Raw genomic sequence first — 87,389 nt, forward strand, 5'->3', positions numbered from 1 at the left:
TGGTGCGTAGGCGTACTGCATGTTTTGCAGGTTGGCGGTGATCCGGAACTCACCTTGGCTTGGGTTCTCGAACGGGAAGCTGTCGAGGTCACCGCGCAGCCTGAAGCGCACATTCGATGCGGTCCCGCCCAACAGTGCAGCTTGCAGATACTCGCGCGCCTGCACCTGCATGGTCAGGGGCAGGTACTTGGGCAGGGCCACAGAATCGAGCCGAACCAGGCTGCCCTGCAAATCCAGGATGCCGGCACCGTTGATTAGGTCTTGGTCCGACGACCTCCGTGCGACGCCTGCTGCCTTGGGTGCGCCGGTCCACTTGGCCTGCGCCTCGCCTTGGACGTCTGCGTTTGCAAACTGCAACCCTGCGACATCGACAACCCAACGGCCCGCGTCCTGGCGCCACGCCACGCTGGCCGTCACTTGGTCCAACGCCAAGCCTGGGCTGGCGAAGACTCCGGGCCAATCGAGTGCGCCATTGCGCAGAGCGACGCGGGCGCTGCCGCGGTCTTGGTTCAGGTCAAAGTCAATATCGGCCCCACGAAACCCCGGGGTGTAAGCACCGTTTTGGGGCGAGGCCCGCAGGCTGAGCTGGCCCACCCGCCCTTTGGCAGAAAACCGTTGCGGCCAGCCGCCAGTGCCTTGCCAACTTGCCTCGATCGTCTCCACCAATCCGCCCGGCGCCAGTGCTGCCAGTTGCGCGCGCACAGAGGCATCGAGCGCCAGCCGGTTGGCAATTTCGCGCAGTGCGACCAAATCCAAGCGGTCGGCCTTGAGGGTGCCACCAGCAGGCGAGCTGGGCACCGCACCGCCCGCCGACCCCGTGGCCTCACGCATCTGCACACGGACATTGCCACCAGGCCAGTTCAGGCCGTCACGGGTTGCGAAGGCCAGGCCCTGTGTGAAGTACTCAACCCCATCGGCAAGACGGACTGCGCCCAGGCGTCCAGCCATCTGGACGAAGTCCAATGCATCCAAGTTGGGCCGTACCCGCACCGACACATCCGAAAGGGCCACATCCAGCGTCGCATCCACCGGCTGCGCACGGTCGACCCGCACCCAAGCTCGCAATGCACCCCGGCCACTTGAGAGGTGGATGCCAAGGCCCAGCGATCTCTGCAGCTCGGCAAGATCGAGCGCGCTCGCATCGGCATACAACTGCCCACTCCATTCGCGCCAATTCCCATCCTGTAACGACCACAACGGTTGGCGAAACTCCCCCATGACCGTCAAGCGCGCGCCCCAACTAGCGGGCGGATTGGCGTCAACTCGCAGCGCATGGCGCAGATTCCGGTTGCGCAAAACCACGTTCACGTCGTCGAGTTGCACGGCCGCCAAGTTCTGAAGTTCGTCGGTCCAGCGCACAGTGCCATGCTGCAGCGCAAGCTCGGGTTGCGAAAAAAGCCAGTCCATCGCAGCCGAGCTCCCGGTCTGGTCTTGCGGTACCAAGAACCCAGCAACCCACAGCCGCCCGTCAACGGTCCTGCGAACGTCCAGCACAGGTCGCTCGACGTAGAGTTGCTCAAACCCCATGGACAGCACCGACCTTGGCGACAACGCTGCGATCACGGACGACAGATGCAGCGCCTCGCGGCCGGCTGGGTCAACCAAGCGCACGTCGCGCAAGGCAACCGAGGGAATCAGCCCATTGGACTGCGCTGTGATGGAACCAATGCGCACCGTCACGCCCAAAGTGGCACTGGCTTGCTGCTCTATCCACGGGCGAAATTCGCCGATTCGCGGCACAATCCAAAAGTGCAAGCCGCTCCAGACCACTGCCACCGTGATCCAAGCTGAAGCGAGAAGCCACAAGATCCACCGCACCGAGGTCGCCGCGAACCGCAACGGCAGCGAAGGTTTGGAAATCACATCAGTCATCGTGCAGTGTTCAATATGCAAGGAATTATGACCGGGCCACTTGACCCTCGCGTGATCCATGGTGGCTCAGACGGGTCCCGCTTTGCGCAGCGCGTACGCAGGCGTTATGGCCCGCACTTGGACTGGCTGGCTGCGGGTGTGCCAAACCGGGCCGCAATGCAGGCCTTGCTCAGACGCTTTGCACAGGAAGGCGAAGACACCGGCGCAGCACTGCGCATCCTTCGCCAGCTGGTGCTGGAGCGCTTGGTGGTGCTCGATTGCGACGCGCAAGTCGGCCTGGAAGATGTGACGCTGACCATGACCACGCTGGCCGAGCTGACCCTGGATGTGGCCTTCGAGGAGAGTAGTCGCACGCTCGACGCGCTGCACGGCGCGCCCTTGGGTCCCTCTGGTGAGCGAGCCCAGCTGTGCATTGTGGGCATGGGCAAACTCGGTGCGCGCGAACTCAATGTTTCCAGTGACATCGACCTGATTTATGTCTATGACCATGACGGTGAGACCGCCGGCAATGCGCAGCAGCGCAACAAGATCTCCAACCACGAGTACTTTGGCAAGCAAGTACGCGCCATCTACACCTTAGTGGGTGACACCACCGAACATGGATTCGTTTTTCGTGTCGACCTTGCTTTGCGACCCAATGGAAACTCAGGGCCCAGTGCGGTGTCGCTGGCTGCGCTGGACGAGTACTTTCAGGTGCAAGGGCGCGAGTGGGAACGCTTTGCCTGGCTCAAAAGCCGCGTGGTGGCGCCGTCCTGTGCCGTGCGCAGCGCCTGCGCGCAAGGGCTGCGTAGCGCGGTGGTTCCGTTCGTATTTCGCAAATACCTGGACTACAACGTATTCGATGCGCTGCGCGGCTTGCACCGGCAGATTCGCGACCACGCAGCCAAGCGCAGTGCCGGCCACCCAGAGCGGGGCAACGACGTCAAGCTCTCGCGTGGCGGCATCCGTGAGATCGAGTTCACGGTACAGCTACTCCAAGTGGTGCGCGGCGGTCAGTTTCCCGAGCTGCGCACCCGCCCAACTCTGAGCGCCTTGCAGCGCATCAGCAAGGCCGGCCTAATGCCACAGGCCACCGCCAACGACCTGGCGCAGGCCTACGACTTCTTGCGCCGGGTGGAGCACCGCATCCAATACCTGGACGACCAGCAAACCCATGTGCTGCCCACGGTGGACGCTGATGTCGCCTGGATTGCAGCCAGCATGGGCTGCCAAGACGCGCCGAGTTTTCTGGGCGAACTCGATGCCCACCGCGAACGGGTTGCACACGAGTTTGACGCACTGCTCGGTGGCGCCGGCAACGACTGCAAGGGCTGCGCCAGCAAGTCAAGCGCCGGCGAGGCAACCGACTTTGGTGTGCTGCTGGCGCATACACAGGGCAAGTTTCGCGAACGGCTGGCTGATTGGGCCGCGCACCCGCGGGTGTTGGCACTGCGTGAAGAATCGCGCGCGCGCCTGGGTCGTTTGGTTCTGCGCACCGCCCAATGGGTCGCGCAAGGTCAAGTAAGCGAAGATGCGGCGGTGCGACTGGCCGACTGGATCGAGCCGCTTTTGCGTCGCGAGAGTTACCTCGCCTTGCTACTTGAGCGCCCCAATGTGCACGAGCGCTTGCTGCGCATCCTTGGCACTGCACGCTGGCCGGCACGCTACCTGCTGAAGTACCCCGGCGTGATCGACGAACTGGCCGGCGGAACCATGCTCAAAGAGCGATTCGTGGCCGCTGAATTCGAGGCCGAGCTGGAGAGCAGGCGCAAAGCGCTGCAAGGCAGCGCTGAAGACGACGACGAGTCGCTTTTGAACCTGCTTCGCAGGGCCCACCACGCCGAGGTGTTTCGCACCCTGGCGCGCGACGTCGAGGGAAATCTCAGTGTTGAGCAAGTCGCTGACGACCTCAGCGCGCTGGCCGAGTGCATTTTGCGTACCACCGCGCGCTGGTGCTGGGAGCGCCTCAAGAACCGGCATCGCCCCGACCACCGCTTCGGCATCATTGCCTACGGAAAGCTTGGCGGGAAAGAGCTTGGCTATGGCAGCGACCTCGATATCGTGTTTGTATACGACGACGAAGATGAGCGCGCCGGCGAGGTCTACGCCGCCCTGGTGCGCAAACTCATCAACTGGCTGACGGTCAAAACTGGCGAGGGTGACCTCTACGAAATCGACACCGCGCTGCGGCCAAATGGCAACTCTGGCCTGCTGGTTACCAGCTTTGCCTCGTACGCCAACTACCAGCAACAGCGCGGCAGCAACACCGCGTGGACCTGGGAGCACCAGGCGATGACACGCGCCCGCTGCGTGCTGGGCGACGCGGCGCTTCAGTCGCGGTTTGAGTCGGTGCGAAACGCGGTTATCAGTACCGAGCGCGAACGTGCCAGCCTGCGCACAGAGATCGTCGACATGCGCGCCAAGGTTCGCAGCGCGCATCCAACCACGGCTGGCGGCACTGGCGCGGCCTTCGATGTAAAGCACAGCCCCGGTGGCATGGTCGATGTCGAATTCGCAGTGCAGTTTTTGGTGCTATCACAAGGAGCGCACCACCCGGAACTGCTGGCAAATGTGGGCAATATTGCGCTGTTGTTGCGCGCCCAAGCCTGCGGCCTGCTGCCTGCGCCCCTCGGTGAGCATGCCGCCCATGCTTACCGTTCGCTGCGGCAAATACAGCACCGCGCCCGACTCAACGAAGAGCCCACGCAAGTCGAACTCGCCCAGGTTTCCGTCGAACGCTCGGCCGGGCTGGCACTTTGGGACCACGTTTTTGGGTAGGCTCGCCGACAGCCTAGCCGTCAGTTCGACCGGATTTTTTGCACCAGCGCGGTGGTGGAGTAGCCCTGTACAAAGGGCAGCGCCAAAGCACGCCCACCCCAGCCTTCTACCAACGCCGTCTCGGGCAACTTGGCCATGTCGTAGTCGCCGCCTTTGACCAAGATGTCGGGGCGAATTTCACCAATGATCTGCAGCGGTGTGTCCTCGTCAAACCAGGTGACCAGATGCACCGATCCTTGCGACGCCATGACGATGGCGCGATCGGCTTCGCGATTGAGCGGGCGATCGTCACCCTTACCCAGTCGGCGCACCGAGGCGTCGGTGTTGAGCGCCACGATCAGGCTGGCACCCAGGGCGCTGGCCTGCGCCAAATACACCACATGGCCGCGGTGCAGCACATCGAACACACCATTGGTAAACACCCAAGGGCGCGGCAGACGGGCTAACGTCGGCCCCAGCGCATCACGCTCGCAGAGTTTGTTGAGGAACGCGGGGGGCAGGGTGTACTCGGACATAGTTGGGATGCTAGCAGGGGCATAATCTTCGGCACTCTATGAATTTGATCCCTGTCGACATCGACTCCATCCGACTAGGCCGCCCGCTGCCCTTCCATTTGGTGGACAAATCGGGGGTCTTGTTGGCGCGCAAGTCCTTTGTCGTGGAATCGCGGGAGGTACTGCAGGAGTATGCCGAGCGCGACGGTGGACTTTTCATTGACGGGGTGGACGCTGAGGCCTTGCAACGTGCCTACCTGGAGCAACTCCAGGCCATGTTGCTGGAGGACGCTCCCCTAGGAGAAATTGCAGAAGCGAAGTTGCGTCCAGAAAGCCTGCTAGCTCGCCAAACAGTTGATACACCGGATGCAGACTGGTACGACCTTCAAGTCCAAGCCAGCTTGCTGCTGCGCGAAACCCAGGCTGCCAGCTTTTCTGAGCGGCTCGCGCATCTGCATGAAGCGATTGGCCAGCAGCTGCGGCGCAACCCGGATGGTGCGCTGCTGGCTTTGGTGCAGCTGAGTTCGGCCGACACACGGATGTACAGCGCCACGCACGGCATGCTGGTGAGCGTGATGTGTGGTTTGGCTTCGCGCGAGGTGCTGGGGTGGCCCGCGCCGGTGGAAGACCTGTTGCGCAAGGCCGCCCTGACCATGAACGTCTCAATGACCGACTTGCAGGACCAATTGGCAAACCAATGGCACGCGCCCAGCGACGAGCAGCGCGACAGCATCCATGCCCATGCCGCCAGTTCCGAGGCGACGCTCACCCGCTTGGGCGTGAACGATTCCACCTGGCTAGGTGCCGTGCGTGACCACCACGCCCGATCCCCGGGGCTGCTGCGCGCCAAACCACCTGCACAGCGTCTTGCGCGGCTGATCCACCGTGCCGATATGCTGGCCGCAAAACTTGCCCCGCGCGCATCACGCAGTCCACTTGCCCCAGCGGTGGCTATCCAGGCCTGCTACTTTGATGAAAGCAACCAAGTCGATGAAGCTGGCGCAGCCCTGATTAAGGCAATTGGTATCTACCCCCCGGGCTCGTTTGTCAAACTGGCCAACCATGAGTTGGCCGTGGTCGTGCGGCGAAGCACCAACACCGCCACGCCACGGGTGGCGGCCGTCGTCAACCGCAGTGGCTTGCCAATCGCCGAGCCCGCGATGCGCGACACCCGGCAAGCGGAGTTCCGCATCATGGCTAGCATCCCGCGCCGTCAAGTGAAGGTGCAATTGCCGCTGGAGCGGCTGCTACCGCTCACCCTCCCGCAAGCCTCAGACCGGCTTGGCTAGGGCGGGTACGTCGGGCGCCAAGCCCATCTCGCGGGCCAGTTCTTTGCGGTATTTGTTGAGCTCTTGCACCGTGCCAAAGCTACGCTCCAAGAGCAAGCTCATGTTGTGCAGAATGCGGTCCACCACCTTGGTCTCCCAGGTGGCGTCAAAGTCGATTTGCTTGTCCAACCAATGCTCCAGCCACTCGGGGTTGGGCAGGCGGCTCTGTACCGTGTCGCGCGGAAACAGCGCCTTATTGACATGCAAATTGGTGGGGTGCAAGGCCTGGGCGGTGCGCCGGGCGCTGGCCATCAAAACACCCACTTTGGCAAAGGCGCTCTTGGCCTCAATGCCGCAGGTCTGGATGGCACGCTTCATGTACTTCAGGTAGGCGCCGCCATGGCGGGCTTCGTCTTGGCTCAAGCGGCCGTAAATGGCCTTGATGACCGGCTCGGTGTGCCATTCGCTGGCTCGGCGGTACCAGTGGTTCAAGCGAATCTCGCCACAAAAGTGCAGCATCAGGGTTTCCAGCGCAGGCGCTGGGTCGAACTCGAAGCGGACGTTATGCAACTCTTCTTCGGTGGGCACCAAGTCGGGCCGAAAGCGCCGCAGGTATTCCATCAACACAAGGGAGTGCTTTTGCTCTTCAAAAAACCAAATGGACATGAAGGCGGAAAAATCGCTATCGCCTCGGTTGTCCCGCAAAAACATCTCTGTGGCGGGCAGGGCCGCCCACTCAGTGATGGCATTCATTTTGATGGTGGTCGCCTGCTCATCTGAAAGATGCTTGGCCTCAAAACTGGCCCACGGGATATCATTTTCCATATCCCAACGGACCGATTCCAGTTGCTTGAATAGTTCGGGGTAGAGCATGCGAGCCTTTCGATGCGGGGCGATTTTAGTCCGGCTTTCCCGAGAGGCAGTGTCACTGCGATGACCCCTGTGCAAGCATGGAATGCGAGCGCCAGCGAACACGGCGTGGAAATGACTCATAAATGCGTTAAATTACCGTCCAGTCGCAAAATTACCAAGAAGTTTGTTTCGCATGAAAATCGCCATCGTTGGGTCGGGCATTTCCGGACTCGCAGTTGCCCACCGCTTGCACGGCCAAGCCGAACTGAGCCTGTTTGAAGCCGGGAGCTATTTTGGCGGCCACACCCATACAGTGGACATCACCCTGCCGACCGACGGCGGCCTCGTCACCCATGGGGTGGACACCGGTTTCTTGGTGTTCAACGAGCGCACTTACCCCAACTTGATTGCCTTGTTTGCCGAGCTGGGCGTGGAGACCGCCAAGTCCGACATGTCGTTTTCGGTGCAGGTGCCCGGCGTGAAGTCTGGCGCCGCACTGGAGTGGAGCGGCTCCTCGCTCAACACCGTGTTTGCCCAACGCAGCAACGCCTTCAACCCTCGTTTTCTTCGCATGCTGCGCGATGTGCTGCGTTTCAACCGGCTGGCCACCGACATCGCCGTGCGCAACGCCGAGAGCGAACTGAACCAGTCGCTCTCAGCATTTCTGGACCAGCATGCGTTTTCGACAGAGTTCAGAGACTGGTATTTTTTGCCCATGCTGGGCTGCATCTGGAGCTGCCCAACCGACCAAATGTTGAGATTCCCCGTGGCCACGATGGTGCGGTTTTGCCACAACCACGGCCTCATCCAGGTCAGCAACCGGCCACAGTGGTGGACGGTGCGCGGCGGCGCGCGCCACTACGTGGGCAAGATCATCGAGCGCATTGCCGACAAGCGACTGAACACCCCCGTGCAACACGTCGTGCGCGATGCCGATGGTGTTTGGCTCACAGCAGGCGGGCAAACCGAGCGCTTTGACAAAGCGGTGCTGGCCTGCCATTCCGACCAATCGCTGGCGCTGCTCCACAACCCCAGCGCAGCAGAGCGCGCGGTACTGGGCGCCATCCGCTACCAACCCAACGTGGCGGTGCTGCACACCGACACCTCGGTGCTGCCCCAGAAGCGCCTGGCTTGGGCTGCATGGAACTACCAGCGCGACGCCGGTGCTTCTACCGAGGCCCGCGTCTGCTTGCATTACCTGCTCAACTTGCTGCAGCCGCTGCCCTTTTCGCAAAGTGTGGTGGTCTCGCTCAACCCGGTGTCGCCGATCGCGCCAGAGCATGTGCATGGCAAGTTTGAGTACGCCCACCCCGTGTTTGACCAGGCGGCCATCGCAGCACAAATCCAGCTTGCGCCACTGCAAGGGCAGCAGCACACCTATTTTTGTGGCGCGTGGACCGGTTATGGTTTCCACGAGGATGGTCTCAAGTCCGGCCTGGACGTGGCCCGTCGCATTACCCAGAGCATGGGCGGAGCGGGCGCATGAGCCCACGCGCGGCAAACGCGACACCGAGCGCAGCTCCAAGCGCGCCTGGCGTATCCGCATCCTTTGCCCGCGACGACTGCGCGCCACCACCGCACAACCAGGCTTTGCTGGGTTTTGGTGAAGTTCGTCATTCGCGGCTCAAGCCGGTGCGCAACGCCTTTGTGTACGGCACCTATTTCCTGATGCTTCCGATGCGCAGCCTGCGACGCCATGGCCCAGGCGCGCTCGCATTCAACCGTACTGCTGCTCTGAGTTTTTTTGATGCCGACCACGGCGATGGACGCGGCCCGGAGCAAGGCGGGGCTCTGGCCTGGTTGGATGCGCTCCTGGCCTGCGAGGGCATCGACGGCGCCGATGGCGAGGTGTGGCTGCACTGCTATCCCCGGGTGCTGGGGTTCACCTTCAAGCCAGTGAGCTTTTGGTACTGCCACCGCCAAGACGGCAGCCTGCGCGCGATCGTGGTCGAGGTGAACAACACCTTTGGCGAGCGGCATTGCTACCTGCTCGATGCGCCACGCTTGGGCGCCGAGTTGTGCGCGACCAAGGCGTTCCATGTATCGCCGTTCTGTTCAGTTGAAGGTGGCTACCGTTTTCGCTTTATGGTCACGCCTGGCATGGGCCGCACCGTGGCACGCGTTGACTACGACGACGCGCAAGGACCGCTGCTGCAAACCAGTGTGAGCGGGACGCTGGTGCCACTGGACGCCCGCGCTGTGCGCAAGGCGCTGTGGGCCTATCCCGCGATGACCTTGGGTGTGGTCGCACGCATCCATTGGCAGGCTGTCAAACTCTTGCTCAAACGCGCGCCCTTCTTTCGCAAACCGGTACCGCCTACGAGCTTTACCACCCGATAGATTCTTAAGAGACTCGAATGAACCCAAACACGATGAGCGGCAGCCGCACGGATGCGTTTGCCTTGCCAGAAGGCGCACCGGGCGCTGCCCGCACTGTCTTCAAGCTCTTGCAAGGCCTGCGCCACGGCAGCCTAACGGTGCAAATGCCGGATGGGGCGATGCGGCGCTTTGGCGGCGAGTCGATGCCGCACGCCAGTTTGTCCTTGCACAACTGGAACGTATGCTCTGCAGCGCTCAAGTCCGGTGACATCGGCTTCGCCGAAACCTATATTGCCGGGGACTGGAGCACGCCCAACCTGCCGGAGCTGCTACGGGTCATGCTCAAGAACCGCAATGCGATTGACAGCATCGTGTTTGGCTCATGGCTGGGTCAACTCTTTTACCGCATCAAGCACTGGACCCACCGCAACACCCGCGCCAACAGCCAGAAAAACATCCACGCGCACTACGACCTAGGTAATGCGTTTTACCAACTGTGGCTTGACGGCACCATGAACTACTCGTCGGCACTATTCGATGGCGATCTGTCGCAGCCACTGGCCCAAGCTCAGAACGCCAAGGTGCGCCGCGCCCTGGAACAAGTGCAGCTGCAGCCTGGCGCGCGCATCTTGGAAATCGGATGCGGCTGGGGCGCCCTGGCGGAGATGGCGAGCACCGACTACGGCGCCCACATCACCGGTGTGACGTTGAGCACCGAGCAGCTGGCCTTCGCCCAAAGCCGGATGCAGCGCCTTGGGGTAGCAGACCGTGCCGATCTGCGGCTGCAGGATTACCGAGACATTGGAGATGCGCCGTTTGATGCGATTTGCTCCATTGAAATGATTGAAGCCGTAGGCCGCCAGTTCTGGCCCACCTACTTCCAAACCATTGCAAGCAAACTCAAACCCGGTGGGCTTGCCTGCATCCAAAGCATCGTGATCGACGACGCGCTCTTTGACCGCTATATCCGCTCGACTGACTTCATCCAGCAGTACATCTTTCCCGGTGGCTGCTTACCCAGCGCCCGCGAGTTCAATGTGCAAGCGAAGGCCGCTGGTCTGGAGGTGATAGACGCATTTGCGTTCGGCAAGGACTACGCCGAAACACTGCGCCGCTGGCGCGAGACCTTTCTGGCGCAGCGTGACGCCGTCTTGTCACTTGGGTTTGATGAGCGCTTCATCCGCATTTGGGAGTTCTACCTAGCCTACTGCGAGTCGGCGTTTGACGAAGGCAGCATCGATGTGCTGCAGTACACCCTGCGCAAACCGGCCGACGCGGCACAAATAGTGCAACCGCACTGATGCAGCACGCGCTTTGTGTTGTGATCCTCTGCGATGTGCGCTCCACCCCAACCCGCCATGCAAACCACGCCCGCCCCTGTGATCCGGCCATCTCGCCGAGCCGTACTTCGCGCCGCCGTCGTTCTGGTAACGCCCGGCTTATGCATGCGGCACCATGGTGCCGCACTGGCCCAGACTGCACCGCCACCCGAAGTGGCTGCGACTTTGCGAGAAGCTCAGTGGAGCGGGTCAGCCCGGCTACGATTTTTTGGGCTGTCTGTGTATGACGCCAACCTGTGGGTAGCGCCGAGTTTTCGGGCTTCCGCATACGCGCAGCATGCGTTCGCAATCGAATTGCGCTACTTGCGCCAACTCAAGGGTGCCGCGATTGCAGAACGTTCACTCACCGAGATGCGCCGCGTAGGCAGCATCGGCGCCGAGCAAGCCTCACGCTGGCTCGCGCGCATGCAAGAGGCGTTCCCAGACGTCGTCGATGGTGACCGCATCGTCGGCATACACACACCAGGCGTTGGAGCCCAGTTTTGGGTCAATGGCCAGCTGCGCGCCACGGTGGCGGACCCGGAATTTGCAGGCTACTTCTTCGGAATCTGGCTCTCCGAGTCGACCAGCGAGCCCGCAATGCGCAGTGCATTGCTCGCACGCGCCGCACCATGACACGCCGCTGGGCGCAATTTGCGTGAACCACCCCACTGACGCACTTGTCGAATCGGCGCTACCGTCGCCCGGCGACCAGGCCACCCCGCAAGCTACCTTTGGGTGGCGTGATGGGTGGCGCTACGGATTGCTCGGTTTCCCGCTGGCCTTTGTCGCGCTGCCGCTTTACGTGGTGCTGCCCAACCACTACGCTCGTGCGTACGGCATTCCTTTGGCCACTTTGGGCGCGGTGCTGTTGGCTGCGCGCTTGTTTGACGCCCTGGTGGACCCCTTGCTAGGGCGCCTGAGCGACCGGCTCTACCGCGGCTCGGTGCGTGTGGTGCTGGCCTGGGGTGCGGGCGCGGCGGTGGTTCTGGCCACTGGATTTGCGATGTTGTTTTTTCCACCCGTACAAAGCATAGGGCCGCTACTGATGTGGATGTCGGCCAGCTTACTGGTGACCTATGTTGCATTCAGCTTGCTAAGCATCCTGCACCAGTCGTGGGGCGCCATGCTCGGCGGGGATGAGGCCCAGCGTGGGCGCGTCGTGGCTTGGCGCGAGGGGCTGGGGTTGCTGGGCGTGATCCTGGCTTCGGTGGCGCCGGTGGCGCTGGGGCTGGGCGCCACTACGGGCTTGTTTGTAGTGGCCTTGGCCCTGGGCTGGTGGGCCTGGAGCCAGGCGCGCAGGCCCCATCTGTTTATCGGCGGATCAGGTCCTTCGTTCGCCCAGCTTAGTCCCGCTGCGTCGGACGCCAACCCGCACGACAAGGCGGCCTCGCCCGCAGGTGACGACGGCCAGAACCACGCCAATAGCGGCACCAATGGGTCGCTGTGGCAGCCATTTCGGTATGCCAACTTTCGTGCGTTGCTGGCGGTGTTTGTGGTCAACGGCATTGCCAGTGCGGTACCTGCCACCTTGATCTTGTTTTTTGTGCAAGACCGCTTGCAGGCGCCGGAATCCGCGCAACCTCTGTTTCTTGGCAGCTACTTTCTATGTGCTGCCGCCGGAATTCCGGGTTGGCTTTGGCTGGTGCGGCGCATCGGGTTGGCTAGGTCCTGGGGCGCAGGCATGCTGTTGGCGGTGGCGGTTTTCATTTTTGCGGCGCAATTAGGGGCCGGCGACACCACGGGCTTTTTGCTGGTCTGCATGCTTTCGGGTTTGGCGCTGGGCACCGACCTGGCGCTGCCGAGTGCACTGCTGGCAGGCGCCATCCAGACTAACGGGGACCGTGGGCGTGCCGAAGGTGCCTACTTCGGCTGGTGGAACTTTGCCACCAAGCTCAACCTCGCGCTGGCCGCGGGCGTAGCCTTGCCCGTTCTAGGTTTACTCGGCTACACCCCGGGTGCCCAAGACCCGCAAGCACTTCAAACCCTCACCCTGGCCTATTGCGTTTTGCCTTGCGCACTCAAGCTGCTGGCCGCAACACTTCTGTACACCCTCATCCTGCGAAAGACACCATGAAACGACGCCTGTTACTGACCGCCGCTGCGGCGACTGCCGCCCTCTCATTGGGCGGCTGTGCCTCCCAAAAAATTGAGGCTTATGCCAGCGAAAAACCACTGCTGGACCTGCAGCAGTACTTCAACGGCACGCTGGACGCCTACGGCATTTTCACTGACCGTTCGGGAGCGGTAGTCAAACGCTTTACTGTGGTGATGGAGTGCAGCTGGAGCGGCGCTGAGGGCGTGCTTGACGAGCGCTTTGTGTACTCTGACGGTAGCACCCAACGGCGCGTTTGGCGACTTACCAAACACAGCGATGGCCGCTACACCGGACGCGCCGACGACGTGGTGGGCGAGGCCTCGGGTCAGACCCGTGGCAATGCGTTTTACTGGACATACACCCTGAGTCTGCCAGTGGACGGCAAGGTGTATGAGGTGCAGTTTGACGACTGGATGTACCTGATGAGCGACAAGGTCATGCTCAACAAAGCCACCATGTCCAAGTTCGGTGTGCGCTTGGGTGAAGTGACCCTGGCTTTTACCAAACGTTGAGCCGAAGGCCGCACCATGGGATTTTTCTCCCCCTTGAACCCACCACAAGCCGATTGGCACGGCAAAACGGTGTGGATTGTCGGCGCCAGTTCGGGCATCGGCAGCGCCACCGCCAGCGCCTTGCATGCGCGCGGCGCCCACGTGGTGGTCTCGGCGCGCAATGCAGCGTCCTTGGAAGCCTTTGTGGTGCAGCACCCAGGCTGCACCGCGCTGGCACTGGACGCGACCGACCGCGCAGCCGTGCGTGCCGCCGCTGCGGCGCTGTTGGAACAAGGTCCGCTGGACTGCGTGGTGTACTGCGCCGGCCACTACACCGCCATGCGCGGCTTCGCCATGAACCTGGACGATGTACTGCGCCATGTGGATGTGAACTACAACGGCGCGCTGTATGTGCTGGACGCGGTTGTGGCGCCAATGGTGGCGCGGGGTCAGGGCCATATCAGTTTGGTCGGCAGCGTGGCAGGCTTTCGGGGGCTGCCCAACGCGCTGGCCTATGGACCCACGAAGGCGGCACTCATCAACTTAGCTGAGACGCTGTACCTGGATTTGAAAGGAAAGGGTGTTGGGGTATCCATCATCAACCCCGGGTTTGTGCAGACACCACTCACCGCAGGCAATACATTCAACATGCCCGCGTTGATCACACCGCAGCAGGCCGCAGTGGAGATTCTGCGCGGCTGGAGCCGCGGGGCATTTGAAATCCACTTCCCCAAGCGCTTCACCCTGTGGCTCAAGCTGTTGCGCATCTTGCCCAACCGTTTGTTTTTGTACCTGGTTGCCAAGGCCACCCTATGAACACCAACCAAAGCAGCGTAGTACCCGACGCGCAAGCCACCCCAGCCGAGTGCGCCACCGCGGTGGCCCAGGTGGTGCAGTTTTTTGAAACTTTGACGCCCGAGAGCGTGGCACAGTTGGCGCGCTGGTACGGCCCGGATGCACGTTTCAAAGACCCATTCAATGATGTGGTTGGCACCGTCGCGATTTCTGCCGTGTTTGCACACATGTTCAGCGCATTAGACCAGCCCCGCTTTGTCGTCACCGGCCAGGTGACGCAAGGTCTGCAATGCTTTCTGACCTGGGAGTTCCGCTTTTATTTCAAGAACTTTAAACAAGGCCAACCGCAAGTGATTCTGGGCGCGTCGCACCTCGTGTTCTCGGCACAAGGCCAAGTTGTTTTGCACCGCGACTACTGGGATGCAGCCGAAGAGTTGTACGAGAAACTACCGCTGGTGGGTGGTCTGGTGCGCTGGCTCAAACAACGCGCCAGCCGCTAACGCCCCAAGAACTGGGGCCGCTTAACGTGGCAAGGTGTCGGCAAAGCTGGGGCGTTGCGCCAGCTTGTCGTACAACTTAACCAGGTTGGGGTGTTCACTGCGCCAGTCCATTTGCGGGAAGCGAAAGTCCAGGTAACCCAACGCGCAGCCAACCGCTATGTCGGCCAGCGTCAGGTGGATGCCGGTGCAGTAGGGCTTTTCTGCCAGTCCGTGCGACATGGCCTGCAGCGCGTCGGTCACCTTGCGCATCTGGCGGTCAATCCAGGCCTGGCTGCGCTGCGCCTTGGTGCGCCCCGTCCAAGTAGCTTCGAGGCGGGCCAAGATGGACGCATCCAACACGCCATCAGCCAACGCCTCCCAGGTTTTGATCTCGGCACGCTCGCGGCCCACGGCCGGTAGGAGCTTGCCCACCGGCGACAAGGTGTCTAAATACTCCACGATCACGCGCGAATCAAACAGCGCTTCAGCGCCCTCCATGATCAGGCACGGCACTTTTCCCAAGGGGTTGGACTGCGCGATATTGGTACCCGCCGCCCAGACGTCTTCGGTGATGAATTCGTAGTCGAGTTTCTTTTCCGCCATGACCACGCGCACCTTGCGAACGTAAGGACTGGAATGGGATCCGATGAGTTTCATGGCTGCTTAGAAGTGTGACGTGGGATTCATTCTATCCACAGGGTGTGCGGTCTGTATCAGTCGCAACCGTAGCCCAAGCAAGTGCAAAAGTACGCATGGTGCGCCGCCTACAATTCGCCTATGTCGCTCTCTGCCATCTCTGCAATTTCCCCCTTAGACGGGCGCTATGCCACCAAGCTTTCCGCCCTGCGCCCACTGATGAGCGAGTTGGGCTATATGCACCGCCGGGTCCAAGTGGAGGTGGCCTGGTTTATCGCGCTCAGCGACGCCGGATTTGACGAATTCAAACCCCTTTCGCCCGGTGCGCGCACCTATTTGTTGGGTTTGGTGAAGAACTTTTCGGTGGCCGATGGCGAGGCCATCAAGGCCATCGAAAAAACTACGAATCACGACGTCAAGGCGGTGGAATACTGGCTCAAGTCAAAGTTTGAAGCCCGCCCCGAGCTGCAAAAAGTAGCTGAGTTTGTGCACTTCGCCTGCACCAGCGAAGACATCAACAACACCAGCCACGCGCTGCAACTGCGCTCGGCACGCGATGTGGTGGTCCTGCCGCTGCTCGACAAGCTCATTCTCCAACTGCGCGACATGGCGCACGCCCACGCGGACGTCGCCATGCTTAGCCGCACCCATGGCCAAACCGCCAGCCCCACCACGGTGGGAAAGGAGATTGGTAACGTCGTGGTTCGGTTGCAAGCGGCAGCGCTGCGCATTGCCAGTGTGCAAATTTTGGCCAAGATGAACGGTGCGGTCGGCAACTATAACGCTCACCTTTCGGCTTGGCCCGAATTCGACTGGGAAGCGTTTAGCAAAAAGCTCGTGGAAACTCCGGAGCCGCTGGGATTGGGACTGCAATTTCAGCCCTACAGCATCCAGATCGAGCCGCACGACTACATGGCCGAGCTGTTCGACGCGGTGGCCCGTACCAACACCATCCTGATCGACTGGTCGCGCGACGTGTGGGGGTATGTATCGCTGGGCTACTTCAAGCAAAAGCTGCGCGATGGCGAAGTCGGCTCCAGCACCATGCCGCACAAGGTCAACCCGATCGACTTCGAGAATGCCGAGGGCAACCTAGGCCTGTCCAATGCGCTACTGCGCCACCTCAGCGAAAAGCTGCCCATCAGCCGCTGGCAGCGCGACCTCACCGACTCCACCGTGCTGCGCAACATGGGCGTGGCGCTGGGTTATGCCGCGCTGGCCTACCACTCACTGTTGACCGGCCTGAGTAAGCTAGAACTCAACCACGCAGCCCTGGCCAGTGATCTGGATGGCGCCTGGGAGGTGCTGGCAGAACCCATCCAAACCGTGATGCGCCGCTATGGTCTGGCGCAGCCTTACGAGCAGCTCAAGAATTTCACCCGCGGCCAGGCCATGACCCGCGAGCTCATGCACGGCTTTATCGCTGGGCTGGCCATTCCCGATGCAGACAAAGCGCGCTTGCTAGCGCTCACACCGGGCGGTTACACCGGCAAAGCCGCCGCGCTGGCGCGCCGGGTGTAGTTGGTCCATGGCTGCCAAGTCCACCATCTTCAAGGCCCAGCTGCAAATCGCAGACATTGACCACGGCTACTACGCCGACCACGCGCTGACCCTGGCGCGCCACCCCAGCGAGACTGACGAGCGCATGATGGTGCGGCTGGCCGCGCTGGCCTTGCAAGCCCACCAACTTGCCGCCTTGTGCCAAGGAGACGGCACCCTGGCCTTTGGCGAGGGTATGTCCAACCCCGACGAACCCGATGTATGGCTGCGCGATTTCACCGGACGCACACGGGTCTGGATTGAAGTGGGCCAGCCGGAAGAAAAACCGGTGATCAAGGCCTGCGGCAAGGCCGATACGGTGGTGTTGTACTGCTTTCACCATGCCGCCGAGGTGTGGTGGCGGAGCATGGAGAACAAACTCAGCCGCGCGCAGAATCTCTCCGTGTTTCGCATTCCCACAGCACCGAGCACGGCCCTGGTGCAGCTCGCGCAACGCAGCATGCAATTACAGGCCACGGTGCAAGAAGGTGTGCTGACTTTAGGTAACAGCGCACACACGGTGGATATCGAACCGCTGCGCTGGATGTAGCGCACCCCCATTACGTCATGCTTGCGCCGACCCAGGTGCTTGCTGAATGCGTTCGGCAGCGCGCTCGGCATAGCGGTTAAAGCGCCATGCCGTGCCCTCTTGCGCGATGCGCCGCCACACCATGCGCTTGTGCGCAGGCTCCAACTGCGGCCAGTGCTGCACTTCTTCGAAGCTGCGGCCACAACCTTTGCACACGGCGTCGCCCTGGCTGGTGGAGCAAATCGCGATGCACGGCGTATCGGGTGTGCTGTGGTACCAGGTGAGCCACGCGTCCATGGCTGCAGGCGGCATGCTGCTGGCCTCGACCTGGGTGGCGCGGTGGTACACCAGCAAGGCATACACCTCAGCGAGCGCTCGGGTTGGCGCCGGCAGCGACACGCCATCGGGCGAAGGAGCGTGCATGCGCCAGTGGTTGATGGCCGACTCGATGTCGGTGATGTGGATGCCTGTCATGGACGCCTCGGGGGACGCGCATCATAGCGCGACGCTTGTGGTGAAATAGTGGCCCCATCGAACCGCCGATTCTGCGCGGATCGGTGTGCAAGCCAGGTGTCGGCTGCCACCCCACTGATGGAAACATCCCGCATGTTGGGTTCGATTGTTTTTGGAGTCTTTATATGGAATTCATGTCAGCACCTTGGTGGTCCGCCCTGCTCGCGATCATTCTGATCGATCTGGTCCTTGCGGGGGACAACGCCATCGTCATTGCGCTGGCCGCGCGCAGCCTGCCGGACCATCTCAAGAAGAAAGCCATCCTGTGGGGAACGGTGGGTGCGATCGTAGTGCGTTCCGTGATGACAGTGGGCGTGGTGTGGTTGCTCAAGATTCCGGGGTTGATGCTGGTGGGCGGCCTGGGCTTGGTCTGGATTGCCTACAAGCTGCTGGCCGACCAGGGCGACTCGGAAGAACACGGCCCCATGGCCAACACCTTCTGGGGTGCCATGAAGACCATCATCGTGGCTGACGCGCTGATGGGCGTGGACAACGTGTTGGGCGTGGCCGGTGCCGCTCACGGCTCATTTGACTTGGTCGTCATTGGCTTGCTGGTGAGCGTGCCCATTGTGGTGTTTGGCAGCACCATGGTGCTCAAGCTGGTGGAGCGTTTCCCGGTGATTATTCAACTTGGCTCAGCTGTACTCGCGTTCACGGCGGCCAAAATGATTGTGAGTGAGCCCTGGCTGAGCGGTTTTTTTGGCAACCCCAAAGAGCCCATGGCTGCGGTGCAAAGCTACGCGCGCTGGAGTGTGTATGCCATCACCGTGGCCGGCGTGCTGCTTGCAGGATGGCTCATGGGCCGCAAAGGCCGGACCGACGCAGCCACACCATGAAACTGCTGGTGCGCTGGCTGCTGCATGCGGCCGCCTTGTTTTCTATTGCCAGCATCTACAGCGGCGTAGTGGTGCAAAGCTACACCTCGGCGCTGCTGGCGGCCTTGGTCATCGGGCTGCTCAACGCCTTTGTCCGCCCACTCTTGGTGGTGTTGACTTTGCCAGTAACGGTACTGACCATGGGTCTGTTCCTGCTGGTGATTAACGCCTGCATGTTTTGGTGGGCGTCCTCGATGCTGGAGGGATTCGCAGTGCAAGGGTTCGGCTCGGCGCTGCTGGGCTCCTTGATTTACACCGTGCTGGGGATGGTGATCCACCTAGCGCTCGAGCGCTTGTTCTCGCATCGATAGCTCCACCTGGCGAAGCCGGGTTTGCACCACCGCAGTTTCGATGGGGTCGGCGTGGGCAACTTGGCGCGCCAGGTCCTGGGCAGCCCGCAAGCGGCTTGCCGCCGATGCGTAATCCAGTTGCGCGATATTGACCTCCGCCTCGCAACGCACCGCCGCCACCGCGCGGCCCAGTGCGCTGTTGGCGTGGGCCAGCGACTGCCAAGCCAAAGCGTCCCGGGGCTGGTCCACCAGCCAGGTTCGCAAAGCTTGTGCGGCGGAGTCAGCTCGGCCCATGCGGATATCGAGCTCCGCACGCAGCAGTAGCGCGGCGCGGCCGCTCGATTGCAGCCCTTGCAGGAGTTGCTCTGCCCGCACCAAGTCGCCCCGGGCCAACGCGATCTCGGCGCCCAGCAAACGCGCGATCCGGTGCGCTGCGGGGTCGTTGGACGTGCGCTGCAGCAACTGCGCCATCCAGTCAGCGCTGCGGGCATCGTCGCGCAACTTCAAGGCGGCAAAGCTGGCGCCATACAAAGCCGCTGCTTGCGCCGCTGGTGGCCGGCTGGCCCACTTTGCCGACTGCATTTCAACCGCCCATTGGCGCAGGGCATCCACACCGGGGTTGGACAGGACCCGCGCACGCGCCGCCACCAGCGCATGGTCCATCGGCATGGGCGGCAGCGTGGCCGCAGGCTCGGCACGCGGCACCCGCAGCTGCATGTCGGCAATGCGCTCTGTAGTCAGGGGGTGGCTGCGCAAGTAGGCATAACCGCCGCTGTCGTTGAACCGGTTGGAGTCCTGCAGCTTTTCGAACATGGTGACAAAGCCTTGAGGCGAATAGCCTGCGTGCTTCATCACCCCCAGACCAATGCGATCGGCCTCGCGCTCCATGTCGCGCGAGAAGTTGAGCTGGTTTTGTGCGGCAGCCGCTTGGCCGCCCACGATGGCGGCATTGGCGGCGTTGGGGTCTTTGCTAGCAGCCAACACACCCAGGACCATGGCGCCAATCAACCATGGCGCCTGTGCCGCTTGCCGGCCCATGCCGCGCGGTATGTGGCGCTGTGTCACATGGGTGAGCTCGTGCGCCAATACCGAGGCGAGTTCGTCCGGATTCGACACCACCGCCAACAAGCCTAAATGCAGCCCCAGGTAGCCACCGGGCAGCGCAAAGGCATTGACGCTGCGGTCTTTGCCCAGCAAGATCTCCCAAGCAAAGGCGTCGTCCAAGGCCGGTGCGATGTCGGCCCGCTGGCGCGCCGCTGTCAAGAGGCGTTGCCAGATGGCCTGCACATACTCCATGGTGACGGGGTCATCGATGTAGTCTGGGTCCCGGTACAACGCCTTGGCAATTCGGTCACCCAAGCGGCGCTCTGCAGCGGCAGAGAGATCGGCGCCGTCGCCAAGCTCAGGCAAGGCGGACGTTGTCGACTGCGGCCCAACCGACTGGGCCTGTGCGCCACTGGCCACCAGCGCCGCAGCAGCGGCCAAGCCGACGATGCATCTACGAATCCTCATTCGAACTCCATTCCTTGGCGCTCCGGTGATGCCCTAGTCCAAAGGATGCCACCCCTTGGGCCCGCACATTGTTTCGCTCGGGTAAAGTTTGGAGCATGAGCACACTCACCCACTTCGACGCGCAAGGCCAAGCCCACATGGTAGATGTGTCTGCCAAAACCCTGACCCACCGGGTTGCCATTGCGCAAGGCTGCATCGAAATGCAGCCCGCAACCCTGGCGATGGTCACAGCAGGTAACGCAAAGAAGGGTGATGTGCTGGGCGTGGCGCGGATTGCGGGTATCCAAGCTGCCAAGAAAACCAGTGAATTGATTCCGCTGTGCCACCCAGTCGCGCTCACCCGGGTGGCACTGGAGTTTGCAGTCGTCGATGCCAGCGCAGACCAGAGCGCCCATGTGGTCTGCACCGCGACCGCCGAAACCGTCGGGCCCACTGGTGTGGAAATGGAAGCATTGACCGCTGTGCAAGTGGCCTTGCTCACCATCTACGACATGTGCAAGGCGGTGGACCGGGGCATGGTGATCACCGGCGTGCGTCTGCTGGAAAAGCACGGGGGCAAGTCGGGGAGTTTTGTGGCGACCTGAGCCCGCAGTTCAATCGCCCGCCGCAGGCGGGCCATCACCGGTTGGCTGGACCAAACGCCACATCAAAGCGCGCTTGGTAGTACGCAGCTTGTGCGTCCTGGCCAAGCATGGCGGCACTGTCGATCAGCACGCGCACCACCTTCGGTTCCGGCGAGAAATGCAAGACCTGCAGCGCCAGTGCATTCAAGTGCGCTGCATTGGTCGGCTGTAGCGGCGTGGTGGTCAGCTCAGCAAAGCGCACGTAGTCCGCAAACAGCCAGATGCCTTGAAGCTTTTCCAAGGTGCTGTCCCGGTAGGCGACAGCCCGCTGCGGTGCGCCCAGATACAACTGGCTCATGCGCCAGTAATCGAAGGCAGCGAACATGCACAGCGCCAGCACAAAGGCACTGGCACCGCCCCACAGCCAAGGCACGGGCAGACCCACGGCATTGCGCACTTGCAGTGCATCCGGTGTATGCGGCACCAGCTTGGGAACGTCCAGACGCGCCGATTGCGTACCAACAGGTGCATCGGAAGTTGAAGCAGCGCGTGCGCGACGAGTTTGCCAAAGCAGCAGCAGCGCAAGTACCACCACCATTTGGAATGGCCCGTACCACAAGGGGTACTCCAGCAGGCTGTGCACCCCAACCAAACCCAGCACCGACCACGCCAGTTGGCGTGCCGGTTGCCTCTCTTTCCACGGCGCGGCGCGGCGCACCCACCAGGCCAACGCTGCACACACCGACAGCGCCATTGGCAAGCCGACTTCCACCGCCAGATGCAAGGGCAGGTTGTGGGCGTTGTCCAAGATGTCGCAAAAGCGGGTGCCTGGGTACAGAGTGATGAAGTGCGCGTAGTCCAGTTCGCCCCAGCCCCAGCCCAGCCACGGCCTTTGCAATACCAGGTGCCAGACATTGGCCCACAGCACGCGACGGCTTTGGCAATCCAGGCTGAGGTCTTGCAAGCGCGCAACGATGCCGGCTTGGCCTGGATGCGTGCCCAGCAACAGCGGCAAAGTCCAGGCGGCGATGGCGTAAGCGCCCACCGCCACCAATATGGTGTGTCCAATGGGCGTGCGCAGCCAAGGCAGCGCCCTGCGCTGCCACACCAAACTGCACACCAACACCAGGAGCAGTTGCAGCAATCCAGTGCGTGAATTCGAAGCTGCGGTACCCACGGCCAAACACGCCGCCATCAGTAGGCACAACAGGTAGCGGCTGCGGGCCCGCACCGCATTTTGCGCGCCACCTGGTCCGCTGGCCTGCCACCATAAGAGTGCAACCAATCCCAGATTTGTGAGCGTGGCAAACTGGTTGCGTTGGCGCAAGTTGGCATAGGCCTCACCCGGCTGCCCGGTGCTGATCCAGGGCGCCCAGGCGCCGGCCAAACCAAAGTACTGCAGCAAACCCATGCCGGTGCACAGCATCGCTGCCATCAGCAGTGCGCCAGCAAACGGCACCTCCAGTGCCGTCAGCGCCTCGCGCCCATAGGCTACCAAGGCGCACAAGACGACCACGGCCACCAGACCCAGGGCCAACAGCGAGCCCAGAGCCGCGGGGCCAGGCCCAAACACCGGCAAACCCAACCAGGGAATGAGCTGCAACCCCAGCAGCAATGCGCCCACAAAGCCGCGCTGCATCGTTAGCTACCGTGCTGACTGCGGCGCCACATATTTGGCCAACGCAGAGTAGGGTGACTGCCGCCAGTCAGCCAAGACCGCTTGGTACACCCGATCTCCGTAAAGCGCACGAAGCACCTGCAGTTGGCGCGTTGCCTCGGGCAGGTTGCCATGCAGGGCCAAGGCGGCGGCGTATCGCATGGCATGCAGCGCACTCGGAAAGCGGATCGCCACAGTGCGCAACAGTTCCAGTGTGCTGGCATCCATGCCCGGTGCGCTCCGCACCCGGGTGGCCGCGTTGAGGGCTTCCAGTTGGGTGAGCAGCAACGCTTGCGGTGGGTGCTCGGCGGTGTCGCTGTGGCTGAACTTGAACGATTGGAACCGGGCGTCTCGGAAGTCCTGCTCCAAGGCGACGTACTCCACCACCGTCCAGGCCGACACCATGATCAGCGCCGCCAACAAAGCGCCGAATTGCAACCGGCCCAGCACCCAATGCCCGGCATTGCGTGCTTTCTCCAGCATACCCACCGCAAAGAACACAGGCACCAGAAAGTACGCATAGGCATGGGGAAACTCGAACATCGAATGCACCGCCACCGGCAGCACCCAGGCCAGCAAAAACCAATCCTCTTTGCGCTGAATGTTGCGCAATCGGCCCAACCACCAGAACACCACCGCAAGCAGCACCAGCAGCGTGGCCGGAAAGCCGGTCCACACCAGCAAATCCAGCAACAGGTTGTGCGCGTAGGTGAAGTTGTCAGACACCAAGCTTTGGTGCGCCAGTGCGTTCTGCGCTGCCGACACCCCACCAAAACCCCAGCCCCACCACGGCTTGTCCAAAGCCGCATCCCACAGCACCGGCCAAACTGCAGCCCGCGTCCCCGGCGACGCGCTCAACCGGTCGCTGCCCAAGGACTGCAACAGGCCGTCGCCTTGCAGCCAGGCCAGGATCGGCGGCCAAACCCACATCGCCAGCGGCAATCCCAAGCACAGCAAACCCAGCCACCCCGCATGCAGCCTGCTACCGGTCGCTGAACGCTTGCACCACCACCACAAGGCGATAGCCCAGGTGCTGACCAACGCGGTTCTGGATTCACTCAGCACCACGCCCGAGAGCAGCCACAGCACCAGCAGCAGCGCGGTTCCTGCGGCGAGCCGCCGAGTTTCGTAGCCGTACCACACTACAACGACCGCCATCAGCAGCAAGCTTGCCAGGTGATTGGGCTGCGCAATGTTGCCGCCAGGCCTGCGTAAGTCGGGCATGCGGGTAATCCACTGCCAGTGCACACCCCAGTCCAAGACCTGCACCCAAGCTACCAAGGTGGAAAGCAGCGCTGCCACCACCAAGGCCACCGGCAGTACACGCGGCAGCGAGCGCAACCTGCCGTGCGTATCCACCGGCACCGCATAGCCCAGCACCATGGCCTGCATAACCAGCAGCAAGTACAGCCCCACCACCAGCGCGTCGCCGAAAAACAGCATGTTCCCGCTGATCGATTGCGCCAGCAGCACCAGCAAGAGCAGCAGCACCGGGGCTACGGTTTTGGGGATGGCGATACCCTGCGACTCAAACGCTAGCGTCTGCAAGCCTTGCGGCCCGACACCCTGCGGCAGCGCAACTTGCGCCTGCGTACCTTGCACCACACCAGCTGGCTCTTGCCTAAGGTGCTTTTGTGCCGCTTGCAACCGGCGCCACACCAAAGCGCCACACAGCAAGGCGGCTGCCGCAAACACAAACACCTCGGAATGCCAACTCACCCAAGGCGGTAAGCGGTTGGGCACCAGAAACGCCAATGCCAGCAGCGCCGCTGCGAACCACGCTGTCATGCCATCAAACCTCGCTGGTGCGCTCAAGATGGTGCAATGGTAGCTGCAACGGTCACCGCAAGGTGGGCCCCATAAGGCACGATAACGCGACTGAAGAGGGGGCACAAAAAAGGGCTCGAAAGAGCCCTTTTGGGAGGTGAATCAATGGGGTTAATCAAAGGTCAAGGCGGTAGACCGGCAGGAGCCCGGCAAGAACTTTGCCGGGAAGTTGGTCGCAGGCCCACATTCCCAACCACTAACCTGACCGCCGGTAATCACGGGAGACATACCCAAGAGCGCACCATCTGGTATCGCCGGTCCCAGACCGCGGACGGCCACCTGAATATCACCCGTTGCGCTGGTTGCGATGCTTCCAACGTACCTCGTGGGCCCGGTGCTCGCGCCAGTGACAAACTCGCAGCCCCATGCGTTGGCGGCAGGCAATGACGCGGAGTTGGTTTGGTAGACCTCGGTGATGCTGGTTCGGCATTGCGACGCAGCCAACACCACCTCCGACACTTTCGCCCGCACGGTGTAGTCCTGGTATGCAGGCAAGGCCACGGCGGCCAAGATGCCGATGATGGCGACCACAATCATCAGCTCGATCAGGGTGAAACCTTGTTGAATAGAACGCTTCATTGCTAGCTCCTTGGTAAAGACATGTGTGCAGGTTTGCTGCCGCTGTGACCGCTTGTTTGCGCGGCTTGCGGGCTGCAATTTCATGAACCTCGGAGCAGTTTGCGCGGCAGGTTGCCGCGTCGCAGCGACAAAAGCAGTGCGCCAGACATTTGCGTCTAGCAAGTTCCCGGGGGCATCCATCAGCCAGTTGGTCGGCTCGTAGAGCGCCAACTAAATGGGCCTGCCCGCTGCCAGCCGCGGCAGCTCGATTTCCGAGAAGTCCGTCACGGTGGACCATGACGAGTCAAAAAAATGATGCTCCCTGGAGCAAAAAACCATCTGTCGTCTACAGCTTTTTGACTCTAGTGCACCGCATGCTCTACAGCTAAGGCGCCTGGCAATGAAGCACAAAAAAAGGGCTCGAAAGAGCCCTTTTGAGATGTGGTAACTGGAATTAGTCGAAATTCGTTTCGAGCGACCTGCAAGAGCCCGGAAGAAAGTTGGGCGGGAAGCCTTCGCCAGGGCCACAATTCCAACCGCTTACTTGGGAACCATTGACCACGGGGGACATTTGCAGGAAAGCGCCGTCATCAATTGCCGGAGCCAAGTTCCGAACAGCCACACGAATATCGCCCGTTGCACTGGTTGCGATACTGTCCACGAATCTGGTTGGACCAACACTTGCCCCGGAGACAAACTCGCATCCCCAGGCATTTCCTGCAGGCAAGGACGCAGTGTTGGTTGTTTGGTAGACCTCGGTGATGCTGGTTCTGCATTGCGACGCTGCCAGTATCACCTCCGACACCCGCGCCCGCACCGTGTAGTCCTGGTATGCAGGCAAAGCCACCGCCGCCAGAATGCCGATGATGGCAACCACAATCATCAGCTCGATCAGGGTGAAACCCTTTTGAATAGAACGCTTCATCGTTAGCTCCTTAGAAAAAACACAGACTGTGTTGCTAACGTTCCGCAGGTTCTGTGCCAGGCCAGCGCCAGTGCCCCAACGGGTACTTTCTGTGCAATTTGCCACGCCACACGCGCTAGGTGCGCGCAAGAAAGTGACAAAAAACGGCGCGCCTGACATTTGTGTCAGACCCAGGTGGTCACTCAGACCTCGAACTGGTGGCCAGCGCGCAGCCAGCGAATGTCGAGTGCCGTAGCGTCATGCTCGACTTGGGTGGGGCGAAAGCGCTGGATCTCCGCCATGATGAGTTCAGTCTCTGCCGGTTTGGTGTGGGTGATGTAGATGGGGTAGTGCCGGCCCGGGGCAATGTGCTTGAGCTCTTCGGCCAGCGAAAGTGGGGAGAGATGCAGGCTGCGCTGTGCGAGGTCTTTCTCGCGGTTGCTGAACGCCGTTTCGATCACCAGCGCGGCGACCGGCAGCTGGTTGATGCGGCGCCAAAAGGCAGGGTTGCGCTCGGTGTCGCCACTAAAGACCCAGCAGCCGGTGTTGCCATGGATGGCAAAGCCCACGGCTGGCACCGTGTGGACCGCAGGCAGCACCTCCACCTGCAGGTCGCCCAGGCGCAGGATCTGTTCGCATTGGATTTCGTGGAAGCGAACGAAGGGCTGTTCCGGCGTGGGGATGCGGCTGAAGTCGGGCCAGATGACGTCATTGAAGATGTGCGCCTTGAGCGCCGCGATGGTGCCTGCCAATGCATGGATGCGCAGCGGGGTTTTGCGCTGGGAGGCCACCGAATCGACCATCAGCGGCAAGGCGGCCACATGGTCTAGGTGCGAGTGGGTGAGCAAAACGTCGTCCACCGCACACATTTCTTCCAGAGTCAGGTCGCCCACCCCGGTGCCCGCGTCCACCAGCAAACCACCGTCGATCAGAAACGAGGTGGTTCGGCAGTCTTTGGCGATGGCGCCGGAGCAGCCTAGAACACGGACTCTCACAATGCGGGTCTCATTTGGTTTCGAAGCGGGTGGACCCGTCCCACTGAGGATCGACAGGTAACGATCGCCTAGAGGCTACACGTTCTGCGTAGAGTTGGTATAGGTATTTTTCGGGATACATGGCAACTAATCGGCCCAAGAGCTCACCTGCTTGGTCCCAGGCTTGGGCTCGGTAGGCAGGCACAAACTGCTCCCAGGTTGCGAGTTCGGATGTCGCATTTTGACCCATGATTTCGGTCGGCGGCTGCGGAGAGTAAATGGCCACGGCCTGATTCTTACCCTTGACCCGCACCAGGTCCAGCTCCTGCCACAGCATGCCGGGCGCGGCGTTGCGGGTGGATTCGCTGGCTACGATGTTGGCACCGTACACCGCGCACAGGCCCTCCAGACGCGATGCGAGGTTGACTGCATCGCCGATCACGGTGTAGCTGCGCCGGATATCCGATCCCATGTCGCCCACGCACATGAGGCCGGTGTTGATTCCGATGCCCATACCGATCTCTGGCAGGCCACGGGCGCGGTGGTCGGCGTTGATGCCGTCGAGCGCGCGCACCATCTCGGTGGCCGCCTGAACCGCCAACGCCGCGTGGTCGGGCGTGTCGATAGGCGCACCCCAAAAAGCCATGACGCAATCGCCCATGTACTTGTCGATGGTGCCGCGGTGCGACCGCACCACTGCGGTCAGACGGCTGAACACACCCGTCAGGAGCGCCTGCAACTGCGTGGGCTCCATGTGCTCGGACATCTTGGTGAATCCGCGCATGTCGCAAAACATCACAGTGAGCTCCCGGTTGGTCGCTTCCATGCTGTACGCATCGGGGGCTTTGACCATCTCATCGACCAGTTCCGGCGGCACGTAGGTGCCAAACAAACTGGCCAGCTCCCGCTTGGCGCGGCTTTCCACAAAATAACCAAAACTCATGTTCAAAGCAAACGCAGTGACCGCCATGGCCAGTGAAGTTGCCAGCGGCAACACCAGCCCATAGCTGCCAAAGAGCCAGAAGTTGGTGCCTGCCAACAGGGCGAGGGTGGCCATGCTCAAGGCGACGGCGCGGGCGGCGGACAGCAGCGGCAAGCCAAACGCCAGCAGCACACCGGTAAGCAAAAGGGTCAGGACTTCATAACCCATGGCGTAGTCGGGCCGCAACAGCACGTTGCCATCGAGCAAACCCGAGAGCAAATTCGCATGCGCCTCCACCCCAGGGTAGGCCTCGCCCACCGGGGTCGTGCGCAGGTCCAGCAAGCCCGGTGCGGTGGTGCCTAGCAGCACGATCTTGTCTTTCAGGCTGGCCGGAGCTAGGCGCCCGGTAAGCACATCGGCGGCTGAAACGTATGTGAAGGAGCCACCCGTGGGGCCACCTTTGCCCCGGTAGGGCACCAAGGCGGCGGCCTTTTCATCCACGGGGATGGCCAGGGTGATACCGTCCTTTTGCAGCAGCACGCGGTCCATGGCTTGGTAGGACTCCGACAGGTACTGTTCGTTACTGAAACCGGGCACGACCCGCGGCGCGCCTACCAGCATGCGAAACATGGCCAGCGCCAAGGATTCGTAGTACTGCCCCTGGTACTCGCCCAGCAAGGGTACTGAGCGCACCACGCCGTCACCATCGGTGATGGAATTGAAAAAACCTGCAACGGGCGCCGCCTGTGCCAGAGGCGCGATATTGGAGCCATAGCCCACCCAGGAGGTGCTGCGGATGGCGCGGCCTTGCAGACCATCCTCAGTCAAAACGGGCGCGGGCAGCACGCCGGTGATGGGCGCATCGGACTCGCTGGTGAAGTAGTAGCCCATCACCACCGGTCGGTTTTGCAGTGACTTGGCAAAGAGGGCGTCGTAGTCGAGGCTCGGGCGCAGTGTGTTGAGTTGACTCAGAAAAGCCGGTTGGTCTTTGAGTTCATTTTGGGCCAGTCGGTTGAGCTGGGACAAGCCCGAACTGGTATCGGCTTCGGCGAACAGCACGTCAAAGCCCAAGATAGCAATCTTTTGCTCTTCAAAAAGTACATCAACGAGCTTGGCCACTTCTTGCCGACCCCAGGGCCAGCGCCCCACCTGGGCCAAGCTTTGTTCGTCAATATCGACGATGACGATCCGTTCATCGAGCGTCTTGGGGCTGGTCGCGATCAGCCGCGCGTCATACAGGATTTGGTCTAGCCGCTCCAGCACATTGATATGCACCGCACCCATGGCATGCGCCAGTGCCAGCAGCACCGGCAGAAGCGTCAATGCAATGCGCTGCCAATGCTTGGTGATGGCGGCGACACGTGACTTTCGCATGGGGTTCAGGCGTGCAAAAACTGAATGCGGGCACCGGCTAACTCAAGCACATCGCCATGCTGCAGTGGCTGGGGATCGGTGCCCAGCGGTTCGCCGTTGAGAATGGCGCTTCCAAGGCCATCGGCAAAGTGCACCCAGTAGCCGGTGGATCGTTGAGTGATCGCTGCCACTGCTACTCCGGGCTTGCCCACGGTCGTCACCGCTTTGGTGAGCGCCACCAAGCGGCCCGCCGACGAACCCGACAAAAGCTGGATGGATGCGGCATCCCGTGGTACTCCCTCCGTCGCCGCGCTTGCCAAGCCGGGCGTTGCAACGGAGCGGCTAGCCCCATCCTCTAACCAACGAAGCTGGTATTTGCCGATGTCGATGAAGTCCCCATGCTGCAAGATTTGTTGCTTGACCGGCTTTCCGTTGACATGGGTGCCATTGGTGCTGTTGCGGTCTTCGATCAGCCCATGCGCATCCGACCACAGCAGCACCGCATGCTCCCCACTCACAGCGGGCTGATTGAGCACGATATCGTTGTGGGGGCGACGTCCAATGGTGGTCCGCTCCTTGGCAATGCGAACCTCTTGGATTGCAACGTCGTCAATAGAAACAACCAGTTTGGGCATGATCCGCTCTGATTAACATGGGCTGGCTTGCTGCCCTAGGCTGGGGTCGGGTGCAGCGCCGACCTCCACCAAGAGCACCGAGATGTTGTCCTTGCCGCCTTTTGCGTTGGCAGCGTTAACCAGCGCGCCGGCCTTGTGCTCGAGGCCCAGGGGCTGGGTGGTGATCTGGGCAATCGCCGCATCGTCAAGCATGTCCGACAGGCCGTCCGAGCACACCAGGTACATGTCGCCGGGCGCCACCGCAAAGTCATTGACCTCCAGCACGACCGACTTGTCCACGCCCAAGGCCCGGGTCACCAAGTTTCGGATTCTGGAATGCACTGCCTGTGCCGGGCTGATCAATCCCGCGTCCAGGCGATCCTGCAGCAACGAATGGTCGCGGGTAATGCGCTCAAGCGTGCCCCCACGCAAGCGGTAGCAGCGCGAGTCGCCGATGTGTCCCACCCAAAACACGCCCGCATGGAACACGCCCACCACCACGGTGGTACCCATGCCGGCATATTGCGCATTGGCGTGCGCAGCGTCGTACACCGCGCGGTTGGCTTGGTCGACGCTGGCTTGCATGGCACGGCGCACCTCGCTTCCTTGGGCCATGACACCGACCGATGCGAGCCATGTGCTCAGAGACTCCAATATGGTGGCCGTGGCCATGCCACTGGCGACTTCACCCGCGTTGTAGCCGCCCATGCCATCGGCCAACACCAGGCTGCTGGTTTGCGCATCAAACACAACTGCGTCCTCGTTGTTGGCCCGGGTCCGACCGGTGTCGGTGCGTGCGCAAAAGTGGTACTGCATGGCGGGTGGTGACAGGTTAAAGGTCAGTGCGCCAAACGCTGCGCGCGCCGCTGCAGCAGCTTGCCAATGCCGAGCACCAGCAGGGCACCGGCCACGCCACAGCTGTATTTCACCACCGCGGTTTGGGGCACCCATGCGGCCACAGCCGGGTCACTTTGCGCCATGGTGCCTGCAATCCAGCCCAAAAGCATGCCGCCCACGGTGATGATGATAGGGAAGCGGTCCATCAGTTTGAGCACCAGCTGGCTACCCCAAATGATGATGGGGATGCTGACCAGCAGGCCAAAAATCACCAATGGCAACTGGTGCTGGCCACCGGCCTCGGTGGCTGCGCCCGCGATGGCGATCACGTTGTCAATACTCATCACCAAATCGGCCACGATCACCGTCTTGACTGCGGCCCACAGCTTGTCGCTGCCTTGGATGTTGGCGTGGTCGTCGTCCCCGCCCGGGGCCAAGAGCTTGACCCCAATCCAGACCAGCAGCAAGCCACCCACAAGCTTCAGAAAAGGCACTTGCAACAAGGTCAGGGCAAACGCAATCAGCACCACCCGCAGAAAGATCGCACCGGCCGTACCCCACAGAATCCCTTTGGTACGCAAATGGGGTGGCAGCTGGCGGCAGGCCAGCGCGATCACCACCGCGTTGTCGCCACCCAGCAGGATGTCGATCATGATGATCTGGCCCACGGCGACCCAAAAATGCGCTGTCAGAAACTCTTCCACGGAAATCCCTCCATTCGGGTGCGCGGCACCCCAAAAACGGCAAAGCCGGATGACCCCATGGGACGTCCGGCTTATCAGTGTACGGCAGGCCAACGGCCTGCAATCGGCGCCCTAGAGCAGCGCTTTGAGCAGGCGCGCCATCTCAGACGGGTTGCGGGTGACCTTGAAGCCACACTCCTCCATCACTGCCAGCTTGGCGTCTGCCGTATCGGCGCCGCCGGAAATCAAAGCACCAGCGTGGCCCATGCGCTTACCGGCCGGCGCGGTCACACCGGCGATGAAGCCCACAATCGGCTTCTTCATGTTGGCTTTGCACCAGCGTGCGGCCTCGGCCTCGTCGGGTCCGCCGATTTCACCAATCATGATCACCGCGTCGGTGTCAGGGTCGTCGTTGAAGGCCTTCATCACGTCGATGTGCTTGAGACCGTTGATGGGGTCGCCGCCGATGCCGACTGCCGAGGACTGGCCCAAGCCGATTTCGGTCAACTGCGCAACCGCTTCATAGGTCAGCGTGCCCGAACGGGACACGACGCCAATGCGGCCTTTGCGGTGAATATGGCCGGGCATGATGCCGATCTTGATTTCATCGGGCGTGATCAGGCCGGGGCAGTTCGGTCCAAGAAGCAGCGTTTTTTTGCCGCCCGCAGCTTCCTTGGCACGCATGCGGTTGCGCACTTCCAGCATGTCGCGCACGGGGATGCCTTCGGTAATGCAAATGGCCATGTCCAGGTCGGCTTCCACCGCTTCCCAAATGGCGGCTGCCGCGCCTGCTGGCGGCACATAAATCACCGACACGGTGGCGCCGGTTTGTGTGGCGGCTTCCTTGACGGAGGCGTAGATTGGGATGTTGAAGATGGACTCGCCGGCCTTCTTGGGGTTCACACCCGCCACGAAGCAGTTTTTGCCGTTGGCGTATTCCTGGCACTTTTCGGTGTGGAACTGGCCGGTCTTGCCGGTGATACCTTGGGTGATGACTTTGGTGTCTTTGTTGATGTAGATGGACATGTTTTAACCTTTCACCGCTTTAACCGCTGCCTGTGCTGCCTCTGCCATGGTGTCCACCGAAATGATCGGCAGGCCGCTGTCTGCCAGCATTTTCTTGCCCAGGTCTTCGTTGGTACCCTTCATCCGCACGACCAGGGGCACATTGAGGTTGGTGGCCTTGCAAGCGGTGATGATGCCGGTGGCAATCGTGTCGCACTTCATGATGCCGCCGAAGATGTTGACCAAAATGGCCTTGACCTTGGGATTCTTGAGCATGATCTTGAAGGCTTCGGTCACCTTCTCGGGGGTGGCACCGCCGCCCACATCCAAGAAGTTGGCCGGCTCTGCGCCGAACAACTTGATGGTGTCCATGGTGGCCATGGCCAAGCCAGCGCCATTGACTAGGCAGCCGATGTTGCCGTCCAGGCTGATGTAGGCCAGGTCAAACTTAGAGGCTTCCACTTCGGCCGGATCTTCTTCGTCCAGGTCGCGGTAGGCCACGATCTCGGCGTGGCGAAACAAGGCGTTGGAGTCAAAGTTGAATTTGGCGTCCAAGGCTTTGATGTTGCCGTTGCCTTCCAAAATCAAGGGGTTGATTTCAACCAGCGCGGCGTCGGTGTCCATGTAGCACTTGTAGACCTTTTGCAGCACATCCACTGCCTGCGCGGTGGAACCGGTGGGAACACCGATGGCGTCGGACAATTTCTTGGCTTGCGCATCGGTCAGGCCCAAGGCCGGGTCAACGATTTCGGTGATGATTTTTTCCGGCGTGTCGTGGGCCACCGCTTCGATGTCCATACCGCCTTCGCTGGACACAATCATCGCCACGCGCTGCGATGCGCGGTCGGTGACAGCGGAGACGTAATATTCTTTCTTGATATCGGCACCGTCTTCGATCAAGAGCCTACGCACCTTTTGGCCCTCGGCACCGGTTTGGTGGGTCACCAGTTGCATGCCCAGGATTTCACCGGCCAGTTGTTTGACTTCTTCGATCGAGCGGGCGAGTTTGACGCCACCACCTTTGCCGCGCCCACCTGCGTGGATCTGGGCCTTGACCACCCACACCGGGCCGCCCAATTTTTGGGCCGCTTCGACCGCTTCCTGAACAGTGAAGGCAGGAATGCCGCGTGGCACCGGGATGCCGACTTGGCGCAGAAGCTCTTTGCCTTGGTACTCGTGAATCTTCATAACATCTCTCTAGAGGCTGGACAATGTTTGCCACGCAGCGAGGAGGACCCTCCCACGCATGGCCCGGGGGCGCATCAGGGCGGGACTGTATCATGCTGCAGCGCGGAAAACTTGGTCCAGACTTACAGGGCAGCGCCCTGTGACTGGGCCCCAAATGGGCTTCCAAATTGGCTGTTTGGAGCCCGCCCACCACAGCGTTTGCAGACCCCTTGTTGGAGCCCAACCAATGAAAAAAATCTTTATCGACGGCGAGGCAGGAACCACGGGGCTGCAGATCCGCCAACGGCTACAAATGCGCCACGACATCACCCTGCTAAGCATCGACCCCGACCTGCGCAAAGACGCCCAAGCCAAACGCGCGCTGATGGCCCAGGCCGACCTGGTCGTACTTTGCCTGCACGATGACGCTGCGGTGGAGTCCGTCGCAATGATCGATGCACTGGCAGGCAGCAGCGCAACCCACGGCGGGCCCGGACCCAAAGTCATCGACGCCTCCACTGCCCACCGCACGGCGCCGGGCTGGGTCTACGGTTTTCCTGAACTGGCGAGCGGCCAACGCGATGCCGTGGCCCAGGCCCGCCGGGTGGCCAACCCCGGCTGCTACGCCACCGGTGCGATTGCGCTCATTCGTCCACTGGTGGATGCAGGCCTGTTGCCGAAGGACTTTGCCGTCTGCCTGCCCTCCATCAGCGGCTATTCGGGCGGTGGTCGCGCCATGATGCAGGCCTACGAGAGCGGCAACGCGCCGCCGATGGAGCTGTACGCGCTGGGCCTCAAGCACAAGCACATCCCTGAAATCATGCGCTACACCGGCCTGACGTGCCGGCCCCTGTTCGTGCCTTCGGTGGGCAACTTTGCACAAGGCATGCTGGTGCAGATGCCCCTGCACCTGGATCTGCTGCCCGGGCGCCCCAGCGCGCATGACCTGCACGCTGCTCTGGAGCGTCACTACGCGGGCAGCACCTGGGTGACGGTCGAGCCACCCACAGCCGACCTGAAACTCGACGCCGTGGCGCTGGCCGACACCAACAGCATGGAGCTGCGCGTCTTTGGCAACGATGCCACCCAAGACGGTTTTGCCCACGCGGTTTTGGTGGCTCGCTTAGACAACCTGGGCAAAGGCGCCAGCGGCGCCGCAGTGCAGAACCTGGAACTGATGCTGGGCTTGGTGTAGGGGACCGCCCCAAGCGGTGGCCGGATTGGATACTGCCTCAGGGCACCATTGAAAACCCCGTTCGCCCTGAGCTTGTCCAAGGGTTGTCCCAGCCAAGTCAAGGACTTCGACAGGCGTAGTCTGAACCGATTAAGGTAATGCAGAGAGTCCCTAATCGTCTTCTGCGCCCGACACCACTTTCTGGACCGTGTCACCGCCAAACCCGCGGCTGACCAAAAACCGCATCTGTTTGCCGCGCTCGGCGGCGTCTGCGGGTGGCGCTCCAAACTTTTTGCGCCAAATGGCGCGAGCGCGCTCGACCTCGCTGCCGCGCAAAGCCCACACCGCCTGTGCCACCGCCTCAGGCTCCAGCCCTTTGGCTTGCAGCTCCTGCCGGATGCGCGCCGCCCCCAGCTTGGCGCTGCGCCGGTGCACCACCGAATCGACCACACGACCTTCGTTGATGAAGTCTTTGGCCGCCAGCCCATCGAGCACTTTGGCCAAGGTGCCCGGTGTCTCTTCAAACCGCGCGAGCTTACGTTCCAACTCGGCACGTGAATGCTCGCGCTGGCTCAGCAGGCGCAGCGCGCGGGCGGTAAGCGAAGGTGGTGTGCCGGCCATGGGCGCAGGCTTACTCCGCCTTGTCGGCCTTGTCGGCTTTGTCAGCCTTCTTCACCTTGGCCTTGGCCTCGGGCTCAGCAACCGGCAACAAGGGAATGCCCAAGGATGCGCGCACCTTGTTTTCAATCTCCACCGACAGGTCGGGGTTCTCGCGCAGAAACTCGCGCGCGTTGTCGCGGCCCTGGCCGATTTTTTCGCCCTGGTAGGCGTACCAAGCACCCGACTTTTCAAGAATGTTCGCATTCACGCCCATGTCGATGATTTCGCCATGGCGGCTGATGCCTTCGCCAAACAAGATATCGAACTCGGCCGTCTTGAACGGTGGCGACACCTTGTTTTTGACCACCTTGACCTTGGTCTCGTTGCCAATCGCGTCGTCGCCTTTTTTGATGGTGCCCGTGCGCCGGATGTCCAAGCGCACCGAGGCGTAGAACTTGAGCGCGTTACCGCCGGTGGTGGTTTCGGGGGAACCGAACATCACACCGATCTTCATGCGGATTTGGTTGATGAAGATGACCATGCAGTTGGTCTTCTTGATGTGCGCCGTCAGCTTGCGCAGCGCCTGGCTCATCAGCCGCGCCTGCAGTCCGGGCAGGCTGTCGCCCATTTCGCCTTCCAGCTCGGCCTTGGGCGTGAGCGCCGCCACCGAGTCCACCACGATCAAATCCACCGCGCCCGAGCGCACCAGGCTGTCAACGATTTCTAGCGCCTGCTCGCCGGTGTCGGGTTGGCTGATCAACAGGTCTTGCAAGTTGACGCCCAGCTTTTGGGCGTACTGGATGTCCAGCGCATGCTCGGCGTCCACAAAAGCGCACTGGCCGCCTTGCTTTTGCATCTCGGCGATCACTTGCAGCGTCAGCGTGGTTTTGCCCGAGGACTCCGGGCCGTAGATTTCCACCACCCGGCCGCGCGGCAGGCCGCCAACGCCCAAAGCAATGTCCAGCCCCAGCGAGCCGGTGGAGACCACCTGAATGTCTTCAATCACCTCGCCTTCGCCCAGGCGCATGATGGTGCCCTTGCCGAACTGTTTCTCGATTTGGGCCAGTGCCACTTGCAGCGCCTTCGCCTTTTCACTGTTGGCGGCCATGCCTTTAACGGGTGCGTCCATGAAAATCTCCTTAAAAATCAACGGGTTAAAACTTATGCAGGCTCTGCAATTAATTACAGGCTGGATGCTTGACCAGTAGTTTATCTCTGGGTATCGAAATCCGTAAACAGTTTTTTTAGTCAGTTTGCTTTACCATTTGGACCATGGATTCTGCCGCCCCCAACCCGACCGATCCCTGGCGTGAAAGCCACTTGGGCCACTGGCTGCGCCGCGCCAGCGAGCAGTTCGAAGCGCGGGTGCTGGCCTGCATGGCGCACGACCCCGGTGTGCCGCTGGGTTTATCCAACCTCGCGGCACGCGCACAGCTGGGCGCAGCACACATCCACATCACCCGGCATTTGCCCGAATCGGGTGCGCGCTTGACCGAGCTGGCCCAGCGCGCAGGCATGAGCAAGCAGGCCATGGGGGCGCTGGTCACACAGTGCGAAGCCTGGGGCATGATCACGCGTGCGGGCGACCCCAGCGACGCCCGCGCGCGTCGCGTGGTGTTCACCGCCACGGGTCTGGCGTGGCTGGCAGCCTACCAAGCCGCCGTGGCGCAGACCGAGGCCGAACTGCGCGCAGCCATTGGCAACGAAGTTGCCACCGTGGTGCTCTTGGGCCTAGAGGCCTACGTGGGCGCCTGAGTCGTAGCCGCAGCCTTGCGGCGGTGTGCCGCGTGGGGCCAACCCACGCCGCCCCCGGGTAAACGGGGGGTCTAGCCAGCCCCTCAGGCGCAAAGTGCAGGCCTAGAATGCCGCGAGACCCAGGAGACAAAGATGCGGATTTTGATTGCAGAAGACGATCAGGTGCTCGCCGACGGCCTGCTGCGCGCGCTGCGCAGCGCCGGTGCCGCTGTGGACCATGTTGCCAGTGGCACCGAAGCGGACGCTGCCCTGATGACCAACACCGAGTTTGACCTGCTGATCCTGGACCTGGGCCTGCCCAAGATGCACGGCCTGGAGGTGCTCAAAAAGCTGCGCGGGCGAGGCTCGGCCTTGCCGGTGCTGATCCTCACCGCAGCAGACAGCGTGGACGAGCGCGTCAAGGGCCTGGACTACGGCGCCGACGACTACATGGCCAAACCCTTTAGCCTCCAAGAACTCGAAGCCCGGGTGCGCGCGCTGGTGCGCCGTGGCATGGGCGCATCCAGCAGCAGCATCAAGCACGGACCACTCACGTACGACCAAGCCGGTCGGGTGGCCACCATCGACGGCAAGATGGTCGAGCTGTCCGCGCGTGAACTCGGCCTGCTGGAGGTGCTGCTGCAACGCGCCGGCCGCCTGGTCAGCAAAGACCAGTTGGTCGAGCGCTTGTGCGAATGGGGCGAAGAAGTCAGTAACAACGCCATCGAGGTCTACATCCACCGCCTTCGCAAGAAGATCGAAAAAGGCCCCATCCGCATTGCCACAGTGCGCGGCCTGGGGTACTGCCTGGAAAAGATCCAGCCTTGATCGGCGGTGTGTGGTCCGTGCAACGTCGCCCCTTCGCCCGCGCGCTGCCTGACGCATGAAGATTTTTCAGCGTGAGCAGCGGTCTTTGTTCGGGGAAATCCTGGACTGGATGCTGACGCCTTTGCTGCTGTTATGGCCTATCAGTCTGGTGCTGACCTGGTTGGTGGCGCAGGGCATTGCGGGCAAACCATTTGACCGGGCGCTGGAGTACAACGTGAATGCGCTGGCGCAGCTCATCACCATCCAGCACCAACGCGCGCAGTTCGTGCTGCCCCTGCCCGCGCGCGAGTTGCTGCGCGCCGACGAGACGGACTCGGTGTATTTCCAAGTGCTGGGGTCGGGTGGCGAGTTCTTGGCAGGCGAGCGCGGCCTGCCCCTCCCCACCGACGAGGACAAGGTACCCGCGGGCGTGGTGTTCATGCGCGACGCGGAGTTTCAAGGCACCGAACTCAAGGTTGCCTACATGTGGGTGCGCCTGGGGTTGCCCGACGCAGGGCCTGCCCTGGTCCAGGTGGCCGAGACCATGGACAAGCGCTCGGTACTGGCCACCGAGATCGTCAAGGGCGTGATGCTCCCGCAGTTTGTGGTGCTTCCCTTGGCGGTGCTATTGGTCTGGCTGGCACTTGTGCAGGCGATCAAACCACTGAACCGGCTCGAGGAGCGTATCCGTGCACGCAAACCCGACGACCTGAGCCCACTGGACGCCGAGGCGGTGCCCATGGAAGTAGTGCCCTTGGTGGCCTCGGTCAACGACCTGCTGATGCGGCTCAAGGAATCCATTGCCACCCAAAAACGCTTTCTGGCCGATGCAGCGCACCAGCTCAAAACGCCGCTGGCAGGGCTACGCATGCAAGCTGACCTGGCGCAGCGCGAAGGCGGCAGCGCAGAAGACCTCAAACAGTCGCTGCGACAAATCGGGCGCTCCAGCATCCGCGCCACCCACACCGTCAACCAACTGTTGGCTTTGGCACGCGCCGAGAGCAGTGGCACGGCACTCAACCATCAGCCTTGCGACCTGGCCCGATTGACCATGGAGGTAGTCCGCGATTGCGTCCCGCGCGCGATGGAAAAACACATCGATGTGGGCTACGAGGGCGCGCAACCCGGCGCAGTGGGTACCGAATTGCAGGGCAACGCCACCTTGCTCAAGGAGCTGGTGCGCAACTTGGTGGACAACGCCATCAACTACACGCCATCGCAAGCGGACAGACCCGGCGTCATCACCGCGCGGGTGCTGGTCGACCCGTTCAGCCGGGCGCTGGTGCTGCAGGTAGAGGACTCGGGCGTGGGCATCACGGCGGCGGAAAAGGAACTGGTGTTCCAGCCGTTTTATCGCGCGCTGGGCAACGAGGCCGATGGTTCGGGACTGGGCTTGCCCATCGTGCTGGAGATTGCCCGCCAGCACCGCGCTGAGGTCAGCCTCGAAGACAGCCGCCCCGGGCAAACGCCGCCCGGAACCTGTTTCACCGTCCGGTTTTCTGCCAGCGACGGGCCGGTCGAACCTGCGGCGTCAACCCCGCAGTAAGCGGTGCGCCAACCTTAGGGGCAGGCTTGCAGCTCGGTCTCTCCCAGGGCTTGGCGCACCGGGCCAAGTTGGGCCAAGAGAGAACTTGGCAGAGCGGCCAGTCGAAGCTGCTGGGTCTGCATCGGCTCACGCTCGCGTAGCACCCGCGCGGTGCGCAGGCCACGCTGGGCAAGCTGGGCCATATGGGCCTGCGCTTGCGCTTGGCTGTCGAAGGTGCCCAGGGACAAACCGGGCTCCAAGTCTGGGTTGGACAAGGGCTCCGTACGCATGCCCAAAGCAGCCAGCTCCGCCCGTTTTTTGGCCAGGGCCTGTGGGTTGGCAAACTTGCCCAGGTACACCACCCAGCGCGCCGATTGCGTGACGGTCTCAAATACCCAAGACCCAGGGGGCAATGCGGCCTCCAGCGCCAGGCGCAAAGTGTCCAACTGCGCAGCCTCCAAGGGCCCGGCGAGCAAACACTGTTTCGAGGCTTGCTCTTGCACGCTTTGAAACTCAGTGGCGGAGAGAAGCCGCAAAGCATCAGGCGCAACCTGCTGCGCCACGCGCTGGGGCTCGCGCTGTGTTGCCGGTGCCATACCCAGCCCGATGAGCAGCTGCTGGCTCCATGCAAAGTACGCCACGTTGGCAAGAAGCAAGGCAAACAAAAGCAAACGCATGGTGGAGGCGCTAGGGAGAGTCCGTCGGTGTGGCCGGTCGCACGCTGACTTCGGCACTGCGGATTTTCAGGGGGCCGCTCGCAGTATGCACCAGCAAGGCACCAGCCTCGTCCACGCCCCCTGCGGTGCCGACAGTGCCATCGCTGCACTCTACTGCGCGTCCCAGCAAATGGTCCCGCGCGGTAAAGGCCGGGCGCAGGGGCGCAAACAACTGGTGCTCAAACGCCAGCACATCGCGCACCAGCGGTGCCACTACCTGCTCCAGCACACTGGCAGCGGTGGCTGCGGGCAGCAACTCTGCCAAGGCCGCTGGTGGGGTACGCAAGCCCTCCGCGGGAACTGGTTCGATATTGATGCCCACGCCCACCACCGCATAACGCTGCACGCCGACCTGCGCAGTTTCAATCAAGATACCGGCCAGCTTGCGGTCCCCCAGCCAGATGTCGTTGGGCCACTTGAGCTTGAGCGACGGGTGCAGGCTGCGAGCCAGCGACACACCCACCGCCAAGGAGAGGCCCGACCAATCGGCAGGCGCGAGGGCCATGCCCAACGAGAAGGCCAGCGTGCGGTGGTCGCCCGAGGTATCGCTGTGCCAACTGCGGCCCAAGCGGCCGCGCCCGGCCGTCTGGCGCTCGGCCACCAGCAGTACCGGTGCGGCCTGCCCGGCGCGGGCGCGGCGCATCAGTTCGGTGTTGGTGGAGTCGATCTGCGACAGGATCTCAACGGTAAATCCTGGCAAGCCGGGGGCGACTTGCTCCCAAATCGCTTCAGCGGGCCAGTGCACGGTGGAACTCCCTCAGGCTGGGCTCAAGCAAGGTGTCTGCCAACACCGCTCCGTGGGCACGCTGCGCCGCCCTAGGTGCGCCCGACGTGCGGTGGCCAGGACTCATTTCTTGGGCGCAAGTAAGGTCTTGCGGCAAGTGGCCGCGCCACACCAACAGGGGTACTCGGCCTTGAGCTTCTTGGTGTAGGGCGCGTCGATGATCAGGCCGTAGTCGTAGTTCAACTCCTCGCCAGCACGGATGTTGCGCAAGGCCTTGATGAAGACGCGGCCACCCTCTTCTTCAGCCTCGCAATTGGCCTCGCAGGCGTGGTTGATCCAGCGCGAGGAGTTGCCGCCGTACAGCGCGTCAATCACACGCTCCTCGTCGATGTGGAAATAAAAAGTGTGGTTGGGATCGTCGGGGTTGTGCGGGTGGCGGTCTTGCGCTTCGCGCCAGGTGATGACTTCGCCTACGTACTCAATGATGGTCTCGCCCTCGGCGATGTCTTGCAGCGCAAACACGCCTTTGCCATGCACCCCGGAGCGGCGGACCTGGATGCGGCGCCCGGTCTGGGGCGTGGAAGATTTCCGTGCGTTTTTGGCCACGTTTCAAAAGTTTGGTATGGTGAATCGTATGGGCGCGCATGTGCGTGCCTGCGTGTGCGCTTGCGCGCTTGCCCGTGTGTGCGCCCGCGAGAAATTGGATTGTAGTCAGATGAAAACCGCAGATTCCACCCTCAAAAACGGTCCAGCCAAGACCCTGGTCATTGCAGAAAAACCTTCGGTGGCCCAAGACATCGTGCGTGCGCTCACCCCGCTTGTGGGCAAGTTCGACAAGCACGACGAGTACTTTGAAAGCGACACCTACGTGGTCTCCAGCGCAGTGGGCCATTTGGTGGAAATCCAGGCGCCGGAGGCGTTTGACGTAAAACGCGGCAAATGGAGCTTTGCGCACCTGCCGGTCATCCCGCCGCACTTTGAATTGAAGCCGGTGGACAAAACCAAGACGCGCCTGAACGCGGTGGTCAAACTCGCCAAGCGCAAGGACGTCGACAAAATCGTCAACGCCTGCGACGCGGGCCGAGAGGGCGAACTGATCTTCCGGCTGATCGAACAGTACGCGGGCGGCGCCAAGCCGCTGGGCAAACCGGTGTCGCGTCTGTGGCTGCAGAGCATGACGCCGCAAGCCATTCGCGACGGGTTTTCCCATCTGCGCACCAACGCCCAAATGCAGCCGCTGGCCGACGCCGCACGCTGCCGCTCCGAAGCCGACTGGCTGGTGGGCATCAACGGCACCCGGGCCATGACGGCCTTCAACTCGCGCGACGGTGGATTCTTTTTGACCACCGTAGGCCGGGTGCAGACGCCGACCCTGAGCGTGGTGGTGGAGCGTGAAGAACAAATCCGCAAATTCATCAGCCGCGACTATTGGGAAATCCACGCCAACTTCGCCGCACACGCAGGCACCTACCCGGCAAAGTGGTTTGATCCTAAGCACAAGAAAGATGCCGAGGACGGCGAGAAGAAGGCCGACCGCGTCTGGAGCCAACGCGAAGCCCTGGCCATTGCCGAAGCGGTGCGCGGCCAAAACGCCAGCGTGACGGAAGAGAGCAAGCCGACCACCCAAGCCAGCCCGCTGCTGTTTGACCTGACCAGCCTGCAGCGGGAGGCCAACGGCAAGTTTGGCTACTCCGCCAAAACCACGCTGTCGATTGCACAAAGCCTGTACGAACGCCACAAGGCACTGACCTACCCACGTACCGACTCGCGCGCGCTGCCCGAAGACTACCTGCCGGTGGTCAAGCAAACCTTCGAGATGCTGGCCGACAGCGGCATGCGCCACCTCGCACCGCATGCGCTGACCGCGCTCAACGGCAACTACATCAAGCCGACCAAGCGCGTGTTTGACAACGCCAAGGTGTCGGACCACTTCGCCATCATCCCGACGCTGCAGGCGCCCAGTGGCTTGTCGGAAGCCGAGCAAAAGGTGTACGACTTGGTGGTGCGCCGCTTCATGGCGGTGTTCTTCCCGAGCGCGGAATACCAAGTCACGACCCGTGTTACTACTGTTACCCCCACGCTTGCCGCTGCGCGTGCTGCGCTGCCCCCCGAGGGGGCCAATTTTCCTAGGGGCGGCCCGTCGGAAAATTCAGCCGCAAGCCACAGCTTCAAAACCGAAGGCAAGGTGCTGGTCAAACCCGGCTGGCTGGCCATTTATGGCAAGGAAGCGGCCGATGAAGTGGCCGACGCCAAAGATGGCGACAAGGGCCAAAGCCTGGTACCGGTGCAGCCGGGCGAAACAGTGCACACCGAATCGGTGGACGCCAAGGGCCTCAAAACCCGCCCTCCCGCCCGCTATTCAGAGGCGACTCTGCTGGGCGCCATGGAAGGCGCAGGCAAGACCGTGGAAGACGACGAACTGCGCGAAGCCATGCAGGAAAAAGGCTTGGGCACACCGGCCACGCGCTCGTCCATCATCGAAGGCTTGATCGCCGAAAAATACATGCTGCGAGAAGGCCGCGAGCTCATTCCCACCGCCAAGGCGTTTCAGCTGATGACGCTGCTGCGCGGCCTGGGCGTGGAGGAGCTGTCCAAGGCGGAGCTCACCGGTGAGTGGGAGTACAAACTGGCGCAAATGGAGCAAGGCAAGCTGCGCCGCGAAACCTTCATGGCCGAGATTGCCGCCATGACCGAGCGCATGGTGAAGAAGGCCAAGGAATACGACCGCGACACCATCCCCGGTGACTACGCCACGCTGGCTGCGCGCTGCCCCAACTGCGGCGGCATCGTCAAAGAAAACTACCGCCGCTATACCTGCACCGGCGCATCCGGCACCAGTGAAGGCTGCGGCTTCTCGTTTGGCAAATCGCCTGCCGGGCGCACCTTTGAGCTGGCCGAGGTGGAGCAGTTTCTACGCGACAAAAAAATCGGGCCGCTGGAGGGCTTTCGCTCCAAGGCGGGTTGGCCGTTCACCGCCGAGATGGTCATCAAGTTCGATGACGAAACCAAGAACTACAAACTCGAGTTCGACTTCGGCGACGATAAGGCCGGTGAAGACAGCGGCGAGCTGATCGATTTCTCGGCCCAGACTTCTTTGGGCGCCTGCCGCAAATGCGGTGCCTTGGTGTACGAGCATGGCAAAAACTATGTCTGCGAAAAGTCCCTTCCCACGCTGGCGCAGCCCACACCGAGCTGCGACTTCAAGAGCGGCCAGGTCATCTTGCAGCAGCCCATCGAGCGCACACAAATGAGCAAACTGCTGGAGACTGGCAAGACCGATTTGCTCGACAAGTTTGTCTCCATGCGCACCCGGCGCGCCTTCAAGGCGATGTTGGTGTGGGACGAAGCAGCGGGCAAGGTGAACTTTGAGTTTGCGCCCAGCAAGTTCCCGCCGCGCAAACCGGCTTACAAAGCTGCGGGCACAAGTACCACGGCCAAAGCCTCCGCCAAAACGCCTGCAGCGAAGAAGGCTGCCAGTGGGGTGGCTGACAAAGCGCCGGCCAAAAAGGTGCCCAAGAAGGCCGCCAAGGCCACGCCCACCAAGACCGCACCTGCCAAGACCGCAAAAGCCACTGCCGCGAAGTCCGCTTCCGCCAAACCGAAAGCACCCCGCGCCACCACCGCCGCCAGTGGCAAGCTGCCCAGTGCCGCATTGGCCGCAGTGATTGGTGCGGCGCCGGTGGCCCGCACCGAGGTGATCAAAAAGCTGTGGGACTACATCAAAGCCAACGGCTTGCAAGACGCCACCAACAAGCGTGCCATCAACGCCGACGCCAAACTGCTGGCGGTGTTTGGCAAACCGCAGGTGACGATGTTTGAGCTTGCAGGCATTGCCGGCAAGCACCTGAGCTAAGGGATTGGCCGTGCTGGTGGAGCGCATCTGGACAGGCAACGCCCTGCGCAACTACAACTACCTGGTGGCCTGCCCGAAGACTGGCGAGGCGCTCGCCATCGACCCGCTGGACGCCGCCCAGTGCCTGCACCGCGCCAAGGTACGCGGCTGGCACATCACCCAGCTGCTCAATACCCACGAGCACGCCGACCACACCGGTGGCAACGCGGCCGTGGTGGCTGCCACCGGCGCCAAGGTGATTGCGCACCACAAGTCGGGCGGACGTATCGCGCATGTCGACCGCGGAGTGCAAGCGGGAGACACCATCAAGGTGGGCAAAACCGTGGAGCTCGAATGCCTTGACACACCGGGCCACACCCTGTGCCACATCTGCCTGCTGGCCCACACCGACGAGCCGGCGCTGTTCTCCGGTGACACGCTGTTCAACGCCGGTGCAGGCAACACCCATAACGGTGGCGATACCGCGCTGCTGTTCAAGACTTTTGATGAACAACTCTCCCGCCTGCCGGGCAACACGCGTCTGTTTGCAGGGCACGACTACCTGGTCAACAACCTCAAGTTCACGCTTTCGCGCGAGCCTGACAACGCGCACGCGCAGGCCCTGCTGCAGGCGGTGGCTGGCCAAGACGGTGACGCCGCACCCGTGACCACGCTGCAGCAAGAAAAGGAGCACAACACCTTCTTTCGACTCGACCAGCCACGCTTGATTGCCAAACTGCGCGAGAGCGTGCCAGACCTCGCTGAGGACCCCAGCGCACAGGACGTTTTTGTCGCGCTGCGCACCCTGCGCAACCGGTGGTAGGCTAGGCCGTATGCAGTTCACGGGCATCGACGACGACTCCGAACACGCCAGCCACTCGGTGGCAGAGCGCGCAAAGGCCGCGTCGCGCAGCACCTGGGTGAGCGTGGGCGTCAACCTGGTGCTGTCGGTGGTGCAAATCGTGGTGGGCACGCTATCCAAGTCGCAAGCCCTGGTGGCTGACGGACTGCATTCGCTCTCGGACTTGGTGTCGGACTTTGTGGTGCTGTTTGCCAGCCACCACGCCAAAAAAGACGCCGACGCCGACCACCCCTATGGCCACCAGCGTTTTGAGACCGCCGCCTCGCTGGCACTGGGCGCGATTTTGCTGGGTGTGGGCCTGGCCATGGTGTGGGCCGCGCTGCAAAAGCTGGAGTCGCCCCAAACCATTGCCACGGTGCATGCCTCGGCGCTGTGGGTGGCGCTGGGCGCCATCGCGGCCAAAGAGCTGCTGTTTCAGTACATGCTGCGTGTTGCCAAGGCGGTCAAGTCCAGCATGCTGGTGGCCAATGCCTGGCATGCCCGCTCGGACGCAGCCTCCTCGCTGGTGGTCAGCATCGGCCTGATCGGCAACCTGGCGGGCTACCCGCTCTTGGACCCAATTGCCGCGCTGATTGTGGGCTTCATGGTTGGCAAGATGGGCTGGAACTTCGGCTGGGACGCTATGCACGACCTGATGGACCGCGCGGTGGACGACGCCGAGGTGCAAGCCATACGCCAGACGCTGGCCGCCACCCCCGGCGTGGTGGGCGTGCACGATGTGCGCACCCGCAAAATGGGCGACATGGTGGTGGTGGATGCCCACATCGAAGTGGATGCCGACATCACCGTCGAAGCTGGCCACAACATTGCAGTGGCGGCCCGCCAGGCGGTCATGCTGCGCCACCGCGTGCTCAACCTCATGACCCATGTGGACCCAGCGCACCGCCCCGACCAAGACCACGAACCGGCGCGCCAAGCCGCGCTGCCCTGACCCCACCCTCCCCACTGTTGCATGCACCGAACTATTTTTGACACGCCCGTCGTCAACACGGTGCTGCGCGCCCTGTCGGTAAGTTTCCTCAAGCTGACCGGCTGGCAGGTGCAGGGCAGCCTGCCCGCCGATTGCCACAAATCGGTGTTCATTGCCGCACCGCACACCAGCAACTGGGATTTGCCCTACACCCTGATGGTGGCGTTTGCGCTGCGCCTCAACATTTACTGGATGGGGAAAAACCAGCTCTTCAAGCCCCCGTTTCGCGCGGTGATGATGTGGCTGGGCGGCATTCCGGTTCAGCGCGACAGTGCCAACAACCTGGTGGCCGCTTCGGTGGAGGCCATTGAAGCAGCCGACGGGCCCCTGCAGCTGGTGGTGCCACCCGAGGGCACGCGCAGCAAGGTGCGCTATTGGAAAACCGGTTTTTATTACATCGCCGTGGGTGCCAAGGTGCCCATCGTGATGGCCTACATGGACTACGAAAAAAAGATCAGCGGGCTGGGGCCAGTGTTCCATCCGAGCGGGGACATTGATGCCGACATGGTGGCGATCAAGGCGTTCTACGCGCAGTTCAAGGGAAGAAACGCCAGCCAGTTCAGCGCCGAATAAGCAGGGGCGCGGCGCACCACGGCCCGGCAGGAGGCGGCGCAGTCAGTTCCAGCACGCCAGGTCAGTGCCCGTTGGGATGTGCAGCGCTTAACAGCTTGTCGGTGTACGCAATCGCAATGGCGCTGAACAAAAACGCCACATGGATGATGGTTTGCCACATCAAGACCTTCTCGTCGTAATTGGCGGCGTTGATGAAGGTTTTGAGTAGGTGGATGGAGCTGATGCCGATGATGGCCGTGGCCAGCTTGACCTTGAGCACCGAAGCATTCACATGGCTGAGCCACTCGGGCTGATCGGGGTGGCCGTCCAGGTCCATGCGTGACACGAAGGTTTCGTAGCCGCCGACGATCACCATGATGAGCAGGTTGGAGATCATCACCACATCAATCAGCGCCAGCACCACCAGCATGATGATTGTCTCGTTGAGCTGCGACACCACCACATCCGACTTGTAGCCAATACTGCGCACCAACGCCTGCACCGCCGCCTCGCTGCCAAAGGCCGCTTCAAGCAAATGCACCAGCTCCACCCAAAAGTGAAAAACATACACGCCCTGCGCCGCAATCAGACCGATGTAGAGCGGCAACTGCAGCCAGCGGCTGGCAAAAATAAACCGGGGCAGGGGGCGCATGGTTGCGCGGGAACGGGGGTCGGTCATGGCGGCTCGGTGGTGGGCTCGGGTCGGCGCATTGTAGGGACGGGCCGTGACAGACGGTGCCAGCCTAACGCCTGGCGCCCCATGCTGCCGGTCAGCCCCCGCCCGCCGTCTACCCCCTGGGCCACGAGCGGCTCTTTATCGAACAAGTAAGCAGTCGCTCAACGTGCGAGTCAGGCCACAACACGCCGGCCCAAATACTGCGCGAAGCGCATCAGGTAGCCATCGGGGTCTTGTACGAGGAACTCACGCTGACCCTCTTCGGCTTGCTTCGAGACAGCGTACCAAGTGTCCTGAATCTCGCGGAAAGGAAAGAACCCTAGACCGCGCAAAGACGAAAGCGTCATTTCTGCATCGATGACCTCGACCTGAAAGTTGATTCCGCGCCCGAGCGGTCTGTCGAGCGGTTCGATGTTCCAGCCGTCAGGATGTAGCTGTTCAAGCATGAGCTGGGCTTGCCCCATCTCAATATAGGCAAACGGCGGTTCATCGCGTTGGAAGCGCACCGAAAACCCAACAGATGTGTAGAAGAGTAGCGACCTCTGGAGGTTCGTTACCGTGAGTTCGGGAACCAGCGGGCTCCAGTATTCGTTGTCAGCCATATGTGCAGGGGTGATGAATACGCGGCTTAACCAATGAAAGGGACTTCCCTGTCCCAAGCGAGCCGCGACCCGTAGGGGTTGCGGTTGTCGGCAACACAGTGCCACGATGCAGAGGTGAATTTTTTCATCAACTCAACGGTTGAGTGGAAGGGGAAGTCCAGCTAGAGGGGTTAGGCGCCGCTTCGCTGAGCATCAACGCGGGTTGGTGGAAAACGCCACCATGCCCATGCCACCACGGCACCGAAGGCGGTGTAAAGGAACGCGAACACCCACAGGGGCGCTTGGTAGTAGAGCAGCCGCTGAACCCAGTACTCGATGAAACTGCGTTCATAGCCAAATTCTCCAGCCCGCACCCGAAGCGCGGACTCTAGTTCTGTCAGGGCGCAGTGCTGCCCAAGCCAAGCCTGCAACACGACGACACCGATTGCGAGCAGGTGAGCCGAACGAAACCAGAACTTGTTTACCCAGGCCCAGCCGCGCCAGTTGCCGACAAGAATGGCCGGCAAGCTGAGCACGACGAAGAGGACAACCGCGAAGTGCAACAGAAGAACGGCGTTGGCAAGGGCTTGGTAGGGCACGGCGGTTGTTGGGCGAGGCCTAGCAAATGAAAAAGGCTTCCCCGTCCCACGCGTGCCGTGACCCATAGGGGTTGCGGTTGTCGGCAATCAAGTGCAACGATGGAGGGGCGAATCTATTCATCAACTCAACTGTTGAGCGGAAGGGGAAGTGATGGCAATCGTAACGGTTGGCCTAGCACCGGCTCATCTTCAAGGCTGAAGGCAAGGCTCATGAAAGAAAAACATCACCAGAGCTGCTTGATGAAACAGGGAGTCCCACTAGAGGGGTTAGGCTTCACTACGCGGAATACTGCTTGATCTAGCGAATGAGTTCCCTTCATCTGATGCGGATTCATTTCTTGGCACTCTGATTCAGAACTTAATGCCTTCGAACACTACTGTGGAAACCTTGCTTGTGTCTTTGGGGAATGAAACACTCACAATTCGCTCATCAAGATTTGAAGTCCCGGAAAGATGGTAGATGTGAGTAGTATGTGCGGGTGGACCAATCATTTCTCGACGCTTCATTGAATCAGGAAAAGTCGGGTGATTTTGTCGTGCGTGGAATGTTGCTTCTAGTTCTGCGAGCAACTGTTCAGCCTCTTCTTTGGATAAATGAAATGTAGCCACGAGTTTGGAGTCAAAGAGTTGGCCGCAGGTCACACTTTCCAAATCAATTGCGTTGGGCAATTTCTCGATGAAGTATCCACGGATTGCTTTCTCTTGAACATCACGAAGACTCTTGCCGAAACCAAAATCACAGGGTCCTCCTAGCGCAAAACCGACTTCGAAGGGCTTACTAGCGAACAAAAGCAAAGCAAGAAATAAAGAAAATAGCACTGTCCCGATGGTCTTCATGCTTCATTCGCCAAATATGCTGGTCAGAACACCGCGCGGTGCAGAGAAAGTCTTGAAGGTGTGCTTAAGGAGTAGGAAGCACGCATGATTGTCGAGGACCACTGCGAAAATGGGGCCAACGTAATTTAAGTAGCAAAACCTGCTCCAAAAGTCGGGCGCTGCTCCATAAGTTGGTCATGTCTCCCTCCGCAAAGTGGCTGGCAGCTTGGCTCAGCGCTCAATATACCTTTGAATGTAGAGCCATAAAAGCTCTGTGAAACCCAGGACCCTTGCGCTGCAGTCCACCCGGATTTTGGTCCAGCTGCGCGAGCGTATTCGAACCATGCACTATCGCCTCAGCACCGAGCAGGTGTACGTCTATTGGGCTCGCTTCTTCATCCGCTGGTCGGGCAACGGCAGTGCGATGCGACACCCGCGTGACATGGGTGCCCGTGAAGTAAAGGCGTTTTTGACGCACCTCGCCATCGACCGCAACGTATCCGCATCTGCCGGAACTACTGGCGCAAACGCAAGGCGAAGTCGCGCTCATAGCCCGGTTGCTTTATGGCACGGGCTTACGCCTAGCCCGCTCGTACAGCGGCATCACCTTGGGCAGGTTGGCCTCGATATCGGCAATACGGCTGTTGCCCGAGGGATGGGTAGAGAGCCACTGCGGCGGCGCGCCTTTGCTGGCGGCGGCCATTTTTTGCCACAGGGTGACGCCGGCGCGCGGGTCAAAGCCGGCGCGGGCGGCCAGTTCCATGCCGACCAAGTCGGCCTCGGATTCGTCAGAGCGGCTGAACCTCAGGGTAAGCAGCTGCGCGCCGTAGTTGGTAGCCATCTGGCCAATGTCCCCCAAGCCCAGCAGCTGGCCCAACAAGTTGGCGCCCAGGCCGGTGGCGGCGGTCTTGCCCATGCGCTCGCGGGCGTGCTCGCGCAGGGCGTGGGCCATTTCGTGGCCCATCACCATGGCCACCTCGTCGTCGGTGAGTTGGAGGCTGGTCAGAATCCCGGTGTAGAACACGATCTTGCCGCCGGGCATGCAAAACGCGTTGCGCTTGGGGGACGCGATCAGGTTGACCTCCCACTTCCACTGCCGGGTGCGGTCGTTCCAGGGCGCGGCAAACGGGATGATGCGCTGTGCGATCGCGCGCAGGCGTTTGAGCTGCGGGTCCTGCGCTGGCACCAGCGCTTGGTTGGCAGCGGCTTCGCGCAACAGCGCTTGGTACTGCTGCTGCGACGCCTGCTCAATCTCGCTGGCGCTGACCAGCTTGCTAAAGGCGGAGTTACCACCTACATCCACCCCCTCGCGTTCGCCCTCGCGAACCTGCGCGTGGCTGGCACCGACCCAGGTCCACTGCGCTGCCAGCGCTAAGAGCGCCAACAGCAGCGCGCGGACCCAGCGGGCGCTGGCGCCCGCGCGGCGGTTGGAAGGCGTAAAGGGCAGCGGCATGCAACAAGTTCCTCCAGGGTCACGCCGCCGGATGCGGCGGGGGTGGCAGGTATTATTCCCCGATGGCATTAGCACCCCAAGCGGCTCCCACAACGCCCCCGACAAAGGCATGGACGCAGGCGTGGCGCGTGTACCTGGAGCCCGCGTCCTTGCGCATGCTGTCCTTGGGTTTTTCTGCGGGCTTGCCCTTGCTGCTGGTGTTTGGCACGCTGAGTTTTTGGCTGCGCGAAGCCGGGGTGGACCGCAGCACCATCGGATTTTTGAGCTGGGTCGGTCTGGCCTACGCCTTCAAGTGGACCTGGTCGCCCTTGGTGGACCGCATGCCGATACCGCTGCTCACCCGCTGGCTGGGGCGCAGGCGCAGTTGGCTTTTGGTGTCGCAAACAATCATCGTGCTGGGCCTCAGCAGCATCGCGCTGACCGACCCCAAGGTGGCGCTGTCCACCATGGTGTGGTGTGCCATTGCGGTGGCCTTTGGCTCGGCCACGCAGGACATTGCGCTCGATGCCTTTCGTATCGAATCGGGCGATGCCGAGCACCAGGCCGCACTGGCAGCAAGCTACCTGGCCGGCTACCGGCTGGCCATGATTTGGGCCGGCGCCGGTGCTTTGTGGATTGCTGCCTGGGCCGAGGGTGGATTCGCAGTCGCCGACGCGGGCGCCGCAGCTTCCGCTGCCACCTACCAACCCGGCGCCTGGACCGTGGCCTACTTGGCCATGGCCGCCAGCATGCTGCCGGGGATGCTGACCGTGCTGTGCTCCAAAGAGCCCGCGCCACGGCCCATCCCCCCGTCCAAAAACGCCGCCGAGTGGTTGCGAGGCGCGCTGGTCGAGCCGTTTGCCGACTTCTTGGGCCGCTACCGCTGGCACGCGGCGCTGCTGCTGGCGCTGATCGCCACCTACCGCATCAGCGATGTGGTGATGGGCATCATGGCCAACCCGTTTTATGTGGACATGGGCTACACCAAAGCCGAGGTGGCCACCGTCACCAAGGTGTACGGCGTGGTGATGACGCTGGTGGGCGCGTTTGCCGGCGGCGTGCTGGCGCTGCGCCTGGGCGTGATGCGGGTCTTGATGCTGGGCGCGTTGCTCAGCGCTGGCACCAACTTGCTGTTCGCCTGGCTGTCCACCCAGGGCCACGATGTCACCAAACTCATGGTGGTGATTTCGGCCGACAACCTGGCCGGCGGCATTGCCACCAGCGCGTTTGTGGCCTACCTGTCCTCGCTCACCAACGTCAACTACTCGGCCACCCAGTACGCATTGTTCAGCTCCATGATGCTCTTGCTGCCCAAGCTGGTGGCGGGCTACTCCGGGGTCTTTGTGGATGCCTTCGGCTACGTCCACTTTTTCACCAGCACCGCCTTGCTGGGCGCGCCGGTGCTGCTGCTGGTGTGGCTGGCCTCGCGGGTCAAGACGCAAACAGGTACCCCACAAGTGACTGGCCCTGCTTCACCCGAGTGAATGCACGCCACGCGTGCGGCGGCTCGGGCCCGCGCGGCCGATTTACCTTTCTTTACCGCTGCTTGCAGCGCAGGGCATGCGCCCGAAAAGGTCCAAGGCTAGACTGTCCGTATGCGCCAACACCTCTTGATGATCGAAGACGACGCCCGGCTGGCCGCCATGGTCGCGGAGTACCTGGGCAACAACGGCTACAGCGTGCAGACCGCGTCCGACGGGCAAGCCGGTCTGGCCGCACTGGCGCTCCGGCCCGAAGGCCCCCTGCACGACCTGGTGGTGCTGGACCTGATGCTGCCCGACATGGACGGCCTGGAGGTGTGCCGCCGCATCCGCGCACTGCCCAGCGCCGCAGCCAGTACACCGGTGCTAATGCTCACCGCCAAGGGCGACCCGATGGACCGCATCATTGGTCTGGAAATGGGCGCCGACGACTATCTGCCCAAACCGTTCGAGCCGCGCGAGCTGCTGGCCCGCATTCGCGCGGTCTTGCGGCGCAGCTCCGAGCCCACTGCACAGAGCAGCCAGGTGATGCGCTTTGGCAGTCTGGCCATCGACCGCGATGCGCGCACCGTCAGCGTGGCCGATGCGCCCTGCGAGCTGACCTCGTACCAATTTGACCTGCTGGTGGCGCTGGCCGAGCGGGCCGGTCGCGTGCTCAGCCGCGACCAGATCATGGAGGCGGTGCGCGGGCGCGAGCTTGAAGCCTTTGACCGCTCCATCGACGTGCACATGGGCCGCATCCGCGCCGCCATTGAGCACAACCCCAAAGAGCCCAAGCGCATCCTTACCGTGCGCGGCGTGGGCTATGTGTTTGCGCGCCAGCAGGACTGAGGGTGTTTTTCAAGCGGCTGTACGTTCGCATCTGGCTGGCCGTGGTGCTGGCCGTGGCGGTGCTCACCTTGCTGGTGGGCTGGGCCTGGCGTGCCACCGCCGAGCCGCCACTGCGCGAGGTGGTGGTACGCAATGTCGCCGGTGAGGTGATTGGCAAAGGCCGGGTGCTTGCCAAACGCATGCCAGACGCTGCCAGTGACCAAGACGAAGACGACGAACCGGGCCCACCACGCCGGGGCCGCTTTGGTGCAGGGCCCGAGGCCACGGTGCAAATGAGCGATGGACAAACCCTGCACATGCACATGCCGCGCCCACCGGGCACCCCGTGGCGCGCGCCCTTCGGATTCTTCTGGACTCTGGGGCTGGTCGCCGTCGCGGTCGCGCTGGCCATTTACCCCATCGTGCGGCGCCTAACCCGACGGCTCGAAGCGCTGCAAGTTGGCGTAGAGCGCTGGGGCAATGGCGACCTGAGCGCGCGCATGCCTGCCGGTGGCGACGACGAGGTGGGCTTCTTGGCGCAGCGCTTCAACCGCGCCGCCGAGCAAATTGAGGGGCTGATGAAGACCAGTGACGCGTTGCTGGCCTCGCAAAAGTCGCTGCTGGCCAATGCCTCGCACGAGCTGCGCTCGCCGCTCACGCGCATCCGCATGGGCCTGGAGCTGATGGGCAGCACGCCGGGCCAGGCCGCCAAGGACGAAATCACCCGCAACATTGCCGAGCTGGACCAGCTGATTGATGAAATCTTGCTAGCCAGCCGCCTGGACGCGCAAGAGGCCAACATGGGCACGGTGGAGCCCGTGGATCTGGTAGGCCTGTGCGCCGAAGAATGCGCCCGCAGCCACGCCACGCTGGACGTGGATGCAACTACCGTCGTGGTGCCTGGCGTGGCCAAATTGCTGCGCCGTGCTGTGCGCAACCTGCTGGAGAACGCCCGGCGCTACGCCGATGGCGAAACCACCGTGGTGCTGCGCCAAAGCGGCAGCGAGGCGGTGCTGCAGGTCAACGACTGCGGCCCAGGCGTGCCACCGGCGCTGGCCGAGCGCATCTTCGAGCCGTTTTACCGTTTGCCCGGCGCATCGGAGCGCGACGGCGGTGTGGGCTTGGGACTGGCGTTGGTCAAGTCGATTGCGCAACGCCACGGCGGCTCGGTGCGCTGCAGCAACCGCGCAGGCGGCGGCGCGTGCTTTGAATTGCGGCTGCCGCTGCAGCGTTGAGCTGCGCGCCGGTTTGGGTCAGGCACCGGCCTTCAAAAACACATCGCGGTCGGGCGCAAAGTTTGCATGCAAGGGCAAGAGTGCGCCGCCCAACGCGCGCGCGTCCGAGCCGATGCTGCCCGCCACCAAGGTGGCCGGCCACAGGCCTTCCCAATCGTAGGTTTGCAAGGCGTCTTGGGTGGCGGCGATCAGGCGTGTGAGCATGGCCGGCGCAAACGAACCGTCCACCACCACCGCATCGATGTCGAGAAACGCAGTGCCGCTGACCACGCACTGCGCCAGCGCCCGCGCAGCGCTCTCCACCCAGGCTTGGGTGTGCGGCTCAAACGGGGGCGCCATGGCGCGGTCGTCGTAGGCGGCACTGGGGTCCAGGCCGGCGGCTTTGAGGCGTTGCTCTAGCTCCCAGAGCGAGGCGTGGGCGATGAGCTGCTCCGGAATGCGATTGCCACTGGAGATTTGCAGCGGCAAGGACGCTACCGCCCCGGCGTTGCCGTGGATGCCGTTGTGCAAATGCGAGTTGATGACCAAGCCGCCGCCCACAAAGGTGTCGACGAACAAGTACAAAAAGCTCTTGAGGTCGCGCCCGCGCCCGGCCACCAACTCGGCCACGCAAGCTGCCGAGGTGTCTTTGGCGAAGCTGACCGGCGCATCGCACAGGGACTGCACCTGGGTGCGCAAGTCGGTGGCGTTCCACTCGTCTGACACGGCTTGCGGCAGGCCCAGCAGCTTGTGCCAGCCGCCCAGGTTCAGCGGCGCGGCCAGGCCCACGCCCACCAAGCGCTGCGCCAACGCGCCCAGGCCGTCGTGGATGGAGTGCAGGTGCGCGGCGATGGTGGGCAAGAGGGTGCGCGCATCGGGAAAGTCGTAGCGCAGGCTTTCGCGGCGGCGCACCGCGCCGGTGAAATCCACCAACAGCAAGTCGGCGCTGCGCCGACCGATCTTGATGCCCACCGAAAACGCGCCGTCCGGGTTCAGTGCCAGCGGCACCGAAGGCTGGCCGATGCGGCCCCGCACGGGCTCGTGGCGCAGCAGCAAACCGTCTTCTTCGAGCCGGGTGGTGATCAGGCCAATGGTTTGCGCGGTCAGGCCGGTGAGGCGGGCCAGGTCGGCCTTGGGCATGCTGCCGTTGAGGCGGATGGCCTGCAACACCACCCGCTCGTTGAACTGGCGCATGCCCACGTGGTTGGAGCCACGCGGGCGCAGCATCGGCGGGGTGGCGGGGGCGTTCATGGACGCAAAGTTTCGCCGATCACGCCTTTGCGCAGCAAAAAGTTTCCATAGGGCTGCAGCTCGCCGGTCAGCACGATGGCGTAGGCGCTGCGGGTGCGCTCATAAAACGCAAAGCGCTCGATGGCCTGCGCGCTTTGGCCCGGCAGCAACTGCGGCGACAACACCTGCATGACCTCGCGCTGCAAAGCAGACAGGTAACCCTCGGGTTGGCCGCTGACTTGCATGAAGCCCACCGGGTGGATTTCGTCGGCCACCAGCGGCAGCACCGAAGTGACGGCCTGCACCACGCGGACCATGCCAGTGCCGGGCAGGCGCAGCAGCGGTTTGCCTTGGGCCAGGCGGTGTGCGGTGAAGTTGGCGTCGGCCAGCACCAGCGTGTCGTCGTGGCCCATTTCCATGAGCACTTTGACCAGATCGGGCGTGAGCAGCGGGTCCAGTCCCTTGAGCATGTGTGTCCCTTTGCGTGGGTTCAGTGGGCCAGCGCCTCGGGGGGCAAGTCGCTGGCAGACATAGCGCCCGTCATTATCGCCACCGTGTCGCTCATGCTGATGTGTTTGGGATTGACCACCGCAGCGCGCTTGCCCAGGCGCGCAATATGGATGCGGTCAGCGATCTCAAAAACGTGGGGCATGTTGTGGGAAATCAGCACCACCGGCAGGCCGCGGTCCCGCACCCGGCGGATCAGCTCCAGCACCATATTGCCCTCTTTCACACCCAGCGCCGCCGTGGGCTCGTCCATGATGACCACGTGCTGCGCAAAGGCCGCCGCGCGCGCCACCGCCACGCACTGGCGTTGGCCACCCGAGAGCGTCTCCACCGCCTGCGTCATGGAGCGGATGCCTACCTTGAGGTCGTTCATGCGGGCAACGCTTTCTTCCAGCATCGCCTTTTTGTCGATAAAGCCCAGCCGCCCCAAGATGCCGCCCCGGCGGCGCTCCCGGCCCAGGAACAGGTTTTCGGCAATCGTCATGGCCGGTGCCACGGCCAGGTCTTGGTACACCGTCTCGATGCCGGCCAAGCGGGCGTCGATGGGGCTTTTGAACGCAATCGGTTTGCCATCCAGGGCGATGTCTCCGGCATCGGGAATCGTGGCGCCCGAGAGGCACTTGATCAGCGAGGACTTGCCCGCGCCGTTGTCGCCAATCACCGCCAGGATTTCGCCGGCGCGCAGCTCAAAGTCGGCGCCATCCAATGCGGTGACCTGGCCGTAGCGTTTCACCAAACCCTTGGCCTGCATCACGATGGTGCTGGCCTGCATAGCTGGGCTTGTGTTCATGTTGGGCGCGGTGTGGGTGTTGGGGCTTGCCTGCATTTACCTCGCTCCTTTGCGCGACATCTGGTCGGTGGCCACCGCCAGAATCACCAGCACACCGGTCACCAAGATTTGGTAGACCGAAGACACCCCCATCAAGGTCAGGCCGTTGCGAAACACGCCCACGATCAACGCGCCCATGAGCGTGCCCAAGATGATGCCCCGCCCACCAAACAAGCTGGTGCCACCCAGCACCACGGCGGTGATGGCGTCCAGGTTTTCGGTCTGCCCACCATTGGGGTCGCCCGCGCCAGTGCGCGCCACCGTCAGCATGGAGGCGATGCCGTAAAACACACCGGCCAGCGCGTACACGCCCAGCAGCACCCGGTCGGTAGAAATGCCGGAGAGGCGCGCCGCCTCGGGGCTGTTGCCCACGGCGTACACATGGCGCCCGGCGGCGGTCTCACGCAGCAACACCCAGGCCAGCAGGTAGAGCGCGAGCATCAGCACCGCGCCGTAAGCCACCCGGGCGTCGCCCAGATTGAAGGTTTCGCCCAACAGGGTCATACCCGCTGGAATTTGGGTGATGGTCTGCGCGCCCGAATACAGCTGGGTGATGGCAAACGCGATGTTGAGCGTGCCCAGCGTCACGATGAAGGGCGGCAGCTTGACGCGGGTCACCAAGAGGCCGTTGACCAGACCAAAAGCGGTGGTGGCGGCAATGCCGCACAGGATGGCAACTGGCGCGCTCAGCCCGTAATCGGCGGCGAACTTGGTCATGACGATAGAGCCCAAGGCCATGACCATGCCGCACGACAGGTCGATGCCTGCGGTGAGAATGATGAGTGTTTGGCCGATGGCGATGGTGCCCACCACCATGACCTGCTGCAGGATCAGCGAGAAGTTTTTGAGCGTCAAAAAGTTCTCGTGCTGGAACGAGAAGAACGCACAGGCCAGCAGCAAGGCAATCAGCGGGCCGCTAGTGCCCAGGGCGGGCAAGGCAATGGGTTGGGTTTTCATGGGTGGGGCCTATCTCGACGGGTCTGCGCCAACAAGAAAAGAAAGCCCCGCACATGCGGGGCTCTCATGCGGTCATAAGCGATCAATCACCCCAGCACTGGCCGCGTGCGGTCTTGGTGTCGATGCTCTTCACGCCTGCCATGGGTTTGGCAGCCACCAAGTCCACACCGGTGTCGGTGTAGCCCGACTGGCGCTTGCCGTCTTTGGCGAACTGCACACCGGCTGCCACGCCCAACGCAGCCATCTTCAGCGGGTACTGCATGCTGGTGGCGGCGATCACGCCCTTCTCGACGTTGCCCACACCGTTGCTGCACATGCCGTCCACAGCGACGATGACCACATCCTTCTCTTTGCCTGCGGCCTTGATGGCCTTGTAGGCACCGGCAGCGGCGGGTTCATTGATGGCGTACACCACGTTGATGTTGGGGTTCTTTTGCAGGCAGTTTTCCATGCCGGTTTGGCCCTTGGCGGCGTCACCGAAGCTGTCGGCCATGCACACCACTTCTGCGGGCTTGGCCAGCTCGTTGCTCTTGGCGTCCAGGCTCTTCAACCCATAGCCCGACAGGAAACCGTTGTGGCGCTGCGCGCCCACCGGATGGCCGGGGAACAGGTCCAGGGTGGCGATGACTGGCTTTTTGCCGCCCAGCGCAGCCTTGGCGTACTGGCCGATCAGCACGCCGGCTTTGTAGTTGTCGGTGGCAAACAGCGCATCGGCTTCACCTACTGGGCTGTCCAGGGCAATCACTTGCACACCCTGGGCACGGATTTTCTTGATGGTGGGGATGATGGCGTCGCCCGAGGAGGTGATCAAAATCGTCTTGGCGCCAGCGGCGACCATGTTTTCCATGGCGCTGATTTGGCTGGCGGTGTCGCCGTCTTGCTTGCCGGCAGCGGTCAAGAGCTTGGCACCGGCCTTCTTGGCGGCGGCGTCAGCGCCTTCCTTCATTTTCACGAAGAAGGGGTTGCTCTCGGTCTTGGTGATCAGGCCGATCACGGTTTCGGCGGCGTGGGCCGAGGTGGCGGCCAGGGCGGCAAAGGCGATGGCGGTCAGCGCCAGGGTGGTGGATTTTTTCATGCTCAGTCTCCTGAAGAATGGGTTTTTCGGGTGCAATAAACCGGGACTGCTCCCGGGGAAAGTACGCTTTACCTTGTAGCGTGGCCGCACTATATTCGCTGTCGACTTAATAAATCAAGTTGCTTTAGTAATGGAAAACCCGCAGATGAACCCACAAAAATCGCCGATCCAAGTCGCCACCGCAGGGGAGGCTTTGATCGACCTGATCCGCAACCCCGACGGTCAGTTTGAGCCCTGCATCGGTGGCGCGGTCTACAACCTCAGCCGCGCCCTGGCCCGCCAAGGTGTGCCCACGCTGTACCTCAACCCGCTGTCCAAAGACCGCTTTGGGCGCCAGTTGGCCGAGGGGCTGCGCGCAGACGGCGTGCACCTGGCCGCGCCCGAGCCGGTGCAGGCTGTCACCTCGCTGGCGGTGGTGGCCGTAGACGCGCAAGGCCACCCCGACTACGCCTTCTACCGCGAGGGCGTGGCCGACCGCGCCACCAACGCCAACGCGCTCAACCACGCCTGCGCCCAGGCGCCAGGCCTGCAAGTGGTGTGCACCGGTGCGCTGGCCTTGTCGCCCGACGACGCCGACACCTACCTGCCCTGGCTGGCCCAGCAGCGCCAAGCGCAGCGCTTGGTCGTGGTCGACGCCAACCTGCGCCCCTCGGTGATGCCCGATCTGGCGCGCTACCGCGCCCATGTGCTGGCGGCGCTGCAGTACGCCGACGTCATCAAGGTCAGCGACGAGGATCTGGCGCACCTGGCGCTGCCCGGCGACACGCCGCTGGCCCAGGCGCAGCACCTGCTGCAATCAAGTAACGCCGCATGCGTGGCGCTGACCCGGGGCGGCGACGGTGCCAGCTTGCTGACCCGCCACGGCGCGGTGTTCCATGCACGCGAAACTGCTGGCCTGCGTATCGCCGACACCGTGGGCGCTGGCGACTGCTTTTTGGCAGGCCTGGTGGTGGCCATGCTGGAAGCTGGGCTGGACGCCCGCTGGGGCAGAACGGCAGTGACGACCGAGCAGGCCGAAAGCCTGCTGGCCAACGCGGTGGCCAGCGCCAGCATTTGCGTGCAGCGCCGCGGCTGCGCGCCGCCCCTGCGCGCCGAGGTGCGCGACCATGTGGCCGCTGGCAGCGTGCAGTTTGCAGTAACGGCCAATCCCGTATGAGCAAGCCCATCCCCACCCCAAGCCCAACCGCCGCCGTGCCGCCCCAGGCACTAGAGCGCGCCCAGCGCCTGCTGGCGCGCGGCACCCGCTGCATCCTGGGCATTGCCGCACCGCCGGGCGCGGGCAAATCCACCTTAGCTGAAGCACTTGCGCGGGCCTTGGGCGCGCAGGCACAAGTGGTGCCCATGGACGGTTTCCACCTCGCCAACAGCGAGCTGCAGCGCCTGGGCCGCGCCCAGCGCAAAGGCGCAGCCGACACCTTTGACGCCGCCGGCTACTGCCACCTGTTGCAGCGCTTGCGCAACCCCAGCCCAGGCGAAACCGTGTACGCGCCCAGCTACCTGCGCGGCCTGGAAGAAGCTGTTGCCGGTGCCATCGCCGTGCCCGACTCCACCCAGCTTGTGATTACTGAAGGCAACTACCTGCTGCTGGACGACCCCCAGTGGGCCAGCGTGCGCGGCCTGCTGGATGAAACGTGGTACCTGGATGTGGACGAAACACTGCGCAACCAGCGCCTGCTAGCGCGCCACATGCAATTCGGCCGCAGCCGCGAGGATGCCTTGGCCTGGATAGACAGCACAGATGCGCCCAATACGCGCAGGATTGCGGCGTCAAGGGCTAGGGCGGATTGGGTGGTAGGCGTTTAGCTGCCTTGGCCGAACACCGTGCTCAGGCTGGGTGCGCGATGAACTTCACGCCCAGTGCGCGCAGTATTACTAGGGGCAGGCGGCAGTAAATCTGGGTTGTTGGCTTGTAGTACCGCCGTCAAGTAATCGGCGACGGCCTCGTCATCGTCCCAGGACCGGGCTGCGTCGAAGGCAATTAGTTTGGGTGGTGCTTTGGTCTGGGTTATGGATCGAATCTATGATCGGAAGCTAGCTGACGGAGTCGATCTGTGATGTTCACCAAGCTTTCTATCTGGCTATCCCGATTTGAACAGGTTGGCTGGGCATTCCATGCACAACGTCTTTTACGGTCTGGCGGCGGCACGTCCTCGCTAACAAATGAGATCAACCCATGCAACATATGAACGGCGGGCGAAATTATGGCCCTGTATCTTTCATGCGGGCCAAGAGCGCCAAGTCTTTGCTTGCCGCGTGGATTTGCCTTGTCCCCATGATAGGAGGCTGTGAAATGGCAGACCCGAACGAGTTCAGGTTAAACACTTCCAGCGTTACGGAGGTGTTCGGCACCGGTGTGCAACGTGAATTGGCACGTGCGGCGGCCAAGGGCGACACCGCGCAGATCAAACGCTTGATTGAGGAAAAAAAGGCCGACCCCAATGGTGAGGGCAATGAAACCATCACGCCTGTGTTCTGGGCCATGTTCGCCAAGAACTATGCCGGGCTGCAAACCTTACTTGAACTGGGAGGTGACCCCAACAAGCCCATGTGGCTGTCAGCGGGAAAGAACCTGCCCAAGTCTGAGCGCTGGGCTCTGATTCAAGCGGCAACTTGGGAAGACCTTCAGATGATGGAGATACTGCTTAAAGCCGGAGCTAATCCGAATATCGGAAATAAAAGAGTATCTGCTCTTCACCGCGTGGCACACAATATTGAGGCAGTTAAGCTGTTGGTGAAATACGGGGCTGACGTGAATCAAACCACCGTGACGGGGGGCGTTGCCATGGCCATGTTTGGGAACTTGGACACCATCATCTTCGTATTGGAGAAGGGCTACCACCATGAGTTAGATGGTCTGATGTACCAAGTGTTAGAGCATTACCCATCAACAATTCCCGGTCGTGCCGAGCAGCAAGAAAAAATCCTCGCCATGTTACGCGCCAAGGGTATCAAGCCTTTAGTGCCGCCGTGTGTGATTGAAAAAACCTGTAAAGCGCCTAAAGTGATGGAGTGATGTTGTTGACCCTTCATCTCTGTGCTTTCACTTTGGGATCGCAGTTTTCGACCTCAATTGAACAGCTCGATGTTCTCCATGGTCTTCTTGAGCAAGGCGTTGACATGCGCGCTGTAGTCCACGCTTTTGGCACTAGCCAGCCTGAGCAATTTGCTTTGCAGTTCTAGCTCCAAGTAAATGGGCTCTACTTTGAATGCGCGTGCCTCACGCCAAGCTAGGAATTCCACATAGTCCGCGCTGAATAACACGTAACCGCTATCTTTAAATTATGAATAGAGCAAAAATGCATCCAAGCCGAGAAAAGGCTACCCCGGAGAGATAACTTACCACAAGCTGCCAAAACCAGTACTTACGCGCCAACGCGACGACTTCCAGTGAATTATTGTTAGCCGCGGCAGTCGCCAGTACAACAGCATTTCGTGGCAGGTTTTTTCCATATTTTTTTTCGGAGCTTGGATGAAGCTGTTCGTGCAGCTGCGGAGCAGCCAATAAATATCAAAAATAGATTGCGGAGAAAATTACAAAATTCCCTTGTCCTGAGGTTAATCTCTGGGGAAACAAAACGTTGATACACCATAAGTGTTAGGGGCATTATAAATAGTCCGGCGACCATGAGTCCATAGATCAGCCCCGCAGCTGTGCGCTCATTTGAAGGTAATGAGAATAGCTTTGTAGTTGATACAGGTGATGTCATTTTCTGTTTCCTTTTCTGTCATTTTCTATCGCACCGGGGGGGGGCAGGTCAGGTGGCAGATCAAACTGGCATAACAAATCCGCCACACCAGACTGGGTTATCCTTGGATCCGCCCGTCCGATCAATCATGCGACAACGTTCGACACCGGGGCTGCAGCCTACTTGCCTGTACAACTTGTGTCTACCTCGCCGAGGCATACACGTACTAGATGGCCCAGTCCGAAAAGAAAACGCTAAAAGTGATAACTGACTGCTTAGTTCTCCACCGCACAGACCCCATTTCACCCAATCGGGGGATACCCAAGCACCGAGGCGATGTTTACAGTCCGCTCACTGCTGTCACAGTGCCTCCACCAATAGGCGAATCTCCTAAGTGGTTTGCCCTTACCGAATCCAACGACGTCCCTTCGGGGACTTTTACAAAGCCACCGCAAGGTGGCTTTTTTTTGTCTGGGCGCGACAGCAGCGCGAGCACCCGCTCGGGCGCAATGTCTGCCAGGCAGCGGGTGTGGCCCAGGGGGCAGGTGCGGGCGAAGCAGGGCGCGCAGTCCAGGGGCGGTGTGTAAGCGGGGTCGTCGCGCAGCCAGATGACGGTGGCCTGCGGGCTCAAAGGCGGCGTGTGCAGGGGGCTGGACGATCCAAACAAAGCCACCTGGCGGGTGCCGAAGGCGGCGGCCACATGCATCAGGCCCGAGTCGTTGCTGACCAAGGCGTGGGCCTGGGCCACCAAGGCCAGCGCCTCGTCCAAGGCAGTGCGGCCCGACAGGTCCAGGCACGGTCCTGCGCGACCAGCGTTGGCGGCCTGGGCGATCTCGGCGCACAGCGCGCGCTCTTTGGTTGAGCCCAGCAGCACCACCGGCATCGGCAACTGCCGCGCCAGCGCCGCAAAGTGCGCAGCCGGCCAGCGCTTGGCCGGGCCGTACTCCGCACCGGGCGACAGCACCACGTAACCCCGCTGCTGCAACCCCAGCGGCGCCAGCACCGCAGCGCAGCGCTCAGGGGTGAGGCTGATCTGTGGCACGGATTCGGGCGGCGGTGAGGCGTTTGTGGGCTGCAGCGCAGAGGCCAAGGCCGAGTAGAAAGCGACCATGGGCGGGCGGTGGCCCGAAGGCGGGTTGGGCACCCGGTGCGTGAGCACCCCAAAACGGGCCTCGCCCAGGTAGCCAACGCGCTTCGGAATGTCGGCCCACCAGGGCAAGAGCGCGCTTTTGAATGAATTGGGGCAAACATAGGCCACGTCAAACTGGCCACGCAGCTGCCGCGCCATGGCCCGCCGCGCAGACCATTGCAAGCCGCCATGGGCAAAGGGCAACTCCAGCACCTGCGCCACCTGCGGCATCGCCCGGTACACCGGCGCCACCCAAGGCAAAGCCCCCACCACCACCCGCTCCCCGCGCGCCGCCAGACAACGCAGCAGCGGCTCGGTCATGACCGCATCGCCAATCCACTGCGGCGCAATCACCAAAGAAGAAGTCATCTCAGCGCACTACACGCAGTGAGAAGCGTGGGGGTAACACTTCAATGGTGCGCGTCGAAGTGCTCGCCCGCCTTGAGCTTGTAAACCGTGCCGCAGTACGAGCACTTGGCCTCGCCGGTGCGGCCCACGTCCAGGTAGACCTTGGGGTGGGTGTTCCAGGTTTCCATCTTGGCCAAGGGGCTGGGGCAAAACACGCCGCCTTGGTGGTTGAGGTCGGCGGCGCTTACTTCAATGAGGGCGGGTGTTTTGGACATGGGCAGCTCCTTGCGGGTGTGGGCTCAGACCTTGGCCAGCCAGTGGGCGTACTTGGGGTTGCGGCCGTGGACGATGTCGAAGAAAGCGGTTTGGATCTTCTCGGTGATGGGGCCGCGGCTGCCCACGTAGCTGCCCTTGCCGATTTCGATGCGGTCGAGCTCGCGGATCGGTGTGACTTCGGCAGCGGTGCCGGTGAAGAAGGCTTCGTCGGCGATGTAGACCTCGTCGCGGGTGATGCGTTTTTGCACCAGCTCCAGGCCCAGGTCTTGGCAGATGTGCATGACGGTATTGCGGGTGATGCCGTTGAGCGCACCGGCCGACAAGTCGGGCGTGTAGACCACGCCGTTTTTCACCACAAACAGGTTTTCTCCAGCGCCTTCGGACACAAAGCCGCTGGCGTCGAGCAGCATGGCTTCGTCGTAGCCGTCGTCAGTGGCTTCCATGTTGGCAAGGATGGAGTTGGTGTAGTTGGACACCGCCTTGGCCTGCGTCATGGTGATGTTGACGTGGTGGCGGGTGTAGCTCGAAATCTTGACGCGGATGCCGCGCTTCATGCCCTCTTCGCCCAGGTACGCGCCCCAGGGCCAGGCGGCGACCATGAGGTGGATGGTGTTGCCCTTGGGGCTGACGCCCAATTTGCGGTCACCAATCCAGGTGAGCGGGCGGATGTAGCCCGACTCCAGCTTGTTCTCGCGGATGACTGCCTTTTGCGCCTCGCAGACCTGCTCTTGGGTGAACGGGATTTGCATGCGCAAAATCTTGGCGCTGTTGAAGAGCCGCTCGGTGTGCTCTTCAAGACGGAAGATGGCGGTGCCGCCCTCGCCCTTGTAGGCGCGCACGCCTTCGAACGCGCCGCAGCCGTAGTGCAGGGTGTGGGTGAGTACGTGGATTTTGGCGTCGCGCCAGTCCACCATCTGGCCGTCCATCCAGATTTTTCCGTCGCGGTCAGACATGGAAGGGGGAATTGCGGTCATGGGCGGGTGTCCTTGGGTTGATGGGGTGGCATCGGGCCAGCCCGCGATTTTAAGGGCGGCCTGCGCGTGGTTTGCGGTGCGGCCTTTGGAAGCTTAAGCGCTCACCCGCGCAAGGTTAAGGGGCCGCCGTGGGCTCCTCAGGGCGCTGCAGTTCCCAGTGCGTGAGCTTGCCGCCCACAAAGGTGCAGGTCACCGACGAACCAGACGCATCGGTCCAGCGAAACACTTCGGGCTGGGTGTCTTTGGGGGTTTGCAGGGCGCCCAGCGCGCGGGTCAGCGCCACCACATGCATCAGCGTGACGCCCCGGCGAAGCTTGGCATGCAGCATGACGGCGCTGCCGACAAAGCCGATGGGCCGGTCCGCAGCCCGCTTGAGGATGTGCAGCAAGCGGGTGAAGTGCAGCAGCAGCCACATGACCAAAGCGCCAACCGCCAACGCCACGCCGGGCCAGCCATAGCCGCGGTAGGCCAGCACCACGCCAACTACGCAGCCCACGGGAATCACCAAAGCAGAAAGAGAAGTCGGCAGTTGCATGCCCGCGATTTTGTCAGCTTGCGCGGGTGTTCCATCGCACGGTCACGGCCAGGCCACCCAGTTGCGTTGAGGGCGCCGCGTCGATCTGCGCGCCAAACACTTCCACCAGCCTGCGCACAACGGACCAGCCCAAACCGCTGCCAGGCTGGTCGCTGCCCAGCACCCGAAAAAAGCGCTCGCCCAAGCGCGCCAAGGCTTCGGGCGATAAACCAGGGCCGCTGTCGTCCACGCTGAGCAGCACGCCGTGGGCGTCGGTTGCCACCACCATGCGCACCTGCGCGCCCTCGGGGCTGTAGCGCAGCGCGTTGTCCAGCAGGTTGCGCACCAGCACGCCCAGCAGCACCTCATCGGCGCGCACCCAGGCGCTTGCCGGTGCTTCCAGCGACAGATCCTGCTTACGGGCCAGCGCCGCTCCCGCCAGTTCACCAGCCACCCGGACGGCCACCGCGCGCACATCCACCTGGGGTAGCGCGCTCTGCGGCCCCTTGGGTGCAGCCTCCAGGCGGGCCAGTGTCAGCAATTGCTCCACCAGGCGGGTGGCACGATCGCAGCCGGCCACGGTGGCGAGCAAAGCGCGCTGGCGTTCGGGCTGGTTGTCGCCAGCGCCCAGCGCCACTTGCGCTTGGGCGCGGATGGCGGCAATTGGGGTGCGCAGCTCGTGTGCGGCGTCAGCGGTAAAGCGGCGCTCAGAGGCCAGCATGCTGCCGATGCGGCCCAGCAGCGCATTGAGTGCTTCCACCAGAGGTACCAGTTCGGGCGGCATCTGCGCCAGCGTGAGCGGCTCGGTAGCGTGTGGTGGGCGCTGGCGCAGGGCCTGGCTGAGGGCGTGCAAGGGGGCCAGCCCGGTGCGAATGGACCACCAGCCCAAAGCGCCAAGCAAAGGCAGCGCCAAAGCCAGCGGCCAGAACATGCTGCGCATCACCGCCCAGAGGATGGACTGGCGCGAGGCCACCTCCTCACCCACGTACACCGTTACATCTTCCGCGCCGCCGTGCGAGGCAAACACGCGCCAGCGCCGCCCCTGGCTGTCCTGCACGGTGGAGAAGCCCCGCGCCTGGGGCGACATGGGCTGCGTGCCCACATTGCTGGAGCGCACCGCCAAGTCGCCCTCCACATACACCTGGAATGCGGCTTTGGGCGCGTAGCGGTGCAGCGAGGGCGCGTCAGCGATGTCGTCGTCCAACTCGCCACTGCGGGCCTGCACCATCAGCAAAGCGGCAGATTGCGCCAGGTGGCCGTCCAGCAGCTCATCAAGCTCATGGCTGGCGTCCATCCAGGTGACAGCAGCAGCCGCCAACCACACCAGCATCGAGGTACCCAGCACCAGCACCAAAAGCCGGGTTTGCAGCGCGCGCGGCAGTCGCATGCGGCTCAAGCCTCGGGCTGCGGCTGCACGCTGTAGCCCACGCCGCGCACGGTGTGGATCAGCTCCGCGCCCAGCTTGCGGCGTAGGTGGTGGATGTGTACTTCGATGGTGTTGCTCTCGACCTCGTGGCCCCAGCTGTACATCTGCTGCTCCAGTTGCTCACGCGACAACACGCGGCCGGCGTTGCGCACCAAAGCGTGCAGCAGATCGAACTCGCGGGTGGACAAGAACACGGTCTGGCCATGCAGCTGCACCTGGCGCGCGGCCGGATCGAGCACCACCGGGGCGCAGTGGATCACATCGTGGGCCAGCCCGCAGGCCCGGCGCACCAGCGAGCGCAGGCGCGCGGCCAATTCGTGCAAATCCACTGGTTTGACCACGTAGTCATCGGCCCCGGTGTCCAGCCCACGCACCCGGTCGGGCACAGCGTCGCGGGCGGTCAGCACCAGAATCGGGGTGGTGGTCTTGCGCTGGCGCAGTGCGGCCAGCACCTGCATGCCGTCCTTGTAGGGCAGCCCCAGGTCGAGCACACCTGCGGCGTACACACCCGAGGCCAACTCGCGCTCGGCAGCCACGCCATCGCGCACCCAATCCACTTGGAAGCCAAGCTGGCGCAAGCCGGTGCACAGGCCGTCACCCAACATTGCGTCGTCCTCGGCCAGCAAAATTCTCATGGGCTAATCATCGTCCTTGTCGTGCTCGGGGTTGCGCGGCGCAGCAGCCAGGCTGGGTGCCGCCGCAGACTGCGCACTGCCTGTGGCGTCCGCCACGGGCGCACTTTGCCACTGGAACCACCAAAAGCCCAGCACCGCCAGCACCAAGGCAGCCGCCACGGCGCGCCAGTTGGAGCCAATGGCCTCGCGCGTGGTACCCGCTTTGAAACCGGTCATCATGCTGCGCACCAAATTTTCGTGGTGCAACCAACTCGCCGAGAGCACGCCAAGCAAGTGCACCACCACCACGGCCAGCATGGTGTTGCCGGCCAGCTCATGCAAGTCTTCCAGCCATTGCGGACCCAGGTCGTTGTAAATCGCCCAGCCGCTGGCCACCATGACCAGCCCCAGCGTTAACAGCAACACGATCGCCACCGCGCCCGCCGGGTTGTGGCCTAGGTGGTGCTCAGGCTGCTTTGCGGTCAGCGAACGCAAGTAGCGCAGCACCGCCCTGGGGCCGCGCACAAAGCTGGTAAAGCGCGCATAGCGCGACCCCACCAGGCCCCACACCAGCCGGAACGCGACGAGGCCGCCCAAGGTGTAGCCCAGCGTGACATGCAACAGCCGCCAGCTCTCGCTCTCCGAGGTGATGTATGCACCGGCAAAGCACAGCGCCATCAGCCAATGGAACAAGCGCACCGGCGCATCCCAGACGCGAACTTGGTGCAGGCCGTCCGCTGGAGCTTGAGAAACAGAAGTGGTCATTTTGGAATCCGAATGTTGCGTTCACTGAAATCGCCTTGGTCGGCGCCGGTGTGGCAGGCCTGGCAGTTGGAGGGGCTGCCCACCGAGGCGCGCTTCCACACGTCGGCGCTCACTTCGCCCTCGCGGTGCTGGCGCAAAAACCAGGCGGAGCGGGTGATGCGGTCTTGCGGCGGCTGCTCGCTGAAGCGCTTGGATGTGCCTGCGTTGGCCGCCAGCCAGGCGCCAATCTCGCGCCGGGATGCGTCGTCCAGCGAGGCGTCGGTGCCGTAGTGTTTGGCCAAGCCACCGATCACGCGTTGCCACGAAGCCGCAGGCAGCAAACCCGGTGGGTAGGCCACGTGACAGGCTGCGCACTCTTGCTGGTACTTGGGCAGTGACGTGGCAGTGGCAAGCTTGGAGTCGGCTTGCGCAGTGGAGGCCAGTGCGCTGGCGAGCAGTACAACCAAAGCTGCGGCCACCTGGGCCAGCGCGCGCTGCGGCGTGCGGGCCAGCGCGTGCGGCTGTGGGCGCAACGGTACGTGAGGGTGGGGGCGGGGCGGCGTGCGCAGGGGAAACGTCTTGTGTGCCATGGTGGGCCTTTGTTTAGGGTTTTTGGGTCAACAGCCAGGCGATCACGTCGGCCTTTTCGCCGGCGGAGCATTCGCGGCCCAGCACGTCGTTGCAGTTGCGGCGGAACCATTTTTCGGTCTTGACAGCGTCTGCGAAGCGCTCGGCGTTGGCGGCTGGCGCCAGGGGCGCGATCACCTTGCCGGTGCTGGCGTGTTTGCCGCTGGCTGTCGGATTGGCGGTGTGGCAGCTGCTGCAGGCCCAGTCCTTACCGTGCTTGCTGGTGAAGAACGCCTGGCCGCGTGCGGCCTGCGCAGCCTCGCCAGTTTGGGCCGCATAGGCTGCCATCTGCTCCGCCGCCGTCACCGCATGGGCTTGCGATGCGAGCACACCGGCCGACAGAGCCAGCGCGCGTGCAAGAGAAGAGAAACATGTCATAGAACCTCCATGGCTTTGCATGGTAGGTAGCACAGATTAAGCGAGGCTTAAGGGTTGCCTGTGTCGCCTTCTATGTCTTTGCGGGGGTGGTCACTGTGCGAAACCTCCAAGCCATCGGCCACATAACCGGGGCCCTTCATCACCATGACCACCACGCAACCAATGGCCACAGTGAGCACTGCGGTCCAGTGGAAGATGACCACGCCAGCCACCACGTACTCAGCCATTTGCAGCGAACGGACCTGCGCCGGGTTGTCGTTCCGCCAAAACAGGTGCAGCGCCGCCAGGACCAGCACCGGCAGTGCGGTGCCCACCAGAAAAATCAGGGGCAACTTGCGCCACAGCGACCACTCCAGACCCGAAGCGCTGCGGATCGAGTTGGGGAGTTTGTTAAGCCAGGGCATGCGTGACCGTGGCCCGCTCTATAGCAGCGAGCGCACCACGTCCATAGCCTCTTCCACGCGGTCTACGGCGTGGATAGTCAGGCCTTCGACGGGCTTTTTGGGCGCATTCGCCTTGGGCACCACCGCCACGCTGAAACCGAGTTTGGCCGCCTCTTTCAATCGCTCCTGGCCGCGCGGTGCCGGGCGCACTTCACCGGCCAGCCCCACCTCGCCAAAGGCGATGAACCCCTTGGGCAAGGGCTTGCCCCGCAGCGAGGAGGTGATGGCCAGCATGACCGCCAAGTCGGCCGCCGGCTCGGAGATACGCACGCCGCCCACCGCGTTGACAAACACGTCTTGGTCCATGCAGGCCACGCCCGCATGGCGGTGCAGCACCGCCAACAGCATCGCCAGGCGGTCTTTATCGAGCCCCACCGACAGGCGCCGCGGCGACGGGCCACCGCTGTCCACCAGCGCCTGGATCTCGACCAGCATGGGGCGCGTGCCTTCCAGCGTGACCATGACGCAGCTGCCGGGCACCGGCTCGGCATGTTGGCTCAAAAAGATGGCGCTGGGGTTGGAGACGCCTTTGAGGCCCTTCTCGGTCATGGCGAACACGCCAATTTCGTTGACCGCGCCAAAGCGGTTCTTGATGGCGCGCACCAGCCGGAATTGGCTGTGGGTGTCGCCCTCGAAGTACAGCACCGTGTCCACCATGTGCTCCAGCACGCGCGGGCCGGCCAGCGCGCCCTCTTTGGTCACGTGGCCCACCAGCACGATGGCGCAGCCGCTGGACTTGGCCGCGCGGGTGAGGTGCGCGGCGCATTCGCGCACCTGCGCCACCGAGCCCGGCGCGCTGGTGAGTTGCTCGGAGTAGACGGTTTGGATGGAGTCGATGACGGCCACATCGGGGCGCTGCGCATCCAATGTAGCGAGAATTTTTTCGAGCTGGATCTCGGCTAGCACCTTCACCTGCGAGCGCTCCAGCCCCAGGCGGCGCGAACGCAGAGCGACTTGCGCGCCGCTTTCTTCGCCGGTGACATACAGCGTGCTTTTGCCCGCGCGCTGCAAGGCGTCCAGCGCCTGCAGCAGCAGCGTGCTTTTGCCAATGCCGGGGTCACCGCCGATCAGCACCACGCCACCTTCGACCATGCCCCCGCCCAGCACCCGGTCGAGCTCGTCGTGGCCGGTGGGGGTGCGGTCGACATCGGAGGCCTCGATCTCGGACAGCACCGCCACCTCCGCCGTTTTGGCAAGCGAGGCAAAGCGGTTCTTGCCACTCGCCTCGGTGGGGGCCACGGTTTCGATGAGGGTGTTCCACGCGCCGCAGTGCGGGCACTTGCCCAACCACTTGGGCGAGGTGCCGCCACAGGTGTTGCAGCTAAAAACAGACCTCTCTTTGGCCATGGTCAGACTGCAGGCATGCGTTGGCGTGCCTTGCGCACCTTGTCCAGGCTGACGGTCACACGGGCACTCTCGAAATTGACCGCTGCCGCAATGCCGTAGCGGGGGTCGGATGTGTCGCGGCACACGTAGAGGCCAATCGGCATGGCGTCCTTGTCGACAATGGGCACCACCCACGGGGTGTTGGCCCGGGCACCGCGCCGCACCGAGACGGCCAGCTCGCCGCCGTGCAATTGAACATAGGTGCCCGGCGGGTAAAAGCCAACTGCTTGCGCCATGGCCGAGCCCAACCCCACCACCTCGCCCTGCGCGCCCATGACCATGGTCTTCACCGCACTGAGTGGCGACAGCGCGCCGCGGGTGCGCCGCGCCACCACGCGGGCCACAAACACATCGGCAAGGTGCAGGATGCGCCGTGCGCCCAGGTTGGGCGGCAGGGCCTGTGCGCTGTCGGGCTGGTGGTGCCAGCGCACGATGTCTAGCCAGTCCAGGTTGTCCACCCCCAAGCCGGCCAGCACCTCGGCGCTGCGCTGCGCATGCCCATCCACCAACTCGCGCTGCTCCGGCGACAAAGGTGTGGCCTGGCGGGTCATGCTGTCTTGCTCACGTGCCATGCTGATGTTCATGGTCGACGCCGCCGCCATCAGAGACTGTCGCAGCATCGGGTCCAGGCCCAACTTGCTGGCGGTGAGTTCACACACGACCGCGCACAGCAAGGCGTGGGTGGCACAGTAACCCAGGCTGTCGTCGGTGAGGGCCTGGAACAAAACGAACAGACTGTCGTCCGCGTCAGCGCTCACCAGCGTTGCGGCTTTGTCCTGGATGCCCAACATGCGCTCCAACGGATTGAGGGTCAAACCGCCTTGGTACAGAAGCCCGCGCAACACTTCTTGCAGGTCGAGCCAACCTCCCAAGAATCGCTGTACTTCGACGTAATCGCTATCGCGAATCTCCGAAGGCATTGGCATCTTGGCAACTTGCTCGGGCGGGGCGCCACTTCGCAGCATCTCGTGGACCATGCGGCCATACGCCCTTTGCCAGGCATGGGCGTCTGCGGGCGAGGCGCTGGCGTTGAAGCTTTGCAGCTTGTCACGGTGCGCCTGCGAAACAATGGGTTGGCCCTTGCGCAGCAGCAGCTGGCCCGATTCGCTCACGATGTTCACCGGAAGGGGCTTGCCCACCTCCAGCATGGACACCGGGATCGGAACGAAGTTCACGCCACCACCACCGGCACACGCTGCGCCAGTGCGCACATCAGCTCGTAGCCCACAGTTCCTGCACAGCGGGCGACTTCGTCAATGGGCAACACCGTGCCGTTGGCAGCGCGCCCCCACAGGGTAACCTCCGCTCCCAGCATGGCGTCAGGCACCGGGGTGAGATCGACAGTGATCATGTCCATGCTGACCCGTCCGACGGTGCGACTGCGCACACCCGCAACCAAAACCGGGGTGCCAGTGGGGCAGATGCGCGGGTAACCGTCGGCATAGCCGCAGGCGACCACGCCAATGCGCATGGGCTCGGTGGCGACAAAGGTGGACCCGTAGCCGACTGCGTCGCCAGGCTGCAGCTCCTGCACCGCGATGATTTTTGCGGTGAGGGTCATGGTGGGCTGCACCCCCCAATGGTCGGTTGTGTGCTCCGGATAGTCGGGGGCGCTGCCATAGAGGACGATACCGGGGCGCACCCAGTCAGACGCTACCAGGGTGTGCGGATGCTCTCGCGCTGCGCTGGGTGGGATGCCATGGCGCAGCACCGCAGCGCTGTTGCTCAGACTACGCTCGCCGGGCAGGTCGTGCGTGGTGGAGGCGAAAACTGCCATCTGGCGCGCCACACCCGCAGGGCCATCGGCGTCGCTGAAGTGCGTCATGAGGGAAATTTCGTCCACCTGAGCCAAGGCGCACAGGCGGCTCCACGCGCTGCGGTATTGGTCCGGCCGAAAACCTAGCCGGTTCATGCCAGAGTTCATCTTCAGGAACACGCGGTGGGGCGCATGGGTCTTGTGTGCTGCCAGCATGTCGATCTGCTCGGCGCAGTGCACGGTGTGCCACAGTCCCAAGCGCGAACACAGTTCCAGGTCGCGTTGCTCGAACACGCCTTCAAGCAGCAGCACCGCGCCGCGCCAACCCAGATCGCGCAGGCGCTGGGCTTCATGGAGGTCCAGTGCTGCAAAGCCGTCGGCACCGCGCAGCCCCTCAAAGACACGCTCGATGCCGTGACCGTAGGCGTTGGCTTTGACCACCGCCCAGACGCGGGCGTCGCTGGCGTAACGGCGAACTTGCGCAAGGTTGTGCACCAATGCCTGGGTGTGCACGGTGGCGAGAATGGGACGAGGCATGCCCGCGATTTTGACATTGCCCACCATGCTATAACCTGCGCACCCTTGGAGACCCACTACAACAGGCACCGCATTGGCTAGGCCGGTGCAGCACACATATCCATGAAACGTGGTTTCTTCACCATCATGTCGGCGCAGTTTTTCAGCTCGCTGGCGGATAACGCGCTGTTTGTGGCTGCGGTGCAATTGCTCAGAAGCAGCGGCTCTCCCGAATGGCAGCAGGCGGCACTGGTGCCCATGTTTGCACTCTTCTATGTGGTGTTGGCGCCGTTCGTGGGCGCATTTGCCGACGCCTACCCCAAGGGACGGGTCATGTTTGTGAGCAACAGCATCAAGGTGGTGGGTTGCCTGATGATGCTGTTTGGCACCCACCCGCTGATGGCCTACGCGGTGGTGGGGCTGGGTGCGGCGGCGTATTCGCCGGCAAAGTACGGCATCCTCACCGAGTTGTTGCCCGCCTCCCAGCTGGTCAAGGCCAATGGCTGGATTGAAGGACTCACGATTGCGTCCATCATTTTGGGGGTGCTCATTGGCGGTCAGCTGGTGGGGCCTGTGGTGTCGCACTTCTTGCTGGCACTCGATTTCCCCGGCATCGACACCAGCATAGACACCCCGCCAGAGGCGGCCATTGGCGTGCTCATTGGCTTGTATCTGCTGGCGGCGTGGTTCAACACCCGCATTCCCGACACCGGGGTGCCCATGCGGCCGCTGCCGCGCAAGGTCATCACCTTGCTGCCCGACTTTTGGCATTGCAACCTGCGCCTGTGGCGCGACCGGCTGGGTCAGATCTCGCTGGCCACCACCACGCTGTTTTGGGGCGTGAGCGGCAACCTGCGCTACATCGTCTTGGCCTGGGCCGCAGCTGCGCTGGGGTACAGCGTGACGCAAGCCTCGGCGCTGGTAGGCGTGGTGGCCATCGGTACCGCCGTGGGCGCGGTGGTGGCCTCGCTGCGCATGCGTTTGGAGCACGCAACGCAGGTCATGCCGCTGGGCATTGGCATGGGCCTCTTGGTGATCTTGCTCAACTTCATTGACAACGTGTGGGTGGCTGCGCCTTTTCTGGTGCTGCTGGGCGCATTAGGAGGTTTTTTGGTCGTGCCCATGAACGCACTACTGCAGCACCGCGGCCACAACCTCATGGGCGCTGGCCGATCGATTGCGGTACAAAACTTCAACGAGCAGGCCTGTATCTTGGGCCTGGGCGGGCTCTACAGTCTGTCGACCGGCTTGGGCCTGTCGGCCTTTGGTGCCATCACCATTTTCGGGGTGCTGGTGGCCGGCCTGATGTGGGTGATTCGACGCTGGCACAGGCACAATTGTGAGCACCATCGCGCGGAGGTCGAGCACCTGCTTACCATTGCCCGCAGCGACAACACGCATGGCTAAATCACGAAGACGGAGCACCTGGCATGAGCACCATTTACGACTTTGAAGCGCAACAAATCAACGGACAGAACGTACCGCTAAGCCAGTACAGGGGCCGCGCAATGTTGATCGTCAACACCGCCAGCGCCTGTGGCTTCACACCGCAGTTCGCCGGGCTGGAGGCGCTGCACACAACCTATGGTGCCAAAGGCTTGGTGGTGCTGGGATTTCCCTGCAACCAGTTTGGCGCACAGGACAAGGGCAGCAACGCCGAGATCGCCGAGTTTTGCCAACTCAACTACGGCGTGAGTTTTCCGATGATGGCCAAGATCGATGTCAACGGCAGCACCGCGCATCCCTTGTACCAGTGGCTCACCAAGCAAGCGCCGGGCCTTTTGGGCACCACCGGCATCAAGTGGAATTTCACCAAGTTTTTGGTGGGCAAAGACGGCACCGTGCTCAAGCGCTACGCACCCAACGACACCCCCGAGAGTTTGTCCAAGGACATCGAGGCCGCCTTGGCCTGAGCCCTTGTTTGAGGAGGGGGCCCGATCAGGGCTTGACCGCCTGGTCGATGGTGATTTGCAGACCTTGGGCGCCCACTGCAACGGGGGCGGTCTGGCCCATCAGGTCGCCGGGCTGGGGAAAGGCGTTGCCGCTTTTGCTGATGCGTGCGCTCACCACCACGCTGCCCGCACCGGAAAGCGCGTTGGCGGGCGACATGGCCATGCTGTCGTCGAGCTTGAACTCAAAAGGCAAATCTTTGACCTGCTTGCGCAGAACCGCCAAAGGCATGCCCGTGCCGGAGGCGGGGCGGGCAAATACAAACACCGTGTCCTGCGGCTGTGCCTGGGCAGCCAGTGCAGCCGACAAAACCACCCGGCCACTGACCGATGCGCCAGCCACTGGCGAAGCCGTCTTTGCGTTGGCAGCGCTCGGCGCGGGCACGTTAGCGGGCGCGGCGGGCGGCAAGCCGGCCTGGGCGCGGGCCTCGGCGATGGCCGGGCCGAACTGCACCACAAACGGGTTGTCAGGCGCGCCGTACTGCACCACCTTCTCCCACTGTTTAATGGCGCCGGCGTAGTCTTTTCGGTCGTAGGCGTAGACCCCGGCCAAGGCCAGCGCTTTGAGGTTTTTAGGGTCGAGCTTGAGGGCACGCTCCACCCAGACCATGGGTTCACCGTCCAAGTTGCGGTTGTTCTTCAGGGCCAGCGCATCGGCGTAGTCGGCCATCAAGCTGGCGTCATCCTTGCGCAGGGCGATGGCTTTGGCGTAGGCGTCGATGGCATCGTCGTTGCGGCCCATCACGCTGTAAGAGCGCGCAAGCATGGTCCAACCCTCGGCGTCGCCTGGTTGCTCCTTGAGCCGCTGGGCGAGCTTGTCGACCATGGCGACGATTTGGTCGCTGGCGGCTTGCTGCTCGGCACTGACAGCGCCCGCCTCAGCGCCCTCGGCAGATTCGGCCACTTCCACCATCGGGCCCTGGCCACGCTTCCACGCGTAACCGCCCACGGCAACCGCCAACACAAACACCGTGACCAACACCAGCAAGCGCATCGGCGTTCTCGGTGCCGCCTCGCCGTCTCCAACCACCAGTTCAAGGATGCGCCGCTCCAATTGGGCTTTGCTTTGCTCGTATTGCGCAGGGCTCAGTGCACCGGCGGCCTGCTGGTCGTTGAGCTGCTGCAACTGCGCCTTGAGGGCCTGGAGGGTCGTGGTCATCGGTGAGTCGTGGTGGAAAAGAGAGGGCGAAGGTGCGCAGCAGCCAACGCTAGAACTTGCGTGGGTCGGTGTCTGCGTCCGGCTCAGGGATGTCGGGGTCGAAGTGCTCGCTGGGCATGCGGTTGCGCCGGCGCAGCACCAACAGCAACACGACCATGCCCAACACCGCCATGGTCAGCGGGCCGTACCACAGCAACCAGGTGCTGCTTTTGACCGGCGGACGGTACAGCACAAAGTCACCGTAGCGTGCGGTCATGAACTCCAAAATTTCCGCCTCGGACTTGCCTTGTTGCAGCATTTCGCGCACTTGGCGACGCAGGTCGACGGCCAAATCGGCGTTGGAGTCGGCAATCGTCTGGTTTTGGCACACGAGGCAACGCAGCTCAATAGAGATGCGCTGTACCCGTGCTTCCAGCACCGGGTCTGCCGCAGCGGGCGCAGCCTCACCGGCCTGCGCTGCCAAGCCGAGCAGGACCAAACACAGGCCCAGTACGCAACGCATGAAATGCCTAGCCATTGAGCTGGCGCACCAGAGGTTCGATCTGGTCGCGCAAAACCTCGGGCGTGACCGGCCCGATCTGCTTGAAGCGAATGACACCCTGGCGGTCGATCACAAAGGTTTCGGGCACGCCGTAGACGCCCCAGTCGATGCCGACCCGACCGTCTTCGTCAAACAGGGAAGCCGCATAGGGGTCACCAAAATTGGCCAGCCACTTTTGCGCAGCAGGGCGCGTGTCTTTGTAGTTGAGACCATAGATGGGTACCAGCTTCTTCTTGGCAAACTCCACCAAGTGCGGGTGTTCGTAGCGGCAAGCCACGCACCACGAAGCCCAGACATTGAGGATCCAGACCTTGCCCAGCATGTCCTCCCGGCGGATCGTGGTCTGAGCGTCGTCAAGGCGGGTAAGCGCGAAATGGGGCGCGGGCTTGTTGATCAGCGGCGAGGGCACCTCTTTGGGGTTGAGGAACAGACCGGCACCCAGGAACCACACCAGGCCCAGGAAAACCAGCAGCGGGATGAGTGCCCGCAAATACTTCACGGTGCCGCCCCGGCCAAGACTTTGTTGGCATCTTGCGGACTGGCCGCCGGCGTCTCAGCGGTACGCCTGCGCCGGTAACGCTTGTCCGCCACCGCCAGCAAACCGCCCAAGGCCATCAAGGTGCAACCCGCCCAGATCCAGTCGATAAAGGGTTTGACATAGACCCGCACAATCCAGGCCCCGCCGTCCACCGGCTCACCCAAAGAAACGTACAAATCCCGGGTGAAGCCAGAGTCGATGGAGGCTTCGGTCATCGGGCTTTGCTGCACGCGGTAGACCCGCTTTTCCGGGAAGAGTGTGACCACCGGTTTACCGTCCTGGGTCACTTCCATCTTGCCTTGCACCGCAACGTAGTTAGGGCCGGTGATCTCGCGCGTACCGCGGAAGGTGAAGGTGTAACCCCGCACTGTGGTGGAGTCGCCCACCAGCATGCGCACGTCGCTCTCGACCTCGTAGGCCTTGACCATGGTGACGCCAAAACAGAAAACGGCCACACCGATGTGCGCGATCATCATGCCCGCCAACGCACGCGGGATCTGGCGCAGGCGGTCACCCGCATCGCGCCAGCGTACACCAGCCGGGTGGATGCGCTCGTACAAGTCGGTGCCCACGGAGGTGAGAATCCAGAAACTCATCAAGAGCCCCAACGTCGCCACCAAATGGATCTGGCCGGCCAAGGCACCTGTGGTGAGCGAGGCCACCACCGCGATACCGGCAGCCCAGCGAAGGCGCTTGGCCAAGTCAGGAACTTCTGCCTCTTTCCAGCGGGTCAAAGGGCCCACGCCCATCAGGAACAGGGCTGGCGCCATCAGCGGCAAGAACACTGCATCGAAATAGGGCGGGCCCACCGAAATCTTGCCCATGCCCAAGGCATCGAGAAGCAAGGGATACAGGGTGCCCAGCATCACGGCGCCGGCGGCAACTACCAACAGCACGTTGTTGGCCAACAGCGAGGTCTCCTTGGAAATGATGGCAAAGCGCGCACCCAAGCCGACCGTGGGTGCCCGCCAGGCGTACAGCGCAAACGAGGCACCGATCACCACCGTGAGGAACACCAGGATGAACATGCCCCGGCCCGGATCAGTCGCAAATGCATGCACCGAGGACAGCACGCCGGAGCGGACTAAGAAGGTACCAAGCAAAGAGAACGAGAAGGCCAAGATGGCAAGCAAAACGGTCCACGACTTGAAACTGCCGCGCTTTTCCGTAACCGCCAGCGAATGGATCAGCGCGGTGCCCAACAGCCAGGGCATGAGCGAGGCGTTTTCCACCGGGTCCCAGAACCACCAGCCGCCCCAACCCAGCACGTAATACGCCCAGCTGCTGCCCAGCGAAATGCCCACCGTCAAGAAGGCCCAGGCCACCGTGGTCCAGGGCCGTGTCCAACGGGCCCAGGTGGCATCAAGATTGCCGCCAATCAGTGCTGCAATGGCAAAAGCAAACGCCACCGAGAAACCCACATAGCCCATATAAAGCATGGGAGGGTGAAACACCATACCTGGGTCTTGCAGCAGCGGATTCAAGTCGCGACCGTCGAGTGGCACCGGAAAGATCCGGTCAAACGGGTTGCTGGTGAGCAACATGAAAAGCAAGAAGCCCACGCAGATCCAACCCAAAACAGCGAGGATGCGGGACTGCACCGCCTTCGGCAGGTGGCTGCTGAAAAGTGCCACCGCCAACATCCACAGGCACTGCATTTCTACCCACAACAACAGCGAGCCTTCGTGGCCACCCCAGACCGCCGCAATGCGGTAATACAAGGGCAGTGCGGAGTTAGAGTTGGACGCCACATACACCAAAGAAAAATCGTCGGTGACGAACGCCACCGTTAAGCACGCATAAGACAAGGTCAGCAACGCAGCCAACAGGTAAGTCAATGGGCGCGCCAAAGCCATCCATTCGACGCGATTGCGCTGTGCGCCCACCAGTGGCACGGTGCCCAAGACCAAGGAAACGCCCAAGGCCAGCCACAGAGAAAAATGACCAATTTCTGGAATCATGTTTACTTGCCTTGCACCAGCGAACTGGATGTCTTTTCGTTACTGGCAGCCGCGTTTTTGAGCGCCTCGGCTGCCTCCGGTGGCATGTAGTTTTCATCGTGCTTTGCCAGCACCTCTTTGGCCTCGAACACGCCATTGACGAGTTGGCCCTGTGCCACGACCCCTTTGCCCTCCTTGAAGAGGTCGGGCAAGATGCCTTGGTAGCGCACCGGCACCGTTTGCGCAGTATCAGTGACCACGAAATTCACCCGCACACCGTCGCGCAGAACGCTGCCTTCTTGGACCAGTCCACCCACTCGAAAAGTACGGCCCACAGGCGCTTCCTTGGAATAGATCTGGGACGGCGAGTAAAAGAACACCAGATTGCTCTGGAACGCCTTTAGCACCAGGGTGGCAGCGCCGCCCAGCACCGCCAGAAAGGCGATCAGGATCGCGATGCGCTTGTGACGCGTTTTCATTCGAGGTCCTCAGCGTGTTGGTCAGCGTTCTCTTGCATTGCACGGCGATGGCGGCGCGCTGCGAGCCAGGGCTCAACCAACATGCAGGCGGCCACCATGGCATAAGAACCCCACACGTACAGGCCGTAGCCGCCCATCGCAAAAAACTCGCTGGGGCTGTTCCAGTTCATGATTTCCCCTTCAGTGCGCGAACCCACTCGGTATCGTGCTCGCGTTCCAAGATTAAGGCGCAGGTCCGCTTGAACACCACTGCAAATGCATAAGCCCAGAACGCGAATGTCATAAACAACAAGGAGGTGAGCATGGTGTCTGCCATCTTGGGCGCAGCGGTCATGCTGATCGTGGCGCCTTGGTGCAAGGTGTTCCACCAACGTACTGAAAAATAAATGATGGGCACATTGACGGCGCCCACAATGGCCAACAAAGCCCCGGCTTGGTCTGCCCGGCGGGTGTCGTCGATGGACTCCAGCAAGGCCATGTACCCGAGGTAGAGAAACAGCAGGATCAGCTCGGAGGTCAAACGCGCATCCCAGACCCACCACGTGCCCCAGGTGGGCTTGCCCCAAAACGCACCCGTCCACAGCGCCAAAAAGGTAAATGCCGTACCTGTCGGGGCCAAAGCACGCGCCACCATGAAGGCCAGCCGGGCATTGAAGGCCCAGCCAATGGCCGCCCAAAATGCCATCACCAGATACAGCAACATCGACATCCAAGCGGCGGGCACATGCACATAAATGATGCGATAGGCCTCGCCCTGCGTGGCGTCTGTCGGTGCCACGAAAAAGCCGATGTACAAACCCACCACCGACAACACGGCCGCTATCGCATAAAGCCAAGGCGTAAGCCGGGTTGCCAGGGCATAGAAGCGCGATGGCGCGGCGAAAGTAAAAATTTTTGGCACGGTCTTAGATAGAAATACGCAAGGCGGCCGCAGTGGCAACCGGCGCGCCCGCAAGTGTAAGCAGTAGCAGCGCACCCAGCAGATAGAAGTGGCCCGCGCTCGAAATACCAGAGTCCACCGCAGTCACCGCACCAGCTCCAAAAATCAGCACCGGAATACACAGCGGTAAGACAAGCAGCAGTATCAGCACGGCGCCATTGCGCAATCCCAAGGTCAGCGCAGCCCCCACACCGCCAATCAAACTGAGCAGCGGGGTACCCAACAAAAGCCCCAAGGTGAGTGTGGCGATGGAGTCGGCCCGCATGTCAAACAGCAAGCCCAACAGAGGTGCCACCAGAATCAGTGGGACACCCGTCATCAGCCAATGCGCCAGCGCTTTGGCCAGCACCAAGACCACCATCGGCTGGCCAGACACCAGCATTTGTTCCAAGGAGCCATCCGCGTAGTCGGAGCCGTACAGCGAGCCAAGCGATAGCATGGCCGACAACAGCGCGCAGACCCACACAATGCCGGGGGCGATTTGGCGCAGCACCTCCGACTCGGGGCCTACGCCGAGAGGGAACAAACTGCAAGCAACCAGGAAGAACACCACAGGAAGCAGGGCCTCGACCGGGCGTCGGCGGGCCAAGCGCAGGTCGCGGCGCGTCACTGCAACGAAACCACTGTTCATAGGCGCACCGCCGGATGCAGAGTGATGGCTTCAACTGGCACGCCGGGCAACACCAAGGGGATGTGGCTGGTCATCAGCACTGCGCCGCCGCGCTCGAGCTGCTGTCGCAGCAAGACATGCACTGTGGCAATGCCTGCGTCGTCAAGAGCGTCCAATGGCTCATCCAACACCCAAAGCAAGGGCGCCTGCTCGAGGGCCAAACGCGCCAGTGCCACCCGCTTGCGTTGGCCTTGGGAGAGCGCACGGATGGGCACATGGCGGCGATGTCGCATCCCAAAGCACGACAAAGCACCTTCGGCTGCGGGCAGAGAGCTCTCGCGTCCGTGCAGACTGAGCAAAAACTGTAGGGCCTCTAACGCGGTGAGATCGTCTTTGAGGCCATTGTTGTGGCCAAGGTACACCAACCTGGGGAGGCGGGGCGCGTCGCTGTCCTCGTCCACGACCGGTACCTGGCTTGGCCACAGCAGTTCGCCTGCGTGTGCTTGGGCCAAGCCAGCGATGGTTCGCAGCAAGCTGGTTTTTCCACTGCCGTTGGCACCGCGCAGCCACACCAACTGGCCGCTGTGGATGGTGAAATTCAAGCCCTCAAACAGTGACTCTGTTCCGCGCCGCACCGCAAGGTCACGGGCTTGGAACATCGGGGTTGGCGCAGTCGACGAAGTCAAAACGGACGACAACGAGGATGGACACTACCAGGCGCGCACCCAGGCAGCAGGTGGACTGTGTCAGTCCCGCAGAGCAGCTCGGTGTTCATTTCAATACGCGGGGCCCATTGGCGGAGGGAGTTGGCGAGACGATCAAGCTCGCCGCAGATCATTATTTTAGTCAGGCGCAGCAGTGGGTCTGCTTGGCCCCAAATGCCCTGGGCTTACCGCCTGCGCGCCCTCAATCGCCTTGCCACACGCTTCACACCAGCGCCGAGTCCAACACCTCGACCCAATGGCGCACGGATACATCGGTGCCGGTTTGCAAGTGGGTGATGCAGCCGATGTTGGCGCTGATAATGGTCTCGGTAGCCTGCGCTTGCAAATGGCCCAACTTGCGGTCGCGCAGCTGGTAACTGATTTCCGGGTTCAGCACCGAGTAGGTTCCCGCCGAACCACAGCACAGGTGAGCCTCGTTGAAGGCAACCCGTACTTGAAATCCCAACGCCGCTAGTTGCTGTTCGACACCACCGCGCAGCTTTTGACCATGCTGCAAAGTGCAGGGTGGATGGAACACCAGCTTGTCTTGGGTGCGAACCTTGTCTTTCAACTGAGGCACCAGGTCCGGCAGCAACTCGCTGAGATCGCGCGTGAGTTCGCTCACGCGCGCGGCCTTGGCGGCATAGTGAGGGTCGTCTTCCAGTATGTGGCCGTATTCCTTGACGGTGACGCCACAACCAGAGGCGTTCATGACGATGGCCTCAACGCGGGCGCCATCCGCCCTCTGCGGGTCAATCCAGGGCCACCAGGCATCGATGTTGGCGCGCATCGCCGCCTTTCCACCGTCTTGGTCGTTGAGATGGAACTTGACGGCGCCGCAACATCCAGCCTTGGGCGCAATGACGGCTTGCACACCGGCGGCGTCGAGCACGCGCGCCGTGGCCGCATTGATGTTGGGCGCCATGGACGGCTGCACGCAGCCCGCCAACATAAGCACCTTGCGAGCGTGTTCGCGACTTGGCCACGCACCAGAAGGTTGCGCCACCGGTACCTTGTTTTGCAACTTGGCAGGGAGCAGCGGGCGCACCATCTGCCCCAACTTCATGGCGGGGCCAAACATGGGTGAGGGCAGGCCCTCTTTCAGCGCCCAACGCAGCACCGACTCGCTCGCGGGTCGAGGCACCTTGGCATCGACCAATTTGCGGCCAATGTCCACCAGATGGCCATAGTCCACGCCCGACGGACAGGTGGTCTCGCAGTTGCGGCAGGTTAGGCAGCGGTCCAGGTGCATCTGGGTGGCGCGTGTGGGCTGAGCGCCTTCAAGCACCTGCTTCATCAGGTAGATGCGCCCGCGCGGGCCGTCCAGTTCGTCACCCAAAACTTGGTAGGTGGGGCAAGTGGCGGTGCAAAACCCGCAGTGCACGCACTTGCGCAAAATGGCTTCGGCGGCCAGGCCGTCGGGGGTGCCCTGGTACTCAGGCGCAAGCGTGGTTTGCATAGGGTGAAACACCGGGGTTGAAAATGCCATCGGGGTCGAAGCTGACCTTCAGTCGCTGGGCAATACGTGCAGCCGCAGGGTTGTTGGGACTCTGCATTGCGGCAAACCCTGGCGCACTGTCCGTACTGCCAAGGGGTGCCATGAAAACTTGGGCTGTACCGCCCGCAGAAAGGGCCACTGCCGCAATCGCCGCCTGAGCCCCCAACGGCGCCCACAGCCAGCGCAGACCGCCGTGCCATTCCACCAACTGGGCAAATGGCAGATCCAGCACCGGCGCGGTCTGAGGCACGCTTAAGCGCCACAGCACACAGTCGGGAGCGTGCGGCTTCTGAAAAAACGGCAGCTGCTGGTCGCGGCACAGTGTCCAATCGGTAGCGGCTTGAGCGCTGTCCATACGGTGGCCGTGAACGTCGGCAAGCATGCGCAGGCAGGCGGCATCCACAGCCGCTTTGGCGCCGCGCAGCCGCACAAACAGAAGTTCTTTGGCTTGGGAGTTGGGATGAGCGGAGTCCAACACCCAACAGCTCGCATTGAGCGGCAGCGGCAGCGCGCTCCAGCGCTGCAACTGTGCCAATGCGGCCGCCTGGCTTAGTTCAAACACCAACGTGGCTTCGGCAGGCGCCAAGGGCAACACCTTCAGAGAGACTTCGGTGATCAACCCGAGCGTGCCAAAGGCGCCCGCCATGAGCCGCGACACGTCATACCCGGCCACGTTCTTCATCACCTGCCCGCCAAAGGTAAGGTGCTGGCCCAGCCCATTGATGAGCTTGAGGCCCAGCACATAGTCGCGCACAGCGCCCACATTAGCGCGCGACGGGCCACTTAGGCCACACGCGACCATGCCTCCCACGGTGGCGGGTGATGCCCCTGGCTGTGACCAAGCAAAGTGGGGCGGCTCGAATGCAAGGTATTGGCCCTTCTCAGCCAGCACAGCCTCGAGTTCGGTCAGCGTGGTTCCAGCACCTACGGTGACAACCAACTCGCTGGGCTCGTAGCTAAGGATACCGGCCAGCCCGCGGGTTTCGAGAGTGTCTGCTTGGACCGCAGGCCACAAAAAATCCTTGCTCCCTCCACCCCGGATACGCAAAGAGGTACCGCGCCCGCGCGCCGCCACTATGCGCGCGCTGGCGTCAGCGACTGCTTGATCTATGGATGCCATAGAAGCTATGGTAGGCGTCGCTGCTGCGGTGGAGCGTGAATTTTTCTGAATGAAATAGCGAAGTATTTTTGTCGGTATAGGAGACCTGTACCGCAAATCAGGCAGCGAACCGGCTTGCGCATCAAGCAAAACCGGCATCTGTTTTTGTCACCATGCGTTTCTCAGTTTTGGCACAAACCGATTAAATTTTGAGGCAAACAACCTTGACAAAAAAATCTTGGTTATGAGTTTAGCTGTAGCAAGCGCGGCATCGCTGCGCGCACGGCCTACTTTCATAGATGGCTTACTGGTCGACGAAAAAGGCATAACCCTCTACGCCTTTGACAAGGACGGCGGGGCGCAAAGCAACTGCAAAGACGTGTGTTTGATGCAGTGACCGGCATACAGAGCAAAAACCGGGCTCTAAACCAGCATCCGATCTTGGATTTACGACAGATGGGAAATAGTCGAGCCACCGCGAAAAGCCACTGTATTTCTTCATCAGTGACCCCAATGCAGGCGACCGACGATGCGATCGTGCTGGTAATGTTCGGCTTGTTGTGCCAGCACAAAATCCATCCAAGTCAACTGAAATCACGCGTCAGAATGGCGCTTGCTAGTAACACAGCCGGTCTGGTCTGGGCGCACCACCAACCCCACCAAATGGTCCGTACTTTTGCGCTGCGACACACACTGCCATTTACAACTTTTATTTCACTGCTACAACACGTTAGTGAGCACTGAGGCGGCGCGCCAACCTGCGCAAATGCCTTGAACGCACGATCACCTACATTCCAGTTCTTCATCATGAGTTCCAGTTTGCTTTTAGAGGTTGCACCCCAGCTCCGCAGGGGCTAGTAGCTGCGCCCTGGAACTAGGGCGCTGCGTTTGACTGGGTCACTTTCACGTCAGCCATCAATTGCGTTGGTCTGCAGTCTGCAGACGCTGCGAGCGCCGCTTCAGATTAAGTGGTACGGCGTGACTTTTTCGCCATAAACGCCAACAACCACTGGGCGTCATTTGTTTTTGAAGAAACACCGGTCGCGTTTCGTAAACCAATTCACGGCTCCAAAATTGACCACTTTGGTGCGCCGAACTATGGTTTTGCACCCTCTCTTTTATGTTTACTTCGGAACCACTTTTTGTGCAACATGCTGGATAACCTTGCATCTCTTGAAGATCTCATCCAAAAAGCAGGCGTTGGTGACTACGACAGTTTTGCAGTTTTGTATGACCGCACTAATGCGCATCTATTTGGTATTGCGATGCGTTTATTGCGAAACAAGCCAGTTGCAGAAGATGTGTTGCAAGAGGCTTTTCTAAGTGTGTGGAAGCATGCCAAGAACTACCGCTGCGAGGTCGATGGTAGGCAGTTTGCAGGGATGTCTTGGCTCATATCCATAGTTCGCAACAAGTGCCTCGACGCGCTAAGAAGCTCAGGTTACCGTAGAGAGGAAACCATGATTGATGTTGACGGTGAGTCAGATCGTGAAAGTGCTGATATGCGCTGGTCCGCACCCAGCGCGGACCAGTTGCTTGACCAATCAGTAAACAAATTGAAGATCGCCGATTGCTTTCAGTCGCTGGAATCAGGCCCGCGCCAGAGTCTTGCGCTGGCGTACTACCAGGGTCTGTCGCATTCTGAGATATCGGCGCAAATGGGGGCGCCCATTGGCTCAGTCAAATCCTGGGTGCGCAGGGGCCTGATGA

At 62.2% G+C, this 87,389-nt stretch carries 89 protein-coding genes and 2 pseudogenes (1 of these 91 only partly in view); 34 read left to right on the forward strand and 57 right to left on the reverse strand.

The features are described from left to right. Window positions 1–1,872 carry the 5' end (the start) of a YhdP family protein gene (locus ACILRC_RS06670; RefSeq protein WP_395668577.1) on the reverse strand. 2,244 nt of this gene lie to the left of the window's left edge, so 1,872 of the gene's 4,116 nt are visible here — the first part of the coding sequence; it begins with the start codon at window positions 1,870–1,872; its stop codon lies beyond the left edge, outside the window. 27 nt (window positions 1,873–1,899) lie between these two features. On the opposite strand from ACILRC_RS06670, the gene glnE reads away from it, so the two are divergent. After that, entirely contained in the window at window positions 1,900–4,629 is a 2,730-nt protein-coding gene (gene glnE, locus ACILRC_RS06675) for a bifunctional [glutamate--ammonia ligase]-adenylyl-L-tyrosine phosphorylase/[glutamate--ammonia-ligase] adenylyltransferase (RefSeq protein WP_395668578.1), read from the forward strand. A 20-nt stretch (window positions 4,630–4,649) separates the two neighbouring features. Here the strand turns inward: glnE and ACILRC_RS06680 are convergent, their stop codons facing one another. Further along, window positions 4,650–5,144: an adenylyltransferase/cytidyltransferase family protein gene (locus ACILRC_RS06680; protein WP_395668579.1), complete on the reverse strand. Its 495-nt coding sequence runs from the start codon at window positions 5,142–5,144 to the stop codon at window positions 4,650–4,652. Window positions 5,145–5,182: 38 nt separating this feature from the next. Here ACILRC_RS06680 and ACILRC_RS06685 point away from each other — a divergent pair, with 38 nt between their 5' ends. Further along, a complete protein-coding gene (locus ACILRC_RS06685; protein ID WP_395668580.1) occupies window positions 5,183–6,412 on the forward strand; it encodes an HD-GYP domain-containing protein in 1,230 nt (409 codons plus the stop codon). On the opposite strand, the gene ACILRC_RS06690 is transcribed toward ACILRC_RS06685, so the two are convergent. After that, window positions 6,395–7,264, reverse strand: coding sequence for a ferritin-like domain-containing protein (locus ACILRC_RS06690; RefSeq protein ID WP_395668581.1), 870 nt, complete (start codon window positions 7,262–7,264; stop codon window positions 6,395–6,397). The genes ACILRC_RS06685 and ACILRC_RS06690 overlap by 18 nt on opposite strands. A 172-nt stretch (window positions 7,265–7,436) precedes the next feature. Between ACILRC_RS06690 and ACILRC_RS06695 the strand changes: the two genes are divergently transcribed. The 8 genes from ACILRC_RS06695 to ACILRC_RS06730 all read left to right on the forward strand — a co-directional run bounded on the left by ACILRC_RS06695 (window position 7,437) and on the right by ACILRC_RS06730 (window position 14,765). Beyond that, complete coding sequence (locus ACILRC_RS06695) at window positions 7,437–8,729, forward strand: NAD(P)/FAD-dependent oxidoreductase (RefSeq protein WP_395668582.1); 1,293 nt, start codon at window positions 7,437–7,439, stop codon at window positions 8,727–8,729. Beyond that, window positions 8,726–9,583 carry a DUF1365 domain-containing protein gene (locus tag ACILRC_RS06700; RefSeq protein WP_395668583.1) on the forward strand — a complete coding sequence of 286 codons (858 nt, stop codon included), beginning with the start codon at window positions 8,726–8,728 and terminating at the stop codon, window positions 9,581–9,583. The genes ACILRC_RS06695 and ACILRC_RS06700 overlap by 4 nt, the downstream gene beginning before the upstream one ends. Window positions 9,584–9,600: 17 nt before the next feature. Continuing rightward, on the forward strand, window positions 9,601–10,863 hold the full coding sequence (locus ACILRC_RS06705; protein ID WP_395668584.1) for a class I SAM-dependent methyltransferase: 1,263 nt from the start codon (window positions 9,601–9,603) through the stop codon (window positions 10,861–10,863). A 144-nt stretch (window positions 10,864–11,007) separates the two neighbouring features. Then, entirely contained in the window at window positions 11,008–11,517 is a 510-nt protein-coding gene (locus tag ACILRC_RS06710) for a chalcone isomerase family protein (protein WP_395668664.1), read from the forward strand. Window positions 11,518–11,539: 22 nt separating this feature from the next. After that, window positions 11,540–12,958: an MFS transporter gene (locus ACILRC_RS06715; RefSeq protein WP_395668585.1), complete on the forward strand. Its 1,419-nt coding sequence runs from the start codon at window positions 11,540–11,542 to the stop codon at window positions 12,956–12,958. Further along, window positions 12,955–13,491 carry a DUF3833 domain-containing protein gene (locus tag ACILRC_RS06720; RefSeq protein WP_395668586.1) on the forward strand — a complete coding sequence of 179 codons (537 nt, stop codon included), beginning with the start codon at window positions 12,955–12,957 and terminating at the stop codon, window positions 13,489–13,491. Before ACILRC_RS06715 ends, ACILRC_RS06720 begins: the two co-directional genes overlap by 4 nt. 15 nt (window positions 13,492–13,506) lie before the next feature. Next, the gene (locus tag ACILRC_RS06725; protein ID WP_395668587.1) at window positions 13,507–14,286 is read left to right on the forward strand and encodes an SDR family NAD(P)-dependent oxidoreductase; all 780 of its coding nucleotides are present in this window, start codon (window positions 13,507–13,509) and stop codon (window positions 14,284–14,286) included. Next, window positions 14,283–14,765 (forward strand): nuclear transport factor 2 family protein, encoded by a 483-nt coding sequence (locus ACILRC_RS06730; protein WP_395668588.1) that lies wholly within the window; start codon window positions 14,283–14,285, stop codon window positions 14,763–14,765. The genes ACILRC_RS06725 and ACILRC_RS06730 overlap by 4 nt, the downstream gene beginning before the upstream one ends. A 21-nt stretch (window positions 14,766–14,786) precedes the next feature. Here the strand turns inward: ACILRC_RS06730 and ACILRC_RS06735 are convergent, their stop codons facing one another. Then, a complete protein-coding gene (locus ACILRC_RS06735) occupies window positions 14,787–15,401 on the reverse strand; it encodes a glutathione S-transferase N-terminal domain-containing protein (RefSeq protein WP_395668589.1) in 615 nt (204 codons plus the stop codon). Window positions 15,402–15,521: 120 nt separating this feature from the next. Here ACILRC_RS06735 and purB point away from each other — a divergent pair, with 120 nt between their 5' ends. Both purB and ACILRC_RS06745 read left to right on the forward strand, forming a co-directional pair. After that, a complete protein-coding gene (purB, locus tag ACILRC_RS06740; protein WP_395668590.1) occupies window positions 15,522–16,901 on the forward strand; it encodes an adenylosuccinate lyase in 1,380 nt (459 codons plus the stop codon). Window positions 16,902–16,908: 7 nt separating this feature from the next. Next, on the forward strand, window positions 16,909–17,469 hold the full coding sequence (locus ACILRC_RS06745) for a YaeQ family protein (protein WP_395668591.1): 561 nt from the start codon (window positions 16,909–16,911) through the stop codon (window positions 17,467–17,469). A gap of 15 nt (window positions 17,470–17,484) precedes the next feature. Here the strand turns inward: ACILRC_RS06745 and ACILRC_RS06750 are convergent, their stop codons facing one another. Continuing rightward, entirely contained in the window at window positions 17,485–17,922 is a 438-nt protein-coding gene (locus tag ACILRC_RS06750) for a DUF3717 domain-containing protein (protein ID WP_395668592.1), read from the reverse strand. A gap of 164 nt (window positions 17,923–18,086) precedes the next feature. Here ACILRC_RS06750 and ACILRC_RS06755 point away from each other — a divergent pair, with 164 nt between their 5' ends. Both ACILRC_RS06755 and ACILRC_RS06760 read left to right on the forward strand, forming a co-directional pair. Beyond that, window positions 18,087–18,797, forward strand: coding sequence for a TerC family protein (locus ACILRC_RS06755; RefSeq protein ID WP_395668593.1), 711 nt, complete (start codon window positions 18,087–18,089; stop codon window positions 18,795–18,797). Further along, the gene (locus ACILRC_RS06760) at window positions 18,794–19,147 is read left to right on the forward strand and encodes a phage holin family protein (RefSeq protein WP_395668594.1); all 354 of its coding nucleotides are present in this window, start codon (window positions 18,794–18,796) and stop codon (window positions 19,145–19,147) included. Before ACILRC_RS06755 ends, ACILRC_RS06760 begins: the two co-directional genes overlap by 4 nt. Here ACILRC_RS06760 and ACILRC_RS06765 read toward each other — a convergent pair. Continuing rightward, window positions 19,115–20,638 carry a M48 family metalloprotease gene (locus ACILRC_RS06765; RefSeq protein WP_395668595.1) on the reverse strand — a complete coding sequence of 508 codons (1,524 nt, stop codon included), beginning with the start codon at window positions 20,636–20,638 and terminating at the stop codon, window positions 19,115–19,117. The genes ACILRC_RS06760 and ACILRC_RS06765 overlap by 33 nt on opposite strands. Window positions 20,639–20,733: 95 nt before the next feature. Here ACILRC_RS06765 and moaC point away from each other — a divergent pair, with 95 nt between their 5' ends. Further along, entirely contained in the window at window positions 20,734–21,222 is a 489-nt protein-coding gene (moaC, locus tag ACILRC_RS06770; protein WP_395668596.1) for a cyclic pyranopterin monophosphate synthase MoaC, read from the forward strand. A gap of 34 nt (window positions 21,223–21,256) precedes the next feature. Here the strand turns inward: moaC and ACILRC_RS06775 are convergent, their stop codons facing one another. From ACILRC_RS06775 to sucC, 11 genes are all read right to left on the reverse strand, one after another. Beyond that, window positions 21,257–22,840, reverse strand: coding sequence for a Wzy polymerase domain-containing protein (locus ACILRC_RS06775; RefSeq protein ID WP_395668597.1), 1,584 nt, complete (start codon window positions 22,838–22,840; stop codon window positions 21,257–21,259). A gap of 6 nt (window positions 22,841–22,846) precedes the next feature. Continuing rightward, window positions 22,847–24,646, reverse strand: a complete 1,800-nt coding sequence (locus tag ACILRC_RS06780; protein WP_395668598.1) for a Wzy polymerase domain-containing protein — start codon at window positions 24,644–24,646, stop codon at window positions 22,847–22,849. Between the two features lie 150 nt (window positions 24,647–24,796). After that, the gene (locus ACILRC_RS06785; protein ID WP_395668599.1) at window positions 24,797–25,264 is read right to left on the reverse strand and encodes a pilin; all 468 of its coding nucleotides are present in this window, start codon (window positions 25,262–25,264) and stop codon (window positions 24,797–24,799) included. A gap of 433 nt (window positions 25,265–25,697) precedes the next feature. After that, window positions 25,698–26,168: a pilin gene (locus ACILRC_RS06790; protein ID WP_395668600.1), complete on the reverse strand. Its 471-nt coding sequence runs from the start codon at window positions 26,166–26,168 to the stop codon at window positions 25,698–25,700. Window positions 26,169–26,350: 182 nt separating this feature from the next. Continuing rightward, window positions 26,351–27,142, reverse strand: a complete 792-nt coding sequence (locus ACILRC_RS06795; RefSeq protein ID WP_395668601.1) for a 3',5'-cyclic-nucleotide phosphodiesterase — start codon at window positions 27,140–27,142, stop codon at window positions 26,351–26,353. A gap of 10 nt (window positions 27,143–27,152) precedes the next feature. Then, the gene (locus tag ACILRC_RS06800) at window positions 27,153–29,417 is read right to left on the reverse strand and encodes a CHASE2 domain-containing protein (RefSeq protein WP_395668602.1); all 2,265 of its coding nucleotides are present in this window, start codon (window positions 29,415–29,417) and stop codon (window positions 27,153–27,155) included. A gap of 5 nt (window positions 29,418–29,422) precedes the next feature. Further along, a complete protein-coding gene (locus tag ACILRC_RS06805; protein WP_395668603.1) occupies window positions 29,423–30,031 on the reverse strand; it encodes an FHA domain-containing protein in 609 nt (202 codons plus the stop codon). Between the two features lie 12 nt (window positions 30,032–30,043). Next, window positions 30,044–30,826 carry a Stp1/IreP family PP2C-type Ser/Thr phosphatase gene (locus ACILRC_RS06810; protein ID WP_395668604.1) on the reverse strand — a complete coding sequence of 261 codons (783 nt, stop codon included), beginning with the start codon at window positions 30,824–30,826 and terminating at the stop codon, window positions 30,044–30,046. 23 nt (window positions 30,827–30,849) lie between these two features. Next, window positions 30,850–31,551 carry a TerC family protein gene (locus tag ACILRC_RS06815; protein ID WP_395668605.1) on the reverse strand — a complete coding sequence of 234 codons (702 nt, stop codon included), beginning with the start codon at window positions 31,549–31,551 and terminating at the stop codon, window positions 30,850–30,852. 111 nt (window positions 31,552–31,662) lie between these two features. Further along, window positions 31,663–32,556 carry a succinate--CoA ligase subunit alpha gene (sucD, locus tag ACILRC_RS06820; RefSeq protein ID WP_395668606.1) on the reverse strand — a complete coding sequence of 298 codons (894 nt, stop codon included), beginning with the start codon at window positions 32,554–32,556 and terminating at the stop codon, window positions 31,663–31,665. Between the two features lie 3 nt (window positions 32,557–32,559). Continuing rightward, window positions 32,560–33,723 (reverse strand): ADP-forming succinate--CoA ligase subunit beta, encoded by a 1,164-nt coding sequence (gene sucC / locus ACILRC_RS06825; protein ID WP_395668607.1) that lies wholly within the window; start codon window positions 33,721–33,723, stop codon window positions 32,560–32,562. A 226-nt stretch (window positions 33,724–33,949) separates the two neighbouring features. On the opposite strand from sucC, the gene argC reads away from it, so the two are divergent. Beyond that, window positions 33,950–34,897 carry an N-acetyl-gamma-glutamyl-phosphate reductase gene (gene argC, locus ACILRC_RS06830; RefSeq protein WP_395668608.1) on the forward strand — a complete coding sequence of 316 codons (948 nt, stop codon included), beginning with the start codon at window positions 33,950–33,952 and terminating at the stop codon, window positions 34,895–34,897. Window positions 34,898–35,047: 150 nt separating this feature from the next. Here argC and recX read toward each other — a convergent pair whose 3' ends face one another. Together recX and recA are read right to left on the reverse strand one after the other, a co-directional pair. Then, window positions 35,048–35,497, reverse strand: a complete 450-nt coding sequence (gene recX, locus ACILRC_RS06835) for a recombination regulator RecX (protein WP_395668609.1) — start codon at window positions 35,495–35,497, stop codon at window positions 35,048–35,050. 10 nt (window positions 35,498–35,507) lie between these two features. Beyond that, window positions 35,508–36,605 (reverse strand): recombinase RecA, encoded by a 1,098-nt coding sequence (gene recA, locus ACILRC_RS06840; protein ID WP_395668610.1) that lies wholly within the window; start codon window positions 36,603–36,605, stop codon window positions 35,508–35,510. Window positions 36,606–36,748: 143 nt separating this feature from the next. On the opposite strand from recA, the gene ACILRC_RS06845 reads away from it, so the two are divergent. The 3 genes from ACILRC_RS06845 to ACILRC_RS06855 all read left to right on the forward strand — a co-directional run bounded on the left by ACILRC_RS06845 (window position 36,749) and on the right by ACILRC_RS06855 (window position 39,563). Next, window positions 36,749–37,231 (forward strand): MarR family winged helix-turn-helix transcriptional regulator, encoded by a 483-nt coding sequence (locus tag ACILRC_RS06845; RefSeq protein WP_395668611.1) that lies wholly within the window; start codon window positions 36,749–36,751, stop codon window positions 37,229–37,231. Between the two features lie 132 nt (window positions 37,232–37,363). Beyond that, window positions 37,364–38,038, forward strand: coding sequence for a response regulator (locus ACILRC_RS06850; RefSeq protein ID WP_395668612.1), 675 nt, complete (start codon window positions 37,364–37,366; stop codon window positions 38,036–38,038). 55 nt (window positions 38,039–38,093) lie between these two features. Then, complete coding sequence (locus ACILRC_RS06855) at window positions 38,094–39,563, forward strand: sensor histidine kinase (RefSeq protein ID WP_395668613.1); 1,470 nt, start codon at window positions 38,094–38,096, stop codon at window positions 39,561–39,563. 14 nt (window positions 39,564–39,577) lie between these two features. On the opposite strand, the gene ACILRC_RS06860 is transcribed toward ACILRC_RS06855, so the two are convergent. The 3 genes and pseudogenes from ACILRC_RS06860 to ACILRC_RS06870 form a co-directional block, all read right to left on the reverse strand. Beyond that, complete coding sequence (locus ACILRC_RS06860) at window positions 39,578–40,219, reverse strand: SPOR domain-containing protein (protein WP_395668614.1); 642 nt, start codon at window positions 40,217–40,219, stop codon at window positions 39,578–39,580. 10 nt (window positions 40,220–40,229) lie between these two features. Beyond that, window positions 40,230–41,003: a biotin--[acetyl-CoA-carboxylase] ligase gene (locus ACILRC_RS06865; protein ID WP_395668615.1), complete on the reverse strand. Its 774-nt coding sequence runs from the start codon at window positions 41,001–41,003 to the stop codon at window positions 40,230–40,232. A 105-nt stretch (window positions 41,004–41,108) separates the two neighbouring features. Then, window positions 41,109–41,588: pseudogene (locus tag ACILRC_RS06870) on the reverse strand (SET domain-containing protein); the annotation flags it as partial. A gap of 109 nt (window positions 41,589–41,697) precedes the next feature. Between ACILRC_RS06870 and ACILRC_RS06875 the strand changes: the two are divergent. Genes ACILRC_RS06875 through ACILRC_RS06890 form a run of 4 tightly spaced genes read left to right on the forward strand, consistent with a single transcriptional unit; the run spans window position 41,698 to window position 47,219 of the window. Then, complete coding sequence (locus ACILRC_RS06875) at window positions 41,698–44,835, forward strand: DNA topoisomerase III (RefSeq protein WP_395668616.1); 3,138 nt, start codon at window positions 41,698–41,700, stop codon at window positions 44,833–44,835. Between the two features lie 10 nt (window positions 44,836–44,845). Continuing rightward, complete coding sequence (locus ACILRC_RS06880) at window positions 44,846–45,637, forward strand: hydroxyacylglutathione hydrolase (protein WP_395668617.1); 792 nt, start codon at window positions 44,846–44,848, stop codon at window positions 45,635–45,637. A gap of 10 nt (window positions 45,638–45,647) precedes the next feature. Next, window positions 45,648–46,607, forward strand: a complete 960-nt coding sequence (locus ACILRC_RS06885) for a cation diffusion facilitator family transporter (RefSeq protein ID WP_395668618.1) — start codon at window positions 45,648–45,650, stop codon at window positions 46,605–46,607. A gap of 21 nt (window positions 46,608–46,628) precedes the next feature. After that, entirely contained in the window at window positions 46,629–47,219 is a 591-nt protein-coding gene (locus ACILRC_RS06890) for a lysophospholipid acyltransferase family protein (protein WP_395668619.1), read from the forward strand. Window positions 47,220–47,280: 61 nt separating this feature from the next. Here ACILRC_RS06890 and ACILRC_RS06895 read toward each other — a convergent pair whose 3' ends face one another. The 4 genes from ACILRC_RS06895 to ACILRC_RS06910 all read right to left on the reverse strand — a co-directional run bounded on the left by ACILRC_RS06895 (window position 47,281) and on the right by ACILRC_RS06910 (window position 49,891). Then, window positions 47,281–47,877 carry a TIGR00645 family protein gene (locus ACILRC_RS06895; RefSeq protein WP_395668620.1) on the reverse strand — a complete coding sequence of 199 codons (597 nt, stop codon included), beginning with the start codon at window positions 47,875–47,877 and terminating at the stop codon, window positions 47,281–47,283. A gap of 170 nt (window positions 47,878–48,047) precedes the next feature. Next, window positions 48,048–48,476 (reverse strand): bleomycin resistance protein, encoded by a 429-nt coding sequence (locus tag ACILRC_RS06900; protein WP_395668621.1) that lies wholly within the window; start codon window positions 48,474–48,476, stop codon window positions 48,048–48,050. 170 nt (window positions 48,477–48,646) lie between these two features. Then, the gene (locus ACILRC_RS06905) at window positions 48,647–49,054 is read right to left on the reverse strand and encodes a DUF2784 domain-containing protein (RefSeq protein WP_395668622.1); all 408 of its coding nucleotides are present in this window, start codon (window positions 49,052–49,054) and stop codon (window positions 48,647–48,649) included. Between the two features lie 351 nt (window positions 49,055–49,405). Continuing rightward, the gene (locus tag ACILRC_RS06910; protein ID WP_395668623.1) at window positions 49,406–49,891 is read right to left on the reverse strand and encodes a hypothetical protein; all 486 of its coding nucleotides are present in this window, start codon (window positions 49,889–49,891) and stop codon (window positions 49,406–49,408) included. A gap of 253 nt (window positions 49,892–50,144) precedes the next feature. Here ACILRC_RS06910 and ACILRC_RS06915 point away from each other — a divergent pair. After that, window positions 50,145–50,366: pseudogene (locus ACILRC_RS06915) on the forward strand (phage integrase N-terminal SAM-like domain-containing protein); the annotation flags it as partial. A gap of 66 nt (window positions 50,367–50,432) precedes the next feature. Here ACILRC_RS06915 and ACILRC_RS06920 read toward each other — a convergent pair. Beyond that, window positions 50,433–51,323, reverse strand: a complete 891-nt coding sequence (locus ACILRC_RS06920; RefSeq protein ID WP_395668624.1) for a M48 family metallopeptidase — start codon at window positions 51,321–51,323, stop codon at window positions 50,433–50,435. A gap of 62 nt (window positions 51,324–51,385) precedes the next feature. Here ACILRC_RS06920 and ACILRC_RS06925 point away from each other — a divergent pair, with 62 nt between their 5' ends. The 3 genes from ACILRC_RS06925 (at window position 51,386) to ACILRC_RS06935 (ending at window position 54,828) form a co-directional block, all read left to right on the forward strand. Next, a complete protein-coding gene (locus ACILRC_RS06925; protein WP_395668625.1) occupies window positions 51,386–52,786 on the forward strand; it encodes an AmpG family muropeptide MFS transporter in 1,401 nt (466 codons plus the stop codon). A 111-nt stretch (window positions 52,787–52,897) separates the two neighbouring features. Continuing rightward, entirely contained in the window at window positions 52,898–53,614 is a 717-nt protein-coding gene (locus tag ACILRC_RS06930; RefSeq protein ID WP_395668626.1) for a response regulator, read from the forward strand. Next, window positions 53,611–54,828 carry a sensor histidine kinase gene (locus tag ACILRC_RS06935; protein WP_395668665.1) on the forward strand — a complete coding sequence of 406 codons (1,218 nt, stop codon included), beginning with the start codon at window positions 53,611–53,613 and terminating at the stop codon, window positions 54,826–54,828. Before ACILRC_RS06930 ends, ACILRC_RS06935 begins: the two co-directional genes overlap by 4 nt. Before the next feature lie 18 nt (window positions 54,829–54,846). Here ACILRC_RS06935 and ACILRC_RS06940 read toward each other — a convergent pair whose 3' ends face one another. The 5 genes from ACILRC_RS06940 to ACILRC_RS06960 form a co-directional block, all read right to left on the reverse strand. Next, window positions 54,847–56,058, reverse strand: a complete 1,212-nt coding sequence (locus ACILRC_RS06940) for an ROK family protein (protein ID WP_395668627.1) — start codon at window positions 56,056–56,058, stop codon at window positions 54,847–54,849. After that, window positions 56,055–56,507, reverse strand: a complete 453-nt coding sequence (locus tag ACILRC_RS06945) for an RbsD/FucU family protein (RefSeq protein ID WP_395668628.1) — start codon at window positions 56,505–56,507, stop codon at window positions 56,055–56,057. The genes ACILRC_RS06940 and ACILRC_RS06945 overlap by 4 nt, the downstream gene beginning before the upstream one ends. A gap of 20 nt (window positions 56,508–56,527) precedes the next feature. After that, the gene (locus tag ACILRC_RS06950) at window positions 56,528–57,316 is read right to left on the reverse strand and encodes an ATP-binding cassette domain-containing protein (RefSeq protein WP_395668666.1); all 789 of its coding nucleotides are present in this window, start codon (window positions 57,314–57,316) and stop codon (window positions 56,528–56,530) included. 54 nt (window positions 57,317–57,370) lie between these two features. Then, complete coding sequence (locus ACILRC_RS06955) at window positions 57,371–58,330, reverse strand: ABC transporter permease (RefSeq protein WP_395668629.1); 960 nt, start codon at window positions 58,328–58,330, stop codon at window positions 57,371–57,373. A gap of 82 nt (window positions 58,331–58,412) precedes the next feature. Then, window positions 58,413–59,405 (reverse strand): substrate-binding domain-containing protein, encoded by a 993-nt coding sequence (locus tag ACILRC_RS06960; protein ID WP_395668630.1) that lies wholly within the window; start codon window positions 59,403–59,405, stop codon window positions 58,413–58,415. A 145-nt stretch (window positions 59,406–59,550) separates the two neighbouring features. On the opposite strand from ACILRC_RS06960, the gene ACILRC_RS06965 reads away from it, so the two are divergent. The 3 genes from ACILRC_RS06965 (at window position 59,551) to ACILRC_RS06975 (ending at window position 62,418) form a co-directional block, all read left to right on the forward strand. Further along, a complete protein-coding gene (locus ACILRC_RS06965) occupies window positions 59,551–60,561 on the forward strand; it encodes a PfkB family carbohydrate kinase (RefSeq protein ID WP_395668631.1) in 1,011 nt (336 codons plus the stop codon). Next, window positions 60,558–61,208, forward strand: a complete 651-nt coding sequence (locus ACILRC_RS06970; protein WP_395668632.1) for a nucleoside/nucleotide kinase family protein — start codon at window positions 60,558–60,560, stop codon at window positions 61,206–61,208. The genes ACILRC_RS06965 and ACILRC_RS06970 overlap by 4 nt, the downstream gene beginning before the upstream one ends. A gap of 370 nt (window positions 61,209–61,578) precedes the next feature. Then, window positions 61,579–62,418, forward strand: coding sequence for an ankyrin repeat domain-containing protein (locus ACILRC_RS06975; RefSeq protein WP_395668633.1), 840 nt, complete (start codon window positions 61,579–61,581; stop codon window positions 62,416–62,418). 53 nt (window positions 62,419–62,471) lie between these two features. On the opposite strand, the gene ACILRC_RS06980 is transcribed toward ACILRC_RS06975, so the two are convergent. From ACILRC_RS06980 to alr, 14 genes are all read right to left on the reverse strand, one after another. Continuing rightward, window positions 62,472–62,666: a hypothetical protein gene (locus tag ACILRC_RS06980; protein ID WP_395668634.1), complete on the reverse strand. Its 195-nt coding sequence runs from the start codon at window positions 62,664–62,666 to the stop codon at window positions 62,472–62,474. 765 nt (window positions 62,667–63,431) lie between these two features. Next, on the reverse strand, window positions 63,432–64,589 hold the full coding sequence (gene waaF, locus ACILRC_RS06985; protein WP_395668635.1) for a lipopolysaccharide heptosyltransferase II: 1,158 nt from the start codon (window positions 64,587–64,589) through the stop codon (window positions 63,432–63,434). A gap of 41 nt (window positions 64,590–64,630) precedes the next feature. Continuing rightward, window positions 64,631–64,843 carry a zinc-finger domain-containing protein gene (locus ACILRC_RS06990; RefSeq protein WP_395668636.1) on the reverse strand — a complete coding sequence of 71 codons (213 nt, stop codon included), beginning with the start codon at window positions 64,841–64,843 and terminating at the stop codon, window positions 64,631–64,633. 24 nt (window positions 64,844–64,867) lie between these two features. Then, entirely contained in the window at window positions 64,868–65,818 is a 951-nt protein-coding gene (locus ACILRC_RS06995) for a branched-chain amino acid transaminase (RefSeq protein WP_395668637.1), read from the reverse strand. Between the two features lie 115 nt (window positions 65,819–65,933). Next, the gene (locus tag ACILRC_RS07000; protein WP_395668638.1) at window positions 65,934–66,353 is read right to left on the reverse strand and encodes a glycerate kinase; all 420 of its coding nucleotides are present in this window, start codon (window positions 66,351–66,353) and stop codon (window positions 65,934–65,936) included. Window positions 66,354–66,366: 13 nt separating this feature from the next. Then, entirely contained in the window at window positions 66,367–67,719 is a 1,353-nt protein-coding gene (locus ACILRC_RS07005) for an ATP-binding protein (protein ID WP_395668639.1), read from the reverse strand. A 5-nt stretch (window positions 67,720–67,724) separates the two neighbouring features. Then, on the reverse strand, window positions 67,725–68,393 hold the full coding sequence (locus ACILRC_RS07010; RefSeq protein ID WP_395668640.1) for a winged helix-turn-helix domain-containing protein: 669 nt from the start codon (window positions 68,391–68,393) through the stop codon (window positions 67,725–67,727). Between the two features lie 3 nt (window positions 68,394–68,396). Further along, window positions 68,397–69,137: a cytochrome b/b6 domain-containing protein gene (locus ACILRC_RS07015; RefSeq protein ID WP_395668641.1), complete on the reverse strand. Its 741-nt coding sequence runs from the start codon at window positions 69,135–69,137 to the stop codon at window positions 68,397–68,399. Next, complete coding sequence (locus ACILRC_RS07020; RefSeq protein WP_395668642.1) at window positions 69,134–69,706, reverse strand: diheme cytochrome c; 573 nt, start codon at window positions 69,704–69,706, stop codon at window positions 69,134–69,136. Before ACILRC_RS07020 ends, ACILRC_RS07015 begins: the two co-directional genes overlap by 4 nt. A 13-nt stretch (window positions 69,707–69,719) precedes the next feature. After that, on the reverse strand, window positions 69,720–70,121 hold the full coding sequence (locus ACILRC_RS07025) for a DUF1924 domain-containing protein (protein WP_395668643.1): 402 nt from the start codon (window positions 70,119–70,121) through the stop codon (window positions 69,720–69,722). A gap of 47 nt (window positions 70,122–70,168) precedes the next feature. Beyond that, window positions 70,169–70,525, reverse strand: a complete 357-nt coding sequence (locus ACILRC_RS07030; RefSeq protein ID WP_395668644.1) for a hypothetical protein — start codon at window positions 70,523–70,525, stop codon at window positions 70,169–70,171. 18 nt (window positions 70,526–70,543) lie between these two features. Then, complete coding sequence (radA, locus tag ACILRC_RS07035; RefSeq protein WP_395668645.1) at window positions 70,544–71,911, reverse strand: DNA repair protein RadA; 1,368 nt, start codon at window positions 71,909–71,911, stop codon at window positions 70,544–70,546. A gap of 2 nt (window positions 71,912–71,913) precedes the next feature. Next, entirely contained in the window at window positions 71,914–73,125 is a 1,212-nt protein-coding gene (locus ACILRC_RS07040; protein WP_395668646.1) for an HD-GYP domain-containing protein, read from the reverse strand. Further along, window positions 73,122–74,243, reverse strand: a complete 1,122-nt coding sequence (gene alr, locus ACILRC_RS07045) for an alanine racemase (RefSeq protein WP_395668647.1) — start codon at window positions 74,241–74,243, stop codon at window positions 73,122–73,124. The genes ACILRC_RS07040 and alr overlap by 4 nt, the downstream gene beginning before the upstream one ends. Before the next feature lie 102 nt (window positions 74,244–74,345). Here alr and lplT point away from each other — a divergent pair, with 102 nt between their 5' ends. Continuing rightward, complete coding sequence (lplT, locus tag ACILRC_RS07050; RefSeq protein ID WP_395668648.1) at window positions 74,346–75,629, forward strand: lysophospholipid transporter LplT; 1,284 nt, start codon at window positions 74,346–74,348, stop codon at window positions 75,627–75,629. A gap of 23 nt (window positions 75,630–75,652) precedes the next feature. Next, window positions 75,653–76,135: a glutathione peroxidase gene (locus ACILRC_RS07055; RefSeq protein WP_395668649.1), complete on the forward strand. Its 483-nt coding sequence runs from the start codon at window positions 75,653–75,655 to the stop codon at window positions 76,133–76,135. Window positions 76,136–76,160: 25 nt separating this feature from the next. On the opposite strand, the gene ccmI is transcribed toward ACILRC_RS07055, so the two are convergent. The 11 genes from ccmI to glcE form a co-directional block, all read right to left on the reverse strand. Continuing rightward, a complete protein-coding gene (ccmI, locus tag ACILRC_RS07060) occupies window positions 76,161–77,330 on the reverse strand; it encodes a c-type cytochrome biogenesis protein CcmI (protein ID WP_395668650.1) in 1,170 nt (389 codons plus the stop codon). A gap of 49 nt (window positions 77,331–77,379) precedes the next feature. Then, a complete protein-coding gene (locus ACILRC_RS07065; protein ID WP_395668651.1) occupies window positions 77,380–77,832 on the reverse strand; it encodes a cytochrome c-type biogenesis protein in 453 nt (150 codons plus the stop codon). A 7-nt stretch (window positions 77,833–77,839) separates the two neighbouring features. Then, the gene (locus ACILRC_RS07070; RefSeq protein WP_395668652.1) at window positions 77,840–78,370 is read right to left on the reverse strand and encodes a DsbE family thiol:disulfide interchange protein; all 531 of its coding nucleotides are present in this window, start codon (window positions 78,368–78,370) and stop codon (window positions 77,840–77,842) included. Beyond that, the gene (locus tag ACILRC_RS07075; RefSeq protein WP_395668653.1) at window positions 78,367–80,370 is read right to left on the reverse strand and encodes a heme lyase CcmF/NrfE family subunit; all 2,004 of its coding nucleotides are present in this window, start codon (window positions 80,368–80,370) and stop codon (window positions 78,367–78,369) included. The genes ACILRC_RS07070 and ACILRC_RS07075 overlap by 4 nt, the downstream gene beginning before the upstream one ends. Window positions 80,371–80,372: 2 nt before the next feature. Then, window positions 80,373–80,828 carry a cytochrome c maturation protein CcmE gene (gene ccmE, locus ACILRC_RS07080; protein WP_395668654.1) on the reverse strand — a complete coding sequence of 152 codons (456 nt, stop codon included), beginning with the start codon at window positions 80,826–80,828 and terminating at the stop codon, window positions 80,373–80,375. Beyond that, window positions 80,825–80,998: a heme exporter protein CcmD gene (gene ccmD, locus ACILRC_RS07085; protein WP_395668655.1), complete on the reverse strand. Its 174-nt coding sequence runs from the start codon at window positions 80,996–80,998 to the stop codon at window positions 80,825–80,827. The genes ccmE and ccmD overlap by 4 nt, the downstream gene beginning before the upstream one ends. Further along, on the reverse strand, window positions 80,995–81,729 hold the full coding sequence (ccmC, locus tag ACILRC_RS07090; RefSeq protein ID WP_395668656.1) for a heme ABC transporter permease CcmC: 735 nt from the start codon (window positions 81,727–81,729) through the stop codon (window positions 80,995–80,997). The genes ccmD and ccmC overlap by 4 nt, the downstream gene beginning before the upstream one ends. Window positions 81,730–81,733: 4 nt before the next feature. Continuing rightward, on the reverse strand, window positions 81,734–82,399 hold the full coding sequence (gene ccmB, locus ACILRC_RS07095) for a heme exporter protein CcmB (protein ID WP_395668657.1): 666 nt from the start codon (window positions 82,397–82,399) through the stop codon (window positions 81,734–81,736). Beyond that, a complete protein-coding gene (gene ccmA / locus ACILRC_RS07100) occupies window positions 82,396–83,037 on the reverse strand; it encodes a cytochrome c biogenesis heme-transporting ATPase CcmA (RefSeq protein WP_395668658.1) in 642 nt (213 codons plus the stop codon). Before ccmA ends, ccmB begins: the two co-directional genes overlap by 4 nt. A 268-nt stretch (window positions 83,038–83,305) precedes the next feature. Then, window positions 83,306–84,541: a glycolate oxidase subunit GlcF gene (glcF, locus tag ACILRC_RS07105; protein ID WP_395668659.1), complete on the reverse strand. Its 1,236-nt coding sequence runs from the start codon at window positions 84,539–84,541 to the stop codon at window positions 83,306–83,308. Next, window positions 84,519–85,700, reverse strand: a complete 1,182-nt coding sequence (gene glcE / locus ACILRC_RS07110) for a glycolate oxidase subunit GlcE (protein WP_395668660.1) — start codon at window positions 85,698–85,700, stop codon at window positions 84,519–84,521. The genes glcF and glcE overlap by 23 nt, the downstream gene beginning before the upstream one ends. Before the next feature lie 223 nt (window positions 85,701–85,923). Here glcE and ACILRC_RS07115 point away from each other — a divergent pair, with 223 nt between their 5' ends. Together ACILRC_RS07115 and ACILRC_RS07120 are read left to right on the forward strand one after the other, a co-directional pair. Then, the gene (locus ACILRC_RS07115; RefSeq protein WP_395668661.1) at window positions 85,924–86,076 is read left to right on the forward strand and encodes a hypothetical protein; all 153 of its coding nucleotides are present in this window, start codon (window positions 85,924–85,926) and stop codon (window positions 86,074–86,076) included. Window positions 86,077–86,647: 571 nt separating this feature from the next. Further along, on the forward strand, window positions 86,648–87,389 hold a 742-nt coding region (locus tag ACILRC_RS07120; RefSeq protein WP_395668662.1), incomplete at its 3' end, for an RNA polymerase sigma factor.

The sequence above is a fragment of the Rhodoferax sp. genome, from assembly GCF_044236835.1.
Taxonomy (GTDB): domain Bacteria; phylum Pseudomonadota; class Gammaproteobacteria; order Burkholderiales; family Burkholderiaceae_C; genus Allorhodoferax.

Coding starts and splice junctions, on each gene's coding strand:
- glnE (WP_395668578.1), top strand. CDS start 1,900: ATGACCGGGCCACTTGACCCTCGCGTGATCCATGGTGGCTCAGACGGG.
- ACILRC_RS06680 (WP_395668579.1), bottom strand. CDS start 5,144: ATGTCCGAGTACACCCTGCCCCCCGCGTTCCTCAACAAACTCTGCGAG.
- ACILRC_RS06685 (WP_395668580.1), top strand. CDS start 5,183: ATGAATTTGATCCCTGTCGACATCGACTCCATCCGACTAGGCCGCCCG.
- ACILRC_RS06690 (WP_395668581.1), bottom strand. CDS start 7,264: ATGCTCTACCCCGAACTATTCAAGCAACTGGAATCGGTCCGTTGGGAT.
- ACILRC_RS06695 (WP_395668582.1), top strand. CDS start 7,437: ATGAAAATCGCCATCGTTGGGTCGGGCATTTCCGGACTCGCAGTTGCC.
- ACILRC_RS06700 (WP_395668583.1), top strand. CDS start 8,726: ATGAGCCCACGCGCGGCAAACGCGACACCGAGCGCAGCTCCAAGCGCG.
- ACILRC_RS06705 (WP_395668584.1), top strand. CDS start 9,601: ATGAACCCAAACACGATGAGCGGCAGCCGCACGGATGCGTTTGCCTTG.
- ACILRC_RS06710 (WP_395668664.1), top strand. CDS start 11,008: ATGCGGCACCATGGTGCCGCACTGGCCCAGACTGCACCGCCACCCGAA.
- ACILRC_RS06720 (WP_395668586.1), top strand. CDS start 12,955: ATGAAACGACGCCTGTTACTGACCGCCGCTGCGGCGACTGCCGCCCTC.
- ACILRC_RS06725 (WP_395668587.1), top strand. CDS start 13,507: ATGGGATTTTTCTCCCCCTTGAACCCACCACAAGCCGATTGGCACGGC.
- ACILRC_RS06730 (WP_395668588.1), top strand. CDS start 14,283: ATGAACACCAACCAAAGCAGCGTAGTACCCGACGCGCAAGCCACCCCA.
- ACILRC_RS06735 (WP_395668589.1), bottom strand. CDS start 15,401: ATGAAACTCATCGGATCCCATTCCAGTCCTTACGTTCGCAAGGTGCGC.
- purB (WP_395668590.1), top strand. CDS start 15,522: ATGTCGCTCTCTGCCATCTCTGCAATTTCCCCCTTAGACGGGCGCTAT.
- ACILRC_RS06745 (WP_395668591.1), top strand. CDS start 16,909: ATGGCTGCCAAGTCCACCATCTTCAAGGCCCAGCTGCAAATCGCAGAC.
- ACILRC_RS06750 (WP_395668592.1), bottom strand. CDS start 17,922: ATGACAGGCATCCACATCACCGACATCGAGTCGGCCATCAACCACTGG.
- ACILRC_RS06755 (WP_395668593.1), top strand. CDS start 18,087: ATGGAATTCATGTCAGCACCTTGGTGGTCCGCCCTGCTCGCGATCATT.
- ACILRC_RS06760 (WP_395668594.1), top strand. CDS start 18,794: ATGAAACTGCTGGTGCGCTGGCTGCTGCATGCGGCCGCCTTGTTTTCT.
- ACILRC_RS06765 (WP_395668595.1), bottom strand. CDS start 20,638: ATGAGGATTCGTAGATGCATCGTCGGCTTGGCCGCTGCTGCGGCGCTG.
- moaC (WP_395668596.1), top strand. CDS start 20,734: ATGAGCACACTCACCCACTTCGACGCGCAAGGCCAAGCCCACATGGTA.
- ACILRC_RS06775 (WP_395668597.1), bottom strand. CDS start 22,840: ATGCAGCGCGGCTTTGTGGGCGCATTGCTGCTGGGGTTGCAGCTCATT.
- ACILRC_RS06780 (WP_395668598.1), bottom strand. CDS start 24,646: ATGACAGCGTGGTTCGCAGCGGCGCTGCTGGCATTGGCGTTTCTGGTG.
- ACILRC_RS06785 (WP_395668599.1), bottom strand. CDS start 25,264: ATGAAGCGTTCTATTCAACAAGGTTTCACCCTGATCGAGCTGATGATT.
- ACILRC_RS06790 (WP_395668600.1), bottom strand. CDS start 26,168: ATGAAGCGTTCTATTCAAAAGGGTTTCACCCTGATCGAGCTGATGATT.
- ACILRC_RS06800 (WP_395668602.1), bottom strand. CDS start 29,417: ATGCGAAAGTCACGTGTCGCCGCCATCACCAAGCATTGGCAGCGCATT.
- ACILRC_RS06805 (WP_395668603.1), bottom strand. CDS start 30,031: ATGCCCAAACTGGTTGTTTCTATTGACGACGTTGCAATCCAAGAGGTT.
- ACILRC_RS06810 (WP_395668604.1), bottom strand. CDS start 30,826: ATGCAGTACCACTTTTGCGCACGCACCGACACCGGTCGGACCCGGGCC.
- sucD (WP_395668606.1), bottom strand. CDS start 32,556: ATGTCCATCTACATCAACAAAGACACCAAAGTCATCACCCAAGGTATC.
- sucC (WP_395668607.1), bottom strand. CDS start 33,723: ATGAAGATTCACGAGTACCAAGGCAAAGAGCTTCTGCGCCAAGTCGGC.
- argC (WP_395668608.1), top strand. CDS start 33,950: ATGAAAAAAATCTTTATCGACGGCGAGGCAGGAACCACGGGGCTGCAG.
- recX (WP_395668609.1), bottom strand. CDS start 35,497: ATGGCCGGCACACCACCTTCGCTTACCGCCCGCGCGCTGCGCCTGCTG.
- recA (WP_395668610.1), bottom strand. CDS start 36,605: ATGGACGCACCCGTTAAAGGCATGGCCGCCAACAGTGAAAAGGCGAAG.
- ACILRC_RS06845 (WP_395668611.1), top strand. CDS start 36,749: ATGGATTCTGCCGCCCCCAACCCGACCGATCCCTGGCGTGAAAGCCAC.
- ACILRC_RS06850 (WP_395668612.1), top strand. CDS start 37,364: ATGCGGATTTTGATTGCAGAAGACGATCAGGTGCTCGCCGACGGCCTG.
- ACILRC_RS06855 (WP_395668613.1), top strand. CDS start 38,094: ATGAAGATTTTTCAGCGTGAGCAGCGGTCTTTGTTCGGGGAAATCCTG.
- ACILRC_RS06860 (WP_395668614.1), bottom strand. CDS start 40,219: ATGCGTTTGCTTTTGTTTGCCTTGCTTCTTGCCAACGTGGCGTACTTT.
- ACILRC_RS06875 (WP_395668616.1), top strand. CDS start 41,698: ATGAAAACCGCAGATTCCACCCTCAAAAACGGTCCAGCCAAGACCCTG.
- ACILRC_RS06885 (WP_395668618.1), top strand. CDS start 45,648: ATGCAGTTCACGGGCATCGACGACGACTCCGAACACGCCAGCCACTCG.
- ACILRC_RS06890 (WP_395668619.1), top strand. CDS start 46,629: ATGCACCGAACTATTTTTGACACGCCCGTCGTCAACACGGTGCTGCGC.
- ACILRC_RS06895 (WP_395668620.1), bottom strand. CDS start 47,877: ATGACCGACCCCCGTTCCCGCGCAACCATGCGCCCCCTGCCCCGGTTT.
- ACILRC_RS06900 (WP_395668621.1), bottom strand. CDS start 48,476: ATGGCTGACAACGAATACTGGAGCCCGCTGGTTCCCGAACTCACGGTA.
- ACILRC_RS06910 (WP_395668623.1), bottom strand. CDS start 49,891: ATGAAGACCATCGGGACAGTGCTATTTTCTTTATTTCTTGCTTTGCTT.
- ACILRC_RS06920 (WP_395668624.1), bottom strand. CDS start 51,323: ATGCCGCTGCCCTTTACGCCTTCCAACCGCCGCGCGGGCGCCAGCGCC.
- ACILRC_RS06925 (WP_395668625.1), top strand. CDS start 51,386: ATGGCATTAGCACCCCAAGCGGCTCCCACAACGCCCCCGACAAAGGCA.
- ACILRC_RS06930 (WP_395668626.1), top strand. CDS start 52,898: ATGCGCCAACACCTCTTGATGATCGAAGACGACGCCCGGCTGGCCGCC.
- ACILRC_RS06940 (WP_395668627.1), bottom strand. CDS start 56,058: ATGAACGCCCCCGCCACCCCGCCGATGCTGCGCCCGCGTGGCTCCAAC.
- ACILRC_RS06945 (WP_395668628.1), bottom strand. CDS start 56,507: ATGCTCAAGGGACTGGACCCGCTGCTCACGCCCGATCTGGTCAAAGTG.
- ACILRC_RS06950 (WP_395668666.1), bottom strand. CDS start 57,316: ATGCAGGCCAGCACCATCGTGATGCAGGCCAAGGGTTTGGTGAAACGC.
- ACILRC_RS06955 (WP_395668629.1), bottom strand. CDS start 58,330: ATGAAAACCCAACCCATTGCCTTGCCCGCCCTGGGCACTAGCGGCCCG.
- ACILRC_RS06960 (WP_395668630.1), bottom strand. CDS start 59,405: ATGAAAAAATCCACCACCCTGGCGCTGACCGCCATCGCCTTTGCCGCC.
- ACILRC_RS06965 (WP_395668631.1), top strand. CDS start 59,551: ATGAACCCACAAAAATCGCCGATCCAAGTCGCCACCGCAGGGGAGGCT.
- ACILRC_RS06970 (WP_395668632.1), top strand. CDS start 60,558: ATGAGCAAGCCCATCCCCACCCCAAGCCCAACCGCCGCCGTGCCGCCC.
- ACILRC_RS06975 (WP_395668633.1), top strand. CDS start 61,579: ATGCAACATATGAACGGCGGGCGAAATTATGGCCCTGTATCTTTCATG.
- waaF (WP_395668635.1), bottom strand. CDS start 64,589: ATGACTTCTTCTTTGGTGATTGCGCCGCAGTGGATTGGCGATGCGGTC.
- ACILRC_RS06990 (WP_395668636.1), bottom strand. CDS start 64,843: ATGTCCAAAACACCCGCCCTCATTGAAGTAAGCGCCGCCGACCTCAAC.
- ACILRC_RS06995 (WP_395668637.1), bottom strand. CDS start 65,818: ATGACCGCAATTCCCCCTTCCATGTCTGACCGCGACGGAAAAATCTGG.
- ACILRC_RS07000 (WP_395668638.1), bottom strand. CDS start 66,353: ATGCAACTGCCGACTTCTCTTTCTGCTTTGGTGATTCCCGTGGGCTGC.
- ACILRC_RS07005 (WP_395668639.1), bottom strand. CDS start 67,719: ATGCGACTGCCGCGCGCGCTGCAAACCCGGCTTTTGGTGCTGGTGCTG.
- ACILRC_RS07010 (WP_395668640.1), bottom strand. CDS start 68,393: ATGAGAATTTTGCTGGCCGAGGACGACGCAATGTTGGGTGACGGCCTG.
- ACILRC_RS07015 (WP_395668641.1), bottom strand. CDS start 69,137: ATGACCACTTCTGTTTCTCAAGCTCCAGCGGACGGCCTGCACCAAGTT.
- ACILRC_RS07020 (WP_395668642.1), bottom strand. CDS start 69,706: ATGGCACACAAGACGTTTCCCCTGCGCACGCCGCCCCGCCCCCACCCT.
- ACILRC_RS07025 (WP_395668643.1), bottom strand. CDS start 70,121: ATGACATGTTTCTCTTCTCTTGCACGCGCGCTGGCTCTGTCGGCCGGT.
- ACILRC_RS07030 (WP_395668644.1), bottom strand. CDS start 70,525: ATGCCCTGGCTTAACAAACTCCCCAACTCGATCCGCAGCGCTTCGGGT.
- radA (WP_395668645.1), bottom strand. CDS start 71,911: ATGGCCAAAGAGAGGTCTGTTTTTAGCTGCAACACCTGTGGCGGCACC.
- alr (WP_395668647.1), bottom strand. CDS start 74,243: ATGCCTCGTCCCATTCTCGCCACCGTGCACACCCAGGCATTGGTGCAC.
- lplT (WP_395668648.1), top strand. CDS start 74,346: ATGAAACGTGGTTTCTTCACCATCATGTCGGCGCAGTTTTTCAGCTCG.
- ACILRC_RS07055 (WP_395668649.1), top strand. CDS start 75,653: ATGAGCACCATTTACGACTTTGAAGCGCAACAAATCAACGGACAGAAC.
- ccmI (WP_395668650.1), bottom strand. CDS start 77,330: ATGACCACGACCCTCCAGGCCCTCAAGGCGCAGTTGCAGCAGCTCAAC.
- ACILRC_RS07065 (WP_395668651.1), bottom strand. CDS start 77,832: ATGCGTTGCGTACTGGGCCTGTGTTTGGTCCTGCTCGGCTTGGCAGCG.
- ACILRC_RS07075 (WP_395668653.1), bottom strand. CDS start 80,370: ATGATTCCAGAAATTGGTCATTTTTCTCTGTGGCTGGCCTTGGGCGTT.
- ccmE (WP_395668654.1), bottom strand. CDS start 80,828: ATGAAAACGCGTCACAAGCGCATCGCGATCCTGATCGCCTTTCTGGCG.
- ccmD (WP_395668655.1), bottom strand. CDS start 80,998: ATGAACTGGAACAGCCCCAGCGAGTTTTTTGCGATGGGCGGCTACGGC.
- ccmB (WP_395668657.1), bottom strand. CDS start 82,399: ATGAACAGTGGTTTCGTTGCAGTGACGCGCCGCGACCTGCGCTTGGCC.
- ccmA (WP_395668658.1), bottom strand. CDS start 83,037: ATGTTCCAAGCCCGTGACCTTGCGGTGCGGCGCGGAACAGAGTCACTG.
- glcF (WP_395668659.1), bottom strand. CDS start 84,541: ATGCAAACCACGCTTGCGCCTGAGTACCAGGGCACCCCCGACGGCCTG.
- glcE (WP_395668660.1), bottom strand. CDS start 85,700: ATGGCATCCATAGATCAAGCAGTCGCTGACGCCAGCGCGCGCATAGTG.
- ACILRC_RS07115 (WP_395668661.1), top strand. CDS start 85,924: ATGAGTTTAGCTGTAGCAAGCGCGGCATCGCTGCGCGCACGGCCTACT.